Origin of the sequence: Pseudomonas sp. MF6767 (genome assembly GCF_016405475.1) — a bacterium.
GTDB lineage: Bacteria > Pseudomonadota > Gammaproteobacteria > Pseudomonadales > Pseudomonadaceae > Aquipseudomonas > Aquipseudomonas paracarnis.
In genome coordinates this window covers 57,672-173,014 of the sequence record NZ_JAEKCY010000006.1, presented here as the reverse complement: position 1 = coordinate 173,014, position 115,343 = coordinate 57,672, and the positions used below count along the sequence as shown (strand labels likewise).

Sequence of the window (115,343 nt, the reverse complement as noted above, 5' to 3'; positions counted from 1 at the left end):
CAAATAACGGGAGTTACCGGTGTCGAGCACCACGCCGGATGAATGCGGGTCGTCGGCACACCAATTGTGTACCGCTTCCAGCAACTGCTCACCATGGTGCTTGCCCTGGAACTGCGGGTGAATACCCAGCAACGGCAGCACATGCACAGACGTGTTGGGCAGGCACGCCATGACGGCATGATGGTATTCCAGGTAACGCCGCGTACCGCGCACGCCGGTGCTCAGCCACATGCGGATTTGCCAGGCCCAGCTTTCGGTGATGCCCAGGCGCCGCTGGGGCGGTGCAATCAGGGCAATGCCGATCAGCCGGTCGTTGACGAACAGGCCGATGGCCGGGAGTTTCTGGAAAAAATGCTGCTTGACCAGTTCGCGCACAGTGGCACGTACTCGCTGTTCATAGCCCGCCCGCTCGGCTTCGAAGATGTAGGCAAAGGTCGGCTCATGGCGATACGCCTGGTACAGCAGGGATCGCGCTTCACGGGAGTAGCCGCTATTGAGCAGGCGGATTTCGGCAGTGGCCGTCGAAGTGTCTGGCATAACAGTCAATCTCCCTGGGCGCCACTCAAACATGGCGTTCTTATGGGTACGAACCTGCACAGCTCCAGTCGTTCCCAGACATTAGCAGCGCATTCATCCTGCCGCCACGCTGGCCCCCATCCGACTTGTCGGCTAGCATCGCCCTTTTGCCAGACTGGACTGCCGACCATGAAAATCGTCTCCTTCAATATCAACGGGCTGCGTGCTCGCCCTCATCAGTTGGCGGCGCTGATTGAAAAGCATCAACCGGACGTGATCGGTTTGCAGGAAACCAAGGTCCACGATGATCAGTTCCCGTTGGCCGAAGTGCAGGCCCTGGGTTATCACGTGTACTACCACGGGCAGAAAGGCCACTACGGCGTGGCCCTGCTCTCGCGCAAAGAAGCGTTGAGCGTGCACAAAGGCTTTGCCAGCGATGAAGAAGACGCCCAGCGCCGGTTTATCTGGGGCACCTTCGCCGACGAAAACGGCCACCCAGTGACCATCATGAACGGCTACTTCCCCCAGGGCGAAAGCCGCGACCACCCAACCAAGTTCCCGGCCAAGCAGCGCTTCTATGAAGACTTGCAGCAATTGCTGGAAAGTCAGTTCAGCAATGACCAGGCGCTGGTGGTGATGGGCGACGTGAACATTTCCCCAGAGGACTGCGACATCGGCATCGGCGCCGACAACGCCAAGCGCTGGCTGAAAACCGGCAAGTGCAGCTTCCTGCCGGAAGAACGCGAGTGGATGGCACGCTTGAAGAACTGGGGCCTGGTGGACAGCTTCCGCCACCTCAACCCGGATGTGACCGACCGCTTCAGCTGGTTCGATTACCGCAGCCGTGGCTTTGAGGACGAGCCCAAGCGCGGGCTGCGCATCGACGTGATCTTGGCGTCCACCGGGTTGGTGCCTCGGGTCAAGGACGCGGGGGTGGACTATGATTTGCGTGGGCTGGAGAAACCGTCGGACCATGCGCCGATCTGGTTGGAACTGAGCTGATTGTAGGAGCGAGCTTGCTCGCGAAGAACTTGAGGGCGCCGCGTTTATTCAGGAAGCCCGCGTTATCGTTGACGTTTTTCGCGAGCAAGCTCGCTCCTACAGGAGATCAGGGGTGCCAGCCCCGTGTCGGTCATATGGCTGCAATCCGACTGACTTAATCTTCCGGCACTCCCTTTGGCCTAAGAAGGTGCCGGCATGATGCTGCGCGTTCTGTTCCTGTGTTTTGCAATCGCATTCCCCGCCGTGGCGGCCCCTCTGTCCATTCCCGACCAAGGCCCGGCCCTGCGCATCCAGGGCTCCAACACCATCGGCGCGGCACTCGGCCCGGCGCTGGTCAAAGGCTTGATGGAGTATCAGGGCTTGCAGGATGTGCGTGCTGAACCGGGTGCCGGGGGGAATGAGCAGCGCGTGGTCGGCAAGACACGCCAAGGCCAGACGGTCACCATCGAGGTGGCGGCCCACGGTTCCAGCACCGGCTTTGCGGCGCTGAAAAACAATCGCGCCGACCTCGCCGCCGCGTCCCGCCCGATCAATGACAGCGAGCTGGTGGACCTCGACCCCCTGGGGGATTTGAAAACCCCAGGCGCCGAGCATGTGATCGCCATTGATGGCCTGGCAATCATCGTCAACCCGCGCAACCCGCTCAATAGCCTCAACACCGAGCAATTGGCGCAAATCTTCAACGGCGAGGTCAGCACCTGGGAGGCACTGGGAGGTACAGGCGGGACCATTCATTTATATGCCCGGGATGATCAATCCGGCACCTTCGACACCTTCCGGGAACTGGTGCTGAGCCGCCGCGGCCAACCGCTCGCGCCGTCGGCCAAGCGCTTTGAATCCAGCGAACAGCTTTCCGATGCGGTGAGCCAGGACCCCCAGGGCATCGGTTTTATCGGCCTGCCCTCTGTGCGCCAGGCCAAGGCGGTGGCGATTGTCGACGGCGACTCGCAACCGATGTTGCCGCTGACCAGCCTGATCGCCACCGAGGATTACCCGCTGTCACGTCGGCTGTTCTTCTACTTGCCGCCCTCTTCCCGCAACCCATGGGCCAAGGCGTTGGTGGAGTTTTCCCAAGGCAGCAAGGGCCAGGCGATTGTGGCTGCCAATGGCTTCATCGCCCAGCAGGTGCAAGCGATCGGTGTGGCGCCGCGCCCGCCGATGCCCGACGATTACCAGGCCATCGCCCGAGACGCTCAGCGCCTGACGGTGAATTTTCGTTTCGACGAGGGCAGCGCCAGCCTCGACAATAAGGCGCGCCAGGATGTGCAGCGGGTGGTCGCCTATATCAGAAGCCACGGCAAGCTGAATAAGCAGGTGACGCTGGTGGGGTTTGGCGACACCAAGAATGATCCGCAAAGTGCGGCGCTGCTATCGAAGTTGCGGGCGATGGCAGTGCGCCGAGAGCTGGTCAAGAGCGGCGTGGTGCTCAAGGATATTCGCGGGTTTGGCGCGCAGATGCCGGTGGCGGCCAATACTGCGGATGAAGGCCGGATCAAGAATCGGCGAGTGGAGGTTTGGGTGTACTGAAGATCATTGAAGATCGTTCCCACGCTCCGCGTGGGAATGCCGCTCTGGACGCTCCGCGTCCGCTCTTGAGAGGGTGACGCAGAGCGTCACGGGAGGCGTTCCCACGCAGAGCGTGGGAACGATCCTAGAGCGTGGGAACGATCATCAGTGTTACTGCCCGCCGCGCATCAATTCCCGAGGCACATATTTGCCAATCTCGAACTTGCCAATCGCCGCACGGTGCACTTCGTCCGGGCCGTCGGCCAGGCGCAGGGTACGTTGCATGGCGTACATATAGGCCAGCGGGAAGTCATTGGACACCCCGGCACCGCCGTGCATCTGGATCGCGCGGTCGATGACCTTCAAGGCCACATTCGGTGCCACCACCTTGATCTGGGCGATTTCGCTTTTCGCCACTTTGTTACCCACGGTGTCCATCATGTACGCCGCTTTCAAGGTCAACAGGCGGGCCATGTCAATTTCCATGCGTGAGTCGGCGATCTTGTCGATATTGCCGCCCAACCGTGCCAAAGGCTTGCCGAAGGCAGTGCGGCTGACCGAGCGTTTGCACATCAACTCCAATGCGCGTTCGGCCATGCCGACCGAACGCATGCAGTGGTGGATACGGCCAGGGCCAAGGCGGCCCTGGGCGATCTCGAAGCCACGGCCTTCGCCCAGCAACACGTTTTCATAAGGCACACGCACATTGTGGAACAGCACTTCGGCATGGCCGTGGGGCGCATCGTCGTAACCGAATACCGGCAGCGGCCGCAGGATTTTCACGCCTGGGGTATCGACCGGCACCAGGATCATCGAGTGCTGCTGGTGACGCGGCGCATCGGGGTTGCTCAGGCCCATGAAGATCAGGATCTTGCAGCGCGGGTCGCAGGCGCCGGAGGTCCACCACTTCTTGCCGTTGATCACCCACTCGTCGCCCTGGCGTTCGGCGCGGGCGGCCATGTTGGTGGCGTCCGAGGACGCCACATCCGGTTCGGTCATGGCAAAGGCGGAACGAATCTCGCCGCGCAGCAAGGGTTCGAGCCAGCGCTGTTTCTGTTCTTCGTTGGCGTAGCGCACCAGCACTTCCATATTGCCGGTGTCGGGAGCGGAGCAGTTGAATGGCTCCGGGCCCAGCAACGAGCGGCCCATGATTTCCGCCAAGGGTGCGTATTCAAGGTTGGTCAGGCCAGCGCCCAGTTCGGATTCCGGCAGAAACAGGTTCCACAAGCCCTCGGCCTTCGCCTTGGCCTTGAGTTCTTCCATGATCGCCGTGGGCTGCCAGCGATCACCTTCGCTGACTTGGCGTTCGAACACCGGTTCGGCCGGGTAGACATAAGCGTCCATGAACGCAGTGACGCGTTCACGCAGTTCCTGAACCTTGGGCGAATAGGCGAAATCCATGAGCAGCTCCCTTCTTTGAGAGGTTGTTTAGGTCATGCATTCGATGCTAGAACAGCGCTGATAATTTACCTAGCCTATTCTCGCCGTGTATTAACATTCATCACCGATATATGATCGGTGTATGAGCACCTCACAATAAGAGCGCAACGAAATGAATCTGAGCAAGGTCGACCTCAACCTCTTTATTGTCTTCGACGCGATTTATACCGAAGCCAACCTGACCCGCGCCGGCCAGATCGTGGGTATCACCCAGCCGGCGGTGTCCAACGCCCTGGCGCGGTTGCGCGAGACCTTCAACGACCCGCTGTTCGTGCGTACCGCCCAAGGCATGGTGCCCACGCCCATGGCGCAAAACATCATCGGCCCGGTGCGCAATGCGTTGTCGTTGCTGCGCGTGTCCGTGCAGGAAAGCCGCATCTTCAACCCGCAGCAGGCGGCCAAGACCTACCGTATCAGCATGACCGACCTGACCGAGGCCGTGATCCTGCCGCTGCTGTTCCAGCGCCTGCGTCGCCTGGCGCCTACCGTGATGATCGAGAGTTTCCTGTCCAAACGTCGCGAAACCACCAAGGAACTGGCCGCCGGGCGCCTGGATTTTGCCGTGGATGCGCCGCTCAATACCGACCCGCAGGTGCGTCACGTCAAGCTGATGGAAGACCGCTACGTGTGCGCCATGCGCAAGGGCCACCCGATGGCGGGCAAGGATAAATTCACCCTGGATGATTACCTGTCGCTGACCCATATCCATATCTCCAGCCGCCGCAACGGTTTGGGCTATGTGGACCTGGCCTTGGGCAAGATGGGCATTCAACGCAAGATCGCCCTGCGTTCCCAGCACTACCTGATGGCCTATCAGGTGTTGCAACAGACCGACATGGTGATGACCGTGCCCGAGCGTTTCGCCCGTCGTCATGAACTGCACTGGTTCCAACTGCCAGTCAACAGCGTGCCGCCGCTGGAAACCCATTTGTACTGGCACGAAAGCACCGACCAGGACCCGGCGAACCGCTGGATGCGTGAACAGATGATCGAGTTGTGCCAGCAGGTGACGGCCCAGGAAAAGAAAGCCCAGCAGCCTTGACGTTTACGTCAACCTGCAATTAGCTTAGCGCCAAGACTTCCTTGAGCACCGCCATGAGCACCACCTACAGCATCTCCGACCTCGCCCGCGAGCTCGACATCACCACCCGCGCCATTCGTTTCTATGAAGAACAAGGCCTGCTGGCCCCCGAACGTCGGGGCCAGGAGCGCATTTACTCGGCGCGGGACAAGGTCAGCCTCAAGCTGATCCTGCGTGGCAAGCGCATCGGCTTCTCCCTGGCCGAATGCCGCGAACTGATCGAACTCTACGACCCCACCGGCGGCAACCAGATCCAACTCAACAGCATGCTGGCCAAGATCGCCGAACGCCGTGAACAGTTGGAACAGCAACTGCTGGATATCGAACAGATGAAGCTGGAACTGGACACCGCTGAAGAGCGTTGCACCCAGGCCCTGGCGCAGACCATCAGCCAAGCCGGCCATTGACCAGAAGGTAACCGCCATGTCCCTACCCTCCCACGTACGCCTGGTTGAAGTCGGCCCGCGCGACGGTTTGCAGAACGAAGCCCAGCCCATCAGCGTGGCGGATAAAGTCCGATTGGTAGACGCCTTGAGCGCCGCTGGCTTGAGCTATATCGAAGTCGGTAGTTTTGTCTCGCCCAAATGGGTGCCGCAAATGGCAGGTTCAGCCGAAGTGTTTGCGCAGATCCAGCGCAAGCCCGGCGTGACCTATGGCGCACTGGCACCGAACCTGCGCGGGTTCGAGGATGCGCTGGCGGCCGGGGTCAAGGAAGTCGCGGTGTTCGCGGCGGCGTCCGAGGCGTTCTCCCAGCGCAATATCAATTGTTCCATCAGCGAGAGCCTGGAGCGCTTCGCACCGATCATGGCCGCCGCCAAGCAGCACGGCGTCAGCGTGCGCGGCTATGTGTCCTGTGTACTGGGTTGCCCCTATGAAGGCGATATCGCCCCGGAGCAAGTGGCGGCCGTCGCCCGCGAGCTGTATGCCATGGGCTGCTATGAAGTGTCCTTGGGCGACACGATCGGTACCGGCACGGCGGGCGCTACCCGGCGCCTGTTCGAAGTGGTCGGCGCGCAAGTGCCACGGGACAAGCTGGCCGGGCACTTCCACGACACCTACGGGCAGGCCATCGCCAACATCTATGCCAGCCTGCTGGAGGGCATCACGGTGTTCGACAGCTCTATCGCAGGCCTGGGCGGCTGCCCCTACGCCAAGGGCGCCAGCGGTAACGTCGCTACCGAGGACGTGCTGTACCTGCTCAACGGCCTGGGTATCGACACGGGTATCGACCTGGAACGCTTGATTGGCGCCGGCCAGCAGATCAGCCAGGTGCTGGGACGGCCTACGGGTTCCCGCGTGGCGAAGGTGCGTAACGCAGGTGAGTAGCACAGCTGTGACAATGTGTTACCGCACACCGGCATAACGGGTAACGCGGGAACAAAATCCGCCGCACCGACTGAAAGAAAATATTGACCAAAAATACAACTCATTGATTTTAAAGACTTTTAAAAAGTTGGCACGCCTTCTGCTATCTCTATGGCATAACAAGAATAAAAAGCGCCAAACCTAATAAAAATAAGACGAAACGACTCTGACATAACAAAAACAACACGGCAGAGACGCAGCTAACAGATTTTTTTGGAGAAGATGTGCTTCCCAGGGTACGGCATGCCGCAACCCGCAACCGGATAGAGAAAAATAAAACTACCTTAGGTAGCTACCCACTGGTTGGATCGTTTACGAAGAAGCAGGTCAGCGTTCAAAAAAATACGTTTGCTCTTGACCCCGGATGGGGGTCGCCAAAAAAGCGGTACGGGCCACGGCTACCAAAAACAACAACAGGCCGCCCCTCAATAATAAGAAAAGAGCACGCAACGACAAATTAAAGGGGACCTTCGGGTCCCCTTTGTGCTTTCTGGGTTTCACTATTTTGGTGGCACAGCAGGTTCGCGGGGTATCAGGTAGATGTGGGCCGGCAGCCAGGCCGCCATCGCAGGCAAGCCAGCTCCCACAGGGGTTTGACGTTGTCAGCGCGCTTGCATCTCCTGGATGGAAATCTCGCGCATGCGAAACTTCTGGATCTTGCCCGTCACTGTCATCGGAAACTCATCCACGAATTTGAAATGCCTGGGCGTCTTGAAATGGGCGATGCGGTCCTTGCACCAGCTCAACAACTCCAGCTCGTTGGCCACTTGACCGGGATGAAACTTGATCCAGGCAACAATCTCTTCGCCATAACGTTCATCCGGGATGCCAACGATCTGCACGTCCGCCACGGCCGGATGAGTAAAGAAAAACTCTTCCAGCTCCCGCGGGTAAACGTTCTCGCCACCGCGAATGATCATGTCCTTGTTACGCCCGGCGATGCACACGTAACCCTGCTCATCCATGGTCGCCAGGTCGCCGGTGTGCATCCAGCCGGCCTCATCGATGGACTCGCGAGTGCCGTCGGGGTTGTTCCAGTAACCGAGCATCACGCTGTAGCCGCGTGTACACAGTTCACCGATCACGCCCCGGGCCACGGTGTTACCGGCCTCGTCGACAATCTTGGTTTCCAGTTGCGGTTGGGTGCGGCCCACCGTGGTAACACGCCGCTCGATATCGTCATCCGCGCCGGTCTGCAGCGACACCGGGCTGGTTTCAGTCATGCCATAGGCAATCTGCACCTCCCCCATGTGCAGCTCATGGATGACCCGACGCATCACCTCGATCGGGCATGTCGCCCCGGCCATGATCCCGGTGCGCAGGCTGGACAAGTCGAACTCGGCTCGGCGTGGGTGATCGAGCAGCGCGATAAACATGGTCGGCACGCCATATAAGCCGGTGGCTTGTTCTTCGGCGACGGCGCTCAGCGTCAGCAACGGGTCGAAGCCGTCATTGGGGTAGATCATGGTGGTGCCGTGGGTGATACAACCGAGGTTCCCCATGACCATGCCGAAGCAGTGATACAGCGGCACCGGGATCACCAGGCGGTCCCCTGCCGTCAAGCCCAGGCTTTCACCGACCATGTAACCGTTATTGAGGATGTTGTGGTGACTGAGGGTGGCGCCCTTGGGGAAGCCGGTGGTGCCGGAGGTGTACTGGATATTCACGGGTTGATCGAAATGCAGGCTGGCCTGGCGGCTGTGCAGGTGCTCGGGCGGCACGCCTGCGCCAAGCGCCGCCAACTGCGACCAGGGCATGAATTCCGGCGGCGGGCTGGGGTCTAGGCTGATGAGGCCGCGCAGCTCGGGTTTCAACGCCTGGAGCATGGCGTGATAATTGGAGCTTTTGAACGAACCGGCGCATACCAGCCATTGGCAGCCGGATTGTTTGAGCACGTAGTCCAATTCACTGCTGCGATAGGCCGGGTTGATATTGACCAGGATCACCCCGAGCTTGGCACTCGCCACCTGGCAGATCAGCCACTCGGCACAGTTAGGCGCCCAGATCCCCAGGCGGTCGCCGGTTTGCATGCCTAGGGCGATGAATGCGCGGGCGTGCAGCTCAACTGTCTCGGCCAGCTGCCGCCAGGTGTAGCGCTGCTGCTGGTGACGCACCACCAAGGCTTCGCCATCTGGATGCTGAGCGACGGTGCGATCGAATGCCTGGCCAATGGTCATGGCCAGCAAGGCCTTGTCCTGGGAGCCACGGCTGTAACTCTGGTTCGGTTGATCCATAACGACCCCTGTTATCTTTTTTGTAGGTTGACGTATACGTAAACTACGATTGACAGCGCCGCAACGCAAGCTTACGTTAACGTAAAGGTGAGCGCCCTCCTCCCGCGCCCTGCCCACACAACAACAAAGCTCACATTAAGGTGCCTGTCCATGAGTTACCCGTCCCTGAACTTCGCCCTCGGCGAGACCATCGACATGCTGCGCGACCAGGTGCAGTCCTTCGTGGCCAAGGAGATCGCACCGCGCGCGGCCCAGATCGACATCGACAACCTGTTCCCCGCCGACCTGTGGCGCAAGTTCGGCGACATGGGCCTGCTGGGCATCACCGTGCCCGAGGAATACGGCGGTGCCGGCCTCGGTTACCTGGCCCATGTGGTGAGCATGGAAGAAATCAGCCGTGGCTCGGCCTCGGTGGCGTTGTCCTACGGGGCGCACTCCAACCTGTGCGTCAACCAGATCAACCGCAACGGCAACCACGCACAAAAACTCAAGTACCTGCCCAAGCTGATCAGCGGCGAGCACATCGGCGCCCTGGCCATGAGCGAGCCAAATGCCGGCTCCGACGTAGTGTCGATGAAACTGCGCGCCGACAAGCGCGACGACCATTACGTACTCAATGGCAGCAAGACCTGGATCACCAACGGCCCGGACGCCAACACCTATGTGATCTACGCCAAGACCGACCTGGAAAAAGGCCCTCACGGCATCACCGCCTTCATCGTCGAGCGCGACTGGAAAGGCTTCAGCCGCAGCAATAAATTCGACAAGCTGGGCATGCGCGGCTCCAACACCTGCGAGCTGTTTTTCGACGACGTCGAGGTACCCGAAGAAAACATCCTCGGCGTGCTCAATGGCGGCGTGAAAGTGTTGATGAGCGGCCTGGACTACGAGCGCGTGGTGCTCTCCGGTGGCCCTACCGGGATCATGCAGGCATGCATGGACTTGATCGTGCCCTACATCCACGACCGCAAGCAGTTCGGCCAGAGCATCGGCGAATTCCAATTGATCCAAGGCAAGGTTGCCGATATGTACACCCAGCTCAACGCCAGCCGCGCCTACCTCTACGCGGTGGCCCAGGCGTGTGAACGCGGCGAGACCACGCGCAAGGACGCTGCGGGCGTGATCCTCTACAGCGCCGAGCGCGCCACGCAAATGGCCCTGGATGCGATCCAGATTCTGGGCGGCAATGGCTATATCAACGAATTCCCCGCCGGGCGCCTGTTGCGTGACGCCAAGCTCTACGAAATTGGTGCGGGCACCAGTGAGATTCGGCGGATGTTGATCGGTCGCGAACTGTTCAACGAAACCCGCTGAAGGAGCACGCCCATGGCCACCCTGCACACCCAGCTCAACCCGCGCTCGGCGGAATTTTCCGCCAACCGCGCGGCGATGCTTGAACAGGTCGACGCCCTGCACAGCCTGCTCGCCCACGTCCATCAAGGTGGCGGCGCCAAGGCCCAGGAACGCCACACCTCACGCGGCAAACTGTTACCCCGCGAGCGTATCAACCGTCTGCTCGACCCGGGCTCACCGTTTCTCGAGCTGAGCCAACTGGCAGCTCATCAGGTGTATGGCGAAGACGTCCCGGCTGCCGGGGTGATTGCCGGCATCGGCCGGGTGGAAGGCGTCGAATGCATGATCGTGGCCAACGATGCCACGGTCAAAGGCGGCTCCTATTACCCGCTGACCGTCAAAAAGCACCTGCGCGCCCAGACCATCGCCGAGCAGAACCGCCTGCCGTGTATCTACCTGGTGGACTCCGGCGGCGCCAACCTGCCGCGCCAGGACGAGGTGTTCCCCGACCGCGAGCACTTCGGGCGGATCTTCTTCAACCAGGCCAATATGAGCGCCCAGGGCATTCCCCAGATTGCCGTGGTGATGGGCTCGTGCACCGCCGGCGGCGCCTACGTGCCGGCCATGGCCGACGAAGCGATCATGGTGCGCCAGCAAGCCACCATCTTCCTCGCCGGCCCGCCGCTGGTGAAGGCCGCCACCGGTGAAGTGGTGAGCGCCGAAGAGCTGGGTGGCGCCGATGTGCACTGCAAGGTCTCGGGCGTGGCCGACCACTATGCCGACAGCGATGAACACGCCCTGGCGCTGGCCCGGCGCAGCGTGGCCAACCTCAATTGGCGCAAGCAGGGTGAGCTGCTGCAACGCCCGCCGGTGGCGCCGCTGTACAGCAGCGAAGAGTTGTACGGCGTGATCCCTGCGGATGCCAAGCAACCCTTTGATGTGCGCGAAGTCATCGCACGGCTGGTGGACGGCTCGGTGTTCGATGAGTTCAAGGCCCTGTTCGGCACGACCCTGGTGTGCGGCTTTGCGCACTTGCATGGCTACCCGATAGCGATCCTGGCCAACAACGGCATCCTCTTCGCCGAAGCCGCGCAGAAAGGCGCGCACTTTATCGAACTGGCCTGCCAGCGCGGGATTCCACTGCTGTTCCTGCAAAACATCACCGGCTTCATGGTCGGCCAGAAGTACGAAGCCGGCGGCATTGCCAAGCACGGCGCCAAGCTGGTCACCGCCGTGGCGTGCGCCAAGGTGCCGAAATTCACCGTGATCATCGGTGGCAGCTTTGGTGCGGGTAACTATGGGATGTGTGGCCGCGCCTACGACCCGCGCTTTTTGTGGATGTGGCCCAACGCACGCATTGGCGTGATGGGTGCCGAACAAGCCGCCGGGGTGTTGGTGCAGGTCAAGCGCGAACAGGCTGAGCGCGCCGGCAACGGTTTCAGTGCCGAGGAGGAAGCCGCGATCAAGCAGCCGATCCTCGACCAGTATGAAACCCAGGGCCATCCCTACTACTCCAGCGCGCGCTTGTGGGATGACGGCGTGATCGACCCGCTGCAGACCCGTGACGTGCTGGCCCTGGCCTTGTCCGCCGCACTGAACGCCCCCATCGAGCCGAGCCGCTTCGGCGTGTTCCGCATGTAACCTGTAGGAGCGCGCCTGTTGTGGCGAGGGAGCTTGCTCCCGCTGACTGCGCAGCAGTCCCGGCTTTTTTGGGGGCGCTGCGCACCCCAGCGCAAGCAAACTTGCTCGCCACAACAAGCTCGCTCCTACAGGAGGCCTCTCATTATCATGGAGCTCCTTGCATGAGCGACTTCAACACCCTCGAACTGATCACCGACCGCCGTGGCTTTGCCACGCTGTGGCTCAGCCGCGAAGCCAAGAACAACGCGTTCAACGCCGAGATGATCCGCGAATTGATCCTGGCTCTTGACCGCGTACAAGGCGACCCGTCCCTGCGCTTCCTGGTACTGCGCGGGCGTGGCAAGCACTTCAGCGCCGGTGCCGACCTGGCCTGGATGCAGCAATCGGCCGAGCTGGACTACCACACCAACCTGGACGACGCCCGGGAACTGGCAGAGCTGATGTACAACCTGTCCAAACTGAAAATCCCCACGCTGGCGGTGGTGCAAGGTGCGGCCTACGGGGGCGCGCTGGGCCTGATCAGTTGCTGTGACATGGCCATCGGTGCCGACGACGCGCAGTTCTGCCTGTCGGAAGTGCGTATCGGCCTGGCGCCGGCGGTGATCAGCCCGTTCGTGGTGCAGGCCATCGGCGAACGCGCTGCCCGTCGTTATGCACTCACAGCCGAGCGGTTCGGCGGCCAACGCGCACGGGAGATCGGCTTGCTGGCGGAAAGTTATCCTGCCGAGAGCCTGGATCAACAGGTGGACCAGTGGGTCACCAACCTGCTGCAAAACAGCCCGGCGGCCATGCGTGCCAGTAAGGATTTGCTGCGCGAAGTGGGCAACGGTGCCCTCACCCCCGCGCTGCGCCGCTATTGCGAAAACGCCATTGCGCGCATCCGGGTGAGCGCCGAGGGCCAGGAAGGTTTGCGTGCATTTCTGCAAAAACGTGCGCCAAGTTGGCAAACCCAGGAGCCGCGTTCATGAGCACACTCAACACCGTTCTGGTGGCCAACCGTGGCGAAATCGCCTGCCGGGTCATGCGTACCGCCAAGGCCATGGGGTTGACCACCGTGGCTGTGCACAGCGCCATCGACCGCGATGCCCGCCATAGCCGTGAAGCCGATATCCGCGTCGACCTGGGCGGCAGCAAGGCCACCGATAGTTACCTGCAAATCGACAAGCTGATTGCCGCCGCCCACGCCAGCGGCGCCCAGGCGATTCACCCCGGCTACGGCTTCCTCTCGGAAAACGCCGGCTTCGCCCGGGCCATCGAGGCGGCAGGCTTGATCTTCCTCGGCCCGCCCGCCTCGGCAATCGACGCCATGGGCAGCAAATCCGCGGCCAAGGCCTTGATGGAAACGGCTGGCGTACCCCTTGTGCCGGGTTATCACGGCGAGGCCCAGGACCTGGAGACCTTCCGCGCCGCCTGTGAGCGTATCGGCTACCCGGTGCTGCTCAAGGCCACGGCGGGTGGCGGTGGCAAGGGCATGAAAGTGGTCGAGGACGTCAGCCAACTGGCCGAAGCCCTGGCTTCCGCCCAGCGTGAGGCGCTGTCGTCGTTCGGCAACGGGCAGATGCTGGTGGAGAAATACCTGCTCAAGCCGCGGCATGTCGAGATCCAAGTGTTTGCCGACCAGCAGGGTCATTGCTTGTACCTCAATGAACGCGACTGCTCGATCCAGCGTCGTCATCAAAAGGTCGTGGAAGAAGCCCCGGCACCCGGCTTGAGTGTCGAGCAGCGCCGGGCCATGGGCGAAGCGGCCGTGCGCGCTGCCCAGGCCATCGGGTATGTCGGCGCAGGTACGGTGGAGTTTTTGCTGGATGCCCGTGGCGAGTTTTTCTTCATGGAGATGAACACGCGGCTGCAGGTGGAGCATCCGGTGACCGAAGCGATTACCGGCCTCGACCTGGTGGCCTGGCAGATCCGGGTTGCCCAGGGCGAGGCGCTGCCGATCACGCAAGAGCAGGTCGCGTTGAACGGTCATGCAATTGAAGTGCGGCTGTATGCCGAAGACCCGGCCAATGACTTTCTGCCGGCCACCGGGCACCTGGCGCTGTACCGCGAGTCCAGGCCGGGCCCTGGACGCCGGGTGGATAGCGGCGTCGAGCAAGGCGACAGCGTGTCGCCCTTCTACGACCCGATGCTCGGCAAGTTGATTGCCTGGGGTGAAGACCGCGAACAGGCGCGCCTGCGCTTATTAAGCATGCTGGATGAGTTTGCGGTCGGCGGGCTCAAGACCAACCTGGGCTTTTTGCGGCGCATCATCGGGCACCCTGCGTTTGCCGCGGCCGAGTTGGATACCGGGTTTATCCCGCGCTATCAGGGTGAGCTGTTGCCGACGCCGGGGGCATTGAGCGATGAGTTCTGGCAGGCGGCGGGCTCGGCGTTTATGCAGAGCTTGCCGGCGGGTGACGGGCCTTGGGCAAGTCACCAGGGCTTTCGCGCGGGCCTGCCTGCCGAGGTGTCGCTGCACCTGAGCTGCAATGGGCAGGATCGGTTGGTGACACTGACCGGGCAACCGTCTCAGTTATGCGGCGAACAGTTGCTGACTGAACATCAGGGCGTGCGCCGTGCTCATCTGGCGGTGCGCAGTGAAGGCAGCCTGTACCTGCGTTGGGACGGCGAGATGCATGCCGTCAGCCTGTTCGACCCGATTGCGGCGGTCGAGGCCAATCAATCCCATCAGGGCGGCCTCACCGCCCCCATGAACGGCAGCATCGTGCGGGTGCTCGTGGAGGTGGGCCAAACCGTTGAGGCTGGTACTCAACTGGTGGTGCTCGAAGCCATGAAGATGGAACACAGCATCCGTGCGCCCCACGCCGGGGTAGTCAAGGCGCTGTTCTGCCAGGAAGGTGAAATGGTAGCCGAAGGCAGCGCGCTGGTGGAGCTGGAAACAGCCGACTAGAACTTCGCCGTGGCTTGCACCACCACACCCAGGAGGCGGCAGCCGTCGCTGAGCAGCACCTTGGGGTAAGTGGGGTTGAGCGGCACCAGGTAGTGCTGGCCGCTTTCTTCCTGCAATTGGCGAAAGGTGGCCTGGGGGTTACCGGCCCATTGGGCCACCACCAGCCTGCCGGGCTCGGGTGCGATGGCCGGGTCAACCAGGATCATCATGCCAGCCGCAATACTCATACCCGTGGGGGCGGTCATGGCGTCTCCCGTCACCGGCAACCAGAATGCCTCGCCTCGGGCGTGGTAATCGGTCAATTCGTAGCGCTCGGTTCTATAAGGCGCACGCTCCTCACGCAGCTCGCAGGCCTGCTTCCAGTCGCTGACCGGGTAGCGGAAATACGGATTGTAGTGGGGGTCCAGTTCCGGCACTTGCGCGGCCCGTTCACGAATCTCCAGCGCCACCTCCAAATACCCCAACCCCAGTTCGGCGAGCACACGGTTCATGTCCGCCAGGCTCGGCACACGGCGTTTATTGAGCCAATGGCCGACGCCGCCCTGGGACATGCCCAGGCGCCGCGCCAGTTCATCCTGCGTGACCTTGCGGTCTTTCATGTTGGCCTTGACCAACGCTATCCAGTTATCCATGGCGCATCACAATACGGCGCCCGTTTTTGCGGGCAATAAACAGTTTGTAGTAATCCATAAAACGACAGGAATACGATACGTACTATCATCAAGCCCAAGGATTTCGACACCCACCGGAGTATTGCCGCTTATGACGACCCGCACGTACCCAACGCCCGAACTGACTGAAGTAAACGACATGTGCAACAGTGGCGCGGCCCAGCGCGCACTGGACTACTACTTGAAAGAAAATCGGTCGACGCCGGATTCGGACGGGGCCATGTTCGCGATCAAACCCGAAGTCAGCCAGGAGGAGGCCCTGATACACGCCTCGGACCTGTTGCGCAGTGCAGCGGCAACCGCCTACGAGTCGGCGTGCAGCCATCAGGGCAACCAGCGCGACCTGGCGTTTTCGGTGGTGTATTTGATCGATATGGCGAAGGCGATGGTGGAGCGGTCGTTGCAAGCGCCAAAAGCGGCGGCAAACGCTTAGCAGGTATGAAAGAAAAATATTTCTATCCCACGGATAAAAACATTTGACTTGCAAATGATAATGATTATTATTGGGCTCAGCTGGTCGCGAGATCAGTCGATAGACCAAGAGACCTTAGGTCGGACTCTTGGAATATCTCCTCATCAGGCTAATCACGGTTTTTGACCCGGCTCTTTGGCCGGGTCTTTTTTTTGCCAGTTTTCCTGGCATGGCTTCAGGCTAATGAAGACTGTGTGTTGCTTGATGGCGCGCATGGTAGCAAAAGACTATCGCCCAAAGAAAGTCGTCCGAGTGCTCTAGCGCGTATCTCTGCGAATTAGCGCTTGAGAATCAATCTCATAGACTCTAAGCTGCGGCGGCGTCACGGATGACGCCCCCTCCCCCTGCAACAATTTTTGCATCCAGGTTTTACCGAACGCCTGTGTAAGATGGCCGCCACATCACTCATATTCAGGCAACCAGACTATGACCGTGGCCTTGACTTCCATCAAGATCAGCACCGACTTCGACAGCGGCAACATCCAGGTCCTGGATGCCAGCGACGCTTATCAGTTGTTGCTGGCAATCAAACCCGATACCCGCAGCGATCACTACCAATGGTTCCACTTCAAGGCCGAAGGCATGCACGTGGGACACACCCATACCTTTCGCTTGAGCAACGCAGGGCGCTCGTCCTACAAGCATGCCTGGAGCGGCTACAACGCCGTGGCGTCCTACGACCATATCAACTGGTTCCGGGTACCGACGCGCTTTGATGGCGAGATCCTGCACATCAACCTCCAGACCCGGGAAAAGCACGCCTGGTTTGCCTACTTCGAGCCCTACAGCCGTGAGCGCCATGACTGGCTGATCGAGCAAGCCCTGAAGTACGCCGGGGTCACCCTGCTGGCCACCGGCAAGAGCGCTGAAGGCCGCGATATTCAACTGCTGCGCCGAGGCAAAGGAATCGAGGGCCGGCGTAAGGTGTGGATCATCGCCCAGCAGCACCCCGGGGAACACATGGCCGAATGGTTTATGGAGGGCGTGATTGAGCGCCTGCAAAAGGACGGCGACGACGAACTGAAAAAACTACTGGCCGTCGCCGATCTGTACCTGGTACCGAACATGAACCCGGATGGCGCCTTCCACGGCCACCTGCGCACCAACGCCATGGGCCAGGACCTGAACCGCGCCTGGCAAAGCGCCAGCCAGGAACTCAGCCCCGAGGTCCTGTTCGTCCAGCAACAGATGGAAAAGTACGGCGTGGATATGTTCCTCGACATCCACGGCGATGAAGAAATCCCCTACGTGTTCACCGCCGGCTGCGAAGGCAACCCTGGCTACACCCCGCGTATCGAAGCCCTGGAAAAACACTTCCGCAGCCATTTGAGCCACCTGACACGAGACTTCCAGACCACCCACGGCTACACCCGCGACCTGCCCGGCCAAGCCAACATGACCCTGGCCTGCAACGCGGTAGGAGAAAAATACGACTGCCTGTCCCTGACCCTGGAAATGCCCTTCAAGGACAACGACGACGCACCCAACCTGCGAACTGGCTGGTCAGGCGATCGTTCAAAACAGTTGGGCAAGGACGTGTTGAGCAGCGTCGCAGATATCGTTGGGCGTTTGCGCTAACCCCTGAGGCGAGCTCTTTGTGGCGAGCGAGCTTGCTCGCGCTGGGCCGCATAGCGGCCCCATGAAAATCACTGCCGGATCACCTGACACACCGAGCAGGCTGTTTTGGGGCTGCTTCGCCGCCCAGCGCGAGCAAGCTCGCTCGCCACAAGAGCGGTCAATCCTTGCTGCCGGTCATGCTTTGCAAGACACCATCGCGGCGGATCAAACCGTGGAACAACGCGGCCGCCAGATGCACCAGCACGGTGAGAAACAGCAGATAGGCCAGGTAGCCGTGGGCCTTGCGCAACAGCGCGAACAACGGCGCATTCGCCCCCACCAGTGCGGGCAGTTGCAGGTTACTGCTGAGCATCACCGGGTCGCCAGCCGCTGAAATCATCGCCCAACCCAGCAGCGGCAACACCAGCATCAACGCGTACAACAGCACATGGGAAGCCTTGGCTGCGAGCCTTTGCCACACCGGTAAATCCGCTGGTAACGGCGGTTGGCGCGTCGAGAAACGCACCGCCAGGCGCACGATCACCAGCGCCAGAATCGCAATGCCCAGCGGCTTGTGCAGGTGGATCAGCCACTCATGGCGCTCCGACACCGACGCCGCCAGACCCGCGCCGATAAACAGCATGGCGATGATCATCAACGCCATCAGCCAGTGCAGCACGCGCGCCAGGGGCGCAAAGAACCGTGGTTGAGCATTCATGGCTTCGACTCCTGAGGGGCGCTGTGCAACGGGCTGACTTCCCCGGCGCGGCGCAGGTACGAACTGGCATACGCGGCCGAACGGGCGGCCAGCAAGGGGTCGTTGGAGGCTTGGATACCACTGGGCAGAATCAGCGGGTCAAAGTTGATATCGCGGCAATCACCGTCTGCCTGGGGCTGGCTGCTTTGCAGCACCAACGTGCCGGCGTTGAGGACCTTGTGCGCGCCGGTCCAGGTCTTGCTTGCGTCGTCCAGCGGGTCGCCGGGGTTGGCCAGGGTCATGTTCAACTGCCAACGCAATGGCCCGGCGGCCAGGCGTCGCACCAAGTCCTGCTCGAGGAAGTCACTGCCAGCAGGTGCGGTATCACCCGCCGCGTCCTGGCTCTGGGGCACCACCTCCCAACGCACGGCCTGGCGCGTACCATCGGCAGCCACCAGGTAAAACGCGTTGATGCCGTTATAGGTTTCAGTCGCATAACTGGCCGATGGCTTGGCGGTCTTGACCCAGGCCAGGAATGGCGCTGTCTCGGGGTGTGCGGCAAAAAACGCCGGCATGCTTGACGGGTTCGGCTTGCCGGTGGCCGGATCTGGCGCGCCGGCCTTGAGCAACTGGTAAAACGCCTCGGGCGTGCCCACTGGGAACACCGGCACGCTGTTCATCCCCGTCCGCCATTGCTGGCCGTTGGCCTGGCTGAACTGCACGGCGAAACTGCGAATCGGCACACTGCTGTCCGGCGCGTAGGGGTTGCCGCTGGGCAAGGCAAAGCGGCCGATGATCGGAGTCTTGGCCTCGCTGAACACCTGGGCGTTGGAATAGGCACGGGCCTCGGTACTGCTCTCGAAATAACCCGCCACGCATACGCCCTTGGCATGGTTACGGCGAAAGCCCGGATGCACGCCGTTATTGGTTTCCAGGGCATTGACCAAGGTTTTTGGCCGCAGGCGTTGTGGGTCGAGCGTGCCATTGACGTAGGCAAATGCCCCGGCAACAACCGCAACCACGGCACCGATGCCGGCAAGTCGTGCGATCAGGCTCGCAGTGCTCAATGGAGGACGGGGGGGTGATGAGTGATCTACCATGCAGGAACTCCAGGGCCAGAGGCCTCAGGCTGAAACATAAGGTCGGAGCATTAAGACGAACGCCGATTGGCTCTATTCCCAGGCCCTGGATTTATTTTGCGGGACGGGGAATAACCTTCAACGCCGGACGTCTCTCTAGTCCCAGCGTAGTGACCAGCCAGACGCCCATGCATGAACTCGACGAACAGTTACGTGAACTCATTCCCAGGTTGCGGCGTTTTGCCCTGTCCCTGACGCGCAACAGCAGCAGCGCCGATGACCTGGTGCAATCGACCCTGGAGCGCGCCATCGTCGCCTGGGCCGATAAACGTATCGAGGGCGATTTGCGCGCCTGGCTGTTTTCGATCCTCTACCGCCAGTTCCTCGACGCCCACCGCCGCAACCGCCGCTATGCACGCATGCTCGAATTCTTCACCGGCCGCGATGACGTGCAACCTTCGGTGGAACGCACGGTGCTGGCCCAATCCACCCTGCAAGCCTTCGACCAACTGAACACCGAACAGCGCGCCCTGTTGCTGTGGGTGTCCGTCGAGGGCTTGAGCTACAAGGAAGTGGCCGAGATCCTCAAGGTGCCCATCGGCACCGTGATGTCACGCCTGTCCCGCGCACGCCAAGCGCTGCGTCAACTCAGCGATGGCGAAATGACCGGCCCTGCCCTGCGGAGACTCAAATGATCAGCCTGCCCCCCAGCGAACGCGATTTACATGCCTACGTCGATCACCAATTGCTCGACACTGATCGCCGTGTGCTTGAAACCTGGCTGGCCAGCCACCCCGAAGTGGCGGCCCAGGTACAGGCCTGGCAACAGGATGCGCAGCTGCTGCGTGCGTCATTGAGCGGCGCCCTGCAACAGCCGCACAACCCGGCACTGGACCCGGCGCTGATTCGCCAGCGCATCAAGAAACAGTCCCGTCGGCACTTGGCCACGGCGGCGTTGTTGCTGATCGCCGTGAGCCTCGGCGGGGTTGGCGGTTGGCACGCACGTGAAGCCACCCAGCCGCCGCTGTTGCCGATGACCGACGCCATGCAGGCCTATCGCCTGTTTGCCCAGGACGGCATCATGCCCGCCGACTACAACGCCCAGGACCGCGGCACCATGCAGGCCTGGCTCGACCGTTATTTCAACCAGGCCCATCGCCTGCCCGACCTGAGCCAAGCCGGTTTCAAACCGGTCAGCGGGCGCCTGCTCACCACCGACCAAGGCGCGGCAGCCATGGTGCTGTACCAGGATGCGCAAGGCCGGCGCATCAGCTTCTATATCCGCCCGCCGGGCCCGAACAACGGTTTCCTGCCTCGCGGCAGCCGCAGTGCCGATGGCTTGCAGGCCGACTACTGGTCGGGCGGCGGCTACAACTACGCGATGGTCAGCCCGGTGGATCAGGCCGTCGCGTTGCAGACGCCATTCTAGAAACCGACGTCCAGCACCACGTTATCCAGATAGGTGCCAGCCGGTGGCGTGGGCTGGTCGGTGTAGACCTTGGCATTGTAGTTGTACACCTGGCTGCCATTACCCAAGCCGTTGCCGGGATTGACCTCGGCCGTGGAGCTGGCCCGCCGCGCCGCGCCGACACTGCCCCAACGCGTGGTGCCGGCACTTTTGAAAATGTCATAGGCCAGGTAATTGCCGCCGGAAACCATACGCCGCCGGCCGCCGACACTCACCGGGTTCTGGCCATCGCTCAAGCCCACGGTATAGGCGCTGCCCTTGGTGCAGGCGATGTTGATGGTCTGCCCGCTCACCGCAGTAAACCCACTGACCACCGGCGCGCTGCCGAAGCTGATATTCGGGGCAGTGATCTGGCAGTCGTTGGTCACGGTCATGCTGACGGTCAGGGACGCCGTGCCACTGCCAGTGTCACGTCCCAGGCAAATGCCGCCAAGGCCGATCCCCGAGCAATAGTTCCACACCCAGGCGATGCTCAGTGTCTCGGTGTACACCCCGGCGGCGACGTTGCTGCCGGTGATGCTGCTCAGGTACAGCGGTACGGTTTTCGCGCCGGGCCCTGCGATCAGGCCAATGCTCTGGGCGATGCCGCCAGCGCCGCCGAAATCGAATTGGCTGCCACGGGTGATGGGATAGCTGGTGCTGTTGTTGCCATAAATCGTATAGCTGATCACATCACCGGTCGGCCCGACCATACCGGTCTGGGGCGAGGTGATCGTGGCGTAAAAGTGGTCGGTGGACACCAGCAGCGATATCAACGCCGAGGTGCAACTCAACCCCGAATTAGTCGTAGAGCTGGTTTGCGCGGCGGTGCGCACCGTCATCGAGCTGATTGAGCCGAAACTGGCCGGCACGGTGGACACCACCGAACACGCCGCCATCGCCTGCCCGCAAAACAACAAACCTACGCCATATAACCCTACGCTGCCCCTCACCTGAACACTCCCTGTTCGATGCCTCATTGGCACACTAATGGCCCGATCAAGGGCACGTCCTGTTGCTGTTCATCAATATCGAATGTCGTCTGGCAGGTGCGGCCCTCACCGAGGGTGACCTGCAAGGTGTTGTGCGCGCTGAGGTTTTCCAGATACACCAGGCCATCCCAGCCGACCACCGCCTGGGTGTTGCTTTGCTCGTGCACTACCAGGCTGCCCAGCGGCAACTCCTGATGCTGGCGGTCCACCAGAGTGATGCTTGCAGCGAGCACCCGGCGCAGGGGGAATTCCAGCAAGTAACCGCTGCCACGGCGTACCGATACGCGCTGCTCAACATTGGGGCTTTGCACATTCGCCGGCAGGTTCAGGGGGTCGATCTCGTATTTGCCGCGGTAATAGGCACTGCTCCACGGCACCAGCAAATGGCCGTTGCGGTCGGTCTGGCCCACCAGCTGGTTTTCGTAGCGCACCGGAATCCCGGCAAAGCCCTGGGTGCTCACTACCACAAAGGCGTCATTGATGCGGTTGGCGGCAAAGGTTTCGCCGCCCATCCACACCAGCGAGCCGCTGGCATCGGCCCAGCGCGTCATGGCCTCACTGCTGCCGTACACGCCGGCCTGCAACTGCACCGACTGCAAGCGCCAGGTCAGGTCGGCCTGTCGATAGCTGGGGGCATCGCCCTGGGCATAGCCGAGGTTGTAGCCCACCCCGCCTTCGCTGGGCACCGCGCGGCTGTAGTTGATGCGCTGGCGACTGGCGCCATCCTTGCTGCGCTCGGTGCTCAAGGCCAGGCTGCCGTTGAGGTCGAACGGGATGACCAGTTGCGCCTGCATGGCCCAGTTGCTGTCACCGATTTCGCGGTTGGCTGACAGATAAAAGCTGGTGTTGCGCCACAACGGTTTGCTCCAGCTCAGGTTGAGCAGGCGCGTGCGCGAGTCGTCCGCCGCCTGCACGTCGAAATAGCCCAGGCCCAGGCTACCGAAACGTTGGAGGTTGAGGCTCAGGGTCACCTGCTCGCTGCGCTTGCTGAGGCTGGCGTATGGGGTATCGACCAGGGTCAGGTCGGCGTAGTCGTCGCGACGTTCCACCCGTTGGTACATAAAGCTGTAGCGCGTGCTGTTGTACTGGTAACCAAGGCTCAGTTGCTGGCCCGTGCGGCTGTCGAACTGGCTCTGGCTGAGGGCGGTATTGAGCACGCCGAAGTTGCCCAGGCGCAGGTTGCCACCGAGCCCGCCGAGGGTCAGGTCGCTGGAGGCTTCAGCGTGGCTCTCCAGAGTCAGGTTATCGGAATAGCCATAGCGGAACGTGCCACTGGCCACGCCCGGTCCGTAGCCGAAGTCCCGTAGGGTGTAGTCACGGCGCAAGGTACCGGCGGCCAGCGAAAAGTCCGTCAAGCCTTGTTGCAGCAAGGTGCTGGTGACGTAGAACGGTACCGTGGTCGACACTTGGCGGCCCAGGGCATCGGTGGTGACCACCACGGCCTCGCCGGCACCGTTGATGAATGGGATGTTGGTCAGGGTGTAGGGGCCGGGTTGCAGTCGCGCGCTGTCGGATTTGTAGCCGTTGATAAACAGGTCCACCGACGAGGGCACCGCCGCCTCACCGGCAAACTGCGGCAAGGGGTACGTGACCAGGTCGGGGCGCACGGCAAAATCCCGGGACAGTTGCACCCCGCCCAGGCGCACCGAGCTACTCCAGGGCAGCGCGCCACTGATCACGTCGCCGGCCTCGTAGGTCAGCAGGCGCTCATCGTCGGAAAAACGCCAGGTGGTGTCGTAACGTCGGTAACCATTGTCGAGGGTGCCGCCGCTGATTCCATCGGACAGGGTCTGGCGCAGTTGCCCGGTGTTGGACAGAGTGCCCCAGGTATCGAACAGCCGTACTTCGTTCCAGGCCGCGAGGTAACTGCCGCCATCGTCGGTGTCATTGAAATACACGTCATAGTTGAGCAAGGCGCCGAAGCTGCTCATGGCCTGGGTACGCGGATAGGTATTGCGGTTGCCGATGAACTGTTCCTGCAGCCAGGAGGGCGGCACATCCAGCAGAAGGCGCTGGCCGTTGCTGTCGTAGTCGCTGTGCAGGCCCGGCACTTGTTCCAGGGCCACACTGCCGACGGGCTCACCGGGCAGTTTCATGCCCACTTCCTGCAACGCGCTGGCCGGCACAAACAGCTGGCCGGCGCGCTGCTCGACCGCGATGACGCGGCCGGTGTCCATCTGGTTGACCACCAGTTCCAGAAACAGCTGTGCATCGGCAACTGCCTCCATGCTGCCGGGCGGCGGCGGCAGGTCGCCCGCCATCGCTGCGCCCCACAGCCCGCTTGCCACTGCCACCGACGGCCATAAAACCCGAGCCCAACCACGACTCACCATGGCGTTGTGTCCCTCAATGGACATCTCCATCCTGTTAAAACCCGGGCGTGTGCCCGTTGCGCTACATCACGGCTATCGCGTGGGCGCCAGGCTCTCCAGTTGCGGCGCGCCGTTGACGCGTACCTGCAACGGCTGGTCGGCCGATACGGCATCCGGCACCGGCCAGCGCATGCTCGCGCCCGGCAGCACATAGCCGAGCAAGCCGTCCACCAACGGCCGGGTCTGCCCGCCCTGTTTGAATGACGCATCGGTAAGCCGCGCATGCACGGCGCCCTGGTTGCGCACCTCGATGTAGTTGCGCCCTGCCACGTTGACCTTTTGCCAGCTCAACTGCGGCTTGCCCGCGCCCTTGGGGTCACGTTGGCGGGTGGCGTCGTCCTTGCTCCACAGGCCAGCGCCGTAGGCAAACAATGGCACCGAATAGCGCATCTGAAAACGAATCGCCGCTGCCGTGTTCTTGCCCTCCGGCGGTGCTGGCACCTGCAGCGCCGAGGGGATTTCGTCAATGATGATGCGATAGGCCAACTCCTGCCCCGGCGGTACCTCCCGGGTGCGGGTCAGGCGCACCAGTTGCTTCTGGCCCGGCTCAATCTTGGCCACCGGCGGGCTGCCGATCACATCGCGCTGGTTCTGGTACTGCTCGTCGAAACCGTTCTGGCTCCAGGCAAACACGCGGATCTGCAGGTTGGCGGTCTCGGTGCCACGGTTCTCCAGCCACAGCGCGCTGGCCTGTTGGTCAGCCTCCAGCACCGGGTCGATGGGCCAGATCAGCACCGAACTGGCCGCCTGTACAAACCCCGCCGAGCACAACGCCCCCAAGGCGAAACCCGCGGTCCATAACCGTCGCAAAGCACAACCCATGACACCCCTCCTTAAAACCGTTAGCCCTACCACGTCAGCTGCACCTGCAGCGTGTCGCTGTACGTCCCCCCAGGCTGATTGCCCGGTAAAACCACCCGCCCGTAAATCGGCAGGCTGATGTTGCTCGCATCGCTGTAGGTCACGCTGACGCTCTGGTTGATCCCCAGGCTCTGGCTGAACGCCGCATCGCGAAACAATTGGTAAGCCACCCGCGCGCTACCACTGTTGAGCTGCAAGTTACGCCCGGTGCTGCTGTACAGGCCGCCATCCACGCTCATGCTCAGGGCCACGCCCGGCGTGCATTGCAGGGTTACGCCGCCAGTGAGAGCCGCTGTGACCGTGCTGGTGGCCAGGGCCGAATAACTGCCGTAGGCCAAGGTGCCGTAGTTGGCGCCGCCGCCCACGATCAGACAGCCCGGCGTGATGGTCGCACTCACCTGAAAGCTCTGGTTGACCACCGCCGACAGCGGCAACGGCATCGCCAGGCCGATGGCGAGCAACACCCTGGGCCACATCGTTAGAACGTCAGTTCCACGGCCACGGTGTCGGTGTAGGTGCCCGCCGGCAGACCCGCCTTGCCCACCGCCCGGCCGTAAAGGTTGACGGTCTGCGCCACGCCGGTACTGGTGGCGAGTGTCACCACGCCGTCAATCGCCAACAGCGCTGAACGCCCGCTATCAGTGTAGAAATCGTAGGGCACGAAGTTACCCACGCCATCGGCCAGCGCACGGGTGCCACCGGGGGAAGCACCGTCGTGGGCGCCGGCACGCACCTTGATCGTTGGCGCGGTGCCAGCCGAACACAGGATCGACAACGCGCCGCCGGTACCGGTGCCGCCGAGCAACTGGGCGTCGGCATTGGTAAACAGGCTGTTGGTGGTGCCGAAGTTCAAGCTACCGAAATTCAACCCGGTGGCCGCCCCGGAGCCGTTGACCTGGCAACTGGCGATCAAGGTCAGGCTGGAACTGATCTGCCCGGTCACCGTGGTCGCCGCGTTCAGGCTGGACGCCAGCCCCAGGCCCAGGGCACAGAGGCCGATTCGCGATACAAGTACATGCATGATATCCATCCTCATGGTTTACCAATCCAGAGTCACCGTCAGGGTGTCTGTGTAGATGCCGGCCGGTAGGGCCCTGGTATTCGCCACCACGGAACCGAATACCGGGATCGGTACCTGGGTGCCCTGGGTCACGACGAAATTGCGTTGCTGGCCGATCCTGTAGGCACTGCGCCCCTGGGGATCCGCCGACAGTCGATATGGAATGGTCTGGCGGCCATTGCTCAGGCGCCGCGTGGTGCCGTCGCCATTAGCGCCGCCGTCGATGGTCACCGTGAAACTACTGACCACCGAGGGGTTGCAGGACACCGACAGCGGCGCCTTGTCGGCATCGGAAATCGACGCGCCCAGCGTGTTGCTCCAGGTCGGCCCCTGGCTGCCGAAATCCATCAGCGCCGTGCCGCCCTCAGGCGTGACCGGCGCGGTTTCCACGTCTTTGCTCACTTCGCAACTGGCGGTGATCACCAAACGCGCGTGGACCTGGCCGTTGACCACCGCCGCCTGCGCGTCATCCGCCAGCAACAGCAGGCCGCCCAGGGCCGTCACGGCCAGGTAGCGGCTTACCATGTGACCGTGACCTTGAGCAGGTCGGAATAACGACCGACGGCAGGAATGCCTTTGAGCGGTTCGATGCGGCCATACAGCGGCAGGTCGACAGAGCCGGTGTCCGGCACGCGGCCACTGATGGGCACGTCCACTGGCAAGGGGATCAGCCGCGCGGCGTCGGCATAGATTCGATAGGGGATGGGCCGACTGGAGGGCGCCGGATTGGCGAGATAACGTACTTCGCCGACGCCGCCATGCAGGCCGCCATCAACGCGCACTTGGTAAGGCGTGTCGGGGTTACATTCCAGGCGCGGCTGGCGTTGGCTGATCAGGGCCGCACTCAGGGGGCCGGCCGGGTCATCCAGACGCGGGCCGCTGCCGAAATCCAATACGCCAAGTTGCTCGATGCCTGCACTACGGGTGGTACCCACCAACTGGCAACCCCGCTGCACGTCGATGCGCACCTCCACCTGGAGCTGCGCAGCAAACACCGTGTTGCAGAGCATCGTGCCCATGACAGCCAATACCGCCGGTCCCTTCACAGCCCCAATTCCTTATACAGGGGTGACAACTGTGTATGAGGTTAGCCAGTTAACGCGAAAGTGCCAGTTTGCATGGCTTGGGGCCCTTTCCTATTGGTCAAATGGCATCGAGCGTCCTACAGTGAACGACCACCGCAATACAGAGTGATTATTCTTGGCCGTGCTTGCCCTGCTCCAGCGCCTGCTGGGTAAAAAAACCGACGCCTCGGACGCCTCGCCTATCCCGGCGTATTTTCAAAAAAAAGCCGTACAACAGGGCTATACCCTCAGTGATGGGCAAATCCGGGCGATTACCGCCCTGAATCGCGAGGCCCAGCACCTGCTCAACGGCCAGGCCACGCGCAGCCTGTACCTGCACGGCCCGGTGGGGCGCGGCAAAAGCTGGCTGCTGGACGGATTTTTCCAGGCACTGCCCGTCGCCGAGAAGCAGCGCGTGCATTTCCACACCTTCTTCGCCCGGCTGCACCAGGGCATGTTCCTGCACCGCGAGCATGACGATGCCTTGCGCGTCACTCTGGACGAGCTGCTGGCCGGCTGCCGGGTGCTGTGTTTCGACGAATTCCATGTGCACGATATCGGCGATGCGATGCTCATCAGCCGCCTGTTCAAGGCCCTGTTCCAGCGCGGCGTGCTGGTGCTGCTGACCTCCAACTACCCACCCGAAGGATTGCTGCCCAACCCGCTGTACCACGAGCGTTTCAAGCCGGTGATCGAGCTGATCGCCGCGCGCATGGAGGTGCTGGAAGTCAGTGCGCCTCAGGACTTTCGCAGCCTGGCTCAGGCCCACGCCCAACAACGCTTCACGGGCGGCCAGTATGTATGGCCAGGTACAACAGGCCAGCGTGAAAGCCTGGGCCTGCCTGCCACAGATTGCCCGGTGCAAACCCTGAAGGTCGGCGCTCGGCAGTTACAGTGCCGAGGCCATCAGGCACGAACCATCGCATTTACCTTCAACGACCTGTGCGAACAGCTCACGGCGGTCATGGATTACCTGTTGTTGTGCCGGGACTTCGACCACTGGATCATCGACGGCCTGCCGCATCTGGCCGAATGCCCCATCGCCGTGCAACAGCGCTTTATCAACCTGGTAGACGTGCTCTACGACCAGGACAAGCAACTGACACTTATCGGTCACCAGCCCCTGGATAAATGCCTGGAAGGCCAGGCCATCGACCTCGCCCGCACCGCCAGCCGCCTGCGCCAATTGCACACGCTGTGCCCGCAACCCGCGCCCGAGCCGCTATCATGAGCGCCTTTTACGCCTCCTTCCGAGCACTGCGCCCTGCATGAATACCCTCGCCCAACTCAAGGCTGGCCAATTGGCTGGCGTTACGCGCCTGGACCTGGCCTGCGGGCTGACCGAGTTCCCCCGGGAAATCTTCGAACTGGCCGACTCGCTGGAAATCCTCAACCTCACCGGCAACGCCCTGAGCAGCCTGCCCGACGACCTGCACCGCCTGACGAACCTGCGTGTGCTGTTCTGTTCGGACAACGCCTTTACCGAACTGCCGCAATGCCTGGGCCAGTGCGCAAAACTGAGCATGATCGGCTTCAAGGCCAACCAGATCAGCCAGGTAGCCGCTGCCGCCCTGCCGCCACAGTTGCGCTGGCTAATCCTCACCGACAACTGCATCAGCCAATTGCCCGATGAACTGGGTCAGCGCCCGTTACTGCAAAAGTTGATGTTGGCCGGTAACCAGTTGACCGACCTGCCGCCAAGCCTGGCCCAGTGCCAAAACCTGGAGTTGATCCGTATCGCCTCCAACCGCCTCACCCAGCTACCGCAGTGGCTGCTGACCCTGCCGAGCCTGACCTGGCTGGCCTACGCCGGCAACCCGGTGGAAATGGCCGTGCAGGTGAGCAGTGATGAGGCGACGCCGAACATCGCCTGGCAGGAACTGGACATGGGCGAAGTCCTTGGCGAAGGCGCTTCGGGGATTATTCGCAAGGCGCTGTGGAAACCCCGGGCGTTGCCAGTCGCGGTCAAGCTGTACAAGGGCACCATCACCAGCGACGGTTCACCGCTGCATGAAATGCAAGCCTGCATCGCTGCCGGCCTGCATCCCAGCCTGATCAAGGTTGAAGGACGCGTCGTCGGCCATCCCGATAACCAGGCCGCCCTGGTGATGGAGCTGATCGACCCGAGTTACCGCAACCTCGCAGCCCTGCCGAGCCTGGCGTCGTGCACGCGGGATGTCTACGCACCCACCACCCGTTTCAGCCTGGACGTGGCACTGCGCATGGCGCGGGGCATTGCTTCGGTGGCGGCGCACCTGCATCGGCACGGCATTACCCATGGTGACCTGTATGGTCACAATATTTTGTGGAACGCAGAAGGTGATTGCTTGCTGGGAGACTTTGGCGCGGCCTCCTTCCATGCCACGGCGGACACGTTGGAAACCCGTGCGCTGCAGCGTATTGAAGTGCGCGCGTTCGGAGTGTTGCTGGGGGAATTGTTGGAGCGGGTTGAGGCCAGTGACGAAGGCTTGCAGGCACTGCAACAACGCTGCTGCCAGCCGGATGTGCTGGCGCGGCCGGGCTTTGAAGAAATTGAGGTCTTGCTCGAATCTATGCAACACCACTAAACCAATGTGGGAGCGGGCTTGCTCGCGAATGCGGTGGAACAGCCAATACATCTGCTGACTGTCACACCGCATTCGCGAGCAAGCCCGCTCCCACAGGTTGACCGCGTGTACTCAGATAAACATCAGCCCGCCAGGCCGACAAACATATCCTGCACATCATCATGGTTGTCCAGGCCTTCCAGGAACGCCTCGACTTCAGCCATCTGCTCATCGGTCAAACCGCTGACCGGGTTCTTGGAGATATAGCCCAGCTTGGCCGACAGCACGGTAAAGCCCTGCTCCGGCAAGGCTTTCTGCACGGCATCCAGGTCGGTGGTTTCGGTAATGAACAAGGTGGCGCCTTCTTCACCCTCTTCAAAGTCCTGGGCGCCGGCTTCGATGGCGGCCATTTCTGGATCGGCGTCTGGCGTGTCCGGCGATGCTTCGATCAGGCCCACATGGTTGAAATCCCAGGCCACCGAACCGGAAGCGCCCAGTTGGCCCTTGCGGAAGGCCACGCGGATTTCCGCCACGGTGCGGTTGATGTTGTCGGTCACGCACTCGACGATCAAAGGCACCTGGTGCGGCGCGAAACCTTCGTAGGTCACGCGGTGGTATTGCACGGTCTCACCGAGCAGACCGGCGCCCTTTTTGATTGCGCGGTCCAGGGTTTCCTTGGGCATCGAGGCTTTTTTGGCCTGTTCCACCACCAGGCGCAGGTGCGCGTTGGTCGCGGTATCGGCGCCGTTGCGGGCGGCGATGGTGATTTCTTTCACCAGCTTGCCGAAAATCTTGCCCTTGGCATTGGCTGCCGCTTCTTTATGTTTGACTTTCCACTGTGCGCCCATGACTCACTCTCTTATTTCCATCGCGCCGAAACGTCTACTGGCCGGCGCTTTGGGGGCAGAGTTTATAGCGCGAGAACGCTTCGTTCCACCAAAAAACCGGCCAGGGTACTCAGGTGCGCAAGGGTTTGATCACCGCATTGCGGTCCGGCACAAAATCCCCGGCCTGGGCCAGTACGGCGGGCCTGGCATTCCAGTAGGGCATCAGCACCAGCGACGAAAACAGTGCCGCACCGGCAAACACAATAAATACCGTAACGGTATCGAAATAGCCTGGCAGCAAACCACCCAGGATCGCTCCCACCGAACCGCAGCCGTTGACAAAGCCCGCAGCGGTAGCGCCGGCCTTGGCGGTGCCGAAGTCGATGGCCGCCGTGCTGCTGATCATCGAGTCCGGCCCATACAGCGTCAGCCCCATGACAAACAGCAACGTCATCACCAGCACCACACTGCCGGTGTGCAGCGCGCCCATAAACAACGCCAGGGCAACCGTCAGCGCCAACAGGCTGAGCACGCAGGCGGGCATGCGCCGAGCACCGAACAGTTTGTCGGAGGCCAGGCCGATCAACACCGGCCCCAATAAACCGGCCAGCTCAAACGCGGTGGGCACGATGGCGGCACCGACCTTGCCCACCGACGGCATCTGCTCGTAGACGATCACCGGCCCCCACAACAGAATCGCGTAGCGCGCCGGCTTGAGCAGGAAGTAAGCCAGCCCCAGGGTCAACACCGTACGGTTGCGCAGGATCGCGCGCAGGGGTTCGAGTACGCTCACGCGCTGTTCGGCGGCCAACTGCTCGGCGCTCAGCACCGGCTCGGGCTCGACTGCCGGCAAGCCCACATCCTGCGGGGTATTGCGCTGGAACATAAAGAAGAGCACGGCCACCACCGCGACCACTGCGGCGCTGGAAATAAACGCCGCATGCCAGCTGCCGATCAGCGTATAAGCCCACCAACCGGCAAACGGTGACGCGACCAACCCGCCAAATGCATAACACGAACTCCACAGCCCCAGCACCCGCCCCCGCTGCTGGGCCGGGAAGAAACTACCGAGGTTCTTGCACAACCCCGACCAGCCAGTGGACTGGGCCAAGCCCTGTACCAACATGCAGGTGACAAAAATCGGCAAAGTGGCAAAGGTGCCCATCACCAGCGCCGCGCCTGCAGAAATCAACAAGCCACCGAGCACCACTACCCGTGGCCCGAAGCGGTCTGCAAGCATGCCCCAGGTGAACTGGCCCACCGCATACGCTGCGAGATAGAGGCCATCCAGGTTAGCCATCGTCATTTTGTCGAGGGGGAAACTCGGGTCGTCGCCAATCCCCAGCTTTGCCACCGAAAAGGCTTTGCGGGTGAAATAGAACGCGGCGTACGCCAGCCAGGTAATGGCGAAAATCTGCACGCGCCAACGCTTGATACTACCCATAGGGATATTCATGGTGGTTCTGACCTCAGGTGTGAGTGTGCCGGCAGAATCGAAAGAAAACGCCTGTTGTTCTTATGGTTGAGCACTGCAATGCCGGGCCTTGGATAGCGCGGTATTGGTCAGATGGGTGCGATGTGCCTGCGCCCATGGCCGCCGTGGTTGTAGGACTCAACCTACGGCGGCTGAGGTGCATCAAAACAATGGCTGACTCATAGGTAAAATCGATTTATCGTATTTCAAATATAAGCTCAGGTTTTAAGAGGACGTACCATGTCGGTTTCCCATGCCCAGCTCAAAGCCTTCCATGCGGTGGCCATTCACGGCAGTTTTACCGGGGCTGCAGAACGGCTGTTCCTGACCCAGCCTGCGATTTCCGACCAGGTGCGCAAACTTGAAGAGCGCTTCGGCGTATTGCTGTTTCACCGCAACAAGCGTTCGGTGCGCCTGACCGATCTGGGTGAACGCCTGCTGGGTATCACCCAGCGCCTGTTTGTGATCGAGGCCGAAGCCGAAGAGTTGCTGCAGGATTCGCGCGCTCTGCTCACCGGTACTCTCACCTTGGCAGTGGATGCGCCCGTGCACGTCCTGCCGCAGATTGCGCGCTTCTGCCAGCGCTACCCTGGGATCAGCGTAAAAATCGAAACCGGCAATACCGATGAGTCGCTGTCGCGCCTCTACAACTACCAGGCCGACCTGGCGCTGTTGGGGCGCGATGTCGATGATGTGCGCCTGTTGTCAGTGCCGCTGCCCGACGACCAACTGCTGGCTTTTGTCGCACGGGACCATGCCTGGGCCGGGCGCGAGTCGATCTGCCTGGCCGACCTCGATGACACCCCGCTGGTACTGCGGGAAACCGGCTCGGTCACCCGTCAGACCCTGGAGCAGGAAATGCGCCAGGCCGGCCTGCGCATTCGTCCGGCGATCCAGGTGGAAGGCCGCGAGGCCGCCCGTGAAGCCGTGGTGGTAGGGATTGGCGTGGGCGTGGTGTCGGCGGCAGAGTTCGGTGCCGATGCACGGGTGTACGCCATGCCGATCCGCGATTGCACCCAACGCATGAAAGAAACCCTGGTGTGCCTGAAAGAGCAGAGTTCACGCCGTGTGGTCGCGACCTTTCTGGAGATCGTGCGTGAAAGCCTTCACGCCAACTCGAAAAACGCCTGAATCAATCGCAGCGAGCGACGGCGCTCCATGCAGCCGAGCATATGCCGATTCAGCAGGCCATCGCCGAGGATCGGCACCGCCTGCACACGCGGGTCCGGGCTGACCTCCATCGACGACACCACGCCCACGCCCAACTCTGCCGCCACCGCCTCGGCCACAGCTTCCCGACTGTCCAGTTCCAGCAGCACTTTGGGCTGCACATTCGCCGCCAAGCAGGCGTCGTCAAAGGTGCGGCGGGTGATGGAACTGGGCTCGCGCAGCACCATGATCACCTCATGCAACTGCGCCAGTTCAATACCGTCGGGCTGCTTGGCCCACGGGTGGGCGGCCGGCACCAAGGCGCAAATCCGTGACTGGTCCAAGGGTTGCAAGTGCAGGCCATTGCGCGGTTCCACCTCGGTGAGCACCGCCACGTCCGCATGTTCGGACAGCAACGCCGCCAGGGTTTCCTGGGCATTGCCCAAACGCAGGTTCACGGTAATGCCGGGGTAGCGCGCACGCAGGCTGGCGATCATCGGCATCACCAGGTGGGGGCCATCCGCCGCCACTTCCAGGCGCCCGGTGAGCAACTGGCGGTTGGCCTCCAGCAGGGTTTGCGCCTCGTCGACCAACCCGAAGATAGCCCGCGTGATGGCCGCCAGGCGTGCGCCCTCCTCGGTCAATTCCACCCGACGTGCGGTGCGGCGCAACAGCGGGATCTGGTAGTGCTCCTCAAGCGCCTTGATATGCCCGGTCACCGCCGGCTGGCTGATAAACAGCCGAGCCGCCGCGCGGGTAAAACTGCCCTCACGGGCCACGGCATCGAATGCACGCAGTTGGAACAGATTCATAGCTATCGGCCTCACTGATAGCTCGCATAACAACAAACAATTTGATTGATGACAAGCCAAACTGCAATTTAGGCGCCGTAGCTTGAACCCCAACACCTTGCGAGGATTTGACATGCCCACTGCCGCGCCGATCCTGTTGACCCCCGGCCCCCTGACCACCTCGAACCGCACCCGCCAGGCGATGATGACGGACTGGGGCTCGTGGGACGACCGCTTCAACCAGCTCACAGCCAGTGTGTGCAGGCAGCTGCTGGCGATCCTCAACGGCGCCGACAGCCACCACTGCGTGCCGTTGCAAGGCAGCGGCACCTTCGCCGTCGAAGCCGCGATCGGCACCCTGGTCCCCCGCAATGGCAAGGTGCTGGTGCTCATCAACGGCGCCTACGGCAAACGCCTGGCGAAAATCTGCGAGGTGCTTGGCCGCGCATTCAGCACCTTTGAAACCGCCGAAGACGAGCCCACCACTGCCGCCGATGTGGATCGTCTGTTGCACGCCGACAGCGCCATCACCCATGTCGCACTGATCCATTGCGAAACCAGTACCGGCATTCTCAACCCGTTGCCGCAGATCGCCGAGGTGGTCAAACGCCACGGCAAGCGCCTGATCATCGACGCCATGAGTTCCTTCGGCGCGCTACCGATTGATGCCCGCGAAATCCCCTTCGACGCGCTGATCGCCGCCTCGGGCAAATGCCTGGAAGGCGTACCGGGCATGGGCTTTGTCTTTGCGGAAAAACACGCACTGGCCGCGGCACAGGGCAACTGCCATTCCCTGGCGATGGACCTGTTCGACCAGCACAGCTACATGACCAAAACCGGCCAGTGGCGCTTCACCCCGCCGACCCACGTGGTCGCCGCCCTGCATGAAGCGCTGTTGCAGTACGCCGAGGAAGGCGGCCTGCCCGCCCGTCACCAGCGCTATGCAAATAACTGTCAGGCCTTGCTGGACGGCATGGCCGAACTGGGCGTGCGCAGTTTTCTACCGGCGGCTATCCAGGCGCCGATCATTGCCACCTTCCACGCCCCCGACGATCCTCGCTATCAGTTCAAAGCGTTCTACGAACGGGTCAAGGCCAAGGGTTTCATTCTGTACCCGGGCAAATTGACCCAGGTGGAAACCTTTCGCGTGGGCTGCATCGGTCATGTCAACGCGGCCGACATGCGCGCAGCCGTCAAGGCCATCGCCGAGGTGCTGCAAGAAATGTGCAGGAGCGAGCTTGCTCGCGAAGAGCGTTAACGAAAACGCGGGCATCCTGAGTTAACGCGGCGCCTGGATGTTTTTCGCGAGCAAGCTCCTACATAGATGAATGTTATTACCCCACAGGATCTGAACCATGAACTATCAAAACCCCAACACCCTCCAGGCCGTTATCCTCGACTGGGCCGGCACCGTGGTCGATTTCGGCTCCTTCGCCCCCACGCAGATTTTTGTCGAGGCCTTCGCCGAGTTCGACGTGCAGGTGTCGATCGAGGAAGCCCGTGGCCCGATGGGCATGGGCAAGTGGGACCATATCCGTACGCTCTGCGACCAGCCGCAGGTTGCCGAACGCTACCGCAAGGCGTTCGGCCGCACGCCCACCGACGACGACGTGACCGCCATCTACCAGCGCTTCATGCCGCTGCAGATCGAGAAAATTGCCGAGCACTCGGCCCTGATCCCCGGCGCCCTCGACACCATCGCCGCCCTGCGCGGCCAAGGCATCAAGATCGGCTCCTGCTCCGGCTACCCCAAGCAGGTGATGGACAAGGTCGTGGCCCTGGCCGCCACCAATGGCTACGTCGCCGACCATGTCGTGGCCACTGACGAAGTGCCCAACGGCCGACCATGGCCGGCCCAGGCGCTGGCCAACGTGATTGCCCTAGGCATTGATGATGTGGCGGCCTGCGTGAAGGTCGACGACACCGTGCCGGGCATTCTCGAAGGTCGCCGTGCCGGGATGTGGACCGTGGCGCTGACCTGCTCGGGCAACGCGCTGGGCCTGACCTACGAGCAATTCTGCGCCCTGGACAGCGACACACTGGCCAGCGAGCGCCAGCGTATCGAAGCGATGTTCGAAGCTTCACGTCCACACTACCTGATTGACACCATCACCGATCTGCCACGGGTCATCAATGAAATCAACCAGCGCCTGGCCCGCGGGGAAATGCCGCAGGCCTACTGACCGAGGTCAAGACAACGGCATTGGCAACAAGCGCAGCGCTCGAAACAGGCATAGAGTTAATGCACTCCATCGCGAAAGAATGGAGGTATGCCCTGATGAGTGAGGAACACAGCGATGCCGTGGAAAAATTCCGATACACGCTACAGCACTATGTCGATTGCGTTGCACTGGTTGATGGTGGTGCTGCTGGCGGTGGTCTACGCCTGCATTGAACTGCGCGGCCAATTCCCCAAAGGCAGCGGTGCGCGCACCTTGATTGTTGAAATGCACTTCATGCTCGGCCTTACCGTGTTTGTACTGGTATGGCTACGCCTGTTTGCACGCAGCCTGGGGGTGGCACCGAAGATCCTGCCGGCGCCGCCGCAATGGCAAAGCCTGCTGGCGACACTGATGCACGCTGCGTTGTACGCGTTGATGATCGGCATGCCGATTGCCGGCTGGTTGATCGTCAGCGCCGAAGGGCACTCGGTGATGTTCTATGGGATGGAGTTGCCGCCGTTGATTGGGGAAAACAAGGCACTGGCCAAGGAGATTGAAGGCTGGCATGTGCTGTTTGGCCAGATCGGGTACTGGCTGATCGGGCTGCACGCGTTGGCGGGGATCTTTCATCATTACGTGATGCGCGATAACACGGCGCTGCGCATGATGCCGGGTGGGAGGAGGCTTTAACCCAGCCAATTAGCTCCCCTGTGGGAGCGGGCTTGCCCGCGAAGGCGGTGTGTCAGTCACAGTGCCTCTTACTGCAAGACCGCTTTCGCAGGCAAGCCAGCTCCCACAAGAGGTTTGCGCCAGTCGCTGAAGCCTCGGCGGCCTTGCAGGCCGCCGGTATGGATGAAGATCAGGCGCATGCCGGGGGCAAAGCGTCCGGCCTCGATCTGCTGTTTCAACGCCAGCAGCGCCTTGCCGGTGTAAAGCGGTTCCAGCGGTAGACCGCACGCTTGTTCGGTGCGCTGAATGAAGTCGAGCAACAGTGGATCGGCTTTGGCAAAGCCGCCGCGACTGGCGTCCAGCAATGTATAACCGTCCTGCACGATGGCACTCACGTTCTGCGCCACACCGTGGTCATCCGGCACCGCCAGGGCGCCATATACCGGATGCGCGCCCGCCTCCGCCAGTGCCAGCCCGGCCAGTGTCGTGCCGGTACCCGCCGCCAACCACCAAGCGTCGTAATCGCTCCAACCGAGGCTGTCCAGTTGCGCCCGCGCCTGCTCGACCAACACGCCACAGCCCTGCGCACCGGCCAGCCCGCCGCCGCCTTCGGGTATCGGATGAAAGCCAGGATACTGCTCGCGCCAAGGCAACCAGAAACCCGCTTCATGCCGCGCCCGATAACCGCCATAACCGAGCCAATGCAATTGCATGCCAAACGCTTTGAGGTCGAGAACCGTGGGGGTGTCTTGAGGATGGCCCCGCAGCAGGCCGACCGTGGGAAAACCAAAGCGCTTGCCCGCCGCCGCCAGCGCATGCAAATGGTTGGAGTACGCACCGCCGAGACTCATCACCCCGGTGGCCCCAGCGTATCGGGCCTGGGCCAGGTGCTCGGTGAGCTTGAACCACTTGTTGCCACTGATCAGCGGGTCGATACAGTCCAGGCGCAGCACGGCCAACTCGACTCCGCTCAGCCAGTCCAGTTGCAAAGGTTCAAGGGGCGCATTGGGAAGCCAGTCGAAAGGGCCCATCGGCAGGTATCTGAATGAAAAGAGGGCGGTAGTCTAACACCGCCCCTCTTGGCGCCTTACAGCTCTGCAGCCAGGCGCGAGCCCTGGTTGATGGCGCGCTTGGCGTCCAGTTCGGCCGCCACATCGGCGCCGCCGATCAGGTGCACGTTCTGGCCGGCGGCGACCAGGCCGTCGTGCAATTCGCGCAGCGGGTCCTGACCGGCACAGATGACGATATTGTCCACCGCCAGGACTTGCGGCTCGCCCTCGGCGCCGATGCGGATATGCAAGCCTTCATCGTCGATCTTCAAGTACTCGACGCTGTTGAGCATCTGCACCTGCTTGTTCTTCAAACCGGTGCGGTGGATCCAGCCGGTGGTCTTGCCCAGGCCATCGCCCACTTTGGAAGCCTTGCGTTGCAGCAGGAACACTTCACGGGCCGGCGCGTGGCGCTCGGGTTTGATCCCGGCCACGCCACCACGGGCTTGCAGTTGAGTGTCGATGCCCCATTCTTTCCAGAACGCCTCACGATCCAGGCTGGTGGATACGCCTTGGTGGACGAGAAATTCAGACACGTCAAAACCGATGCCGCCGGCGCCGATCACCGCCACGCGCTTGCCCACCGGCTTGCGCTCGAGGATCACGTCCAGGTAACTCAGGACCTTGGCGTTGTCGACACCGGGAATCGCCGGGGTACGCGGTGCGATGCCGGTGGCCAGGATCACTTCGTCATAACCGCCCGCTACCAGTTGCGCAACGTCGACACGGGTGTTGAGGCACAGCTCGACGTGGGTGGTCTGCAATTTGCGTTTGAAATAACGCAGGGTCTCGAAGAACTCTTCCTTGCCCGGCACGCGCTTGGCGATATTGAACTGGCCGCCGATCTCGCTGGCGGAGTCGAACAAGGTCACCTGATGCCCGCGCTCTGCAGCCACGGTAGCCGCGGCCAAACCCGCAGGGCCTGCGCCGACGACCGCGACCTTTTTGATCTGCTTGACCGGCAAGTAATTGAGCTCGGTTTCGTAGCACGCCCGCGGGTTGACCAGGCAGGTGGTGAGCTTGCCGCCAAAGGTATGGTCCAGGCATGCCTGGTTGCAGCCGATGCAGGTATTGATCTCATCGGCGCGCCCGGCGGCGGCCTTGTTGACGAACTCGGGGTCGGCGAGAAACGGCCGCGCCATCGAGACCATATCGGCGTCGCCTTCGGCCAGGATCTGCTCAGCAATTTCCGGGGTGTTGATGCGGTTGGTGGTGATCAGCGGAATCTGTACCGAACCGCGCAATTTGGCCGTGACTTTACTGAACGCACCACGGGGTACCTTGGTGGCGATGGTCGGGATACGTGCTTCGTGCCAGCCGATACCGGTGTTGATGATCGTCGCGCCGGCCTGTTCGATGGCCTTGGCCAACTGCACGATCTCTTCCCAGACACTGCCGCCTTCCACCAGGTCGAGCATCGACAGGCGGAAAATGATAATGAAGTTCGGGCCTACGGCTTCGCGTACACGGCGCACGATTTCCACCGCCAGGCGCATGCGATTTTCAAAGCTGCCGCCCCAACGGTCGGTGCGATGGTTGGTATGGGCAGCGAGGAACTGGTTAATGAAGTAGCCTTCGGAACCCATGATTTCGACGCCGTCATACTCGGCGACCTGGGCCAGCAGCGAGCAGGTGACAAAATCCTGGATCTGCTTTTCGATGCCCTCTTCATCCAGTTCCTTGGGCTTGAACGGGTTGATCGGCGCCTGGATAGCGCTCGGAGCCACCTGCTTGGGGCTGTAGGCGTAACGCCCGGCGTGGAGGATCTGCATGCAGATCTTGCCACCCGCGTCGTGCACGGCTTGGGTAACGATCTTGTGCTTGCTCGCCTCTTCTTCGGTGGTCAGCTTGGCTGCACCGGCGTACACGCCGCCTTCATCATTGGGGCCAATGCCGCCAGTGACCATCAGGCCTACGCCGCCACGGGCGCGCTCGGCAAAATAGGCCGCCATACGCTCGAAACCGCCGGGCTTTTCTTCCAGGCCGGTGTGCATCGAACCCATCAGGGTACGGTTGCGCAAGGTGGTGAAACCCAGGTCCAACGGGGCCAGCAGGTGCGGGTAGGCAGCAGCGGTCATGGTACAGCTCCACAACGGATCATCACGGGACGTGGCGCACTCGAACGGCGTGCCATCGGTTTATGTCCCACAGACTAAGAGGCGGTGGACCACGGCTCAATGACTGAAACTGACAAGTTATTGATCCAAATGCACAGCGCCCCTTGGCAAGCCACGCCATGGGCCCTACCCTAGTCGCGAACCCTGCACCTGGTCTGTTGTCTGTTGCCCCATGCGTAAACTTCTAGCGTTCACCGTCATCATGGCCCTGGTTGCCTCACTCGCCGCGTATCTGGTCTGGACCCAGGAGCGCCCCGTGGCGCATTACCTGTCCGACCTGCGCATCACCCTCGCCGTCAACGAGGGCGAACCAGCCGACCGGGGCAACCTGCTGGGTATCCAGCCGGAACTGTTCCCTGCCGATTACCAGAGCCTGGAACGCCTGCATCTGAAGCTGTCCGCCTACCTGCAAAATGCCCGGGACCTTGGGCTGATCAATGCCAAGACCGTTGTGGTGCTGCCGGAACATATCGGCACTTGGCTGATGCTCGGCGGAGAAAAGAATGAGCTGTACCAGGCCGCTCACCTCAAGGACGCCATGAACTGGCTGTCGATCAGCAACCCGCTGCAATTTGCCAAAGCCTGGATCAGCGCCACTGGCGACAACCGCATGGACGATGCGTACCTGCGCATGAAAGCCCCGGCAATGGCCCGCGACTATCAAGTGTTGTTTGGCGGCCTCGCCAAAGAATTTGGCGTGACCCTGGTGGCCGGTTCCATCGCCCTGCCCAACCCGAGCGTGATCCAGGGGCAACTGGAGATCGGCCACGGCGCGCTGTACAACGCCAGCGTGGTGTTCGCCGCCGACGGCTTGCCGCTGGGCCAGCCGCAGCGCCAGCTTTACCCGATCTACGATGAACGTGGCTTTATAGAACCTGGCGATGAGCATGTCGTCAACGTTGTCGATACCCCCGCCGGGCGCCTGGGCATTCTGGTCGGCAGCGACAGCTGGTACCCGGACAACTACCGCAAGCTCAACGAGCAAGGCGCGCAATTGATCGCGGTACCCGCTTTTGTCACCGGCCGCGATACCTGGGAGCGTCCGTGGCGCGGTTTCAAGAGCGTATCTACGCCCTCAGAAGTGAGCCTCAAGCCCGAAGAAACCAGTGAGGGCGCGGCCTGGCGTCGTCTTACCCTGATCAGCCAGCCACCTGTCAGCGAAGCCACCGCGGGAATGAGCGTCTTTCTGCGCGGACAATTCTGGGACCTGGGCAGCGCCGGCCAAAGTTTTCTCAGTCGCAATGGGCAAGTCTTCGCCGATGGCGACGCCCATGGTGCGCGCCTGCTGAATATCTGGCTGTAGCGCCGTGAAGCCGGTGCGCCTGGGGGATCTGTCGGTGGGCTTCGTGCACACCCTGGCCGACGCCATCCACAGCCACGGCCTGGACCCACAGCCCCTGCTGCTGCAATACGGCCTCGATCCAGCTCGCCTGGCTGAGGCCGGCGCACGCTTGTCGATCCCGCGCTACATGCGCCTGGGCCACGCGGCCATCCAACTGACCGGCAACCCCGGCCTGGGTCTGCGTATGGGCCAGCTCAGCCGCTTGAGCCAGGCTGGTCTTGCCGGCGTTACTGCCGCCCAAGCGCCCACCGTGCGCGAAGCGGCACGCACGCTCACACGCTTTGAAGCACTGTACGGCTCCAACTATCGCGGGCAATCAAGCTTTCATGAAGACGCCGAAGGCGCGTGGCTGAGGTTTTATTCCATCAGCCCCTACAACACCTATAACCGCTTTGTGGTGGATTCGATCATCGCCGGCTGGCTGCAGCAATTGTCTGGCCTGGCCCAACAGCCGGTGCAGGCCCAGCGCATTGAAATCGAATTCGACGCGCCGGACTACCACGACCACTACAGGGTGCTGGGAGAGGGCGTGGTCCACTTCGGCGCCGAGGTCAATCAACTGCGCCTCAGCCAACCCACCCTGGCGCTGCGCAACCCGCAGCATTGCCCAAGCACCTGGCACCTGTTGCTACAGCTGTGTGAAAGGGAATTTGAGCAGTTGACCCGCACCCGCAGCCTGCGCGAGCGCATTACCCGGTTGCTCGGGCCGATGCTCAATGGCGGCCGGGAACCCGACCTGGAGGAAGTGGCGGCACGCTTGAAGCTGCCAACCTGGACATTGCGGCGCAAACTGGCCGAGGAAGGCACGCAGTTTCGCGCGATCCTCAATGACACCCGTCGCGACCTGGCCATGACCTACATTCGCGATACGGAACTGGCGTTCGGCGAGATCGCCTACTTGCTCGGTTTTGCTTCGGCCCAAGCCTTCCAAAGGGCCTTCAGACGCTGGAACAACCAGACCCCAGGGGAATTTCGCCGCAGTCAGCGCCACTCCGCCTGAAGTCGGTGTTACAGCTCGGTGGCATCGTCGGCAGGATCCAGTGGGTCTAGCTCGAATGCCTGATACTCCAGCAGCTCTTCCTGGTAATCGTCCATGGTGGACTCCTTTTCGTGTTGAAAGCGGTTGCAGATTAATGACCTGCGAACCCAGCCTAAAGTGCCGTCATGACGAAAAAATGTCGACGTCGTGACATTCCTGCTCTTCAGGATTAAACGTAGCGGCGATCACTGGATTTAACTCAACCGCAACCTCGATCAAAATGTGGGAGCGGGTTTGCTCGCGAAAGCGGTGGGTCATTGAACACACTTGGCGACTGTTACACCGTATTCGCGAGCAAGCCCGCTCCCACATCAGAACAGCATTGCGTTACTGCGCAGGCATCGGAAGCGGTGGAATCGCTTCCGTCGGCGCCGGCAAGGACGGATCAGTCGGCGCCGGTGCAACCGGAGCAGGCTCTGTCACCGGTGCAATCGGTGCAGCCTCAGGTGGCGGCGCAAGCGGCTCTGCAGCGGCAGGCGCTACCGGCACATCCTTCGGCGCTTCGACCTTCTCGGCTGCCGGAGCGGTCTTGGGCTCGGGCACGCCGAGGTCGGCCTTGGGCTGCTCGGGGATATGCTCGGCCTGCTTTACTTCCTGCGGCAGGAACACGTCCACCAACGCGAAGTAACGCTCGTAGAACTTCGGTGCAGAGACGGTCTCGCTCGCCACCTTCACCATCGAGTCGTCGGTGGAGCCAATCGGCATCGACACCGAGCCCAGCACGCCCACACCGAGGCTCGCGGAGTTGTTGACCTTCTTCAGCGCATAGCGGTCCTGCAAGGCGTTGGCAAACATCGTCGAGTGATTGCTGCCCTTGCCATCAGCAGCGCACACCACATTGAAACTGATCTGCAGGTGGGTCTCGCCGGTCTGCTGGAAGCTCTTGTTGCCGGCCACCAACTTCGGATCGCTGCTGGTGATGATGTAGCCCTGGCTCAGCAGGGCACGGCGCGCAGCTTCACAGGCCGCCACATCGCTGACTGGGTAATCGCGGGAAAACGTACCGGAATCGTCGAAATTCTCATGTTCATAGATAGCGGTCTTGGGTGACGAGCAGCCCGCGGCGCCCGCCAGCACCAGCGCCAACCCGAGATTGCGCAAGTGAAATGATGTCGACATTGAAAATCCTGAAGAAAACGGTCCGGACGGTATTGTGCAACAGAACGCGACATTGAAGCGCGATTCCTGTCGGTAAAACATCTCAAGCTCAGACAGCGGCGTCAGTAGGAAAAAGCCCGGCGCACATATGATCGATAAAGGCCCGCAGCTTGGCCGAAGCATGGCGACTGGCCGGCCACAGCAACCAGAAACTGCCGCGATGTTCGAGGTGCTCATCCAGCACCCGTCGCAAACGCCCATGCTGTACGGCCTGGTTGACCATGTAGTCCGGCAGGCACGCAATGCCCAGTCCTTCTTGCACCACATGATTGAGGGACTCGATGGTAGTGCTGACCAGCGGTGCGCGCAGGTTCAGTTCTGCCGCCCCCGGGACATGACGCAGCGGCCAAGGCTCCAGCTTACCGGTGGCGCAGAATTTGTGCCGCAGGCAGGCGTGATGATTCAGGTCCTGGGGCCGACGGGGGGTGCCGTGCTGGTCGAAGTAGCCGGGCGTACCGACGAGGACCAACTGGTAATGCCCAAGATGGCGCACCATCAAGCGCGAATCTTCTGGCTTGCCGGTGCGAATCACCGCGTCGAAGCCCTCCTCTATCACGTCCACCATGCGATCGGAAAAATCCACATCCAACTCGATGTCCGGGTAGGCACGCATAAAATCGCTGATCACCGGCATCAACAAACCACGCACTTGGGGCACACTGATCCGCAGCTTGCCGCGAGGCTTGGCAGTGACCCCAGTCAATTCCTGTTCGGCCGCTTCCAACTCCGCCAGGATGCGCCGCGAACGTTCCAGGAAGAGCGCGCCCTCGCTGGTCAGAGTGATGCTGCGGGTGCTGCGATGAAACAACCTGACGCCCAGGCGCTCTTCCATTCGCGCAATGCTTTTACCCACCGCCGACGATGACACGCCCAGTGCACGGCCCGCAGCGGTGAAGCTAAGCGTTTGCGCGACCTGCACAAAAACCGAGAGGCTGCCCAGATTGTCCATGGTGATGCCTTTGCCGATTGCGGACATCAACGTCCGATAAGTTCGGAACCTTAGCCTGTTTTTCCGCGCCTCGCAGCCCCCTACCCTGGCGCCTTGACCCTTTCAAGGAGAGCCCCGATGAACGACAGCCCCCAATTGATCGATACAGCCCCCCACGCTGACCCCCTGCCACTGGCCGGTTTGCTGGCGTTGGCCTGCGCCGGCTTTATCACCATCCTCACCGAGGCAATGCCCGCCGGTTTGTTACCGCAAATCGGTGCTGGGCTCGGGGTCTCCCAGGCTCTGGTCGGGCAACTGGTAACGCTCTATGCGCTCGGCTCGTTGCTCGCCGCTATCCCGCTGACATTGCTGACCCGGGGTTGGCGCCGGCGGCCGTTGCTGTTGATCGCCATCGGCGGCTTTGCATTGGTTAACAGTGTCACCGCCTTTTCCAGCCACTATGGCTTGACCTTGGCTGCACGATTTTTCGCCGGTGTGTTCGCGGGCTTGCTGTGGGCCTTGCTGGCGGGTTACGCCAGTCGTATGGTCGCACCTCATCTGCAGGGCCGGGCGATTGCCGTGGCCATGCTGGGTGCGCCGCTGGCCTTGTCCCTCGGCGTGCCCGCCGGCACCCTGCTGGGTACGCTGGTCGGATGGCGCGCCAGTTTTGCCATCATGACTGGCCTGACCCTGTTACTGCTGGTATGGGCGCGTTGGCAACTGCCGGATTTTGCCGGTGAACCGCCAAGCAAACGCCTCGGCTTACGTCAGGTACTGGCGTTGCCAGGCATACGGCCGGTGCTCTGGGTGACCTTTACCTACGTGCTCGCGCATAACATTCTCTATACCTACATCGCCCCTTTGCTGGTGCCCGCCGGTATCGGCCGCGAGATTGATCGCGTGCTGCTGGTGTTCGGCCTGATGGCCCTGCTGAGTATCTGGCTGGTAGGCGTCTGGATTGACCGGCACCTGAGGCTACTGACCCTCATCAGTTGCGCGATGTTCGCCGTTGCGGCCCTGCTGCTCGGACTATGGTTCAACTGCGTAGTCGCCATTTACGTCAGCGTGGCGTTGTGGGGGCTCGCCTTCGGTGGCCTCCCAGCGCTATTGCAAACCGCGCTGGCCAAGTCGGCTGGCAACTCGGCCGATGCCGCCCAATCGATGTTGGTCACGGTATGGAACCTGGGCATCGCCGGAGGTGGATTAGTGGGCGGGCTCTTGCTCGAACGTTGGGGCGTCGTGACATTTCCATGGGCAGTTCTAGGATTGATCGTGTTGGCGCTGGGCGCAATCCGGGGTAAAGCGCTGCCCGCGCGATGACAAGTTTGTTTACAACTTATTCCTCACCTTCCTATCATCGCCCCTGGGTGCGTTGTTGCATAAAGCACGGCGCAGGTTAAAAGCCAAGCATTGGTCGGGCCGCCAATGGAGATTTGTCGTGCCTGATAAACACCCCGCCATCCCCCGCCCCCAGCGTTTGACTGAGGGCGCGCTGTCCGCCCTTGAGCGCTTTTCACACATCGAAGCCGTCAGCGGTATCGTGCTGCTGCTGGCCGCCATCGTCGCGCTGGTGTGGGCCAACAGCCCCGCCGCCGCGACCTACGAGCATTTCTGGAACACGCCCATCACCCTCGGGCTGGGCGATTACAGCGTGTCGCGCTCCCTGCATTTTCTGGTGAATGACGGGCTGATGACCATTTTCTTTCTGGTGGTCGGTACCGAGATCCGCCAGGAAATCAAAGACGGCGCCCTCGCCAACCTGAAGCTGGCCACGCTGCCCTTGGGCGCGGCGTTGGGCGGTGTGCTGATGCCCGCACTCATCTACACCCTGCTCAACCACGACACCGCCGCCGCGAGTGGCTGGGCAGTCCCCACCGCGACCGACATCGCCTTTGCCGTGGGTGTGCTTGCGCTGCTGGGCAAATCGATTCCGAGTGGCGTACGCATCCTGCTGCTGGCCTTGGCGATCATCGATGACATCGTGGCGATTCTGATCATCGCGATCTTTTTCACCGCCAGCCTCGACTACATGGGCTTGGTGATTGCTGCCGGCGGGCTGGCCCTGGTGTTGGTGTTCCAACGCATGGGCATCAGCAAGGCGGCGATCTACCTGCTGCCAGGCGCTATCGTGTGGTTTGGCCTGCTCAAGACCGGCGTGCACCCGACGCTCGCCGGGGTGATCCTTGGCTTGATGACCCCCGTCAATTCCAAGCCCACCCGGGAACGCCCGCTGGAAACCATCGAACGCACCTTCAACGAGCTGATGGACCGGTTCTCGCAGCCAGCCGAAGGGGCCCAACAAGTCGCCACGCCCCTCAAGCAATTGCGCGAAGCTCAACGGGAAATACTGCCGCCGGTGCAGCGTGTTCAATCGGCGCTGCACCCGTGGGTAGCGTTCGGCGTGATGCCGCTGTTTGCATTGGCCAACGCCGGTGTGAGCCTGGACGGTTTCAATCTGGATGACCCGCTGGCCCACGGTGTGTTCATGGGCGTCATCTTCGCCCTGGTGCTCGGCAAGCCTCTGGGCGTGATGCTGGCGAGCCTGGCGCTGGTCAAGCTCAACATCTGCAAGCTGCCGGACGGTGTGACCTGGACGGGCGTTGGCCTGGTCGGCCTGCTGGCGGGGATCGGTTTCACCATGTCGATCTTTATCTCGTCCCTGGCATTTTCCGACCCGGCCCTGCTGTCGGCTGCGAAGCTGAGCGTATTGGCGGCTTCAACCCTGGCGGCGGTGATCGGGTTGACGTGGGGCAAGCTCAAGTTTGCTGCCAAGCCTATCTGAGGCAGAGCACCAACCTGTGGCGAGGGAGCTTGCTCCCGCTGGGTCGCGAAGCGGCCCTAAAAAGCCGGGACTGCTGCGCAGTCAACGGGAGCAAGCTCCCTCGCCACAGTGACAGTCCCATTTAACTGAGTAGCCGCTTTATCAAGGGCAAAAAAAGACCCCGGCCTTTTCAGGTCGGGGTCTTTTTATTCAGGCCGGCATCAATACTTCTTGATGTCTGCCTGGGTTTCCAGCTGCTTGCGGTAGGCCGCGAAGTCCTGCTGGCCAATACGGGAAGCGAGGAAGCGGCGGTATTGCGCTTTTTCTTCGTCCGTAGGGGCCGCCGCTTCGTTCACACCGTTCAAGCGCACGATCACCAGGCTGCCATCGCGCAGGGTCACGGTGGTGAAGGTCGGCTTGTCCTTGGCCACAGGCTTGGGCATGCGGAACAAGGCTTGCAGCACGGCCGGGTCGATGGAGTCCTGACCACGGGTAGCTGCCTCAGTCACCTTCCAGGCCTGGCCGTCAACCGGCTGGTCCAGCGCGGTCTTGCCATCACGCAGGCTGGCGATCAACTCGTCGGCATGGGCTTTGGCGGCAGCGCTCGCGCGCTCCTTGGTCATCTGGGTGCGAATGGCCGCAGCGACGTTCTCCAGCGGCAACTGGGCCGGCTTGAGATGCTCTTTGGCACGCAGCACGATGATGGTTTCCGGGTCCAGCTCGATAGCGCTGCTGTTGGCACCTTCATCCAGCACTTCCGGGCTGAAGGCTGCAGTGACCACGGCACGGTTGGCCGCAACACCTTCGCCACCTTCACGGCCAAACGGCGCGGAAGTGTGGACGGTCAGCTTCAGGTCAGACGCCGGCTGGGCCAGGTCAGAGGCTTCGAATGCCGCATCTTCCAATTGCTTGGTCGCTTCGACAAAACGCTGTTCAACCTGCTGTGCCTTGAGCTCGCGGGTCAGCTTGTCTTTCAGGCTGGCGAACGATGGCACCTCAGGCGCTTCAACGCCCAGCAACTTGATCAGATGCCAACCGAAGGTAGTGCGCACTGGCGCCGACACCTGGTCTTGCTTCAAGCCGTACAGCGCGGTTTCGAAGTCCGGGTCATAAACGCCAGGGCCGGCAAAGCCGAGGTCACCGCCATTGTTGGCCGAACCTGGGTCCTGGGAGAACTCCTTGGCCAGGGCTTCGAACTTCTCACCCTTGGCCAGGCGCGCCTGGATGTCTTCGATCTTGGCCTTGGCTTGCGCCTCGGTGACCTTGTCGTTGACTTCAATCAGGATATGCGCGGCACGACGCTGTTCAGCGAGGTTGGCGGTTTCCTTCTCGTAGGCAGCCTGCAGCTCATCGTCCTTGACGCTGACCTGGTCGAAGAAGGAAGACTTCTTCAACTCCAGATAGTCGATGACCACCTGGTCCGGGGTCATGAACTCTTTGGCGTGCTGGTCGTAGTAGGCCTTGACCTCGTCGTCGGTGAGTTTCACCGCCGCAGGGTCAGCCTTGATGTTGACGGTAGCGAAGTCGCGGGTCTGTTTTTCCAGACGGGCAAATGCCAGCACCTCGGCGTCGGTCACAAAACCGCTGCCGGCGATGCCTGCGCGAACCTGGCCGATCAGCATTTCCTGGGTCAGCATTTGACGGAATTGCATGCGGCTATAGCCCAGCTGACGGATCACCTGGTCAAAGCGTTCGGCGTTGAACTTGCCGTCCACCTGGAATTCCGGCGTCTGCAGGATCACCTGGTCCAGCGCCGCTTCCGAGAAGCCGAACTTGGAATCGGCAGCACCTTGCAGCAGCAGCTTGCGGTCGATCAGGCCCTTGAGGGCAGCATCGCGCAGCAGTTTTTCGTCCAGCAGGGAAGCATCGAAATCCTTGCCCAACTGTTGCATCAGCTGGCGCCGTTGCATATCGACGGCCTGGCTCAGTTCGGTCTGGGTGATTTCTTCACCATTGACCTTGGCCACGTCCTGCTTGTTATTACCCGAAGCCTGGAAAATGGCTTCGATACCGGTGAACGCCATCAAAGCGACGATGATCCCGATAATGGTCTTGGCAATCCAGCCTTGTGAATTGTCCCTGATATTTTGCAGCATGCGTCCCCCAGAAACGGTTGAACTTCAAAAATTAGGCAACCGTGGAGCGTGGGTAGAGTCCGGATAGAAGAAAGGCGCATCCGAGGATGCGCCTTCTCGTAACTGGCGGAGCGGACGGGGGTTCGAATCTGCACCCCCGGCGTGGCGACCCGATACGTGGGTCAGCTACCGCTCCGCTGCCAGGCCAGACCTGCGTCCGACCCGGGTAAGCAAAGGCTTGAACGAAGCTTAGTTAACGGCTTCTTTCAGGGCTTTACCGGCTTTGAAACCTGGTTTCTTGGCAGCAGCGATTTGCAGTGCTTTGCCGGTCTGTGGGTTACGGCCAGTGCGAGCTGGGCGGTCAGTCACAGAGAAAGTACCGAAGCCTACCAGTACCACGGAGTCGCCGGCCTTCAGAGCGCCAGTGACGGATTCGATTACTGCGTCCAGCGCACGGCCAGCAGCAGCTTTCGGGATATCAGCGGATGCAGCGATAGCATCAATCAGTTCCGACTTGTTCACTCTAAGTCCCCTTATATATCTATTGAGTATGATTCTAAGTTTTTTGGTAAAAAGCAAAACCAGTGCTGAATGGCCTACAGACACTTAAGAGCCGCTTTATAACAAGGGCTCTAAAAAGCTGTCAAGGAAGCCCCCCAGGCTCCAACACATTAATGCGTGCTAATTCTTTCCTTGGAATCGGACTCGCGTTTTTCGTCCTTCGCGACTATCTCCGGGACCACATCCGGCAAGGGCTCCGGCGCGTATTGCAGCGCAATTTGCAGGACCTCGTCAATCCATTTAACCGGTTTAATCTGAAGATCCTGCTTGATATTGTCAGGAATTTCCTTCAAGTCGCGAACATTCTCTTCAGGAATGATCACGGTCTTGATTCCACCCCGGTGCGCAGCGAGTAATTTCTCTTTCAGGCCACCGATCGCCAATACCTGACCACGCAGGGTAATTTCCCCGGTCATCGCCACATCGGCGCGCACAGGAATGCCGGTCAACGCTGATACCAGCGCCGTGCACATGCCTACGCCAGCGCTAGGGCCGTCTTTAGGGGTCGCCCCTTCCGGCATGTGGATATGGGTGTCGTGCTTCTCGTGGAAGTCCAGCGGGATGCCCAGGCTGCGGGCGCGGCTGCGCACCACGGTCTGCGCGGCGGTAATGGATTCGACCATCACGTCCCCCAGGGAACCGGTCTTGATCAATTGGCCTTTGCCCGGAATCACCGCAGCTTCGATGGTGAGCAATTCGCCACCTACCTGGGTCCACGCCAAACCAGTCACCTGGCCGACCTGATCCTGTTGCTCGGCCAGGCCGTAGCGGAATTTCTTCACGCCCAGGAAGTGTTCCAGGGAATCGGCAACTACCTTCACAGAGAAGCGTTTTTCCAGCGCGTGCTCCTTCACCGCCTTGCGGCAGATCTTCGCGATCTGGCGCTCAAGGCCCCGTACACCGGCCTCGCGGGTGTAGTAGCGCACGATGTCACGGATCGCCTCGACCTCGAATTCGATCTCGCCCTTCTTCAGGCCGTTCGCCGAAATCTGCTTGGGCGCCAGGTACTTGACTGCGATGTTGATCTTCTCGTCTTCGGTGTAGCCCGGCAGACGAATCACCTCCATCCGATCCAGCAAGGCTGGCGGAATGTTCATGGAGTTGGAGGTGCACAAGAACATTACGTCAGACAAGTCGTAGTCGACTTCCAGGTAATGGTCGTTGAAATTATGGTTTTGCTCGGGATCAAGCACTTCGAGCAAGGCCGACGCCGGATCGCCACGCATATCGCTGCCCATTTTGTCGATTTCATCGAGCAGGAACAGCGGGTTGCGTACACCCACCTTTGTCATCTTTTGAATCAATCTTCCTGGCATCGAACCGATGTAGGTACGGCGATGACCACGGATTTCCGCTTCGTCACGCACGCCACCCAAGGCCATGCGCACGAACTTGCGGTTAGTCGCGCTGGCAATCGATTCCGCCAGGGATGTTTTACCCACACCTGGAGGCCCGACCAGGCACAGCACCGGCCCGCGGATTTTTTTCACACGCTTTTGCACGGCGAGGTACTCAAGGATGCGCTCCTTGACCTCTTCCAGGCCGTAATGGTCAGCGTCGAGGATCTCTTCAGCACGGGCCAGGTCCAGGCGCACCTTGGTCTGGGCCTTCCACGGCACTTGCACCAACCAGTCGATATACGAGCGCACCACGGTGGCTTCGGCCGACATCGGCGACATCTGCTTGAGCTTGTTCAGCTCGGCGGTGGCCTTGGTCAGGGCGTCTTTGGGCAGGCCAGCGGCATCGATACGCTTCTTCAGCTCTTCGATTTCGTTGTGGCCCTCCTCGCCGTCACCGAGTTCTTTCTGAATGGCCTTCATCTGCTCATTCAGATAGTACTCGCGCTGGCTACGCTCCATCTGCTTCTTCACACGGCCACGGATGCGTTTCTCAACCTGCAGCAGGTCGATTTCGCCATCCAGCAACGCCAGCACGTGTTCGACACGGGCCGACAGGTCGATGATTTCGAGGATGTCTTGCTTCTGCTCGATCTTCAGCGCCATGTGGGCGGCCATGGTGTCGACCAGGCGGCTTGGCTCATCAATGCTGTTGAGGGACGACAGGACTTCAGCCGGAACTTTCTTGCCCAGTTGGACATACTGCTCGAACTGCGAGAGCATGCTGCGCACGAACACCTCGGACTCACGCTCCGGGGCTTCGACTTCGTCGATCAGCGCCACTTCTGCACGCAGGTGGCCATCCACCTCCATGAAACGCTCTACGGCGCCGCGCTGCTCACCTTCGACTAACACCTTGACGGTGCCATCGGGCAGTTTGAGCAATTGCAGGACAGTGGCAATGGTGCCGACGCGATACAGGGCATCTTCACCTGGATCATCATCAGCAGGATTCTTCTGGGCCAACAGCAGGATTTGCTTGTCGCCCGTCATCGCGGCCTCGAGGGCTTCGATAGACTTCTCGCGCCCCACGAACAGCGGGATAACCATGTGCGGATAGACGACGACATCACGCAACGGCAGGAGAGGCAATTCGATGGTTGTCTTCATGATTTCGCCTCTATGACAGTTCAAAAATAAGCTTGAAACCAAGATGGGGGTTACATGCAAAAAAAACAAGCTCAATGCCAGTAGTTAAACGCATGAATACACGCGAATTTAACCACCGCTCCGAGAAAAGCCCCCAAAAAACAAGGGGCCCCTAGAGGCCCCTTGCTTGTACCGCAACTGCTGAACGCTTACGCGTCGGGTGCAGCCTTGGCAGCCGGCTCACTGTTTTCGTAGATATACAGTGGCTTGGATTTGCCTTCGATCACGCTTTCGTCGATCACCACTTTACTCACCTCGGACTGCGAGGGGATTTCGTACATGGTGTCGAGCAACACGCCTTCGAGAATAGAACGCAGGCCACGTGCACCGGTCTTGCGCTCCAGTGCCCGCTTGGCCACCGATTTCAGCGCATCGGTACGGAACTCGAGGTCTACACCTTCCATCTCGAACAATTTGCCGTATTGCTTGGTCAGGGCGTTTTTCGGCTCGGTGAGGATCTGGATCAAAGCCGCCTCATCCAACTCGTCCAACGTCGCCAGGACCGGCAGACGGCCAACGAATTCCGGGATCAGACCGAACTTGACCAGATCGTCAGGCTCGACTTCACGCAGGGACTCGCCCACCTTCTTGCCTTCTTCCTTGCTACGCACTTCCGCACTGAAACCAATGCCGCCACGGGTGGAACGCTGCTGAATCACCTTCTCCAGACCGGAGAACGCACCGCCACAAATGAACAGGATGTTGCGCGTATCAACCTGAAGGAATTCCTGCTGCGGGTGCTTGCGGCCGCCTTGTGGCGGAACGGAAGCAACCGTGCCTTCGATCAGTTTCAACAGGGCCTGCTGCACGCCTTCACCGGAAACGTCCCGGGTGATCGACGGGTTGTCCGACTTGCGCGAGATCTTGTCGATCTCGTCGATGTAGACAATACCCATCTGGGCCTTCTCTACGTCGTAGTCGCACTTCTGCAGCAGTTTCTGAATGATGTTCTCGACATCTTCACCCACGTAGCCAGCCTCGGTGAGGGTGGTGGCGTCGGCGATGGTGAACGGAACGTTCAACAGGCGAGCGAGGGTTTCTGCAAGCAGGGTTTTACCCGAGCCTGTAGGACCGATCAGCAAGATGTTGCTCTTGCCAAGTTCAACCTCGTCACCTTTCTTGTCACGCTGGTTCAAGCGCTTGTAGTGGTTGTACACCGCTACGGCCAGAACCTTCTTTGCACGCTCTTGACCAATGACGTACTGGTCAAGGATGCCGCTGATTTCTTTAGGCGAAGGTAATTTATGCGCACTGCTCTCGGCCTGGGCTTCCTGCACCTCCTCACGGATGATGTCATTGCACAGGTCGACGCATTCGTCGCAGATAAACACCGAGGGGCCGGCAATCAATTTGCGTACTTCATGCTGGCTTTTGCCACAGAAGGAGCAATAGAGCAGCTTGCCGTTGTCCTCGCCGTTGCGGGTGTCAGTCATTCGTTCGATCCAAATCCGATAGGCTTGCAACACAAGATGAAGGCTTATGCGGGCTTTTTCAAGCCCGCCAGTGGTCGGACATGCCGACCAGCCTATTTTGAGCGGCTTATATTAAGCGGGGCGCTTGTCGATCACTGCGTCGATCAACCCGTATTCCTTGGCGGCTTCAGCGCTCATGAAATTGTCACGGTTGGTATCGCGCTCGATTTCTTCCAGGGTGCGCCCGCTGTGCTTGGCCATCAGCGTGTTGAGACGCTCACGAATGAAGAGGATTTCCTTGGCGTGGATTTCGATGTCCGACGCCTGGCCCTGGAAACCGCCCAGTGGCTGGTGAATCATCACACGCGAGTTCGGCAGGCAGAAACGCTTGCCTTCGGCACCCGCGGTCAGCAGGAAGGCGCCCATGCTGCACGCCTGGCCAATACAGGTGGTCGACACGTTTGGCTTGATGAACTGCATGGTGTCGTAGATCGACATGCCCGCAGTCACCGAACCGCCCGGTGAGTTGATGTAGAGATGGATGTCCTTGTCCGGGTTTTCCGCTTCAAGGAACAGCAATTGCGCACAAATCAGGTTGGCCATGTAGTCCTCTACCGGGCCAACCAGAAAGATCACTCGCTCCTTGAGCAGGCGCGAGTAGATGTCGTAGGCGCGTTCGCCACGAGCGGACTGCTCGACAACCATCGGGACCAGGCCGCCTGCGGCCTGGATATCAGAGTTCTGCTGAATATAGGAATTACGGAACATGCTCTGCAGTTACTCCCAAATAGTCATGTCTTGAAAACGCATAAGCCAGCGCGAGGCTGGCTTATGGTTGAATTTCCAACGAGTTGGACAATCAGTCGGCTTGTGCTGCTTCCGCCGGTTTGACTGCTTCTTCGTAAGAGACCGCTTTATCGGTCACCTTAGCCTTCTGCAGAACAGTATCCACAACTTGTTCTTCCAGCACAACCGAACGTACTTCGTTCATCTGCTGCTCGTTCTTGTAGTACCAAGCCACGACCTGCTCAGGCTCCTGGTAGGCCGAAGCCATTTCCTGGATCATTTCGCGAACGCGGTCTTCGTCTGGCTTGAGGTCAAACTGCTTGACCACTTCGGCCACGATCAGGCCCAGCACAACGCGGCGCTTGGCTTGCTCTTCGAACAGCTCGGCCGGCAGTTGGTCAGGCTTGATGTTGCCACCAAACTGCTGAACCGCTTGAACGCGCAGGCGATCCACTTCGTTGGACAGCAGGGCCTTAGGCACTTCGATCGGGTTGGCGGCCAGCAGACCGTCCATGACCTGGTTCTTGACCTTGGACTTGATAGCCTGGCGCAGCTCACGCTCCATGTTCTTGCGAACTTCGGTGCGGAAGCCTTCGATGCCGGTTTCCTTGATGCCGAACTGAGCGAAGAACTCTTCGTTCAGCTCTGGCAGCTTAGGCTCGGAAACGCTGTTGACGGTAACGGTGAACTCGGCGGCTTTGCCAGCCAGGTCCAGGTTCTGGTAGTCAGCAGGGAAAGTCAGGTTCAGAACGCGCTCTTCGCCGGCTTTGGCGCCAACCAGGCCGTCCTCGAAACCAGGAATCATGCGGTTGGAACCCAGCACCAGCTGAGTGCCCTTGGAGGAGCCGCCAGCGAAGACTTCGCCGTCAACCTTGCCAACGAAATCGATGTTCAGTTGGTCTTCGTTCTGGGCGGCACGGTCGGCCACTTCAAAACGGGTGTTCTGCTTGCGCAGGATTTCCAGCATGTTGTCCAGGTCCGAATCAGCCACTTCGGCGCTCAGACGCTCGATTTCGATACCTTCGAAACCGGCCACTTCAAATTCCGGGAACACTTCGAATACGGCAACGTATTCCAGGTCCTTGCCCGCTTCCAGGGACTTGGGCTCGATCGAAGGCGAGCCAGCAGGGTTCAGCTTCTGCTCGACAACGGCTTCGTAGAAGGAAGCCTGGATCACGTCACCTACAGCTTCCTGGCGCGCATCGGCACCAAAACGACGCTTGATTTCGCTCATAGGCACTTTGCCTGGACGGAAACCAGCGATCTTGGCCTTTTGGGCAGTCTGCTGCAGACGCTTGTTGACCGCAGTCTCGATACGCTCTGCCGGCACGGTGATGCTCAGGCGGCGCTCGAGAGCAGTAGTATTTTCAACAGAAACTTGCATGGATATTCCTCGTTGCACAGACATTAGCCGGCCATTTCCGACCCCAATCAAGGGCATGCATTCTAGTGGGTCAAACTCAAGAAGTCACCCTACTGAAAACACCGCGAAAAACAGCCGGCAATTTATCGGTACGAAAGCACTGAAGTACCTCGCCCCGGTGACAAATACAGCCAAATTGCGCCAGGGCTCTGCGCCGCCCCTCTCTATATATAGAAGGAACAACCATTCATCTCCCTGACGGCCCGCCCTGCGAACAAGGCGAGCAAGCAACGCGGCATCATCGAGATACATAAATACGACGACACGCCCTGCCGGGGCAGCCCAGCACCTGCAACCACCCAATCTCAAACCGCCAAAACCAAAAAAGGCGCCAGACTGTTAAATCTGGCGCCTTTCGAATATGGGGTGGACGAAGGGGATCGAACCCTCGACAACGGGAGTCACAATCCCGTGCTCTACCAACTGAGCTACGCCCACCATATTGCGTTAACAAAGAAACCAAACCACTTCTTTGTTGAGCCCTGCCCCGCCTGACGACCGGGAAAAGCTTTAATTGGTGCGGATGAAGAGACTCGAACTCTTACGCCTCGCGGCGCTGGAACCTAAATCCAGTGTGTCTACCAATTCCACCACATCCGCGCTTGAAGCTCTTAAAGCAAAGGCGCCAGACTGTTAAATCTGGCGCCTTTCAGAATATGGGGTGGACGAAGGGGATCGAACCCTCGACAACGGGAGTCACAATCCCGTGCTCTACCAACTGAGCTACGCCCACCATATAGCGCTACTTGTGCCAAAGCTGCCTAATGGCGCACCCGGCAGGACTCGAACCTGCGACCATCCGCTTAGAAGGCGGATGCTCTATCCAGCTGAGCTACGGGCGCCTTATTAATCTGTACTCTTGGAGGATTACAAACTAAGTGCTTCCAGCCTTGCAGTACAACTATTCTGCTCGACCTTCTTAACCAGTGCTAGGCTGTGCCCGACAAGTGCGACGAATAGTATAGATGCCCTGGAAACCCGTCAAATCTTTTTTGAAAAAAACTGATTTTATTTAAGGGGTTAGGGCAATTTGCAGACCAAGCGCCTTTGCCCTCGCGCCTTGGCATGCGAGAATGCGCGCACTTTTCTTCCCCCTCTCGATGGTTAATCACGCGTAATGACTGCACAACTTATCGACGGCAAATCAATCGCCGCCAGCCTGCGCCAGCAGATCGCCAAACGAGTCACCGAGCGCAGCCAGCAAGGCCTGCGCACGCCTGGCCTCGCGGTGATCCTGGTCGGCAGCGATCCTGCCTCTCAGGTTTATGTCTCGCACAAGCGTAAAGACTGTGAAGAGGTCGGCTTTATTTCCAAGGCCTACGACTTGCCTTCGGACACCACTCAACAGGCCCTGACCGACCTGATTGACAGCCTCAACGATGACCCGGGCATGGACGGCATCCTGCTGCAGCTGCCGCTGCCTGAGCACCTGGACGCCTCCAAGCTGCTGGAGCGCATCCGCCCGGACAAGGACGTCGACGGTTTCCACCCTTATAACGTCGGCCGCCTGGCCCAACGCATTCCCCTGCTGCGCCCATGCACGCCTAAAGGCATCATGACGCTGCTGGAAAGCACCGGTGTCGACCTGTACGGCCTTGACGCTGTGGTGGTGGGCGCATCGAACATCGTCGGTCGCCCGATGGCCATGGAGCTGCTGCTGGCCGGCTGCACCGTGACCGTCACCCATCGCTTCACCAAGGACCTCGCCGGCCACGTCGGCCGTGCCGACCTGGTGGTAGTCGCCGCCGGCAAGCCGGGCCTGGTCAAGGGTGAGTGGATCAAGGAAGGCGCCATCGTTATTGACGTGGGTATCAACCGCCAGGAAGACGGCAAGTTGGTGGGCGACGTGGTGTATGAAACCGCCCTGCCCCGAGCAGGCTGGATCACGCCGGTCCCCGGCGGTGTCGGGCCGATGACCCGGGCCTGCTTGCTGGAAAACACCTTATATGCAGCGGAAACGCTGCACGGTTAATAACCAGAGGTGATGAAAAAGCCCTGCCTTAGCGCAGGGCTTTTTATTGCCCGTAAAAAAACCGTTTTTTCTTAGTTTTTAGGCACTTTCGTCTGGTTCTAGAAGAACATTCGACAGTTCTTCATCCATACTCCTAAAATGTAACGTCATTTGTCTTAAGTCCCGTTCTACAACGGCATTTCCTTACTTTTTAGCGAGTTCATCCGCGTGAAAATTCGTCTTTCTATCGTTAGCCTGTTTTTTGCGATAACAGGCACCTTCGCCCACGCTGCCGAATCCACCCTGGCCCCGCGTGACGCCTCCAAGCTGCAGATCGCCTCCGGCAGCGCCATGCTGGTCGACTTGCAGACCAATAAAGTCATTTATTCCAGCAACCCTGACGTGGTGGTACCTATCGCCTCGGTGAGCAAGCTGATGACTGGCCTGATCGTACTCGAAGCCAAGCAGAATATGGACGAGTACATCGACATCAACATCACCGACACGCCCGAGATGAAAGGCGTGTTCTCCCGGGTGAAGATCGGCAGCCAGATGCCACGCAAGGAAATGCTGCTGATCGCGCTGATGTCTTCGGAAAACCGCGCCGCCGCCAGCCTCGCCCACCACTATCCAGGCGGTTACGCGGCCTTCATTGCCGCGATGAACGCCAAGGCCAAGTCCCTGGGCATGACCAGCACCCACTACGTGGAGCCCACCGGCCTGTCGATCCATAACGTGTCGACCGCCCGCGACCTGAGCAAGCTGCTGGCCTATGCGCGCAAGTTTCCGATGCTGAGCCAGTTGAGCACCACCAAGGAAAAGACCGTGTCGTTCCGCAAGCCTAATTACACCTTGGGCTTCTCCAACACCGATCACCTGATCAACCGCGCCAACTGGGATATCAAGCTGACCAAGACCGGTTTCACCAACCAGGCCGGCCATTGCCTGGTGTTGGTGACGAGCATGGGCAATCGCCCGGTGTCGCTGGTGATTCTGGATGCCTTTGGCAAGTTCACCCATTTTGCCGATGCCAGCCGTATTCGTAGCTGGGTCGAGACCGGCAAAGGCGGCGCAGTGCCTGATGTAGCGCTGCGTTACAAGGCCGATAAAAACCTCAAGAACCGAGCGACCGCTACGGAAGTACGTCGATAAGCAACGGTTTTAGTGTGGGGGCGGGCTTGCCCGCTCCCACATTATTTGAGCTTCACTTCTTCTCTGCCAACACCTTGAGCGCTTGGGCCGCCGCTTGCTCCTGCCCCGCCTGCGCCGTGGCATTGGCCGCTTCGCGCCAGCGCTGCACGTCCACATTGGCCGGCAACTGGCTCGGGCGCTGGGTCAGAATGGCCCAATGGCCCGCGCTCGCCCACGCCGACTCGAAGTCGCTGAAGCGCATGATCAGCCGGCGCTCGTTGCCAGAGCGCAACAGCACCGTACTCTTCTGTTGGTTGAACCCCACCACCACGACATAGCGCGCCCCGGACCAATAACTGGCGTTGATCCGCGCCATCACTGGGTAACCCGCCGCCACCTGCGCCAGCACGGCGGTCAGCTTGGCCGCCAGTGGATACACCATCAGCCCGTATTCACGTGCCAACACTTGCATGTTGCGCTCAAGGTCCGCCTCGGCGCCGGGCAGGTGCAGCGGTTTATCAAGCAAACCCGGTGTCATGACAATGCCTTGTTGCGACAGCATGCTGGCAAGTGCCGTAGGACCGCTCTGATAAGCCTCGCTGCGAAAGGTCGGCACGCCAGTGAGTTCAACGCGCTCCGGCAAGCCTGGCAGTTTCGATGGTGTGCTGCTGGCACAGGCCGCCAGCCCAAGGGCAGCGGCGAGCAGCAAGGAGGTTTTAAGGTTCGACCGTAAGCGCAATTTTTTCACTCTCTTGATCAACTGCCGGTAAAGGCCTCCGATCATAGGGCGCCCCGCCCCGCCGGTATAGCCCACTGGCTCAGTAAAGCGGCGCTGATAGAGCAAAGAAGTTGGACCGACTCGACCATTGGTCAATAGCAGGCAACCGCCAGCTGACTAGACTGTCCATTGAGAAGACTGTGTGTGCCCCAAGTGGGCGAAAGGAGGCCCGAATGAGCCTTGCGACAACGATTTTCCTGTTGATCTGTGGTTGGCTGGCCGTCGCCGCCGCCATGCTGTGGGGAGTCATGCGCGTGACGCGCCGGCATCATCACCCCCACGTCAAACCTGCTGCACCTGCAGAACCGCACAAGGCGACGGCGCATCACGCCTAGCCAGGCATGCAATTGAAGTCCTGGGTCGCGGCAATTTCCTTGCCGTGGCCGTCCTCAAGAGACGCGCGCACCGTGGTGCCCAGGCTCGACTCCACCAGGGTGTAGTGCTCACCTGCCTTGAAATGCTTGTACTCGATGCGGCCCTGGCAGTCCTGCTGGTTGTCATCACCCGGCTCGTCTTCAAATAAAGTCACGTCCAGGCGATGGTCACCCGGGGTCACCTCAAAATAGCGCCCATCGTCCACCCGCTTGCCATCGACACGCTCGGCCATCAGGTCATTCGGCGCTTCTTCCTGCAAGCCGATCCAGGCTTCGCTGGGGTCCGCCTTGGGGATCGGGCCGGCGCAGGCCGACAGTAAACAGGCAAAGCCAAGGACGGGAACTAACAACAGTGGTTTGAGTGACATGACAGGGCTCCAAAGGGCATGAATGAAAAGCTCGTATCCGATGGCTGACAAGCTTGATGAGCCGCCCTTCCTGGAACAAATGAATCCCTATGAAAGTATCTTCAGCCCTTGACTAAAACTTCCTTCACCTGGCTGAAAGGTGCGTGTTAGGTGGGTCGGTCAAGACTGCCGGGGTTTGCAATCCTGCTCTTCTCGGAGACTCACGCATGCTCGGGCTGGTAAAGACCGCACTGCACAAGCCGTACACCTTCATCGTGCTGGCTATATTCATCTGCATCATCGGGCCGATGGCGGCCCTGCGTACGCCCACGGATGTTTTTCCCGATATCGGCATTCCCGTGGTCGCCGTGGTGTGGCAGTACAACGGCCTGTCTCCGGACGCCATGGCCGGCCGGGTGATCTACACCTACGAACGCTCCCTGAGCACCACCGTCAACGACATCGAACATATCGAGTCGCAATCGTTGCCCGGCATGGGCATCGTCAAGATCTTCTTCCAGCCTGGCGTCGATATCCGTACCGCCAATGCCCAGGTCACGGCGGTGTCACAAACCGTGCTTAAGCAAATGCCACCGGGCATCACCCCGCCGCTGATCCTCAACTACAGCGCTTCCACGGTGCCGATCCTGCAAATGGCGTTCTCCAGCCCCAGCCTTTCGGAAGCCAAAATTCGCGACCTGGTGCAGAACAATATCCGCCTGCCCTTGAGCGCCCTGCCCGGCCTGGCCATGCCCACCCCAATGGGTGGCAAGCAACGGCAGATCACCCTCGACCTCGACCCTCAAGCCCTGGCCGCCAAAGGCTTGTCGGCCCAAGACGTGGGCAACGCCCTGGCGCTGCAGAACCAGATCATCCCGGTGGGCACCGCCAAGCTCGGCCCCAACGAATACACGATCCTGCTCAACAACAGCCCCAAGGCGATTGATGAGCTCAACGACTTGCCGATCAAGACCGTCGACGGTGCGCTGATCACCATCGGCCAAGTGGCCCATGTGCGCGACGGTTCACCACCGCAAACCAATATCGTGCGGGTCGACGGCCATCGCGCCGTGCTGATGCCGGCGCTGAAAAACGGCAGCATCTCCACGCTTTCGATCATCGACGGTATCCGGCAGATGCTGCCGCGCATCAACGAAACCTTGCCACCGTCGCTGAAAACCTCGCTGCTGGGCGATGCCTCGGTGTTCGTCAAGCAGTCGGTGGGCAGCGTGGCCCAGGAAGGCATCATTGCCGCACTGCTCACCAGTGCGATGATCCTGCTGTTTCTCGGCAGTTGGCGCTCGACCTTGATCATCGCCGCGTCGATTCCCCTGGCAGTGCTGTCGGCCATCGCGCTGTTGGCCGTCAGTGGGCAAACCCTCAACGTGATGACATTGGGCGGGCTGGCGTTGGCGGTGGGCATCCTGGTGGACGACGCCACGGTGACCATCGAGAACATCAACTGGCACCTGGAGCAAGGCAAGGCGGTGAAGGCCGCGATTCTCGACGGCGCCGCGCAAATCGTCGGCCCGGCTTTCGTCTCGCTGTTGTGCATCTGCATCGTGTTCGTGCCGATGTTTTTGCTGCAAGGCATCGCCGGTTACCTGTTCCGGCCAATGGCGCTGGCGGTGATCTTTGCCATGGCCAGTTCGTTCATTCTCTCGCGTACCCTGGTGCCGACGCTGGCGATGTATTTGCTCAAACCACATAGGCCGGAGGCAGGCGCGGGGCATCATCCGGAAGATGCATTCATCAATCACCACGAGGGTGAACAGCACTTGAGGCCGCGCAATGCGTTGTTGCAATCGGTGCTGAATTTTCAACAGGGATTCGAGCGGCACTTTTCCAATATCCGCGACACCTACCATGGCCTGCTGACGCTGGCGCTGGGTGCACGCAAGCGCTTCATTGTCGGGTTCCTGGCCTGCGTACTCGCGTCGTTCCTGCTGTTGCCGAGCCTGGGCCAGGACTTTTTCCCGGCCACCGATGCGGGTGCCTTGGCCCTGCATGTGCGCTTGCCACTGGGCACGCGCATCGAAGAAAGTGCCGCGGCGTTCGATCGCATCGAAGCACGGATTCGCGAGGTTATCCCGGCCGAAGAACTGGACACCATCGTCGACAATATTGGCATTCCGCTCAGCGGCATCGACATGGCCTACAGCAGCAGCGGCACCATCGGCCCGCAGGACGGTGACATCCAGGTCAGCTTGAAAACGCACCACGCGCCCACCGCCGACTATGTGAAAAAACTGCGTGAAGCCCTGCCGCAAAGTTTCCCCGGCAGCCACTTTGCGTTCCTGCCCGCCGACATCAGCAGCCAGATCCTCAACTTCGGCGCTCCCGCCCCTCTGGACGTCAAAATCTCCGGGCGCAATGACGCGGAAAACCGCGCCTATGCCGTCGAGCTTGAACGGCGCTTGCAACATGTACCGGGGATTGCCGACCTGCGGATCCAGCAGTCCACCGGCTACCCCTCGCTGCAAGTAAACGTGGACCGTATGCGCGCCAATGGCCTGGGCATCACCGAGCGTGACGTCACCAACAGCATGGTCGCCTCCCTCGCCGGCAGCTCGCAAACCGCGCCGACCTTCTGGCTCAACCCGGCCAACGGCGTGTCTTACTCCATCGTCGCCGCCACCCCGCAATACCGCCTCGACAGCCTGCCGTCCCTGGAAGCGCTGCCAGTGACCGGTGCCGATGGGCAGGCGCAAATTCTCGGCGGCGTGGCAACCATCTCCCGGGTACAGAGCCCGGCCGTGGTGACCCACTACAACATCGAACCAACCCTGGACCTGTACGCCAACGTGCAAGGCCGCGACCTCGGCGGTGTGGCCCGCGATGTGCAAAAGGTGCTGGATGACACTGCGTCCCTGCGCCCCAAAGGCGCGACCATCAGCCTGCACGGGCAGATCGATGCGCTGCATGAGGCGTTCAGTGGTTTGAGCTTCGGACTGCTCGGCGCGGTGGTGCTGATCTACTTGCTGATCGTGGTCAACTTCCAATCATGGGCCGACCCTTTTGTGATCATCACGGCGTTGCCGGCAGCATTGGCGGGCATCGTGTGGATGCTGTTTCTCAGTGGCACCTCGTTGTCGGTGCCAGCACTCACCGGCGCCATCTTGTGCATGGGCGTGGCCACCGCCAACTCGATCCTGGTGGTGAGCTTCTGCCGTGAGCGCCTGGCCGAACATGGCGATGCGTTGGAAGCCGCGCTGGAAGCCGGCTATACGCGCTTTCGCCCGGTGTGCATGACTGCCCTGGCAATGATCATCGGCATGTTGCCCCTGGCCATTTCCGAGGAGCAGAACGCCCCGCTCGGCCGGGCGGTCATCGGTGGCCTGGTCTTCGCCACCATCGCCACTTTGTTGTTTGTTCCCGTGGTCTTCAGCCTGGTCCACGGTCGTCATCCTACTCGCGCAACTGCTGGAGAAACGCCCCATGTCGCCTGATCAAAAACCCTCGCGCAAGCGTCTGATGCTCCTGGGTGTCGGTGGCCTGACGTTGGCTGCCCTGTTAGTCGCCAGCGGCCTGCACGCGCGTACGCTGCACGAGCAGTCGGTCACCGCCTGGACCGAAGCCGCCGCCGTCCCCCAGGTAATGGTGTTCCAACCCAAGCCAAACGCCGGCGGTGACACCCTGCGCCTGCCCGCCCACCTGGACGCATGGAGCAAAGCGGCGATCCATGCGCGGGTCAGCGGCTACTTGAAGGACTGGAAAGTCGACATCGGTGCCCAGGTCAAGGCCGGGCAAATCCTCGCCGAAATCGACAGCCCAGACCTTGACCAACAACTGGCCCAGGCCCATGCCCGCCTGATCCAGCAACAAGCCAATGCACGCCTGGCAGCCACCACGGCGACCCGCTGGCAAAACCTGCTGGCCAGCCATTCGGTATCGCGCCAGGACGCCGATGAGAAAACCTCCAACGCCGCAGCCGCCAAGGCCAACACCGAAGCCGCGGCAGCCGACTACGCACGACTGTGCGCCCTGGAAAGCTACAAGACCCTTCGAGCGCCATTCGCTGGCACCATCACTGCCCGCAACACGGACATCGGCCAGTTGATCAAGGCCGATAACGCCAGCGATCCGGAACTGTTCAACATTGCCGACACCCACCAATTGCGCTTGTACGTGCCGGTGCCGCAGAACTATGCAGCGGTCATTCATACGGGCCTTGAGGCCGAACTGACCGTCCCCGAGCACCCCGGCGAGCACTTCAAGGCACGCCTGATCGGTGACTCCACTGCCATCGACCGCCGCTCTGGCACCCTGCTCGCCCAGTTCGTTGCCGACAACCCCAACGGCGAACTGCTGCCAGGCGATTACGCCGAAGTCACCCTGCCGATTCCGGCCGATACCCATGGCGTGAGCATCCCGGCCAGCGCCTTGATCTTCCGCGCCCAGGGCACCCAGGTTGCGGTACTGGACGGTCGCAACCATGTGCACCTGCAAGACATTCATATTGGCCTGGACCTCGGCGAGCGCCTGGTGATCGACCAAGGCCTGAAGCCTGCTGACCGCATCATCGACAACCCGCCCGACGCCCTGCGCGAAGGCGACCCGGTGCAACTGGCCGACGCCTCGGGAGGTGCGCATGCGCCCAAGGCTTAAGCCGCTGGCGGCACTGATGGTACTGGCGTTGCAGGGTTGCTCGATGGCGCCCACCTATACGGTGCCGTCGATTGACCTGCCCGCCCACTACCGCGAACAAACCAGCGATGGCCCCTGGCACAGCGCGCAACCGTCGGATCAACTGGCGCCCCAGTGGTGGCAGCTTTACAACGATTCGCGCCTGAACGCGCTGCAACAGCAACTGCTCAAGGCCAACCCGGACCTGGCCGCGGCGCTGGCGCATTTCGATGCGTCCCAGGCCTACGCCAGTCAACTGCACGCGGGCCTTTTCCCGCAAATCACCGCCAGCGCGCAACCGCTGCGCCAACGTCAATCGGATTCACGACCGCTACGCAGCACTACACAGCCGTCGGTGTACAACAGCAATACCGCTGGGTTCTCCCTGGGTTACGACCTCGACCTGTGGGGCAGAATCCGCAACCAGGTCGCTGCGGGCGATGCCCAGGCGCAAGCGTCCTTTGATGATCTGGTGGTGGTGCGCCTGAGCCTGCAACAGCAGTTGGCGAGCCTGTATGTGCAGCTCAATGGGCTGGATGCACAGGGCCGAATCCTCAACACGTCGTTGCAGGACTTCAGCCAAGCGTTGCAACTGACCCGCAGCCGTTATGAAGGCCAGATTGCGTCGGAACTGGACCTGACCCGCGCGCAAAACCAACTGGCCGAAGCCAAGGCGCAGCTGGACGAAGTGCGTGGCCAGCGCAACCTCGCCGAGCACGCCATCGGCGAATTGGTGGGCGTGACGGCCAGTGATTTTTCATTGCCGCCCAGCCCGCAGTTAATGGCGTTGCCAAGCATTCCAGCGCAGTTGCCCAGCCACTTGCTGCAGCGTCGTCCAGACATTGCCGCAGCTGAACGTCGTGTGTTTGCGGCCAACGCAACGATCGGCGTGGCCAAGGCGGCGTGGTTCCCGGATTTCAGTTTGACCGGTGTGCTGGGCGGGCAGACCCAAGGCGTTGGCAACCTGCTGTCCGCCGGCAACCGGTATTGGGCACTGGGGCCGCTGATGAACCTGCCGATCTTCGATGGCGGACGCTTGAGCGCCAACGAGCGCCAGGCCAAGGCCGAATTCGAGGAAGCCTCGGCACAGTACCGTAGCCACGTATTGAAAGCCGTGCGTGAGGTGGAAGATAACCTCGCGCAACTGCGGGATTTGCAGCAGCAAGCCGAGGACGAGCAAGCGGCGGCAGAGGCGGCGCAACATACCCAGGCCTTGGCGATGAACAGCTATCAGGCCGGGGCGGTGAGTTACCTGGACGTGGTCACCGCCCAAACCGCCGCGTTGCAGGCACAGAGAACGTTGCAGGCGGTGCAGACCCGGCAGTTGCAGGCGAGCGTGGGACTTTTGACCGCACTCGGCGGCGGCTGGCAGCCGGGTTAATACCCACTGATCGTTCCCACGCTCTGCGTGGGAATGCACCCTGTGACGCTCCGCGTCACGATTTCAAGGGCGGACGCAGAGCGTCCTGAGCGGCGTTCCCACGCGGAGCGTGGGAACGATCATTCAGGCGGCTAACTTGCCGCTGGCAATGGCCGCTGAAGCGGCCACCATCGCGCGCAACAACACCGCACACCCTGCCGCCAGGTCATCCGGCGCGGCATTTTCGATTTCGTTGTGGCTGATGCCGCCTTCACACGGTACAAAGATCATCCCCGCCGGGCCCAGCTCAGCCACGAAGATCGCGTCGTGCCCTGCCCCGCTGACGATGTTCATGTTCGACAAGCCCAAGCCATTGGCGGCATCGCGCACCGCCTCCACGCAGCCTTTGTCGAAGTACAGCGGCGGGAAGTCCGCCGTGGGCTGCATATCGAAACTCAAGCCGTGTTTGGCGCAGGTGTCATCGATCACCTGACGCACCTGGGCAATCATCGAGTCCAGCCGTGCCGGTTCCAGATGACGAAAATCCAGGGTCATGCGTACTTCACCGGGAATCACGTTGCGCGATCCCGGATACGCTTGCAGGCACCCCACCGTGCCGCATGCATGAGGCTGATGCGCCAACGCCGCCGCGTTCACGGCGGCCACCACCGCTGCCGCGCCTACCAGGGCATCCTTGCGCAAGTGCATGGGTGTAGGGCCGGCATGGGCTTCAACACCGCGCAGCTTCAGGTCAAACCACTTTTGCCCGAGGGCGCCGAGCACCACGCCGATGGTTTTGTGTTCATCCTCCAGAATCGGCCCTTGTTCGATATGGGCCTCGAAATACGCGCCGACCTTATGCCCGCTGACCGGCCGTATTCCGGCATAACCAATCGCGTTCAACGCATCCCCCACGCTGACGCCGTCCGTATCGACCTTGGCCAGGGTATCGGCGAGGCTGAACTTCTCGGCAAACACCCCTGAGCCCATCATGCACGGCGGGAAACGCGAGCCTTCTTCGTTGGTCCATACCACCACTTCCAGCGGCGCCTCGGTTTCCACATTCAGGTCGTTAAGGGTGCGCAGCACTTCCACACCGGCCAGCACGCCGAAGCAACCGTCGAACTTGCCGCCGGTGGGCTGGGTGTCGATATGGCTGCCGGTCATCACCGGTGGCAGGTCGGGATTGCGGCCGGGACGGCGCGCAAAGATATTGCCGATGCCGTCGATGGTCACGGTGCAACCCGCCGCTTCACACCACTGCACGAAGAGATCGCGAGCCTTGCGGTCGAGGTCGGTAAGGGCCAGGCGACACACTCCGCCTTTGGGGGTGGCGCCGAGTTTGGCCAGGTCCATCAGCGACTGCCACAGACGGTCGCGGTTGATGTGCTGATGGGTCGATTGCAGAACGTCGAGGGCAGCGTTCATGGGGGTCTCCTCAGGCTACAGGTTCTTATGAATTAACGCGGTCAACTGTGGGAGCTGGCTTGCCTGCGATAGCGGTGTGTCAAGCGACACGGCTTTAACTGATAGTCCGCTATCGCAGGCAAGCCAGCTCTCACCTGAACCGTGTTTACAACGGGGATTTGGCGGTGAGTGGACTGCTAGCGCGCTTGGCATTGAGCCCGTAATACAACACCCCGCCCAACGCCGAGCCGGTGAACCAGCCGTAGCTGTAGAACCAGCTGAACGCATCGCTGCCCAGCGACAGCAGCGTCAGCACCACCGGTACGCCAAAGGCGACAAAGCCGCTCCAGTTCCAGGCCGGGTACACGTCGTCGCGGTACAGGCCGGCCAGGTCCAACTGTTGTCTGCGGGTGATGAAATAGTCCACCACCATGATCCCGGCAATCGGCCCCAGCAGGCTTGAATAGCCCAGCAGCCAATTGGAATACACGGTTTCCAGGCTGACGTCCGAGACAATCAGCCCGAGTTTTTTCAGCAGTTCATGGGCCATCAACGCCAGCCCTACCAGGCCGGTGAGAATCACCGCCGTGGTTCGGTTGATCAGCTTGGGCGCGATGTTCTGGAAGTCGTTGGTGGGCGAGACGATGTTCGCCGCAGTGTTGGTGGACAAGGTGGCGACGATGATCAGCGCCATGGCGATGGCCACCCACACCGGGCTCTGGATATGACCAATCAGGCTCACCGGATCGGAGACGCTCACCCCCACCAGTTTCACCGAGGCGGCGGTCATGACCACGCCGAGGGCGGCGAACAGGAACATGGTCAGCGGCAAGCCGAAGATCTGCCCCAGAATCTGGTCTTTCTGGCTGTTGGCGTAGCGGCTGAAGTCGGGAATGTTCAGTGACAAGGTGGCCCAGAAGCCCACCATCGCCGTAAGCCCCGCCATGAAGTAACCGGTGAGGCTGGCGCCTTCGGGGCGCTTGGGTGGAATAGCCATCAGCTCGCTGAGGGACACGTTCGGCATCGCCCATACCAGCAGACCAACTCCTACGGCGACCAACAGCGGCGCCGACAAGGTTTCCAGGCGCTTGATCGACTCGGCGCCACGCAGCACTACCCACAGGTTCAAGCACCAGAACAGCATGAAACCGATCACCTCACCGGTACCGCCGAGGGCTTTCCAGCCGTCGAAAATCGAGCCCAGGAACAGGTGGATCGCCAGACCGCCAAACATCGTCTGGATACCAAACCAGCCGCAGGCCACCAGCGCGCGGATCAGGCACGGTACGTTGGAACCGAGGATGCCAAAGGACGAACGCAACAGCACCGGAAACGGAATGCCGTACTTGGTGCCGGGAAACGCGTTGAGGGTCAGCGGGATCAACACCACGATATTGGCCAGCAGGATCGCCATCAGCGCCTCCCCCACCGACAGCCCGAAATACGCCGTGAGCACCCCGCCCAGGGTGTAGGTGGGCACGCAGATCGACATGCCGACCCACAGCGCGGTGATGTGCCATTTGTTCCAGGTGCGCTCGTGCACTTTGGTAGGTGCCATATCGTGGTTGTAGCGAGGGCTGTCGAGGACGTCGGGGCCGGCGTCGAGTTCGTACAGGCCGTTGCGCTCGATGACTTGCGATCTGTTCTGTTGCATGGCCGCTCCACGGTTTTTTTAAAATTATTGTTGCTCACCTGCACGCTAGGTTCAGGTGGCCGGAGTACCGCATCAACAACATGACATCCAGGGTTCCGGCCAACTGCCCGTGCACTCAATAACCGTGCCGACAACCGCCTCTGAACCCGCACCGCTTGTATAACTTGCTGATGTTTATCAGCTTTCCAATTGAGCCTGCGCTACTTGCCGCACGCGTCAGGCTAAACAATACGCAAGTTGCCAGAACCTGCAGGTCTCAAACTGGTGCATCACAATTATTTTTATTTCTCGACGCCGTCAAGCGGCATATCTCAAGCGCCTGATTTGCAATAAGAAATATTGAACAGATCAAGAACCTGTCAAGTGCGTCAAAACAGGGTGGGCGTGCTTCATTTTGGTGAAAATAGTATTTTTACCTTATAAATCAATTATATAAAAACATTAAAGGCTTGATAAAAATCTTCTTGCTCATTCGAAAAACTCGGGCTAGTTTCTATTCCTGTCACCGATGACAGGAATTAACCGACCCTCGGTACGCAGTATTACAACACTTAGAACTGGCACAAGCCGGTCAAGCCTGTGAGGAACTCGACATGTCGCTGTTGATCCGTGGCGCCACCGTTATTACCCATGATGAAAGTTACCGCGCCGATGTGTTATGCGCAGAGGGTCTAATTCGCGCCATTGGCACGAATCTGGATATTCCCGCAGGCTGCGAAATACTCGATGGCAGCGGCCAATACTTGATGCCAGGCGGCATTGACCCCCATACCCATATGCAACTGCCCTTCATGGGCACCGTGGCCAGTGAAGACTTTTTCAGTGGCACGGCGGCAGGCTTGGCCGGTGGTACCACGTCGATCATCGACTTCGTGATTCCCAACCCACAGCAATCGCTGATGGAAGCTTTCCACCAGTGGCGCGGCTGGGCCGAAAAGTCTGCCGCCGACTACGGGTTTCATGTAGCGATCACTTGGTGGAGCGAGCAGGTACGCGAGGAAATGGCCGAGCTGGTCAGCCATCACGGCATCAACAGCTTCAAGCATTTCATGGCCTACAAGAACGCGATCATGGCTGCCGATGACACCTTGGTCGCCAGTTTCGAACGCTGCCTGGAACTCGGCGCGGTGCCCACGGTGCATGCCGAAAATGGCGAGCTGGTGTACCACCTGCAACGCAAGCTGATGGCCCAGGGTATCACCGGGCCGGAGGCCCATCCGCTGTCGCGCCCGTCCCAGGTGGAAGGCGAAGCGGCCAGCCGTGCCATCCGAATTGCTGAGACCATCGGCACGCCGCTGTACCTGGTGCATGTGTCGACGAAGGAAGCCCTGGATGAAATCACCTATGCCCGAGGCAAAGGCCAGGCGGTGTACGGTGAAGTACTCGCCGGCCACCTGTTGCTCGATGACAGCGTGTACCAGCACCCCGACTGGCAGACCGCCGCCGGCTATGTGATGAGCCCGCCATTCCGCCCACGCGGGCACCAAGAGGCGCTGTGGCATGGCCTGCAAGCGGGCAACCTGCACACCACCGCCACCGACCACTGCTGTTTCTGCGCCGAGCAAAAAGCCGCCGGGCGTGACGACTTCAGCAAGATCCCCAACGGTACCGCCGGCATTGAAGACCGCATGGCGCTGCTGTGGCACGAAGGCGTCAATACCGGGCGTCTGTCGATGCAGGAATTTGTCGCGCTGACCTCCACCAACACCGCGAAGATCTTCAACCTCTACCCACGCAAAGGCGCGATACGCGTAGGCGCCGATGCCGACCTGGTGCTATGGGACCCCGAGGGCACGCGGACCATTTCCGCCAAGACCCACCATCAGCAGGTGGACTTCAACATCTTCGAAGGCAAGACCGTGCGCGGCGTGCCCAGCCACACCATCAGCCAGGGCAAGCTGGTGTGGGCCGATGGTGACCTGCGCGCGGAGCGAGGGGCCGGGCGGTATGTGCAGCGGCCGGCGTATCCCTCGGTGTTCGAGCAGTTGAGCAAGCGGGCAGCGCTTTGCAAGCCAGTGGCCGTGAACCGCTGAGTCCAAAAAAAGCGGACGCGGAGCGTCCAGTGAGGCTTTCCCACGCAGAGCGTGGGAACGATCGCCCATCAGAGGCAGCACCTCAATAACCGTGAGGCCAACACCGTGATCCAGACCCTGACCCACCTCCCCCACCCCCGCGAAGACGGGGCCACCCTCGCCAGCCAGTTCACCGACCTGGCACCGCCCCTCAACGCCCGCCAGGCCCAACTGGAAGCCTCGCGCTGCCTGTACTGCTACGACGCGCCTTGTGTGAATGCGTGCCCCAGCGAGATCGATATCCCCTCGTTCATCCGCAATATCCACACCGAAAACGTGCAGGGGGCCGCGCAAAAAATCCTCTCAGCCAACATTCTCGGTGGCAGTTGCGCACGGGTGTGCCCGACGGAAATCCTTTGCCAGCAAGCGTGCGTACGCAATAACGCCGAAGAATGCGCCCCCGTGCTGATCGGCCTGCTGCAACGCTATGCCATCGACAACGCGCACTTCAGCGAACACCCGTTCCAACGCGCCGCGCCCACTGGCAAGCGCATCGCCGTGGTCGGTGCCGGGCCTGCCGGTTTGGCCTGCGCTCACCGCGCCGCCTTGCACGGTCATGACGTGGTGATTTTCGAAGCGCGGGAAAAAGCCGGCGGACTGAATGAATACGGAATCGCCAAATACAAACTGGTGGACGACTTCGCCCAGAAGGAACTGGATTTCCTCCTGCAGATTGGCGGCATCGAGGTTCGCCACGGCCAGCGCCTGGGCGACAACCTGACCTTGAGCGAACTGCACCAGCAATTCGATTCGGTGTTCCTCGGCCTGGGTCTCGCTGCCAGCAAACAGCTGGGCCTGCCCTTTGAGGATGCCCCCGGCCTGCTCGCCGCCACCGACTATATCCGCGAACTGCGCCAGGCCGATGACCTCAGCCAACTGCCCCTGGCCGACCGCTGCATCGTGCTCGGCGCCGGCAACACCGCCATCGACATGGCCGTGCAGATGGCCCGCCTCGGTGCCCGCGATGTCAACCTGGTATACCGCCGTGGCCTGGCCGACATGGGCGCAACCCACCACGAACAGGACATCGCCAAGGCCAATCAAGTACGGCTGTTGACCTGGGCCCAACCCGACGAGGTCCTGCTCGATGACCAAGGCCGCGTACGCGGCATGCGCTTTGCCCGCACCCGCCTGGAAAACGGTCGCCTGCTGCCTACCGGGGAAACCTTCGAACTGGCCGCCGACGCGATCTTCAAGGCGATCGGGCAAGGCTTCGACAACGACGCCCTGCACGATCCGCTGGCCCAGCAACTGCATCGCGTCGGCGAGCGCATCTTCGTGGATGAGCAACTGCGCACCAGCATCCCAGGGGTGTATGCCGGCGGTGATTGCGTCAGCCTCGGCCAGGACCTCACCGTTCAGGCGGTACAACATGGCAAGCGGGCCGCCGAAGCCATGCATGCCCAACTCATGCTGACTGTGGAGGCTGCGTAATGGCCGATCTCTCGATTGTATTCGCCGGTATCAAAGCGCCCAATCCGTTCTGGCTGGCCTCCGCGCCGCCCACCGACAAAGCCTACAACGTGGTGCGCGCCTTCGAGGCCGGCTGGGGTGGCGTCGTGTGGAAAACCCTGGGGGAAGACCCGGCGGCGGTGAACGTGTCGTCGCGTTACTCCGCGCACTATGGCGCCAACCGCGAAGTGCTGGGCATCAACAATATCGAACTGATCACCGACCGTTCCCTGGAGATCAACCTGCGGGAAATCACCCAGGTGAAAAAGGACTGGCCGGACCGCGCACTGATCGTCTCGCTCATGGTGCCTTGTGTCGAAGCGTCCTGGAAAAACATCCTGCCCTTGGTGGAGGCGACCGGCTGCGACGGCATCGAACTGAACTTCGGCTGCCCTCATGGCATGCCCGAACGGGGCATGGGCGCCGCCGTCGGCCAGGTGCCGGAGTACGTGGAGCAAGTGACGCGCTGGTGCAAGACGTATTGTTCGCTGCCGGTGATCGTCAAGCTCACGCCGAACATCACCGACATCCGCGTGGCGGCGCGGGCGGCCTATCGCGGCGGCGCCGATGCGGTGTCGCTGATCAACACCATCAACTCCATCACCAGCGTGGACCTGGAGCGCATGGTCGCCCTGCCAGTGGTCGGTACCCAGAGCACCCATGGCGGTTACTGCGGCTCGGCGGTCAAGCCGATTGCGTTGAACATGGTCGCCGAAATCGCCCGTGACCCACAGACCAACGGCCTGCCGATCTGCGGCATCGGCGGTATCGGCACCTGGCGCGACGCCGCGGAATTCGTCGCCCTGGGCTGCGGCGCGGTGCAGGTGTGCACGGCGGCGATGCTGCATGGGTTTCGCATCGTTGAAGAAATGAAGGATGGCTTGTCGCGCTGGATGGACAGCCAAGGCCATGCCAACCTGCAGGCGTTTTCCGGGCGGGCGGTGGGCAACACCACGGATTGGAAGTACCTGGACATCAACTATCAGGTCATCGCCAAGATAGACCAAGAGGCGTGCATTGGCTGTGGTCGTTGCCATATTGCCTGCGAGGACACCTCGCACCAGGCCATTGCCAGCTTGAAGCAGGCCGATGGCACGCATCTGTATGAGGTGATCGACGATGAGTGCGTGGGCTGTAACCTGTGCCAGATCACCTGCCCGGTGGCCGACTGCATCGAGATGGTGCCGATCGATACCGGCAAGTCGTTTTTGAACTGGACGCAGGACCCGCGCAATCCTTACCGGGAGGCGGTGTAACCCTAGTCCCTCGTTCCCACGCTCCGCGTGGGAACGCATCCTGTGACGCTCCGCGTCACGCTGGCAAGAGCGGACGCGGAGCGTCCAGGGTGGCATTCCCACGCGGAGCGTGGGAACGATCAGCTCAAGGCTCCAACCCAATCCCGCGCAAAATCACACCGGTCACGGTCTGAATGGCCTTCTCGAACTGCCTGTCCGACAACGGCTGGTGATCATTCAGAATCTTCACCTGATGATCGAAGTCGGCGTAGTGCTGGGTCGAGGCCCAGATCATGTACAGCAGGCTCGAGGGCTCCACCGGCAGGATGCGTTTGTCTTGCACCCATTGGCGAATCTTCGCTTCCTTCATCTTGGCCCAGTCGTACAGGCTTTCATCCAGGGCCTCGCCGAGTGTGGGCGCGCCGTGGATGATTTCATTGGCCCAGACCTTGGAGCCATACGGGCGCGTGCGCGAGCGCTGCATCTTGGCGCGGATGTAGCTGCTGAGCACTACCCGAGGGTCGTCGAAGGTTTCAAAGCTCAGGGCGTCCTGCTTCCACAATTCCAGCAGGTCGAACAGCACCGCGCTGTACAGCTCGCTCTTGGTGGTGAAGTAGTAATGCAGGTTGGAGCGCGGCAGTTGCGCTTCTTCGGCGATGTCGGCCATGGCGGTGCTGCCATAGCCTTTGTTGGCGAAGACCTTCTCCGCCGCCAGCAGGATTTTCTCGACGTTGACCCGACGAATTCCGATCTTGTGATTGCCCATAAGGGCTCCCTGACAACAACACGGCCTAAAGACTACCACCGGCTCTAGATCGGGGCGACAGGCCAAGCCGAAACTTCGTACACTGCCGGCTCCTATCCTCTGATCGGTATTGAACAATGTTGCTCAAGAACTCCCTGACCGCTGCTGTCCTGTTCACTGCCCTGCTGGGCGCCTCTACGGCGTTTGCCCACGCCCACCTCAAGAGCGCGGAGCCTGCGGCTGACAGCAAAGTCGCCGCACCCAAAGACCTGCGCCTGACCTTCAGCGAAGGCGTCGAAGCCACCTTCACCAAGGTCTCCCTGAGCAAGGACGGCACCGAAATTGCCATCAAGGGCCTGGAAACCCCGGACGCCGACAAGAAAACCCTGGTGGTCACGCCTGCCGCTCCGCTGGCAAGCGGCACGTATAAGGTCGAATGGCATGCGGTGTCCGTCGACACTCACAAAAGCGAAGGCACTTACAGCTTCAAGGTCGGCCAATAACCCATGGCAACCCTGCTGGTGCTGTGCCGCTTCCTGCACTTTTGCGTCGTGTTGCTGATGTTCGGGGCCTGGGTGTTCAGGCCCTGGCTGCTCGGCGCTCACGTCGTGCAGCCGACACTGGACCGGCAATTGCTGCGCATCACCCGTGGCCTGGCCGGCTTGGGGCTGTTCACCGGGGTTGTGTGGTTGCTGTTGATCACCGCCAGCATGGCCGGCAGTTGGGAGTCGGCGCTGCAACCGGCCACGGTGCAGTTGGTGCTGGGCAAGACCTTTTTTGGCCAGGTATGGGCCTGGCATCTGCTGCTGAACCTGCTGCTGGTGATCGTGCTGATCAAGCCCTGGCCGGCCTTGCGCTTGCCGCTGCTCGCCCTGCTGCTGGCGACCCTGGCCCCCGTAGGCCATGGCGCCATGCTCGATGGGCTGAGTGGGCGGTTGCTGATCCTTAACCAGGTAGTGCACCTGCTGTGCGTTGGGGCCTGGCTCGGTGGGTTGCTGGTGTTGGTGCTGATCCTCCGGCAGGCGCAAGACCACCACCTGGAGCCGATTCTGCGTCGCTTCAGTGGTGTGGGATATGGCCTGGTCGGCGGCCTGCTGGTAACCGGTCTGATCAACGTGCGCGTGCTCACCGGGCAACTGTGGCCCACGCCGCTGTTCGAGGGCTTCGCCTTGATCCTGCTGATCAAGGTGGGGCTGGTGCTGGGCATGCTGGGGTTGGCGCTGTTGAACCGGTTGCGTATCAAGCGCTGCGAACAACGCCTGGGCAGTTTGAGAGCCAGTGTGATGATGGAGTGGCTGTTGGGCGTTGCAGCAGTGGCTGCGGTTTCCCTGCTTGGCACCCTGCCGCCGATGGTCATGGCTGGCTGAAACCTGCGTTGCAATGCAATCCATGTAGGAGCGAGCTTGCTCGCGAAAAACTCACAGGCGCCGCGTTCATTCAGGAAGCACGCGTTATCGTTGACGTTTTTTCGCGAGCAAGCTCGCTCCTACAGGGGGCGACCGTGCCGCTGCGTTGAATCGTTTCACCCAAGTCATCATATAACTTCTGCTTGACACGCCCTCAAAACCTCGCAAATATCGCGCTCAATGTTGTACGACAACGTATGACAAATAATAAAAACAACAAAACAAAGGGAGCCTCACTGTGAGTCAATCCGCCCGTCATTCCTGCACGCGCCTGGGCCTTCTCGGCCTCGGCAGCCTGGTCGTCACCCTGCCGCTGGGTGCCAACGCCGAAGGCTTTATCGACGACGCCAAGGCCACGCTCAACCTGCGTAATGCCTACTTCAATCGCAACTTCACCAACCCGACCAACCCCCAGGGCAAGGCCGAAGAGTGGACGCAGAATTTTATCCTTGATGCCAAGTCCGGTTTTACCCAGGGCACGGTCGGTTTCGGGATTGACGTGCTGGGCCTGTATTCGCAAAAGCTTGATGGCGGCAAAGGCACCGCCGGCACCCAACTGTTGCCGGTGCATGACGATGGCCGCCCCGCCGACAATTTCGGGCGTCTGGGTGTCGCGCTGAAAACCAGGCTGTCGAAGACCGAGTTGAAGGTTGGCGAATGGATGCCGGTGCTGCCAATCCTGCGTTCCGACGATGGCCGCTCCCTGCCACAGACCTTTCGTGGCGGCCAGGTCACCTCCAATGAAATCGCCGGCCTGACGCTCTACGGTGGCCAGTTTCGCGGCAACAGCCCACGCAACGACGCGAGCATGGAAGACATGTTCATGAACGGCAAAGCCGCGTTCACTTCGGACCGTTTCAACTTCGGCGGCGGCGAATACACTTTCAACGACAAACGTACCCAGGTCGGCCTGTGGTACGCCGAACTGACTGATATCTACCAACAGCAGTACCTCAACCTCACCCACAGCCAGCCGCTGGGAGACTGGACCCTGGGCGCCAACCTCGGGTTCTTCAACGGCAAGGAAGACGGCAGCGCCCTGGCCGGCGACCTCGATAACAAGACCCTGTTCGCCCTGCTCTCGGCCAGATACAACGGCCATACCTTCTATGTTGGCCTGCAAAAACTCAGCGGCGACAGCGCCTGGATGCGCATCAACGGCACCAGCGGCGGCACTCTGGCCAACGACAGCTACAACGCCAGCTACGACAACGCCAAGGAAAAGTCCTGGCAGGTGCGCCACGACTTCAACTTTGTGGTGCTCGGCGTTCCGGGGCTGACCCTGATGAACCGCTATATCAGCGGCAGCAATGTACACACCGGGGCGATCACCGACGGCAAGGAGTGGGGGCGTGAGTCGGAGTTGGCCTACACGGTGCAGAGCGGTGCGCTGAAGAACCTCAATGTGAAGTGGCGCAACTCGACCATGCGTCGGGATTTCAGCAATAACGAGTTCGATGAGAACCGGATTTTTATCAGCTATCCGATTTCGTTGTTGTAGTTCCAAAGGCAAATCCGATCTCTAAGGTGCCACCTATCCATGTGGGAGCTGGCTTGCCTGCGATAGCGGTGGGTCAGTTACCACATCCTTTTCAGACTCACCGCTATCGCAGGCAAGCCAGCTCCCACCTTTGATCTCATGTGCCTGGAAGGACGTTGACAACACCAGGAATCCCTAACACTATTTCCCCATAGTCATACGACAACCTACAACAAAAATCTGGAAGGCCCATGACCACCACCACCCCCGCTCCCTTCAACCGTCTGTTGCTCACTGGTGCCGCCGGCGGCCTGGGCAAAGTCCTGCGTGAACGCATGCGTCCTTATGCCCAGGTGCTGCGCCTTTCGGATATCGCTGAAATGGCCCCCGCCACCGACGCTCGCGAAGAGGTACACACCTGCGACCTGGCCGACAAACACGCCGTGCATCAGTTGGTAGAGGGCGTCGACGCCATCCTGCACTTTGGCGGCGTTTCGGTGGAGCGCTCGTTCGAAGAGGTGCTGGGCGCGAACATCAGCGGCATTTTCCATATCTACGAAGCGGCCCGCCGCCACGGGGTCAAGCGGGTGATCTTCGCCAGCTCCAATCACGTGATCGGTTTCTACAAACAGGGCGAGCAACTCGACGCCCATTCCCCGCGCCGCCCGGACAGTTACTACGGCCTGTCCAAGTCCTACGGCGAAGACATGGCCAGTTTCTACTTCGACCGTTATGGCATCGAGACCGTGAGCATCCGTATCGGCTCCTCGTTCCCGCAACCGCAGAACCGCCGGATGATGCACACCTGGCTGAGTTTCGACGACCTGACCCAACTGCTCGAACGCGCGCTGTACACGCCCAACGTCGGCCATACCGTGGTGTACGGCATGTCGGCCAACCTCGACACCTGGTGGGACAACCGCTACGCCGCGCACCTGGGCTTTGCCCCCAAAGACAGCTCCGAAGTGTTCCGCGCCCAGGTCGAAGCCCAACCGCCCGTGGCCGCCGATGACCCGGCCAAGGTCTACCAGGGCGGTGCGTTCTGCGCGGCGGGGCCGTTCGGTGACTGAGTGCCCCGCAACCCAAGGGAATGACCATGACTGCTGAACTGATTGTCGATGCCCGCAATGCAGTGGGCGAATGCCCGGTGTGGGTGCCCGAAGAAAACGCCCTGTATTGGGTAGATATCCCCAACGGCGGCCTGCAACGCTGGAACGCCGCCACCGGCCATCTGGCGGCGTGGAAAGCCCCAGAGATGCTCGCCTGTATTGCGCGCACCCAGGCAGGCAATTGGGTCGCTGGCATGCAAACCGGCTTCTTCCAACTCACGCCCCACCACGACGGCAGCCTCGACACCGTGCCGCTGGCCAGCATCGAGCATTCACGCAAGGACATGCGTTTGAACGATGGCCGCTGCGATCGCCAGGGCCGTTTCTGGGCCGGCAGCATGGTGCTGGACATGGGCTTGAATGCCGCCGAAGGCGTCCTTTATCGCTATGGGTCCGGGGCTGCGCCCCACGCGCTACTGGAGGGGTTCATCACCCTCAACGGCCTGGCCTTCAGCCCCGATGGCCGCACGATGTACGCTTCCGATTCGCACCCGAAGGTACAAAAGGTCTGGGCGTTCGACTACGACATCGAGACCGGCACGCCGTCCAATCGCCGCCTGTTCATTGATATGAACGACTTCCCCGGGCGTCCCGACGGTGCAGCCGTGGACGCCGAGGGCGGCTACTGGATCTGCGCCAACGACGCCGGGTTGGTTCACCGTTTCACCCCGGACGGTCGCCTGGACCGCTCCCTGAGCGTGCCCGTGAAAAAACCCACCATGTGCGCCTTCGGTGGCAGCCGCCTAGACACTCTGTACGTCACCTCCATCCGCGACGACCCGAGTGAACAGTCGCTGTCTGGTGGCGTGTTCGCCCTCAACCCCGGCGTCCAAGGACTGCCCGAACCCCGCTTCATCGTTTAATCGCTGTGCCTTGAATACAACAATAACAAGACAGGAGTGACTTCCATGGACTTCAAACGCACCTTGCTCGCCGCTGCAATCTTCACCCTCAGCAGCGCAGCCCACGCGCTGGAAATCAAGTTCGCCGACATCCACCCCGCTGGCTACCCCACCGTTGCCGCAGAAGAAAACATGGGCAAGGCCCTGACCAAGGCGAGCAACGGCGAGCTGACCTTCAAGTATTTCCCCGGCGGTGTGCTGGGCTCCGAGAAGGAAGTGGTCGAACAGGCCCAGGTCGGCGCCGTGCAAATGACCCGCGTCAGCCTCGGCATCGTCGGCCCGGTGGTGCCGGACGTGAACGTGTTCAACCTGCCGTTCGTATTCCGCGACCAGGCGCATATGCGCAAGGTCATCGATGGCGAGATTGGCGACGAGATCCTCGCCAAGATCACCAACTCCGAGTTCGGCCTGGTGGCCCTGGCCTGGATGGATGGCGGCACGCGCAATCTCTATACCAAGAAACCGGTGCGCAAGATCGAAGACCTCAAGGGCATGAAGATCCGCGTGCAAGGCAACCCGATTTTCATCGAAGCCTTCAACGCCATGGGCGCCAACGGCATTGCCATGGACACCGGCGAGATCTTCAGCGCCCTGCAGACCGGGGTCATCGACGGCGCGGAAAACAACCCGCCGACCTTGCTGGAACACAACCACTTCCAGAACGCCAAGTACTACACGCTCACCGAACACCTGATCCTGCCTGAACCCATCGTGATGTCGAAAATCACCTGGAACAAGCTCGACCCCGCCCAGCAGGACATGGTCAAGGCCGCCGCCAAGGCCGCCCAGGCTGATGAGCGCGTGCTCTGGGACGCCAAGTCCGCCAGCAGTGAAGAGAAACTCAAGAAGGCCGGCGTGGAGTTCATCACTGTCGACAAAAAGCCCTTCTATGAGGCCACTGCGGCGGTGCGTGCCAAATACGGTGCGCCGTATGCGGACATGATCAAGCGCATCGACGCGGTTCAATAACCTCCCCTGCCCCTGCATAAGGCCCGGCGCGGTCGGCATCGACGCGCCCGGTCACGGTGAACGCCATGAAGACTTTACTGCTGCGCTTCAATGACCGCCTTTACATGACCTGCATCTGGGTAGCCGGTCTTTCCGTCCTGGGGGTCGCCTTGATCATTCCCTGGGGTATCTTCACCCGCTACGCCCTCGGCACCGGTTCCAGCTGGCCGGAGCCCACCGCCATCCTGCTGATGCTGGTGTTCACCTTTATCGGCGCCGCTGCCAGTTATCGTGCCGGTGCGCACATGTCGGTAGCGATGATCACTGACCGCTTGCCGCCTGTCCAACGCCGCCTCGTCGGCATCCTCTCGCAACTGCTGATGGGCACCATCTGCGTGTTCATGACGATTTGGGGCACCAAGCTGTGCCTGTCCACCTGGAACCAATTCATGAGCGCTATCCCTACCCTGCGCGTAGGCATCACCTATATGCCGATCCCGATTGGCGGCGTGCTGACCCTGGTGTTCGTGGTCGAAAAGCTGCTGCTCGGTGATCAGAGCAACCGCAAGGTGGTGCGTTTCGATCTGGTTGAAGAAAACGAAGGGGCCGCCTGATATGGACGCATTGATTCTGTTGGGCAGCTTTGTTGTATTGATTCTGATCGGCATGCCGGTGGCCTATGCATTGGGGCTGTCGGCGCTGATTGGCGCGTGGTGGATCGACATCCCGTTCCAGGCCCTGATGATTCAGATTGCCGGTGGGGTGAACAAGTTTTCGCTGATGGCGATTCCGTTCTTCGTGCTGGCCGGGGCGATCATGGCCGAGGGCGGTATGTCGCGGCGCCTGGTGGCCTTTGCCGGGGTGCTGGTGGGCTTTGTGCGTGGCGGGCTGTCCCTGGTCAACATCATGGCTTCGACGTTTTTTGGCGCGATTTCCGGCTCATCCGTGGCCGATACCGCCTCGGTCGGCTCGGTGCTGATTCCGGAAATGGAACGGCGGGGTTATCCGCGCGAATTCGCCACCGCCGTGACCGTCAGCGGTTCGGTGCAGGCGCTGCTGACGCCGCCCAGCCATAACTCGGTGCTGTACTCCCTGGCGGCAGGCGGCACCGTCTCCATCGCCTCGCTGTTCATGGCCGGTGTGGTGCCGGGCCTGTTAATGAGCGCGTGCCTGATGGTGCTCTGCCTGATCTTCGCGAAAAAGCGCGACTACCCCAAAGGCGAAGTCATCCCCTTGAAGCAGGCGCTGAAGATCGCCGCCGACGCGCTCTGGGGCCTGATGGCCATGGTGATCATCCTCGGCGGCATCCTCTCGGGCATCTTCACCGCCACCGAGTCGGCGGCGATTGCGGTGTTGTGGGCATTCTTCGTGACCATGTTCATCTACCGCGACTACAAATGGCGCGAGCTGCCCAAGCTGATGCATCGCACGGTGCGCACCATTTCCATCGTGATGATCCTGATCGCTTTCGCCGCCAGCTTCGGCTACATCATGACCCTGATGCAGATCCCGGCGAAGATCACCACGCTGTTCCTGACCCTGTCGGACAACCGCTACGTGATCCTGATGTGCATCAACGTCATGCTGTTGTTGCTCGGCACGGTGATGGACATGGCGCCGCTGATTCTTATCCTCACGCCTATCCTGATGCCGGTGATCCTGGGCATCGGCGTCGACCCGGTCCACTTCGGCATGATCATGCTGGTGAACCTGGGCATCGGCCTGATTACCCCGCCGGTGGGCGCGGTGCTGTTCGTCGGCGCGGCGGTGGGCAAGACCAGTATCGAGAAAACCGTAAAGGCCCTGCTGCCGTTTTATGCGGTGTTGTTCTTGGTGCTGATTGCGGTGACCTACGTTCCGGCGTTGTCGCTGTGGTTGCCCCATTTGGTGCTGTAAAGGCAAACCAATGTGGGAGCTGGCTTGCCTGCGATAGCGATCTGTCAGTGAACGCATTCGTGACTGATACACCGCTATCGCAGGCAAGCCAGCTCCCACAGTTGAATCCTCAGTGTTTGTTTTGACTTCACTAGGCAGGTCAATCGTGATTGAGCTTTCGGATCAATTCACCCATCTGGTGCTCGCCCCCGCCATCGGCGGCAGCCTCGTCAACTGGACGGTACGCGACACCGGGCAACCGCTGTTGCGGCACAGCGACAAGCACGCGATCAATACCGGGCTGCCGGGCAAGCTAGGCTGCTATCCATTAGCGCCCTGGTCCAACCGCATCGCCCACGGCGGCTTCGACAACCCCGATGGCTGGCTGGCACTGGCACCCAATAGCCTCACTGACCCTTTTCCGATTCACGGTTCGGCCTGGCAGCAGGCATGGCAGGTGACAAGCCAGTCAGAACATGAAGTGGTGTTGGAGCTGCGCTGCGAAACGCCCTTCGCCTATCACGCCCGCCAGCGGTTTCGCTTGAACAGCGGTGAGTTGAATATCCAATTGTGTGTAACTCACTTGGCCGAGCAACCCGCCTGGCATGGGCTGGGCTTGCATCCGTACTTGCCGCGCCGGCCGGGTACGCGGCTGCAGGCCAAGGCTAGGCAAGTGTGGATGAGTGATGCAGCCAAGCTGCCCACAAGGCTGGAACCTGTTACCGAAGCCTGGGATTTCCGGCAACTCAAAGGATTGCCAGAGGGGCTGGTGGACAACGGCTTTTGCGGCTGGGATGGGCACTGCGTGATCGAACAACCGGAGCTTGGCTACTGCCTCGAATGCCAGGCCAGCGGCGCCGATTACTTCCTGCTGTACTGCCCGCCGGGGTTGGAGTTTTTCTGCATCGAGCCGGTGAGCCATCCGGTGAATGCCCATCACCTGGCGGGCAAGCCTGGCCTTAAGCTGCTGGAGCAAGGCCAGTCAACCCACCTGGCATTCAACCTGAAATGCACTCCAAATGCCTGAACTGTAGGAGCGAGCTTGCTCGCGAAAAACTCACAGGCGCCGCGTTCATTCAGAAAACACGCGTTATCGTTGACGTTTTTCGCGAGCAAGCTCGCTCCTACAGTCAGAGGATGCGTCAACGTCAGGGTGGGCTGTTTTTCAGGCGCCCTGCCGTATCGATACTCACCACCACCGACAACCCCGGTCGCAAGCGCTCACTCTCGGCCTGGTCCGGGTCCACGATGATGCGCACCGGCACCCGCTGGGCGATCTTGACGAAGTTGCCGGTGGCGTTGTCCGCCTGCAACAGGCTGAACTCGGAACCAGTGGCCGGGGAAATATGCTGCACCGTGCCATGGAACTTGCGGTGGTTCAGCGCATCCACGGTGAACGTCACCGGCTGGCCGACCTGCACATTGTCCATCTGGGTTTCTTTCATATTGGCAATCACCCACAACTGCTTGGGCACCAGCGCCATCAGTTGCGCGCCGGAATTGACGTAGGCGCCCAGGCGCACGCCGATCTGCCCGAGCTGACCATCCCGTGGTGCCGTGATGCGTGTATTGGACAGGTCAATGCGCGCCAACTCCACCGCCGCCTCGGCACTCGCGACAGCTGCCTCCAGGGAGCCGCGGTTGACGATTACCGTCTGCAAATCCTGGCGGGCGATTTCCAGGCTGGCCTGGGCCTGGGCCACGGCAGCGATGGTCTGTGCGTTGGCCGCACGGGTCACGTCCAGTTCGCGTTTGGACACCGAGCCATCGCTGATCAGTTCTTCATTGCGGCGCAAATCCGCAGTGCTCTTGCGTGCCTGGGCCTGGCTGTCGACCAGCGCGGCCTGGCGCAGCTTGATGGTCGCTTCGGCGCTGTTGCGTTGCTGCACCACGTTGGCCAACGAGGCCTTCTGCACCGCCAGTTGCGCCAGGGCCTGGTCGAGGCGTTGCTTGTAGATACGGTCATCCAGGCGCACCAGCAGGTCGCCGGTCTTGACGTACTGGAAGTCCTGCACCGGCACTTCGAACACATAGCCGCTGAGCTGCGGGCCGATAATCGTCACCTGCCCACGCACCAAAGCGTTCTCGGTGGTTTCCACCGCACTGCTGAACGGCGGCAGTTGCCAGGCGTACAGCACGATCAGCACACCGATGATGGCGATGGCGGCAAAGCCCAGGGACGAGACGATACGCACGCGCAAGGGCCGCAATTGGGTAGGCACCGCGCCCGGGGGCGTGCTGCCTTCCGGCGTGGCGGCGATGGCGGTCGTGGTGGTGGTTGAAGGTTCAGTCATGAAGTTGCGCCGCTGGGTTGAACAGGAGGAATTGCCTTGGTGGTGCTCATCAACCACAGGCTACGGGTGAAGATCCACAGCATGGTCAGGATCGCGATAATCGCGATCAGCATGAAGACATCGTTGTAAGCCATGACGTTCGCCTCGCGGGTGGCCGCCGTGGCCAGGCTGCGGATGCCCATGAGGTTGCGCAGTTCCGGGTCAGCGACGATCTTGCCATAGGCCGCGCCACCACTCTGCACCCGCGCCGCCACAAGCGGGTCGATCAGGGTCAGGTGCTCGACGATCATGCTCGAATGATACTTCTCGCGCACGATCTGGAAAGTGCCCAGCAACGCCGCGCCGATCAGGCCGCCAAGGTTCTGGCAGATTCCGAACATCACCGAGAAGCTCACCAGGTTGCGCGGGTTGGTCAGTACGTTTTTGGTGCCCAGCACCATGGTCGGCCCCAGGAAGAACGTACCGCCGAAGCCTAGCAGGAACTGGCTGATATAGAGGTTCTGCGGACGGGTCAGGTTGCTGGAAAAACTGTCCATCACCGAACCTGTCGCCATCAGCGCCAGGGAAATGATCAGCGGCATCAGCAAATGCGCCGGGTTGATCGTCAGCGCGCTGACCACCAGCCCGGCAATCGCCCCGGCCAGCATCACCACGTACAGGGTGTGCATCTGCTGGTAGCTCATGTTCAACATCTGCATGAACCCCACCGCACCGGTGGATTGCTCGGACAGCACCATGCGAATCAGCACCACCGCCAACGCCAGGCGGATCATCACGCCGCTGCCCAGCCAGCGCGTCATCAGCATCGGGTTGCTGCGGTTATGCTCGATGGCGAGCCCCGCCATGATCAGCACCAGGGAACAGGCGGAGGCCACGCCGATCCACGGCGCTTCCAGCCACCAATCGATGCGCCCAAGGGACAGCACCGCACAGAGCAACGCCACGCCGCTGGCGAGGATGGCGAAGGTGAGGAAGTCGAGTTTTTCAAAGGTCTTGAAGCGATCGCCCGGCGGCAGCTTGAGCAGGAACACGCAGCCCAGGCAGATCAGCGCCAGGCCCAGTTCGAACAAATACAGCCCGCGCCATTCAGCGATTTGCAGCAAGTCTTCGGAAAACAGCCGCGCCAGGGGCAGCGCCAACTGCGCGGTACCCAGCCCCAACACCAAAGCTTTCAAACGCCACTTGGCCGGGAAGGCCTGGATCATGTAGTACAAGCCCAACGAACTCAGCGCCGCACCCACCATGCCATGGGCGGCCCGTACCGCAATCGCCGAACTGAGGTCATTGACGAACAAGTGGCCGAAGGTCACCAGCGCGTAGAGCACCAGGAACACCTCGGTAAACGCGCGCAGGCCGAACTGTTGGCGAAACTTTACCAGCAGCAGGTTCATGCACACGTTGGTCATTACATAGGCGGCGGGCAGCCAGGCCATTTCCGCGGTGGTCGCGCCCAGGGCGCCTTGCAGGTATTGCAGGTTGGCGATGACCAGGGCGTTACCCAAGCCGCCGGTGATTGCCACCAGCACGCCGACCAGCGCGAAAAGCCAGCGCTTACGCGTAGGATGCAGCGGCGTCGACGGCGAGCCAGGCAGGCTCGGCCGCTCGTGGGGTTGCCAGGTGTGGGGGGTGTATTTATCCATTCGGTGACCTTGGTAAGCCGGGGTGCAAGGCCGGTGAATCCGTTACACAGAGGAACAGTAACCTGAGAGGCGTTCATGTTGCCATCTTGAGGACGCAATTGATCGTCAATGGGGCACAGTCAAATGGCGCCCACTGCCCGGCATCATTTGTCTTGCCCCTTCGCCCAGCGCTTGAACTCAGCGATCAGGGTCCGGCTTGATCGCTATATCAGGCACCGGCTTATAGAACGGTCCATAGTCCAGCAGTAGCTCCTCGCCTCTCTTGATGTCCTTGAGCGCCACATAGAACGTCAGGTTTTTCCCGACCGCGATGGACACGACATTGTTGGACATCCACGCAGGCCCCTCGCCCAGTTGCGAGGTATTGATCAGGCTCAGGGTGTTGCCAGTGTGCAGGCCGCTCACCGTCCGGGTACCCGAGCGCGTACCGAACAGGTAAGTCATTACAGCCCGCGAACCTTGCTTGCGCTGCTCCTCGAACAGTGACGCTTCGTCTGCATGGTATTTGCCTGCATAAGGGCCAAGCACTTCAAATTGGGGGATATCGCGCCGCGCCCATACCGAAGCACCGCGAGCCGGCCCCCCATCGTCCAACGGCGTGACCACCTCCAGGGCATCGTCAAATCGGGTCTGATGCTGGCCTTCGGTGCGCAGCCAGTCTTTGATCGACGCCTTGATCTGTGCTGAAACCCTCGCCTTAGTCGGGCTATCAAGCCCATCGAGCACGCCATTCCAGTGGGAGATGCGGATGTCATCGATCGGGCCTTCGAGTGATTGGGTCAAGCTGATTCTGGGGTTCACCGGGTCCTGCAGAATCGGCAGCGTGTTGTCGATCTGATGACGAGGCAATGTCGGGAAATCGCTAGGTTCAACCTTGATCACCACGGGCGGGACTGTCGAAGCGGGGGCTGGGGCCTCCAGGCCTTGCGTTGTGCCGGCGCCGACCTTTGATGGTGGCGGGTCCAAGGGCTCTGATGCGGGGCGTTTTCGTGGACTATCCGTAACCGATTGCCCAGGAATGGGGCGCGGCCCAGTGCCTTGCTGTAACCGTCCCAGACGTTGCGAGGCGTTCGCTGTAAACGAGCCGTCCGCTCTCACGTACTTACTCCAGAGGTCTGGACTAAGCCTGTGCTGTTGCACAAACTGCGCCTGCGTGACGGAGTTGTCTGCGCTCTCGGCAAGCGCTTGCCACTGGCGCAAAAGGTCACCGGTAATCCTGCGATAGGCGCCATCGGTTACATTCTTCATCAGGGCTTCGCCGGCCGCCGACAGGCCACCATCAGGACGGACATACGCTCTGAACGAATGCACACTCAGGTTATGCTGAACGGCGAACCCCTCCATGGTCATGGTCTCACGCGCCTGCTGCGTCAGCTTTTGCCACCTATCGATATGCGTTTCGGTCACCCTGCCCGCCGCCATGTTGGCAGAGCGGTCGCGCACCGTCACACCGGCAGGGCTCAGTTTGCCGTCAGGCTGCACGTAATACTCAAAGGTTCTCGGGGATAGATGTTTCTGGCGAGCAAAGCCCCTGCGTGTAAGGCTTCGTTGCTGCGCGGGCGGCAACGCCTCCCACTCGCGCAAATGCCCAGCCGTGATCAACTCCATGCGCGCCCTGGGAACATGGGTGACCGGACCCAGTGCGGCGCGCTCAAGGCGTTCGCTGGCGGTCTTTTTCAAGGAACCATCAGCGTTGACCCAGTCTCTCCAAGTGGCTGGATGGAGCCCGTTCTCGCTTGTGAACTGCGCTTGCGTGATCGCATTATTCGGGTCCTCGAAATAGGCTTTCCACTGGCGAAGGTGGTCGTCGGTAATCTTGTTAGGGGCAATACCGACCACCCTGTCCATCAGTTCTCTACCGACCGGCCCCAATGTACCGTCTCGCCGCACATTGGTTTTGAACGAGCCTGGATTAACGTGATAAAGCTCGGCAAACCCCTCGAGCGTCATTTCGTCACGCTCCGTCTGTGGCATGTCTTGCCAATCACGGATATGGGTTTCAGTCACGGTATAAAATGGCGTATTGGGTGCACGGTCGCGCACCGCCACGCCGATAGCGGTCAACTGACCATCTGGTTTTACATAGCGATTGAACACTTTCGGGTGCAGATGTTGCTGCCGGGCGAAGCCTGCGGGGGTAAGGCTTTGCTGCTGCTCCAATGATAACGCCTGCCAAGCGCGCAAATGATCGGCCATGGGGGTCTGGGCCTGAACAGCGGACGCCCGTGCGGCGCTTTGCAGTGCGCGTTCCAGACGCTGCGCGCCCGCCCCCTTCAACGAGCCGTCCGCGTTGACGTACTGCGCCCAGCTACGTTGGCTGAGCCCGTGCTGGCTCACGAACTGCGCTGACGTCAATGAGTTGCCTGGTTGCCTGAAAAGCTCATCCCACTGGCGTAAATGATCATCGGTAATCTGGTTACTTTTGGTGGGAACAGAGGAGTTGATCAGCGTTTCCCCGCGGGTCATCAGGGTACCGTCCTTGCGCGCATACGTTTTGAACGTACCCGGCCGAAGGTTATGAAGAACAGCAAACCCCTCCTGGGTCATTTCGTCACGCTGCGCCTGGGTCATGTTTTTCCACTCACGCACATGCGTTTCGGTCACCTTTGCGGTGAATGCGTTGGCAGGGCGATCACGCACGAGCACGCCGCTATCGGTTAACTGACCGTCTGGCTTTACGAAAAACTCAAAGGTTTTCTGTGTGAGTTTATTCTGCTTGGCAAAGCCCTTTCGGGTCAGCCTTATCTGCTCCTGCGGCGACAAGGCCTCCCAGGCCTTCAAGTGCTCAGCAGTGATCTGCCCGCCGCCGGGTGCCCCCAGGCGTTGCCATTCGTCGCCCTGTACATGCTGGACCAACAACTCGGTTTGCCGGTTGTTGTGATAAACCCGGGCCTGCACGGTGCCGTCTTCCGTGCGCGACACCTGGCGCACCTCATACACCGCTGTGTCACCGTTGCTGTCGGTATGGCGTATGTGCGAGGAGTGCCCATCGGCTGCCACATATACGCCCTGGCTGTTGCGTGTGAGCCCTGCGATTTTGGATTCAGGCACTTTGAAGTGCCCGAACAGCTCATGGCTCAGCTCACTTGGCCCATCGAAGCTCGCAGTGTCCACCTCACCGTCGACAGCCTGGGTTGCGGCCTTGAACTCATCGAGCGGGCCGCCATAAGGCCGCATCGCGTCGGCATCGAATGCATACCACTTGCCACCCTTGAGCACCGCGGCCCCCTCCACCGTCTGGCCTGCCACCTTCACGGTGCCGGTTGCGGCGGCCTCGTACTGTTTGCTGATCGCCTTCAACACGTCATAACTGCCGGTGGCGCCCCTGAGCTTGTTGACGGCCTTGACGCCTTTGGACAATACATAGAGACCAGCGCTACCCACCAACCTGGGCAAATCGCCCACCCCGCCGACGGGGTTGAGTACGTCAATGGCCGCCACGCCGATGACCTTGACCGCCCGCAATGCCTTGGCCCCGGCAGACAACGCAGAACGGCCGACCTTGAGCAACTTTCCTGCGGTGGCGGTGCCGGCGGTAAGAAAACCGAATACATCCAGCAAGAGGTCAAAAGCACCCGCGCCATACTGCCCGTTCTGAAAATTGACAATGGCGGACCTGAACGGGATCAGGTTCAACAAAAACTCGCTCAGCTGTGCGTTCGCCTTGTCCAAGGCGGTTTGCCCACGGGCCTGCTGTTTGATAGCGGGATCGTCGAGGTCCAAGTGTTCGACAAACGCCGTGGCAATCCCATGGGATCGAGCGCTGGTAAAGCTATCCCAAGGCGCGTTATTCAGCGGTCGCTCACGTCCCAGATCATCGGCTTTATGGCTGGGCGTGAATACTTTGGTCGTCGAAACCTTGTTGCCATCCCTGTCTTCCTTAACCTTTGTACTGTAAAGGCTCGTTTTTTCAATCGTGCCTTTATTGAAGTCGATGACGTAGGCGTGCGACGTGCCTTGCAGCTCGGTCTTGACCAGCAGCCCTGGTTCATTTTGAGCATACGTATTATTGAAATGCCCATCCATGACGTATGAGCCTTCCTGGAAAAAACTGACCTTTCCAAACTCGAAATGCTTGCGATCCTGTAAGGGCAGTTGCGAGATCATGTGCCTGACCGTTGTATTGACGGCGGCCTTTTTTTCCTCCATTGCACGGCTGAACTGCCGTTCGAATTCTGCCGGCACGCCAAATTGCCGATTGGCGTTCAAACTCGTTAGTACCCTTTGCAGGTCGTTGCCCTTGAGTGAGCTGCTGGGTTCGTGCGCCTTGAAAGGCCGGGACTCCAGCCAGTCGTCCATGGCGACATCCAAGAGCGAAATACCTCCCCCTTCAATCTTCACGTAGTGCTGATCGACAGCAAATACTTTCTCCTCGAAAAACGCGCCAAGGTCGCCAAATCGCTCCTTGAGCTTGGTCAGGGCGATCTCTTTTCGCGTGGGCAATGCCTTATCCAGTGCATGGGAGGCAGTGAGCCGGGTGTCCAGCTGCGCGTTGAATGCAGCCCTTGCCGATTCAAGTTGCGCGGGTGGATAGTCGCCATTCTGTCTTTTTGTGAGAATGCCACTGGCCACGGCCCAGTCCAGCAATGCCACCGTCTCTGCTGCTTGGGTAACTCCTGGGTCAACCCGCCGTGCTTCTTGCGCCTCGCTCATGACCTGGGCAAACGTCATGCCGGGGACTTTGCCCGGCGTCTGCGCCTCAATCGTCATTGCAGCAATCGCCAGGCTGGCCCATGCCTGGCTGCCGACTTTCACCGTCGCAGGAATGTCTTTGATCAGAAACTGCGGCGCCGACTTGGCCAGCAACAGGTACGCGCCGACACTTGCCAGTGCAGCACTGGTTTTGCCAGTACGACTCAAATGTTCGGCCAAGCCAGCCACCACCGTGGCTGCGTGGTGTCCCCCATGCGTGTCACCGCCCAGATCAAACCCAGCGACGCTGTTGCAATCGGGTGCGGTGATCGACTCAGGGTCCATCTGCAGTGCGATAGCGGCCAGTAGGTAATCGCTCGCGCTGCTTTCGCTGTCAATGCCCTGCATTGTTTGCTGCAGCGCGTTGCCCATCCGTTGCCCTTGCGGGGAATTGACCAGCGCTTCGAGTATTTTGGCCGGGTCGCTCCCCACTTCTGCCGGCAGCGGCTGGCGATACCGCAGAAACTCCAGTACGCCACCCTTGGTTTGCATCACCAGCGGTTGGTCGCCCAAAGGGTGTGCGTAATTCATCGTCGCAAGGCGCAAGCGCCGCTGCTCGTCTGCACTCAAGGGATTTGGCCAGGATAATGCCCCGCCCAAATGGCCCAGTGAGAAGACAGGACTGTTGGGTAATGGCAAATTCTGGCTGGGACGCTGGGGCGTCAACGACGGTTCAAGGTCATCGGCCACAAGCGGTGGCCGTTTTTCAGCTGCTGCCAAGGGAAGCGAAAAATGCGTATGTGCTGCGGTAATTGTCATAAAGCGCCTGTGCATAGTCGAAGAATCATCCAGGCAAAAGCGCGTTTCGGCGCTTGCGGCCGTTCACTGAGTGTCAGCGCTCAATGAGGAGGTTCCTGACCAAGTACAAGATTTCGTGACAGTGCACAGGTACAGCGTCAGAACAACGCGCTGGCTAGCATCCCAATCGCCACCACTCCACACAGGCTGGCGAACCCCACTTGCAACACCCGCGCGGGGATCACCGAACACAACCGCCTTCCCGCCAACATGCCGACGACGCTCGCACCAATAAACACCCAGCCCACCGGCTCGATGCTCACGCCCGCATGAAACGCACCGGCCACGCCGATCAGCGACAGCAGGCTGACCACCATTAACGACGTGGCGACGATCCCGCGCATCTGCACGTCGGTCAGTTGCTTGAACGCCGGCACGATCAGGAAGCCGCCGCCCACGCCCAGCAAACCTGAAACGGCGCCGGTCACCGCTCCCAACGCCGCCAGGGTGGCGCTGCATTTGGCGGTCCAGGCCAGGCGACCGGTCTGCTGGTTGAGCATGCAGTTTTTCTGGCCCCACGACGCCGCACCATGGTCACTCGGCCCGGCCTCGCGCTTTTCCCGTTGCAGCATGCGCCAGGCCACCAGCACCATCAGCGCACTGAACAGCCCCATCAGCACCGGTTCCGACAGTTGGTGGGCGACAAACACGCCCAACGGCGAAAACAGCGCGCCAAGCAAGGCGATCAGTAACGCCGCACGGTAACGCACCAAGCCATGACGCAAGCCATCAATGGCACCAACCGCTGCCGCTGCGCCCACCGCCAGCAACGACACCGGCGCGGCCTGGGTCATGGTCAAGCCCAGCCCCAGCACCAGCGCCGGCACCCCAAGGATGCCGCCGCCCGCGCCAGTCAGGCCCATGACCAGGCCCATCAATACACCCAACACACTGGCCAGCAGCATTCAGTCCACCTTGCTCAGACGGGTCAGCCACTCGCGGCCCTTGAGCATGCCATTCCAGTAGAACCAAGGCAGCAGCGTGGCCTTGAGGAACCACATCGAACGGCGTGCCTGCGTGGGATCGAGGGGAAAGGTCGGCAGCAACGTGCCGCCGTAGCCAAACTCGGCAAGCACCACCTTGCCCTTCTCCACCGTCAGTGGGCAGGAACCATAGCCGTCATATTTGAGCGGCAAAGGTGCCTGCTTGCGCAGGGCCAGCAGGTTTTCGGCCACCACCACGATTTGCTTGCGCACCGCCGCAGCAGTCTTGGCGTTGGTGGTGCCGCACACATCGCCCAGGCCGAAGATATGCGGGTAGCGCAGGTGTTGCAGGCTGTGGGGGTTCACTTCGCACCAGCCGGCGGCGTCGGCCAGCGGGCTCTGGCGGATAAAGTCCGGGGACAACTGCGGCGGTACGACGTGGAGCATGTCGAAGGTTTTCTCTTCGACCGTCGCGTTGCCTTCGGCGTCTTTGACTTCAAACCAGGCTTTGCGCGCCGGGCCGTCGACTTTCACCAGGTTGGAGTTGAACGCCAGGCGAGCGTTGTATTTTTCGACGTACTTCATCAGCGGCGGCACAAAGGTTGGCACACCGAACAACGCCGCACCGGCCAGGTTGAACTCGACGTCGATGTGTTTGAGGTCGCCCTGCTTGAGCCAGTGGTCGCAAGACAGGTACAGGGCTTTTTGCGGCGCGCCGGCACATTTGATCGGCATCGCCGGCTGGGTGAACAACGCCTTGCCACCCTTGAGCTGCTGCACCAACTGCCAGGTGTACGCGGCATGCTCGTAGCTGTAGTTGGACGTGACACCGTGCTGGCCAAGGGTGTCTTGCAGGCCTTCGATTTTTTCCCAGGCCAGGCGCAGGCCAGGGCAGACGATAAGGTTCTTCCAGGTGACGCGCTGGCCGCTGTCGAGCACCAGGGTGTTTTCATCGGGCAACAGTTCGCTGACGGCGGCCTGCACCCAGCTGACGCCATTGGGCAGCACATCGGCCAGGGGCCGGCGGGTCTTGTGCAGGTCGTAAGCGCCGCCGCCGACCAGGGTCCAGGCCGGTTGGTAGCAGTGGTAGTCGTTAGGTTCGATGAGGGTGATGTTCAGCTGCGGGTCGCGCTTGAGCAGGCTGGCCAGCAGGCCGATGCCTGCCGAGCCGCCGCCGATGACTACGATATCGCCACTGATGGTGGGTCCCCAGTGTTGTTCGGTCATTGTCTACTGCCTTTTTGAGTCAATGCACACAAGGGTCGCTGCCGGATGGCGTCACGCCCAGCTTTTGATGACCGCGCCGCAATACAGCCCGGACAGGGTTTTCATCACTTGAATCACTTCGTGGCTGGCCAACCCGTAGAAAATGTATTTGCCTTCCCGACGGGTGGCGACCAGCCCTTCATCGCGCAGGATGCCCAACTGTTGTGACAGGGTGGGCTGGCGTACGCCGGTCAGGGCTTCCAGCTCGCCGACGTTGCGCTCGCCCTGGGTCAACTGGCACAGGATCAACAAGCGATCTTCGTTGGCCAGGGCCTTGAGCAAGGCACAGGCCTTGGACGCCGATGCACGCAACTGGGCGACCTCGCCCTCACTCAACGTAGATTCCATTTGCCTCGGGTCCTTTAAGTCACTTAAGCTCAAAACATTATGTGTAAACGTAAACTGATTGTAACCACTTTTTTCTTCAGCAGAGACAGCCGCCATGCCAGCGTTGATTCAAGCCTTTCTGGATGACGCATCGTCGACCTACACCTATATCGTCTATGAAGCCGATGGCGGCCCCTGCGCCATCGTCGACTCGGTGCTCAATTACGACCCGGCTTCGGGGCGCACCGATACGGCACAAGCCGACAAGGTGATTGCCTTTGTGCGCGAGCATGGCCTGCACGTGCAGTGGCTGCTGGAAACCCACGCCCATGCCGACCACCTGTCCGCCGCGCCCTACCTGCGCCGCACCTTGGGCGGCAAGATCGCGATAGGCGAGTCGATCAGCAAGGTGCAGGGCGTGTTCAAGAACCTGTTCAACCTCGAGCCGGAATTTCGCGTGGACGGCTCGCAGTTCGATCACCTGTTTGCGCCGGATGAAATCTTTCATATCGGCAACTTGAAGGCCCAGGCGTTGCATGTGCCCGGACACACCCCGGCGGACATGGCTTATTTGATCGACGGCCGCTTGATCCTGGTGGGCGACACCCTGTTCATGCCCGACGTCGGCACCGCCCGCTGCGACTTCCCCGGCGGCGATGCGCGGCAGTTGTACGCGTCGATGCGCAAGCTGTTGGCGTTCCCCTCCGATACCAGGCTGTATGTGTGTCATGACTATCCGCCTGAAGGCCGTGAGGCCAGGTACCAGACCACCGTGGCGGAACAACGGGCGGGCAATATTCATGTGCATGATGGGGTGGATGAAGCGGCGTTTGTACAGATGCGCACCCAGCGTGATGCTGGATTGGGCATGCCAACGTTGTTGCTTCCGGCGATCCAGGTAAATGTGCGGGCTGGAAATATGCCGCCGGCAGAAGAGAACGGCGTGACGTACCTGAAAATCCCCCTCAACCAACTTTAGAAGCACCGATCCGCTGTGGGAGCTGGCTTGCCTGCGATAGCGGTGGGTCAGTTGGCCCATTTGCCCGATATACCGCTCTATACCGACCAACGGTAACCACGATGCGAAGCGAGCCGCTGTTGATCTGCTTTTGATCTTAGGCGCCCCGTTAAACCACGCTGGCCGGAATTCGACAGGGATTTGGGGGGTAAACCGGCAGGGATGCCGGTTTAGCCGCCCCGCGCCATGGATGGCGCGTGGCGGCGGCCCCCCAAATCACTGGCGGATTACGGGCACACCGAGCCTAAGCGAGGTGCCGAGTGGTGGGGCAAGAGCGCTTTGCTTACTTTCGCGCTTTTCGAAAGTGAGCCGCCGTCAGGGCGGAACCCTAAGTGGCCGTTACCGCAGGAATGGATATGTACACAATCCAGCTGCATTGACTGTGAGGCCGTCTTCGCAGGCAAGCCAGCTCCCACAGTTGGATCGTTAGGGTGTCAGGTAGGTAGTCGTCGGCTGTCAGGCCGCCATCGCAGGCAAGCCAGCTCCCACAGTTGGATCGCGGGGTGCCGTCATCACAGGCAAGCCCCACATTGTTCCGTGTTGAATCAGGAACCGAGGCTGATGCCGTTGGCCGGCAACGGCAGCGCGGTTTTGTAGCGCACTTGCTTCAAGGCAAAGCTGGAGCGAATGTTCGCCACCCCCGGCACCTTGGTCAAAAAGTCCATCATAAAGCGCTCCAGGGACTGGATCGTGGGCACCAACACGCGGATCAAATAGTCCGGGTCGCCGGCCATCAGGTAGCACTCCATCACCTCAGGCCGATCCGAGATCGCCCCTTCGAATTGCTGCAGCGCCAGCTCGTTCTGTTTTTCCAGGCTCACATGGATGAACACATTGACGTGCAGCCCCAGCAAATCAGCATCCAGCAGCGTGACCTGCTCACGAATCAGCCCCAGTTCTTCCATCGCCTTGACCCGGTTGAAACACGGCGTAGGCGACAGGTTGACCGAGCGGGCCAGGTCGGCATTGGTGATCCGGGCATTCTCCTGCAGGGCGTTGAGAATGCCGATATCGGTACGGTCCAGTTTGCGCATGAGACAAAATCACCTGTTTATTATGTTTATGCAGTTTTTTTATCCGCAAATGGCCGGCGACGCAATGAAACAGAGATAAATATTCTTCTACGCCACGCCTATGATTGTTGTAGGACAAGATTTCTTCTATCCGAAGACTGACTGTCAGCTAGCGCGCCCACTACAAGAAATTCACAAGATAGAGCGTAGAAAGCCATGACCCAGCCGTATGCACCGCTGCGCCTGCACGTTCCCGAACCCTCGGGCCGCCCAGGCTGCAAGACCGACTTCACCTACTTGCGTTTGACCGACGCCGGCCTGGTACGCAAACCCGCCATCGACGTAGAGCCCGCCGACACCGCCGACCTGGCCAAGGGCCTGATCCGTGTGCTCGACGATCAGGGCCAGGCCCTGGGCCCGTGGGCCGAAGGTGTCTCCACCGAGATCATGCGCAAAGGCATGCGCGCCATGCTCAAGACGCGCATTTTCGACAACCGTATGGTGGTCGCCCAGCGTCAGAAAAAAATGTCGTTCTACATGCAAAGCCTTGGCGAAGAAGCCATCGGCAGCGCCCAGGCCCTGGCCTTGAATATCGACGACATGTGCTTCCCCACCTATCGCCAGCAAAGCATCCTGATGGCCCGCGAGGTGCCGCTGGTGGACCTGATCTGCCAACTGCTGTCCAACGAGCGCGACCCGCTCAAGGGCCGCCAATTGCCGATCATGTATTCGGTCAAGGAGGCGGGCTTCTTCACTATTTCCGGCAACCTTGCCACCCAATTCGTGCAGGGCGTGGGTTGGGGCATGGCCTCGGCGATCAAGGGCGATACCAAGATCGCCTCGGCCTGGATCGGCGACGGCGCCACTGCTGAATCGGACTTCCACACCGCCCTCACCTTCGCACACGTGTACCGCGCGCCGGTGATCCTCAACGTGGTCAACAACCAGTGGGCGATCTCCACCTTCCAGGCCATCGCTGGCGGTGAAGCCACCACCTTCGCCGGACGCGGCGTCGGGTGCGGCATCGCTTCCCTGCGCGTGGACGGCAATGACTTTATCGCCGTGTACGCCGCCTCGGCCTGGGCCGCCGAACGTGCGCGCCGTAACCTGGGGCCCACCCTGATCGAGTGGGTCACCTACCGCGCCGGCCCGCATTCCACCTCCGATGACCCATCCAAATATCGACCCGCCGACGACTGGAGCCACTTCCCGTTGGGCGATCCGATTGCCCGCCTCAAGCAGCACCTGATCAAGATTGGCCAGTGGTCCGAAGAGGAACACGCGGCGGTCAGTGCAGAACTTGAAGCCGAAGTGGTCAAGGCGCAGAAAGAAGCCGAACAGTACGGCACCCTGGCCGGTGGCCAGATTCCAAGCGCCGCGACCATGTTCGAGGATGTCTATAAAGAGATGCCGGAGCACTTGAAGCGCCAGCGTCAAGAGCTGGGGGTGTGACATGAACGACCACAACAACAGTATCGAACTGGAAACCGCCATGACCACCACCACCATGACCATGATCCAGGCCCTGCGCTCGGCCATGGATGTGATGCTTGAGCGTGACGACAACGTGGTGGTGTTCGGCCAGGACGTCGGTTACTTCGGCGGCGTGTTCCGTTGCACCGAAGGCTTGCAGACCAAGTACGGTAGCTCGCGGGTGTTTGACGCGCCGATCTCGGAAAGCGGCATCGTCGGCGTGGCCGTGGGCATGGGCGCTTACGGCCTGCGCCCGGTAGCGGAAATCCAGTTCGCCGACTACGTCTACCCCGCCACCGACCAGATCATTTCCGAAGCGGCACGCCTGCGTTATCGCTCGGCCGGCCAGTTCACTGCGCCCTTGACCATGCGCATGCCCTGCGGCGGCGGCATCTATGGCGGCCAGACCCACAGCCAGAGTATCGAAGCGGTGTTCACCCAGGTCTGCGGCCTGCGCACGGTGATGCCGTCCAACCCCTATGACGCCAAGGGCCTGCTGATCGCCTCCATCGAAAACGATGACCCGGTGATCTTCCTCGAACCCAAGCGCCTGTATAACGGCCCTTTCGATGGCCACCACGACCGCCCGGTAACGCCGTGGTCCAAACACCCCCAAGCCCAGGTGCCGGACGGTTACTACACCGTGCCCCTGGACGTAGCCGCCATCGTGCGCCCAGGCTCGGCCGTGACCGTGCTGACCTATGGCACCACCGTGTATGTGTCGCAAGTCGCCGCTGAAGAAACCGGCATCGACGCCGAGGTCATTGACCTGCGCAGCCTGTGGCCGCTGGACCTGGAGACCATCGTCAAGTCGGTGAAAAAGACCGGCCGTTGCGTGGTGGTGCATGAGGCCACGCGCACCTGCGGCTTTGGTGCCGAGTTGGTCTCGCTGGTGCAAGAGCATTGCTTCCACCACCTGGAAGCGCCGATCGAACGCGTCACTGGTTGGGACACTCCCTACCCGCACGCGCAGGAGTGGGCGTATTTCCCAGGGCCGTCCCGAGTGGGCGCGGCGTTGAAACGGGTCATGGAGGTCTGAATGGGCACGCACGTTATCAAGATGCCGGACATTGGCGAAGGCATCGCGGAAGTTGAATTATCGGTATGGCATGTAAAGGTCGGCGACTTGGTGGTTGAAGACCAGGTGCTGGCGGATGTGATGACCGACAAGGCGATGGTGGATATTCCCTCGCCGGTCCACGGCAAGGTGATTTCCCTCGGCGGCGAGCCGGGTGAGGTCATGGCAGTGGGCAGCATTTTGATCAGCATTGAAGTGGAAGGCGCAGGCAATACCAAGGATATGCCGGAGGTTGCCGAGCCGGCGAAGGCCGCGCCACCTGTGGCCGAAGCCAAACCGGTACAGGCGCCGGTAGAAAGCAAGCCCGCTGCAGTAGTGAAAGCGCCGCAAGCGCCCGTGGCCCGTGAAGCCAGCGAACGCCCGTTGGCCTCGCCTGCCGTGCGCAAACACGCGCTGGATGCCGGGATTCAACTGCGCCTGGTCCAGGGCACAGGGCCTGCGGGCCGGATTCTGCATGAAGACCTGGAGGCTTACTTGCGCCAGGGCCCGACAACGGGCGCCAGCGCCGCCAACCCGTATGCCGAGCGCACTGACGAACACCAGATCCCGGTGATCGGCATGCGCCGCAAGATCGCCCAGCGCATGCAGGACGCCACCCGCCGCGCCGCGCATTTCAGCTACGTGGAAGAGATCGACGTCACCGCCCTCGACGAGTTGCGCGTGCACCTCAACGAGAAGCACGGTGCGACACGCGGCAAGCTGACCCTGCTGCCGTTTATCGTGCGGGCCATGGTGGTAGCCTTGCGCGACTTCCCGCAGATCAATGCGCGTTACGACGACGAAGCCCAGGTCATCACTCGCCTTGGTGCCGTGCACGTGGGCGTCGCCACCCAGAGCGACGTGGGCCTGATGGTGCCGGTGGTGCGCCACGCCGAAGCCCGCAGCCTGTGGGGCACTGCCGAAGAAATCGCGCGTTTGGCCAATGCCGCACGCACAGGCAAGGCCAGCCGTGAAGAGCTGTCCGGTTCGACCATTACCCTGACCAGCCTTGGCGCCCTGGGCGGCATCGTCAGTACGCCAGTGCTGAACCTGCCGGAAGTGGCCATCGTCGGCGTCAACCGCATCGTTGAGCGGCCGATGGTGATCAAGGGCCAGATTGTGGTGCGCAAGATGATGAACCTCTCCAGCTCTTTCGATCACCGCGTGGTCGATGGCATGGACGCGGCGCAATTCATCCAGGCCATTCGCGGCCTGCTCGAACAACCCGCCAGCCTGTTCCTGGAGTAAGGGCATGACTCAGACATTGCACACCACGCTGCTGATTATCGGCGGCGGCCCCGGCGGTTATGTCGCGGCGATTCGCGCAGGCCAACTGGGCATCCCCACCATTCTGGTGGAAGGCCAAGCACTGGGCGGCACCTGCCTGAACATTGGCTGCATTCCCTCTAAGGCGCTGATCCATGTGGCCGAGCAGTTCCAGCAAACCGTGCACCATAGCCAGGGCTCGCAGTTGGGCATTGAGGTGGATGTACCGACTTTGGACATCCGCAAGAGCGTGGAATGGAAAGACGGCATCGTTGACCGCCTGACCACCGGCGTCGCCGCACTGCTGAAAAAACACAAGGTGCAGGTGATCCATGGCTGGGCCAAAGTCATCGACGGCAAGACCGTCGAGGTGGGCGAGCAACGCATCCAGTGCGAACACCTGCTGTTGGCCACCGGCTCGACAAGCGTCAACCTGCCGATGCTGCCGATTGGCGGGCCGATTATCTCGTCCACCGAAGCCCTAGCACCGACCCATGTACCCAAACGTTTGATCGTGGTGGGCGGTGGTTATATCGGCCTGGAACTGGGGATTGCCTACCGCAAGCTTGGTGCCGACGTCAGTGTGGTCGAGGCCCAGGCGCACATCCTGCCGGCCTACGACGCCGAGCTAACCCTGCCGGTGGCTGAATCCCTGAAGAAACTCGGCGTGAAGCTGTACCTGGAACACAGCGTCACCGGCTTTGCCGACAACAAGCTGCAAGTACGTGCACCCAATGGCGACACCCTGGCGCTGGACACCGACCAGGTGCTGGTCGCCGTGGGGCGCAAACCCAACACCCAAGGCTGGAACCTCGAAGCGCTGAACCTGGACATGAACGGCGCGGCGATCAAGATCGACAGCCGCTGCCAGACCAGCATGCGCAACGTGTACGCCATTGGCGACCTCAGTGGCGAGCCGATGCTGGCGCACCGGGCCATGGTCCAGGGCGAAATGGTTGCCGAACTGATCAGCGGCAAGGCCCGCGAATTCAACCCAGCGGCAATTCCGGCGGTGTGCTTTACCGACCCGGAACTGGTGGTGGTCGGCAAGACCCCGGACGAGGCCAAGGCTGCTGGCCTGGATTGCATTGTGTCGAGCTTCCCGTTCGCCGCCAATGGCCGGGCCATGACGCTGGAGTCCAAAGCCGGCTTCGTGCGGGTGGTGGCGCGGCGTGACAATCATTTGATTGTTGGCTGGCAAGCGGTGGGGGCTGGGGTGTCGGAACTGTCCACTGCGTTTGGCCTGAGCCTGGAAATGGGCGCGCGCCTGGAGGATGTGGCCGGGACCATCCATGCCCATCCGACCCTGGGTGAAGCGGTGCAGGAAGCCGCGCTGCGGGCATTGGGGCACGCGTTGCACCTGTAAAGCCGTGGCGAGGCCATCGCGGGCAAGCCCGGCTCCCACATTGGAATACGTTCCAAGTGTGGGAGCTGGCTTGCCTGCGATAGCGGTGGATCAGCCAATGCAGAGTTGAATGGTCCACCGCCCTGCTCCCACACCGGCCAAGAATGCAGTATTGTTGCGCCATCCAGAAAAAAATCCGACTTGACCAGAGATAGAGGGTGTCATGGGTAACGAGAGCATCAATTGGGACAAGCTGGGTTTTGACTACATCAAGACCGACAAGCGGTTTCTCCAGGTCTGGAAGAACGGCGAATGGCAAGCTGGCACCCTGACCGACGACAATGTGCTGCACATCAGCGAGGGCTCCACTGCCCTGCATTATGGCCAGCAATGCTTCGAGGGTCTGAAGGCCTACCGTTGCAAGGACGGTTCGATCAACCTGTTCCGCCCGGACCAGAACGCCGCCCGCATGCAGCGCAGCTGTGGCCGCCTGCTGATGCCACAAGTGCCGACCGACGCGTTCATCGACGCCTGCAAACAAGTGGTCAAGGCCAACGAGCGCTTCATCCCGCCGTACGGCAGTGGCGGCGCGCTGTACCTACGCCCGTTCGTGATCGGCACCGGTGACAACATCGGCGTGCGTACCGCGCCGGAATTCATCTTCTCGGTGTTCTGCATCCCGGTCGGTGCCTACTTCAAGGGCGGCCTGGTGCCGCACAACTTCCAGATCTCCGGCTACGACCGCGCCGCGCCGCAAGGCACCGGTGCCGCCAAGGTCGGTGGCAACTACGCCGCCAGCCTGATGCCCGGCTCGGAAGCGAAGAAATCCGGTTTCGCCGACGCGATCTATCTGGACCCGATGACCCACTCGAAAATCGAAGAAGTCGGCTCGGCCAACTTCTTCGGGATCACCCACGACAACCAGTTCATCACGCCGAAGTCGCCTTCGGTATTGCCAGGCATCACCCGCCTGTCGCTGATCGAACTGGCCCAGACCCGCCTGGGCCTGGAAGTGGTAGAAGGCGAAGTGTTCATCGACAAGCTGGACCAATTCAAGGAAGCCGGCGCCTGCGGTACCGCTGCGGTGATCTCGCCTATCGGCGGCATCCAGTACAACGGCAAGCTGCACGTGTTCCACAGCGAAACCGAAGTCGGCCCGATTACCCAGAAGCTTTACAAAGAGCTGACCGGTGTGCAGACCGGTGACGTGGAAGCGCCAGCGGGTTGGATCGTCAAGGTCTGACAGCCACAAAAGCCAGCGACACCACAAAACCCTGTGGGAGCTGGCTGGTTGATCGTTCCCACGCTCCGCTTGATCGTTCCCACGCTCCGCGTGGGAATGCAATGCATCCCCTGACGCTCCGCGTCACCTGTTGTCCGGCGGGACGCGGAGCATCCCAGGCGGCATTCCCACGCAGAGCGTGGGAACGATCAAAGGCCTATCGCTATCGCAGGCAAGCCAGCTCCCACACTGGTTTCTGCACCTTCATGAGCGTGGCGTAATATTCTCGGCAATCTTCTTGCCCATACTGATCCTCGGCTCCACCCCATACCCCAACGCCTCATAAAACCCCACCACCACGTCATTGCCGCCGGTGATCTGCAGGTTGATTTTCATGCAACCCAGCGCTGTCAACGCCTGTTCGGCATAGCGCACCAGCGACGACCCCAGGCCATGGCGCCGATAGTCGGTATGCACCGCCACCGAATACAACCAGCCACGATGCCCGTCATAGCCGGCGAGGATGGTACCGATCACGGCTTTGTTGTCGGTGGCAACGAAGAACAACCCGTCATTGACCGCCAGTTTCTTATCAATCGCCAGGCTCGGCAGGTTATGCGCGGTGTCATAGCCAAACGCCTGCTGCCATAACTCAATCACCTGGGCACGGTGTTGACGGTCGCGATACGGCCCGATGGGGTGGCGGGACAACAGCGCCTTTTCCATCACCAACGTGCGCTCGTTGCCGTGGTACACGTCACGCACGTTGTGAAAACCCAGCTTGGCGTAGAAGGCTTGCGCCGTCAGCGAGGACGGCACGCTCAGCACCGTCACGCCGGCTTCACGGGCGCGCAGCTCGATCTCGATCATCAACAATCGGCCAATGCCCTGCCCTTGCAGCGCCGGGTTGACGAACACCGAGCGCACCACGTTGCCGTCCAGTGCGGCCGTAGCAACGATCAGTTGATCCTGAGTCGCCACCAACACCACACGCCGCTGGAGTAACGCCATTACCGCGTCGGGGGTGAAGTTGCTGGCAACCCGCGCAATCACATCTGCTGGGTAATCACGTGCGTTGCTGCTGTGCAGCGCAGCCAGGATGACCTGGCTGATGCCCTCGGCATCTGAAGGTTGGGCAAGGCGAACAGCGGTAGACATGGTTCCTCCTGGCTGACACAACGATAACAATCACCACAATACCAATGTGGGAGCTGGCTTGCCTGCTCCCACAGGTTGATCGTATTTCAATCTGGCAGCCGATTCGGCTGCGCCACCCCCGTTTTCAGCTTTCTTGGCTGAGCCACCCCGCTGTTTCAGCCGGGATCCTTTCCCCGCAACGCACACAATAGCGGCACAAGATCCCCAACGGACCCGTGCCCCCATGCAAACCACCAACACCGTCCTGATGATCCGCCCGGCGCGCTTTGCCTTCAACCCGGATACCGCGATCAACAACCGTTTCCAACGCCCGCCGCTGGACCCGCTCAGTGCACAGCACAAAGCGCTGGAGGAGTTCGACGGTTATGTCGACACCCTGCGCCAGCATGGCGTGGAGGTGCTGGTGGTGCAGGACACGCCGGCGCCTCATACGCCCGACTCGATCTTCCCCAACAACTGGTGGAGCAGCCATGCCGACGGCAGCCTGGTGCTCTACCCCATGGAAGGCCAGAACCGCCGACTGGAGCGCAACAAGGGCGTGCTGCAAGTACTGGAGCAACGCTTTGCGATCAACACCACCATCGACCTCTGCCACCTGGAACAACAGAACATCTTCCTGGAAGGCACCGGCAGCATGGTGCTCGACCGCCAGCACCGCATCAGCTACGCGTGCCATTCGGGGCGCACCCACCACGCGGCCCTGCGCCAGTTTGCCGAACGCCTCGACTACCAACTCTGTGTGTTCCACGCCCTGGACCGTCACCAGGCCCCCATCTACCACAGCAACGTGATGATGAGCGTTGGCCGCGACCTCGCGGTGGTGTGCCTGCAGGCCCTGCCCGACGACAGCGAGCGCCTGGCCCTGGAACGCTCCCTGCGTGACACCGGCAAGGACATCCTCAGCCTGGACTTCGACCAGTTGGAAGCCTTCGCCGGCAACATGCTGGAGGTCCACGACCGGGACGGCCAGCCGTTGCTGGTGATGTCCGCCAGTGCCTGGGGCGCCCTGCATCCGGCGCAGCGTCAGCATGTGGAACGCCATACACGGCCGGTGGTGGTGAATATCGACAACATCGAACGCATCGGCGGCGGCAGTGCCCGCTGCATGCTGGCCGAAGTGCATCTGCCGGCCCGCCACTCATTTCAATAAGGAGTCTTGCCATGACCCGTTATATCGACGTCAACGACCTCAGCTACCTGGTTTCGCAAAAAGGCCTGCAAACCTGCATCACCGAGATGGCCGACTACATTCGCGCCGACTACCTGCGTTGGCAGGATTTCGAAAAATGCGCGCGCCTGGCCAACCATTCACCGGATGGCGTGATCGAGCTGATGCCGGTGTCCGACGCCTCGCTGTACGCCTTCAAGTACGTCAACGGCCACCCGAAAAACACCCTGGCCGGCATGCTCACCGTGATGGCGTTCGGTGCCCTGGGCGACGTCGACACCGGCAAACCGGTGCTGCTGGCGGAAATGACCCTGACCACTGCGATCCGCACCGCTGCCACCTCGGCCCTGGTCGCCCGCTACCTGGCCCGCGCCAACAGCCGCAGCATGGCGCTGATCGGCAACGGCTGCCAAAGCGAATTCCAGGCTCTGGCCTTCCACGCCATGCTGGGCATTACTGAAATCCGCCTGTTCGACATCGACCCCCAGGCCACCGCCAAGCTCGCCGCCAACCTCAAGGCGTTCCCAGCGATCAAGGTGATCCTGGCCGCCAGCGTCGCCGAGGCAGTCAAAGGCGCGGACATTGTCACCACCGTGACTGCAGACAAGGCCTACGCCACCATCCTGACTGACGAGATGATCGAGCCAGGCATGCACCTCAATGCCGTGGGCGGTGACTGCCCGGGCAAGACCGAGCTGGACCGCCGTATCGTCGAGCGCGCCAGGGTGATCGTCGAGTACGAACCGCAAAGCCGCATCGAAGGCGAAATCCAGCACATGCCGGAAGATTCGCCGGTCACCGAGCTGTGGCAAGTGATCAACGGCCAACAGCCGGGCCGCGAGAATGAACGCCAGATCACCCTGTTCGACTCGGTGGGTTTTGCTATCGAAGACTACTCGGCCCTGCGCTATGTACTGGACGTGGCCAAGGCCCTGGATGTGGGGAGCGAGCTGGAGCTGGTGCCAGACCTGGCCGACCCGAAAGACCTGTTTGCACGCCTGGCCCAGCAACCTGTGGTACAGCATAAAAAGCGCGCCTGAAACCGCTCTGGCTTGCCGCTTTGCGCCCAGGGCAGGCCAGATTCGGGTGGGTTGAAAGCCGATTTTGCCGGTGTCACAGCCGATTCCGCTGCATTGCCTGTTTTAACAGCGCAATTTGCGCTTTGCGCAGGGGGTAAACGACACAAAAAACGCACCATCATGAAGCATTCTCTGCTCCCAGTTATTCACTGCCCCTGACATCAATTACAAAATATAGGGACCGACACATGACTCCTCTGCGATCACTCTTCGCTGCGTTGCTGTTGCCACTGTGCGCCACTGCTGCCCACGCCCAGGACTGGAAAGAAATCCGGTTTGGCGTGTTCCCCGAATACCCGCCCTTCGAATCCGTCGCCGCCGACGGCAGCCTGCAAGGTTTCGATATCGAACTGGGCAACGCCATCTGCGCCAAGCTCGAAGTGAAATGCACCTGGGTGCACAACGAATTCGACGGCATGATCCCGGCCCTGCGTGCGCGCAAGTTCGACGCGATCATGTCCTCCATGGCCGTGACCCCGGCCCGCGAGAAAGTCATCGACTTCACCGACCGCCTGTTCCTCAGCCCCACCTCGGTGATCACCCGCAAAAACGCCACCTTCGGTGACACCCCCGAGTCGCTGAACGGCAAGCAGGTTGGCGTGCTGCAAGGCTCGTTGCAGGAAGCCTATGCCCGCGCGCACCTGTCCAAGCTCGGTGCACAGATCAAGGCGTACCAGTCTCAGGAACAGAACTACGCCGACCTGCAAAACGGCCGCCTCGACGCCACCCTGACGGACAAGCTCGAAGCCCAGCTCAACTTCCTGTCCAAGCCCGAAGGCGCCGACTTCAAGACCGGCCCGGCCTTCAAGGACCCGACCCTGCCTCTGGACATCGCCATGGGCCTGCGCAAGAACGACCAGGCGTTGCGTGAGCTGATCAACAAGGGCATCGCCGCCGTCCAGGCCGATGGCACCTACGCCCAGATCCAGAAGAAATACTTCGGCGATCAGGACATCTACAACGAGTAACCGGCAACCGTGCCCCTGTGGGAGCGGGCGTGTTGTGGCGAGGGAGCTTGCTCCCGCTGGGGTGCGAAGCGCCCCCAAAAAGCCGGCTCCAGCTGCGCTGTCGAACGGGAGCAAGCTCCCTCGCCACAACAAGCAGTTCCCACAGTAAATCCGTGCACTCCTTCGAGATCTTCCCCATGAACGACCTCCTCAACCTGCAAGGCTACGGCCCCATGCTGGCCCAGGGTGCCTGGATGACGCTCAAGCTGGCGTTCCTCGCCCTGGCCCTGAGCCTTACCCTGGGCCTGGTCGCCGCGGGCGCCAAACTCTCCAGCGTCAAATGGCTGCGCGTGCCGGCCACGCTCTACACCACGTTGATCCGCAGCGTGCCGGACTTGGTGCTGATCCTGCTGATCTTCTACAGCCTGCAACTGTGGCTCAACGACCTGACCGAAGCGTTCGGCTGGGACTACGTTGAAATCGACCCGTTTACCGCCGGGGTGATCACCCTGGGGTTTATCTACGGCGCGTATTTCACCGAGAACTTCCGGGGTGCGATCCTCAGCGTGCCGGCCGGCCAACTGGAAGCCGCCACCGCCTACGGCCTGAGCCGCTGGCAGCGCTTTCACCTGGTGCTGTTCCCGCAACTGATGCGCTTTGCCCTGCCGGGCCTGGGCAATAACTGGCTGGTGCTGCTCAAGTCCACGGCGCTGGTGTCGATCATCGGCCTGTCAGACCTGGTCAAGGCCGCGCAGAACGCGGGCAAGTCCACCAGCGAGCCGCTGTACTTCCTGATCCTCGCGGGCCTGGTGTACCTGGTGATTACCACCCTCTCCAACCGCATCTTCAAGCGCCTGGAACGGCGCTATAACCTGGGCATCAAGGGGATGGCGCGATGATCGAACTGTTCCAGCAATACGGCCTGGCCTACCTGTTCAGCGATGGCAGCGGCCTGTCCGGTGTAGCCATGACCTTGTGGCTGTTCATTATCTCGGTGGTACTGGGCTTCGCCCTGTCGATCCCCCTGGCGCTGGCACGCGTGTCAGAGCATTTCTGGCTGCGCTGGCCGGTGGAGGTCTACACCTACCTGTTCCGCGGCACGCCGCTGTATATCCAACTGTTGATTTGCTACACCGGGCTGTACAGCCTGGAGGTGGTGCAGGACAACGCCCTGCTCAACCAGTTTTTCCGCAATGCGCTGAACTGCACGCTGTTGGCGTTTGTGCTCAACACCTGCGCCTACACCGTGGAAATCTTCGCCGGGGCAATCCGCAACATTCCCCATGGCGAGATCGAAGCGGCACGCGCCTATGGCCTGCACGGCTGGCGGCTGAACCTGTTTGTGATCGTGCCCGCCGCATTGCGTCGCGCCCTGCCGGCCTACAGCAATGAAATGATCCTGATGCTGCACGCCACGTCGCTGGCGTTCACCGCCACCGTCGCCGACATCCTCAAGGTCGCCCGCGATGCGAATGCCGAGACGTTCCTGACCTTCCAGGCCTTCGGCATCGCCGCCCTGCTCTACATGCTGCTGTCCTTTGCACTGGTGGGCCTGTTCAGGCTGGCCGAACGTCGCTGGATGCGCTTTCTTGTTCCTACCCGAGGCTAACCCATGAATCAGTCCGCGCAGGCCCTGGCCGCTTATCCAATGGATGTACCGGTTGGCAAAACCGCCACGGCGGCCATCAAGCTGCAAGTCGAAGGTATCCATAAACGCTACGGCGAGCACGAAGTGCTCAAGGGCGTGTCCCTCAATGCACGCCAGGGCGACGTGATCAGCCTGATCGGCGCCAGCGGCTCGGGCAAAAGCACGATGCTGCGGTGCATCAACTTTCTGGAACAGCCTGACGCCGGGGTGATCACCCTGGACGGCATCAGCATCGAAATGCAACCAGGCCGCGCCGGCACCCGTGCGCCGCACCAGGCGCAACTGCAAAACCTGCGCACGCGCCTGGCCATGGTGTTCCAGCACTTCAACCTGTGGAGCCACATGACCGTGCTAGAAAACATCACCATGGCCCCGCGCCGGGTGCTGAACGTGAGCGCCGCCGAAGCCGAGAAACGTGCGCGGCTGTACCTGGACAAGGTCGGCCTGCCGAGCCGCGTGGCGGACCAATATCCGGCGTTCCTGTCCGGCGGCCAGCAGCAGCGCGTGGCGATTGCGCGGGCGCTGGCGATGGAGCCGGAGATCATCCTGTTTGATGAACCTACCTCGGCCCTGGACCCGGAGCTTGTAGGAGAAGTGCTTAAAGTCATACAGACGTTGGCCGAGGAAGGTCGTACCATGCTGATGGTCACCCACGAAATGGGCTTTGCCCGCCAGGTGTCCAGCCAAGTACTGTTCCTGCATCAGGGCCGAGTCGAAGAACACGGCGGCGCCGAGATCCTCGACCATCCCACCAGCGAACGCTTGCAGCAATTTCTTTCCAACCGTTTGAAGTGAACTCATGGATACCAAGGCCAACGGACCCCATTCTTCCCCTACGCTGGATCGCATCGACGAAGCGATCATCGACGTACTCAGGCATCAGGGGCGTATCACCTACGAAAAGCTCTCGTCATTGGTGCACCTCACCCCCAGGCCCTGCCTGGAACGGGTGCGCAAGCTGGAGCGACGCGGGGTGATCCGTGGGTATGGGGCGATCATCGATGTGCAGATGGTCTCACCGGGGCTGTCGCTGCTGGTGCTGGTGGCCCTGTCCAACCAAAGCGGGCGCTCGGCGCAAAAGGCCTTCGAAGCCTGCGTGAAAGCCTGCCCGCAGGTATTCGAATGCCAGTTGATCAGCGGGCCGTTCGACTACAGCCTGCGCATGCGCTGCCGGGATATGGAGCATTACCGGGTGCTGACCGAGACCTGGTTGAACAATGATGAGTTGCACATTGATAAGCTGGTGGCGCATCCGGAGTTGGCGGTGGTCAAGAACACCGCGACCGAACTGGCCTGAACCAGCTAGCTCGTTCCCACGCTCTGCGTGGGAATGCATCCAATGACGCTCCGCGTCACAACTTCAAGAGCAGACGCGGAGCGTCCAGGGTGGCATTCCCACGCAGAGCGTGGGAACGATCAATCAGTCACCCCACATCTGACGGGTCGACCGCTATCGTAGGCAAGCCAGCTCCCACATTGACCGGGTTTGCAATTCTTTTGCCTGGCTTGGCACCCACCAGCTTCGCCTGCCCATCCTTCTGCTTGCCCGTACGCGCCTCGCTGATCAGCCCCGGGATCAACTTGCCCTCCGGCAAATTCTTCCAGAAGCGGCTGGGTAAATGCCCTTCCATCACCTTGGGGTTCAGCCGCGCCGGGTTGAAGATGTGGCTGTAGTAGGTCAACCACATCGCACTGTGGGGATCTTCAACATTCTGTGCCAGTTGCTGCCAGGCCTCGGGGCACTGGCGCTGATGAATCAATTGCTCGCCGTCGTAATACACCCCGTCCAGGGGCGTGGCGATCATCCAGCGATGGCGACCCATGCGCCCGATAAAATGCTCGCTGGCGCTCTTGAGAATGTCATGGGCCGGCTCATGCCAGGCCACGTACTCCGGCAGTTCCGGCCCGGCCCCGTCCGGCAGCGCGATGAAGCGCACAAACGCATGCAAGTGGTGGGCTTCCCGGCTGACTTGCTTGATGCGCCGCTGCAATTCGCTGCCAAGCTTGTCACCCGCGAGCATGGCCGTGCGATCACCATGGCTGACCCGCCACAGCACTTCATACAACAGGCTCCAGCGCTGATCACCGTGATAACAGGCAGCGGACTCCAACAATTGCAACAACGCCTTGGGTATGCGCGCCTGAAACGGCCCCATCCCTGGTGGGATCAGTTCATCGGTAGCGAACAGGTCCGCCGCCTGCACCTCGCCCCAACTGACCTGGCTGGGGTCGACCTGATGGCTGAGCAACCAGCGGGCCTGTTCGCGCCAGGTACTGAACAGGTTGTCGCACTCCAGGCTGATCATCCCCACAGCCCCATCTGTTGCGGCTGCGGACGGTCACGCAATTGTTCGCGCAACAACACACTGGTGCTGTCGGCCTGCTGCGGGTGGTAGTCGCTGGTGATGAAAAACGGCTTGGCCTTGGCCAGCACGCAGCGCATGCGCGCCAGGTCTTCGAAGCGGATCTTGCGTTCACGGCGCAGGTCGACCAGGCGCTGGGTGGTGCGCAGGCCGATGCCGGGAATACGTGCGATCAGGGTCGGCTCGGCGCGGTTCAGGTCCAGGGGGAACACCTCACGATGCTCCAGGGCCCAGGCCAGCTTGGGGTCGATATCCAGTGCCAGGTCACCGGGGCCGGCGAACAGCTCATTGGCGCTGAAACCGTAGCTGCGCAGCAGGAAATCAGCCTGGTACAAGCGGTGCTCGCGCATCAAGGGCGGCGCGGCCAGGGGTACGCTTTTCGGGCTGTTGGGGATGGGGCTGAACGCCGAGTAATACACGCGGCGCAGCTTGAAATTACCGTACAACGCCTCGGCACCGTGCAGGATGGTGCTGTCGTCGGTGTCGTCGGCGCCGACGATCATCTGCGTGCTCTGCCCGGCCGGAGCGAAACGTGGCGCGCGGGGTTCGTTGAGCACCGTCTGTTCGCCGGTGTAGATGGTCTGCATGGCCTGCTTGATCGAGCCGATCTGCTTCTCGGGCGCCAGGGTTTGCAGGCTGGCGTCGGTGGGCAGTTCGATATTCACGCTGAGGCGATCGGCATAACGGCCAGCCTCGGCGATCAGGGCCGGGTCGGCATCGGGGATGGTCTTGAGGTGGATATAACCGCGAAAGTCATGCTCTTCGCGCAGCAGTTTGGCGACCCGCACCAGTTGCTCCATGGTGTAGTCCGACGAACGGATGATGCCGGAACTGAGGAACAGCCCACTGACGCAATTGCGCTTGTAGAAATCCAGGGTCAGGGTGACCACCTCCTCCGGGCTGAAGCGCGCACGGGGCACGTCGCTGGAGCGGCGGTTGACGCAGTATTGGCAGTCGTAGAGGCAGAAGTTGGTGAGCAACACCTTGAGCAACGACACGCAACGGCCATCGGGCGTGTAGCTGTGGCAGATGCCCATGCCATTGGTGGAACCCAGCCCCGCCTTGCCCTCGGAACTGCGCTTGGGCGCGCCACTGCTGGCGCAGGACGCGTCGTACTTGGCGGCGTCGGCGAGGATGCTGAGTTTTTCGATCAACTGCATGGAGGGCTACCGATACTGGTTTTTTGTACAGTACCAATAGCCACACTTTGTCACAAGTGCCGTCTGTAGGAGCGAGCTCTTGTGGCGAGGGAGCTTGCTCCCGCTGGGCTGCGAAGCGGCCCCAAAAGCTTGCGGGCGCTGCGCACCCGAACGGGAGCAAGCTCCCTCGCCACAATAAGGGGATCGGTCAGCTGGCGGTTGCCAGCAGCAAGTCCTGCACCGAACGCGCCTTGCCACGGTGATGGTCCAGCGCATACAACGACGCCGCAATCTCATCCGCCCGAATCGGCAGCACCGACAGCAAGGTATCGCTCAAGCCATGGCTGGCCTGGCTGAAGCCCTGGATGTAGATGCCAGCCTTGCAGCGCTCGTCGGTGACGATGCGGTAGTCGCGGGCCACTTCGAAGTCGCCCATGTAGGCTTGCAGCGGCGCCAGCAGTTCACGGTGCATCTGGCGCTCGTAGCCGGTGGCCAGGATTACCGCGTCGTAATGGTTGAGGCTGGTTTCGCCGGTGGCGCTATTGCGCAGGGCCAGTTCGATACCCAGCGGGCCTGGGGTGGCCTTCTCCACTACGGTCAGGGTGCGGAACGCCTGGCGGGCGATGCCGGAGACTTTCTGGCGGTAGAAAATCCCGTAGATTCGCTCGATCAGGTCCAGGTCCACTACCGAGTAGTTGGTGTTCTGGTATTCGGCGACCAAACGCTCACGCTCGGCACCGACTTGCTGGAACACCAGGTCAGTAAAGGCCGGCGAGAACACTTCGTTGACGAACGGGCTGTCGTCGGCCGGTTTGAGCGCCGAACCGCGCAGGATCATGTCGACCTGCACCGACGGGAAGCTGTCATTGAGGTCGATAAAAGCTTCTGCCGCGCTCTGGCCGCCGCCGATCACGGCGATGCGCATCGGCTTGCCGTCTACGCACGGCTGGCTGGCCATGCGCTCCAGGTACTGGGAATGGTGAAACACCCGGCTATCGCCCTTGAGCGCCTTGAATGCCTCGGGGATGCGCGGTGTGCCGCCGGCGCTGACCACCACCGAACGGGTGGTGCGCACATGCTGCTCGCCTTGGGCATCACGGGAGATCACGCGCAACGCCTCGACCTGTTGCTGATGCAGGATCGGCTCGATGGCCAGCACTTCCTCGCCGTAGTTGGCCTGGGCCTGGAACTGCCCCGCCACCCAGCGCAGGTAGTCGTTGTACTCCATGCGGCAAGGGTAAAAGGTGCCCAGGTTGATGAAGTCCACCAGGCGGTCGTGGGCCTTGAGGTAGTTGACGAAGGAGTACGGGCTGGTGGGGTTGCGCAGGGTCACCAAATCCTTGAGGAAGGAAATCTGCAGTTCACTCTGGGTCACCAGGGTATTGCCGTGCCAGCGGTAGTCGGCTTGTTTGTCGAGAAACAGCACGTCCAGCTTGCCCTGGGCCTTTTCACGCTCCTGCAGGGCGATGGCCAGCGCCAGGTTCGAAGGGCCGAAACCGATCCCGATCAGGTCATGAACCGCGGGCGAAGCAATTGCCTGTGTCATTCCAGTGTCCTCTGGATAAGCCCCATGGCGGTGGGGCGGGAATACCTTCATGGCCTGAACAACAGGCCGTGTGTTGATAGGAAACGAGGACAGTGAAATAAAATTTAACTAACAGCCGATCAGTGCGCTTCCCACTCGCGCATGCGCACCCGGCAGTGCTTCATCGCGTTGACGATGTGTTTTTCCACCAGGCTGCGGGAAATGTTCAGGCGTTCAGCGATTTGCAGATGGGACAGGCCTTCGAGTTTGCGCAACAGGAAACTGTCGCGACAGGCCGCCGGCAGCTCGGCCAAGGCGCGCTCGAGCATCTCCAGGCGCTGGCCCTGGTGGTGGCTGGCGTGGGGGGAACAGGCGGCGAAGCGCTCTTCGTTGTCCAGCACCTCAAGAGGCTCGGACTGACGCAAGGCATTACGCCGATGGCCGTCGATCACCAGGTTCAAGGCGGTGCGGTACAGAAAAGCGCGGGGCTGTTCGATCGGGGTGTCGCTTGCGCGCTCGAGCACCCGCACATAAGCGTCATGCACCACATCTTCGGCCACCTGACGGTTGCCCAGCTTGGCGTTGAGGAAACACACCAGCTCGCGATAGTAGTTTTCCAACATGACTCCTGACCCACGGCCTTGGTACAAACGACACCCAGCCCCCTGTAGGAGCGAGCTTGCTCGCGAAAAACCCAAGAGCGCATCCCCTTACCTGGATGCGCCCGCAATCATTGGCGGTTTTGCCATCACCGATGATGGCAGTTTGAGTGTGTGCAATTTATAGTAATTCTCATCTACTTTTAAAGAACTCTCTCATCAGCGGTCGGTTTTTTTCGCAATTCGCGCTGTAACTACTTATGTAACAGCCTAAATTCCGGGGCATTTTCCTCGTTTACCTGTCAGCTCTGCGCGACTGCGCCCCGAACTTTCCTGGCTGGAAGCTACCCATGAAACGCCCTCGACCTGCCCGACGCGCCCTGCTTGTGGTGGCGTGCCTGATTCCCATCGTTGCGTTTGCCACCTGGCAGGGCCTGACGCCGGGCCGCGACGCCCTGGCCACCGTCACCGTGACC

At 61.1% G+C, this 115,343-nt stretch carries 98 protein-coding genes and 4 tRNA genes (2 of these 102 cut by a window edge); 55 read left to right on the top strand and 47 right to left on the bottom strand.

Going from position 1 to position 115,343, the window contains the following annotated elements:
- On the bottom strand, positions 1-537 hold the 5' portion of the coding sequence (locus JFT58_RS12545; protein WP_034127911.1) for a GNAT family N-acetyltransferase. 114 nt of this gene lie to the left of the window's left edge; only the first 537 of its 651 coding nucleotides appear in the window; it begins with the start codon at positions 535-537; its stop codon lies beyond the left edge, outside the window.
- 168 nt (positions 538-705) lie between these two features.
- Here JFT58_RS12545 and xthA point away from each other — a divergent pair, with 168 nt between their 5' ends.
- Positions 706-1,518 (top strand): exodeoxyribonuclease III, encoded by an 813-nt coding sequence (gene xthA, locus JFT58_RS12540; protein ID WP_034127912.1) that lies wholly within the window; start codon positions 706-708, stop codon positions 1,516-1,518.
- 195 nt (positions 1,519-1,713) lie between these two features.
- On the top strand, positions 1,714-3,045 hold the full coding sequence (locus tag JFT58_RS12535; RefSeq protein ID WP_198834391.1) for a substrate-binding domain-containing protein: 1,332 nt from the start codon (positions 1,714-1,716) through the stop codon (positions 3,043-3,045).
- A gap of 150 nt (positions 3,046-3,195) precedes the next feature.
- Here JFT58_RS12535 and JFT58_RS12530 read toward each other — a convergent pair whose 3' ends face one another.
- On the bottom strand, positions 3,196-4,425 hold the full coding sequence (locus JFT58_RS12530) for an acyl-CoA dehydrogenase (protein WP_198834390.1): 1,230 nt from the start codon (positions 4,423-4,425) through the stop codon (positions 3,196-3,198).
- A gap of 151 nt (positions 4,426-4,576) precedes the next feature.
- Here JFT58_RS12530 and JFT58_RS12525 point away from each other — a divergent pair, with 151 nt between their 5' ends.
- From JFT58_RS12525 to JFT58_RS12515, 3 genes are read left to right on the top strand one after another with little or no spacing between them, the layout of a single operon-like run.
- A complete protein-coding gene (locus JFT58_RS12525) occupies positions 4,577-5,506 on the top strand; it encodes a LysR family transcriptional regulator (protein ID WP_034127915.1) in 930 nt (309 codons plus the stop codon).
- Positions 5,507-5,559: 53 nt separating this feature from the next.
- On the top strand, positions 5,560-5,952 hold the full coding sequence (locus JFT58_RS12520) for a MerR family transcriptional regulator (protein ID WP_003192195.1): 393 nt from the start codon (positions 5,560-5,562) through the stop codon (positions 5,950-5,952).
- A gap of 16 nt (positions 5,953-5,968) precedes the next feature.
- A complete protein-coding gene (locus JFT58_RS12515) occupies positions 5,969-6,871 on the top strand; it encodes a hydroxymethylglutaryl-CoA lyase (protein WP_034127916.1) in 903 nt (300 codons plus the stop codon).
- A gap of 641 nt (positions 6,872-7,512) precedes the next feature.
- Here the strand turns inward: JFT58_RS12515 and JFT58_RS12510 are convergent.
- The gene (locus JFT58_RS12510) at positions 7,513-9,144 is read right to left on the bottom strand and encodes an AMP-binding protein (RefSeq protein WP_054897280.1); all 1,632 of its coding nucleotides are present in this window, start codon (positions 9,142-9,144) and stop codon (positions 7,513-7,515) included.
- A 150-nt stretch (positions 9,145-9,294) separates the two neighbouring features.
- On the opposite strand from JFT58_RS12510, the gene JFT58_RS12505 reads away from it, so the two are divergent.
- The 4 genes from JFT58_RS12505 to JFT58_RS12490 all read left to right on the top strand — a co-directional run bounded on the left by JFT58_RS12505 (position 9,295) and on the right by JFT58_RS12490 (position 14,968).
- Positions 9,295-10,458 carry an isovaleryl-CoA dehydrogenase gene (locus JFT58_RS12505; protein WP_054897279.1) on the top strand — a complete coding sequence of 388 codons (1,164 nt, stop codon included), beginning with the start codon at positions 9,295-9,297 and terminating at the stop codon, positions 10,456-10,458.
- A 12-nt stretch (positions 10,459-10,470) separates the two neighbouring features.
- Complete coding sequence (locus JFT58_RS12500) at positions 10,471-12,078, top strand: carboxyl transferase domain-containing protein (RefSeq protein WP_054897278.1); 1,608 nt, start codon at positions 10,471-10,473, stop codon at positions 12,076-12,078.
- Between the two features lie 161 nt (positions 12,079-12,239).
- Complete coding sequence (locus JFT58_RS12495) at positions 12,240-13,046, top strand: gamma-carboxygeranoyl-CoA hydratase (protein WP_034127920.1); 807 nt, start codon at positions 12,240-12,242, stop codon at positions 13,044-13,046.
- Positions 13,043-14,968, top strand: coding sequence for an acetyl/propionyl/methylcrotonyl-CoA carboxylase subunit alpha (locus JFT58_RS12490; RefSeq protein ID WP_054897277.1), 1,926 nt, complete (start codon positions 13,043-13,045; stop codon positions 14,966-14,968). Before JFT58_RS12495 ends, JFT58_RS12490 begins: the two co-directional genes overlap by 4 nt.
- On the opposite strand, the gene JFT58_RS12485 is transcribed toward JFT58_RS12490, so the two are convergent.
- Positions 14,965-15,600 (bottom strand): LexA family protein, encoded by a 636-nt coding sequence (locus tag JFT58_RS12485; RefSeq protein WP_054897276.1) that lies wholly within the window; start codon positions 15,598-15,600, stop codon positions 14,965-14,967. The genes JFT58_RS12490 and JFT58_RS12485 overlap by 4 nt on opposite strands.
- A 130-nt stretch (positions 15,601-15,730) precedes the next feature.
- Between JFT58_RS12485 and JFT58_RS12480 the strand changes: the two genes are divergently transcribed.
- A complete protein-coding gene (locus JFT58_RS12480; RefSeq protein ID WP_229999855.1) occupies positions 15,731-16,072 on the top strand; it encodes a DUF6124 family protein in 342 nt (113 codons plus the stop codon).
- 465 nt (positions 16,073-16,537) lie between these two features.
- A complete protein-coding gene (locus tag JFT58_RS12475; RefSeq protein WP_054897275.1) occupies positions 16,538-17,689 on the top strand; it encodes a M14 family metallopeptidase in 1,152 nt (383 codons plus the stop codon).
- Between the two features lie 157 nt (positions 17,690-17,846).
- On the opposite strand, the gene JFT58_RS12470 is transcribed toward JFT58_RS12475, so the two are convergent.
- Both JFT58_RS12470 and JFT58_RS12465 read right to left on the bottom strand, forming a co-directional pair.
- Positions 17,847-18,386, bottom strand: coding sequence for a cytochrome b (locus tag JFT58_RS12470; RefSeq protein WP_032896571.1), 540 nt, complete (start codon positions 18,384-18,386; stop codon positions 17,847-17,849).
- A complete protein-coding gene (locus tag JFT58_RS12465; RefSeq protein ID WP_054897274.1) occupies positions 18,383-19,465 on the bottom strand; it encodes a catalase family peroxidase in 1,083 nt (360 codons plus the stop codon). Before JFT58_RS12465 ends, JFT58_RS12470 begins: the two co-directional genes overlap by 4 nt.
- A gap of 167 nt (positions 19,466-19,632) precedes the next feature.
- Between JFT58_RS12465 and JFT58_RS12460 the strand changes: the two genes are divergently transcribed.
- Positions 19,633-20,139, top strand: coding sequence for a sigma-70 family RNA polymerase sigma factor (locus JFT58_RS12460; protein WP_054897273.1), 507 nt, complete (start codon positions 19,633-19,635; stop codon positions 20,137-20,139).
- A complete protein-coding gene (locus JFT58_RS12455; RefSeq protein ID WP_054897272.1) occupies positions 20,136-20,873 on the top strand; it encodes an anti-sigma factor family protein in 738 nt (245 codons plus the stop codon). Before JFT58_RS12460 ends, JFT58_RS12455 begins: the two co-directional genes overlap by 4 nt.
- Here the strand turns inward: JFT58_RS12455 and JFT58_RS12450 are convergent.
- The 7 genes from JFT58_RS12450 to JFT58_RS12420 form a co-directional block, all read right to left on the bottom strand.
- Entirely contained in the window at positions 20,870-21,871 is a 1,002-nt protein-coding gene (locus JFT58_RS12450; protein WP_169918729.1) for a Csu type fimbrial protein, read from the bottom strand. The two genes, JFT58_RS12455 and JFT58_RS12450, sit on opposite strands and share 4 nt — an antisense overlap.
- Complete coding sequence (locus JFT58_RS12445) at positions 21,868-24,216, bottom strand: fimbria/pilus outer membrane usher protein (RefSeq protein WP_054897289.1); 2,349 nt, start codon at positions 24,214-24,216, stop codon at positions 21,868-21,870. Before JFT58_RS12445 ends, JFT58_RS12450 begins: the two co-directional genes overlap by 4 nt.
- Before the next feature lie 72 nt (positions 24,217-24,288).
- On the bottom strand, positions 24,289-25,077 hold the full coding sequence (locus tag JFT58_RS12440; protein ID WP_054897270.1) for a fimbrial biogenesis chaperone: 789 nt from the start codon (positions 25,075-25,077) through the stop codon (positions 24,289-24,291).
- A gap of 26 nt (positions 25,078-25,103) precedes the next feature.
- Positions 25,104-25,592 carry a Csu type fimbrial protein gene (locus JFT58_RS12435; protein WP_054897269.1) on the bottom strand — a complete coding sequence of 163 codons (489 nt, stop codon included), beginning with the start codon at positions 25,590-25,592 and terminating at the stop codon, positions 25,104-25,106.
- A gap of 2 nt (positions 25,593-25,594) precedes the next feature.
- The gene (locus JFT58_RS12430; protein ID WP_003192220.1) at positions 25,595-26,137 is read right to left on the bottom strand and encodes a Csu type fimbrial protein; all 543 of its coding nucleotides are present in this window, start codon (positions 26,135-26,137) and stop codon (positions 25,595-25,597) included.
- 18 nt (positions 26,138-26,155) lie between these two features.
- Complete coding sequence (locus JFT58_RS12425) at positions 26,156-26,701, bottom strand: spore coat protein U domain-containing protein (RefSeq protein WP_034127930.1); 546 nt, start codon at positions 26,699-26,701, stop codon at positions 26,156-26,158.
- The gene (locus JFT58_RS12420) at positions 26,695-27,195 is read right to left on the bottom strand and encodes a Csu type fimbrial protein (protein ID WP_435406421.1); all 501 of its coding nucleotides are present in this window, start codon (positions 27,193-27,195) and stop codon (positions 26,695-26,697) included. Before JFT58_RS12420 ends, JFT58_RS12425 begins: the two co-directional genes overlap by 7 nt.
- A 181-nt stretch (positions 27,196-27,376) precedes the next feature.
- Between JFT58_RS12420 and zapE the strand changes: the two genes are divergently transcribed.
- Together zapE and JFT58_RS12410 are read left to right on the top strand one after the other, a co-directional pair.
- Positions 27,377-28,471, top strand: coding sequence for a cell division protein ZapE (gene zapE / locus JFT58_RS12415; RefSeq protein ID WP_054897268.1), 1,095 nt, complete (start codon positions 27,377-27,379; stop codon positions 28,469-28,471).
- 37 nt (positions 28,472-28,508) lie between these two features.
- The gene (locus tag JFT58_RS12410; RefSeq protein WP_054897267.1) at positions 28,509-29,807 is read left to right on the top strand and encodes a protein kinase; all 1,299 of its coding nucleotides are present in this window, start codon (positions 28,509-28,511) and stop codon (positions 29,805-29,807) included.
- Between the two features lie 122 nt (positions 29,808-29,929).
- Here the strand turns inward: JFT58_RS12410 and JFT58_RS12405 are convergent, their stop codons facing one another.
- Together JFT58_RS12405 and JFT58_RS12400 are read right to left on the bottom strand one after the other, a co-directional pair.
- Positions 29,930-30,634 (bottom strand): YebC/PmpR family DNA-binding transcriptional regulator, encoded by a 705-nt coding sequence (locus JFT58_RS12405; protein WP_003192227.1) that lies wholly within the window; start codon positions 30,632-30,634, stop codon positions 29,930-29,932.
- 109 nt (positions 30,635-30,743) lie between these two features.
- The gene (locus JFT58_RS12400) at positions 30,744-32,069 is read right to left on the bottom strand and encodes an MFS transporter (RefSeq protein ID WP_054897266.1); all 1,326 of its coding nucleotides are present in this window, start codon (positions 32,067-32,069) and stop codon (positions 30,744-30,746) included.
- Between the two features lie 258 nt (positions 32,070-32,327).
- On the opposite strand from JFT58_RS12400, the gene JFT58_RS12395 reads away from it, so the two are divergent.
- Positions 32,328-33,218 carry a LysR substrate-binding domain-containing protein gene (locus JFT58_RS12395; RefSeq protein WP_034127935.1) on the top strand — a complete coding sequence of 297 codons (891 nt, stop codon included), beginning with the start codon at positions 32,328-32,330 and terminating at the stop codon, positions 33,216-33,218.
- Here JFT58_RS12395 and JFT58_RS12390 read toward each other — a convergent pair.
- Entirely contained in the window at positions 33,194-34,048 is an 855-nt protein-coding gene (locus JFT58_RS12390) for a LysR substrate-binding domain-containing protein (protein WP_054897265.1), read from the bottom strand. The two genes, JFT58_RS12395 and JFT58_RS12390, sit on opposite strands and share 25 nt — an antisense overlap.
- Positions 34,049-34,160: 112 nt before the next feature.
- On the opposite strand from JFT58_RS12390, the gene JFT58_RS12385 reads away from it, so the two are divergent.
- The 3 genes from JFT58_RS12385 to JFT58_RS12375 all read left to right on the top strand — a co-directional run bounded on the left by JFT58_RS12385 (position 34,161) and on the right by JFT58_RS12375 (position 36,879).
- A complete protein-coding gene (locus JFT58_RS12385; protein ID WP_054897264.1) occupies positions 34,161-35,285 on the top strand; it encodes a 2-aminoethylphosphonate--pyruvate transaminase in 1,125 nt (374 codons plus the stop codon).
- Positions 35,286-35,382: 97 nt separating this feature from the next.
- A complete protein-coding gene (phnX, locus tag JFT58_RS12380) occupies positions 35,383-36,210 on the top strand; it encodes a phosphonoacetaldehyde hydrolase (RefSeq protein ID WP_054897263.1) in 828 nt (275 codons plus the stop codon).
- Positions 36,211-36,324: 114 nt separating this feature from the next.
- The gene (locus JFT58_RS12375; RefSeq protein ID WP_034127939.1) at positions 36,325-36,879 is read left to right on the top strand and encodes a cytochrome b; all 555 of its coding nucleotides are present in this window, start codon (positions 36,325-36,327) and stop codon (positions 36,877-36,879) included.
- 68 nt (positions 36,880-36,947) lie between these two features.
- Here the strand turns inward: JFT58_RS12375 and JFT58_RS12370 are convergent, their stop codons facing one another.
- Both JFT58_RS12370 and JFT58_RS12365 read right to left on the bottom strand, forming a co-directional pair.
- Complete coding sequence (locus tag JFT58_RS12370) at positions 36,948-37,889, bottom strand: 1-aminocyclopropane-1-carboxylate deaminase/D-cysteine desulfhydrase (protein WP_054897262.1); 942 nt, start codon at positions 37,887-37,889, stop codon at positions 36,948-36,950.
- 56 nt (positions 37,890-37,945) lie between these two features.
- The gene (locus JFT58_RS12365) at positions 37,946-39,985 is read right to left on the bottom strand and encodes an NADPH-dependent 2,4-dienoyl-CoA reductase (RefSeq protein ID WP_034127940.1); all 2,040 of its coding nucleotides are present in this window, start codon (positions 39,983-39,985) and stop codon (positions 37,946-37,948) included.
- A gap of 211 nt (positions 39,986-40,196) precedes the next feature.
- Between JFT58_RS12365 and JFT58_RS12360 the strand changes: the two genes are divergently transcribed.
- Together JFT58_RS12360 and JFT58_RS12355 are read left to right on the top strand one after the other, a co-directional pair.
- Positions 40,197-41,327, top strand: a complete 1,131-nt coding sequence (locus tag JFT58_RS12360) for a carbon-nitrogen hydrolase family protein (protein ID WP_054897261.1) — start codon at positions 40,197-40,199, stop codon at positions 41,325-41,327.
- 4 nt (positions 41,328-41,331) lie between these two features.
- A complete protein-coding gene (locus JFT58_RS12355) occupies positions 41,332-42,366 on the top strand; it encodes an AraC family transcriptional regulator (RefSeq protein WP_054897260.1) in 1,035 nt (344 codons plus the stop codon).
- A 366-nt stretch (positions 42,367-42,732) separates the two neighbouring features.
- Here JFT58_RS12355 and JFT58_RS12350 read toward each other — a convergent pair whose 3' ends face one another.
- Positions 42,733-43,524 carry a DUF2242 domain-containing protein gene (locus JFT58_RS12350; protein ID WP_034127943.1) on the bottom strand — a complete coding sequence of 264 codons (792 nt, stop codon included), beginning with the start codon at positions 43,522-43,524 and terminating at the stop codon, positions 42,733-42,735.
- A gap of 88 nt (positions 43,525-43,612) precedes the next feature.
- The gene (locus tag JFT58_RS12345; RefSeq protein ID WP_198834393.1) at positions 43,613-44,512 is read right to left on the bottom strand and encodes a LysR family transcriptional regulator; all 900 of its coding nucleotides are present in this window, start codon (positions 44,510-44,512) and stop codon (positions 43,613-43,615) included.
- A 117-nt stretch (positions 44,513-44,629) separates the two neighbouring features.
- Between JFT58_RS12345 and JFT58_RS12340 the strand changes: the two genes are divergently transcribed.
- Together JFT58_RS12340 and nhaA are read left to right on the top strand one after the other, a co-directional pair.
- Complete coding sequence (locus JFT58_RS12340; protein WP_054897259.1) at positions 44,630-45,811, top strand: MFS transporter; 1,182 nt, start codon at positions 44,630-44,632, stop codon at positions 45,809-45,811.
- A gap of 118 nt (positions 45,812-45,929) precedes the next feature.
- A complete protein-coding gene (nhaA, locus tag JFT58_RS12335; RefSeq protein WP_054897258.1) occupies positions 45,930-47,273 on the top strand; it encodes a Na+/H+ antiporter NhaA in 1,344 nt (447 codons plus the stop codon).
- Between the two features lie 200 nt (positions 47,274-47,473).
- Here nhaA and JFT58_RS12330 read toward each other — a convergent pair whose 3' ends face one another.
- The 10 genes from JFT58_RS12330 to JFT58_RS12285 all read right to left on the bottom strand — a co-directional run bounded on the left by JFT58_RS12330 (position 47,474) and on the right by JFT58_RS12285 (position 56,897).
- On the bottom strand, positions 47,474-49,348 hold the full coding sequence (locus JFT58_RS12330) for a SurA N-terminal domain-containing protein (RefSeq protein ID WP_103299422.1): 1,875 nt from the start codon (positions 49,346-49,348) through the stop codon (positions 47,474-47,476).
- A 228-nt stretch (positions 49,349-49,576) separates the two neighbouring features.
- Positions 49,577-49,849: an HU family DNA-binding protein gene (locus JFT58_RS12325; RefSeq protein WP_003174819.1), complete on the bottom strand. Its 273-nt coding sequence runs from the start codon at positions 49,847-49,849 to the stop codon at positions 49,577-49,579.
- 149 nt (positions 49,850-49,998) lie between these two features.
- Complete coding sequence (lon, locus tag JFT58_RS12320) at positions 49,999-52,395, bottom strand: endopeptidase La (protein WP_198834389.1); 2,397 nt, start codon at positions 52,393-52,395, stop codon at positions 49,999-50,001.
- 188 nt (positions 52,396-52,583) lie between these two features.
- Positions 52,584-53,867 (bottom strand): ATP-dependent Clp protease ATP-binding subunit ClpX, encoded by a 1,284-nt coding sequence (gene clpX / locus JFT58_RS12315; RefSeq protein WP_003192254.1) that lies wholly within the window; start codon positions 53,865-53,867, stop codon positions 52,584-52,586.
- Positions 53,868-53,978: 111 nt separating this feature from the next.
- Positions 53,979-54,614, bottom strand: a complete 636-nt coding sequence (gene clpP, locus JFT58_RS12310; RefSeq protein ID WP_003192255.1) for an ATP-dependent Clp endopeptidase proteolytic subunit ClpP — start codon at positions 54,612-54,614, stop codon at positions 53,979-53,981.
- A gap of 91 nt (positions 54,615-54,705) precedes the next feature.
- The gene (gene tig, locus JFT58_RS12305) at positions 54,706-56,016 is read right to left on the bottom strand and encodes a trigger factor (protein ID WP_034127949.1); all 1,311 of its coding nucleotides are present in this window, start codon (positions 56,014-56,016) and stop codon (positions 54,706-54,708) included.
- Positions 56,017-56,417: 401 nt separating this feature from the next.
- Positions 56,418-56,493: transfer RNA gene (locus JFT58_RS12300), tRNA-His, on the bottom strand.
- 77 nt (positions 56,494-56,570) lie between these two features.
- A tRNA-Leu gene (locus tag JFT58_RS12295) sits at positions 56,571-56,655 on the bottom strand.
- A gap of 57 nt (positions 56,656-56,712) precedes the next feature.
- Positions 56,713-56,788: transfer RNA gene (locus JFT58_RS12290), tRNA-His, on the bottom strand.
- Positions 56,789-56,820: 32 nt separating this feature from the next.
- Positions 56,821-56,897, bottom strand: a tRNA-Arg gene (locus tag JFT58_RS12285).
- A gap of 275 nt (positions 56,898-57,172) precedes the next feature.
- Between JFT58_RS12285 and folD the strand changes: the two genes are divergently transcribed.
- Together folD and pbpG are read left to right on the top strand one after the other, a co-directional pair.
- Positions 57,173-58,027 carry a bifunctional methylenetetrahydrofolate dehydrogenase/methenyltetrahydrofolate cyclohydrolase FolD gene (gene folD, locus JFT58_RS12280; protein WP_003192259.1) on the top strand — a complete coding sequence of 285 codons (855 nt, stop codon included), beginning with the start codon at positions 57,173-57,175 and terminating at the stop codon, positions 58,025-58,027.
- 207 nt (positions 58,028-58,234) lie between these two features.
- On the top strand, positions 58,235-59,158 hold the full coding sequence (pbpG, locus tag JFT58_RS12275; protein ID WP_054898262.1) for a D-alanyl-D-alanine endopeptidase: 924 nt from the start codon (positions 58,235-58,237) through the stop codon (positions 59,156-59,158).
- Positions 59,159-59,210: 52 nt separating this feature from the next.
- Here pbpG and JFT58_RS12270 read toward each other — a convergent pair whose 3' ends face one another.
- On the bottom strand, positions 59,211-59,876 hold the full coding sequence (locus JFT58_RS12270) for a peptidase C39 family protein (protein ID WP_054898265.1): 666 nt from the start codon (positions 59,874-59,876) through the stop codon (positions 59,211-59,213).
- Between the two features lie 212 nt (positions 59,877-60,088).
- On the opposite strand from JFT58_RS12270, the gene JFT58_RS12265 reads away from it, so the two are divergent.
- Positions 60,089-60,250, top strand: coding sequence for a hypothetical protein (locus JFT58_RS12265; protein WP_164919344.1), 162 nt, complete (start codon positions 60,089-60,091; stop codon positions 60,248-60,250).
- Here the strand turns inward: JFT58_RS12265 and JFT58_RS12260 are convergent.
- A complete protein-coding gene (locus tag JFT58_RS12260; protein WP_054898261.1) occupies positions 60,247-60,657 on the bottom strand; it encodes a PA0061/PA0062 family lipoprotein in 411 nt (136 codons plus the stop codon). The two genes, JFT58_RS12265 and JFT58_RS12260, sit on opposite strands and share 4 nt — an antisense overlap.
- Positions 60,658-60,863: 206 nt before the next feature.
- On the opposite strand from JFT58_RS12260, the gene JFT58_RS12255 reads away from it, so the two are divergent.
- Genes JFT58_RS12255 through JFT58_RS12245 form a run of 3 tightly spaced genes read left to right on the top strand, consistent with a single transcriptional unit; the run spans position 60,864 to position 66,643 of the window.
- The gene (locus JFT58_RS12255) at positions 60,864-64,085 is read left to right on the top strand and encodes an efflux RND transporter permease subunit (protein WP_054898260.1); all 3,222 of its coding nucleotides are present in this window, start codon (positions 60,864-60,866) and stop codon (positions 64,083-64,085) included.
- Positions 64,075-65,244, top strand: a complete 1,170-nt coding sequence (locus JFT58_RS12250; protein WP_034127953.1) for an efflux RND transporter periplasmic adaptor subunit — start codon at positions 64,075-64,077, stop codon at positions 65,242-65,244. Before JFT58_RS12255 ends, JFT58_RS12250 begins: the two co-directional genes overlap by 11 nt.
- Positions 65,228-66,643, top strand: a complete 1,416-nt coding sequence (locus JFT58_RS12245) for an efflux transporter outer membrane subunit (protein WP_054898259.1) — start codon at positions 65,228-65,230, stop codon at positions 66,641-66,643. The genes JFT58_RS12250 and JFT58_RS12245 overlap by 17 nt, the downstream gene beginning before the upstream one ends.
- Before the next feature lie 123 nt (positions 66,644-66,766).
- On the opposite strand, the gene JFT58_RS12240 is transcribed toward JFT58_RS12245, so the two are convergent.
- Together JFT58_RS12240 and JFT58_RS12235 are read right to left on the bottom strand one after the other, a co-directional pair.
- A complete protein-coding gene (locus JFT58_RS12240) occupies positions 66,767-68,050 on the bottom strand; it encodes a Zn-dependent hydrolase (protein ID WP_054898258.1) in 1,284 nt (427 codons plus the stop codon).
- 145 nt (positions 68,051-68,195) lie between these two features.
- Positions 68,196-69,683 carry an NCS1 family nucleobase:cation symporter-1 gene (locus JFT58_RS12235; protein WP_054898257.1) on the bottom strand — a complete coding sequence of 496 codons (1,488 nt, stop codon included), beginning with the start codon at positions 69,681-69,683 and terminating at the stop codon, positions 68,196-68,198.
- A gap of 593 nt (positions 69,684-70,276) precedes the next feature.
- Between JFT58_RS12235 and hydA the strand changes: the two genes are divergently transcribed.
- From hydA to preA, 3 genes are all read left to right on the top strand, one after another.
- Entirely contained in the window at positions 70,277-71,716 is a 1,440-nt protein-coding gene (hydA, locus tag JFT58_RS12230) for a dihydropyrimidinase (protein ID WP_034127957.1), read from the top strand.
- Positions 71,717-71,821: 105 nt separating this feature from the next.
- Complete coding sequence (locus JFT58_RS12225; protein WP_054898264.1) at positions 71,822-73,189, top strand: NAD(P)-dependent oxidoreductase; 1,368 nt, start codon at positions 71,822-71,824, stop codon at positions 73,187-73,189.
- Positions 73,189-74,463 carry an NAD-dependent dihydropyrimidine dehydrogenase subunit PreA gene (preA, locus tag JFT58_RS12220; RefSeq protein WP_103299421.1) on the top strand — a complete coding sequence of 425 codons (1,275 nt, stop codon included), beginning with the start codon at positions 73,189-73,191 and terminating at the stop codon, positions 74,461-74,463. The genes JFT58_RS12225 and preA overlap by 1 nt, the downstream gene beginning before the upstream one ends.
- 124 nt (positions 74,464-74,587) lie before the next feature.
- On the opposite strand, the gene JFT58_RS12215 is transcribed toward preA, so the two are convergent.
- Positions 74,588-75,208 carry a TetR/AcrR family transcriptional regulator gene (locus JFT58_RS12215; protein ID WP_014719000.1) on the bottom strand — a complete coding sequence of 207 codons (621 nt, stop codon included), beginning with the start codon at positions 75,206-75,208 and terminating at the stop codon, positions 74,588-74,590.
- Positions 75,209-75,324: 116 nt separating this feature from the next.
- Between JFT58_RS12215 and copC the strand changes: the two genes are divergently transcribed.
- From copC to JFT58_RS12170, 9 genes are all read left to right on the top strand, one after another.
- Positions 75,325-75,690, top strand: a complete 366-nt coding sequence (gene copC / locus JFT58_RS12210; protein ID WP_054898255.1) for a copper homeostasis periplasmic binding protein CopC — start codon at positions 75,325-75,327, stop codon at positions 75,688-75,690.
- A gap of 3 nt (positions 75,691-75,693) precedes the next feature.
- Positions 75,694-76,554, top strand: a complete 861-nt coding sequence (gene copD / locus JFT58_RS12205) for a copper homeostasis membrane protein CopD (RefSeq protein WP_054898254.1) — start codon at positions 75,694-75,696, stop codon at positions 76,552-76,554.
- 277 nt (positions 76,555-76,831) lie between these two features.
- Positions 76,832-78,094, top strand: a complete 1,263-nt coding sequence (locus tag JFT58_RS12200; RefSeq protein WP_054898253.1) for an OprD family porin — start codon at positions 76,832-76,834, stop codon at positions 78,092-78,094.
- Positions 78,095-78,324: 230 nt separating this feature from the next.
- Positions 78,325-79,143 (top strand): NAD-dependent epimerase/dehydratase family protein, encoded by an 819-nt coding sequence (locus tag JFT58_RS12195; protein WP_054898252.1) that lies wholly within the window; start codon positions 78,325-78,327, stop codon positions 79,141-79,143.
- Between the two features lie 26 nt (positions 79,144-79,169).
- Complete coding sequence (locus tag JFT58_RS12190) at positions 79,170-80,045, top strand: SMP-30/gluconolactonase/LRE family protein (RefSeq protein WP_054898251.1); 876 nt, start codon at positions 79,170-79,172, stop codon at positions 80,043-80,045.
- Between the two features lie 45 nt (positions 80,046-80,090).
- Entirely contained in the window at positions 80,091-81,053 is a 963-nt protein-coding gene (locus JFT58_RS12185) for a TRAP transporter substrate-binding protein (protein WP_103299420.1), read from the top strand.
- 65 nt (positions 81,054-81,118) lie between these two features.
- Positions 81,119-81,646 (top strand): TRAP transporter small permease, encoded by a 528-nt coding sequence (locus JFT58_RS12180; protein WP_054898249.1) that lies wholly within the window; start codon positions 81,119-81,121, stop codon positions 81,644-81,646.
- Between the two features lies 1 nt (position 81,647).
- Positions 81,648-82,928: a TRAP transporter large permease gene (locus tag JFT58_RS12175; protein WP_032903436.1), complete on the top strand. Its 1,281-nt coding sequence runs from the start codon at positions 81,648-81,650 to the stop codon at positions 82,926-82,928.
- Between the two features lie 145 nt (positions 82,929-83,073).
- Entirely contained in the window at positions 83,074-83,934 is an 861-nt protein-coding gene (locus JFT58_RS12170) for an aldose 1-epimerase (RefSeq protein WP_054898248.1), read from the top strand.
- Positions 83,935-84,055: 121 nt separating this feature from the next.
- On the opposite strand, the gene JFT58_RS12165 is transcribed toward JFT58_RS12170, so the two are convergent.
- The 6 genes from JFT58_RS12165 to JFT58_RS12140 all read right to left on the bottom strand — a co-directional run bounded on the left by JFT58_RS12165 (position 84,056) and on the right by JFT58_RS12140 (position 94,868).
- Positions 84,056-85,201, bottom strand: coding sequence for an HlyD family secretion protein (locus JFT58_RS12165; protein ID WP_034127965.1), 1,146 nt, complete (start codon positions 85,199-85,201; stop codon positions 84,056-84,058).
- Positions 85,198-86,841 (bottom strand): MFS transporter, encoded by a 1,644-nt coding sequence (locus JFT58_RS12160; protein ID WP_034127966.1) that lies wholly within the window; start codon positions 86,839-86,841, stop codon positions 85,198-85,200. Before JFT58_RS12160 ends, JFT58_RS12165 begins: the two co-directional genes overlap by 4 nt.
- A 177-nt stretch (positions 86,842-87,018) precedes the next feature.
- On the bottom strand, positions 87,019-92,292 hold the full coding sequence (locus JFT58_RS12155) for an SET domain-containing protein-lysine N-methyltransferase (protein ID WP_054898247.1): 5,274 nt from the start codon (positions 92,290-92,292) through the stop codon (positions 87,019-87,021).
- 137 nt (positions 92,293-92,429) lie between these two features.
- Entirely contained in the window at positions 92,430-93,236 is an 807-nt protein-coding gene (locus JFT58_RS12150) for a sulfite exporter TauE/SafE family protein (RefSeq protein ID WP_054898246.1), read from the bottom strand.
- Positions 93,237-94,481: an NAD(P)/FAD-dependent oxidoreductase gene (locus JFT58_RS12145; protein WP_054898245.1), complete on the bottom strand. Its 1,245-nt coding sequence runs from the start codon at positions 94,479-94,481 to the stop codon at positions 93,237-93,239.
- Between the two features lie 51 nt (positions 94,482-94,532).
- Positions 94,533-94,868 (bottom strand): ArsR/SmtB family transcription factor, encoded by a 336-nt coding sequence (locus JFT58_RS12140; RefSeq protein WP_003174875.1) that lies wholly within the window; start codon positions 94,866-94,868, stop codon positions 94,533-94,535.
- 94 nt (positions 94,869-94,962) lie between these two features.
- Between JFT58_RS12140 and JFT58_RS12135 the strand changes: the two genes are divergently transcribed.
- Positions 94,963-95,826, top strand: coding sequence for an MBL fold metallo-hydrolase (locus JFT58_RS12135; protein WP_054898244.1), 864 nt, complete (start codon positions 94,963-94,965; stop codon positions 95,824-95,826).
- A gap of 584 nt (positions 95,827-96,410) precedes the next feature.
- Here JFT58_RS12135 and bkdR read toward each other — a convergent pair.
- A complete protein-coding gene (gene bkdR / locus JFT58_RS12130; RefSeq protein ID WP_003174877.1) occupies positions 96,411-96,899 on the bottom strand; it encodes a Bkd operon transcriptional regulator BkdR in 489 nt (162 codons plus the stop codon).
- 195 nt (positions 96,900-97,094) lie between these two features.
- Between bkdR and JFT58_RS12125 the strand changes: the two genes are divergently transcribed.
- The 5 genes from JFT58_RS12125 (at position 97,095) to JFT58_RS12105 (ending at position 103,262) form a co-directional block, all read left to right on the top strand.
- Positions 97,095-98,330, top strand: a complete 1,236-nt coding sequence (locus JFT58_RS12125) for a 3-methyl-2-oxobutanoate dehydrogenase (2-methylpropanoyl-transferring) subunit alpha (protein ID WP_054898243.1) — start codon at positions 97,095-97,097, stop codon at positions 98,328-98,330.
- Position 98,331: 1 nt separating this feature from the next.
- Positions 98,332-99,390 carry an alpha-ketoacid dehydrogenase subunit beta gene (locus tag JFT58_RS12120; protein WP_005789444.1) on the top strand — a complete coding sequence of 353 codons (1,059 nt, stop codon included), beginning with the start codon at positions 98,332-98,334 and terminating at the stop codon, positions 99,388-99,390.
- Positions 99,391-100,656 carry a dihydrolipoamide acetyltransferase family protein gene (locus JFT58_RS12115; RefSeq protein ID WP_054898242.1) on the top strand — a complete coding sequence of 422 codons (1,266 nt, stop codon included), beginning with the start codon at positions 99,391-99,393 and terminating at the stop codon, positions 100,654-100,656. It begins immediately after the preceding gene.
- A gap of 4 nt (positions 100,657-100,660) precedes the next feature.
- Positions 100,661-102,040, top strand: a complete 1,380-nt coding sequence (gene lpdA, locus JFT58_RS12110) for a dihydrolipoyl dehydrogenase (RefSeq protein WP_054898241.1) — start codon at positions 100,661-100,663, stop codon at positions 102,038-102,040.
- 202 nt (positions 102,041-102,242) lie between these two features.
- Entirely contained in the window at positions 102,243-103,262 is a 1,020-nt protein-coding gene (locus JFT58_RS12105; RefSeq protein ID WP_003192309.1) for a branched-chain amino acid aminotransferase, read from the top strand.
- A 243-nt stretch (positions 103,263-103,505) separates the two neighbouring features.
- Here JFT58_RS12105 and JFT58_RS12100 read toward each other — a convergent pair whose 3' ends face one another.
- Positions 103,506-104,399 carry a GNAT family acetyltransferase gene (locus JFT58_RS12100; protein WP_072446150.1) on the bottom strand — a complete coding sequence of 298 codons (894 nt, stop codon included), beginning with the start codon at positions 104,397-104,399 and terminating at the stop codon, positions 103,506-103,508.
- Between the two features lie 223 nt (positions 104,400-104,622).
- On the opposite strand from JFT58_RS12100, the gene ctlX reads away from it, so the two are divergent.
- The 7 genes from ctlX (at position 104,623) to JFT58_RS12065 (ending at position 110,538) form a co-directional block, all read left to right on the top strand.
- A complete protein-coding gene (gene ctlX, locus JFT58_RS12095) occupies positions 104,623-105,549 on the top strand; it encodes a citrulline utilization hydrolase CtlX (protein ID WP_054898240.1) in 927 nt (308 codons plus the stop codon).
- Positions 105,550-105,560: 11 nt separating this feature from the next.
- Positions 105,561-106,607, top strand: a complete 1,047-nt coding sequence (locus tag JFT58_RS12090; protein WP_034127975.1) for an ornithine cyclodeaminase — start codon at positions 105,561-105,563, stop codon at positions 106,605-106,607.
- A 227-nt stretch (positions 106,608-106,834) separates the two neighbouring features.
- Complete coding sequence (locus JFT58_RS12085) at positions 106,835-107,614, top strand: ABC transporter substrate-binding protein (protein ID WP_054898239.1); 780 nt, start codon at positions 106,835-106,837, stop codon at positions 107,612-107,614.
- A 176-nt stretch (positions 107,615-107,790) separates the two neighbouring features.
- Entirely contained in the window at positions 107,791-108,492 is a 702-nt protein-coding gene (locus JFT58_RS12080; RefSeq protein WP_054897442.1) for an ABC transporter permease, read from the top strand.
- The gene (locus JFT58_RS12075) at positions 108,489-109,202 is read left to right on the top strand and encodes an ABC transporter permease (RefSeq protein ID WP_054897441.1); all 714 of its coding nucleotides are present in this window, start codon (positions 108,489-108,491) and stop codon (positions 109,200-109,202) included. The genes JFT58_RS12080 and JFT58_RS12075 overlap by 4 nt, the downstream gene beginning before the upstream one ends.
- 3 nt (positions 109,203-109,205) lie before the next feature.
- The gene (locus JFT58_RS12070; protein ID WP_014719025.1) at positions 109,206-110,036 is read left to right on the top strand and encodes an ABC transporter ATP-binding protein; all 831 of its coding nucleotides are present in this window, start codon (positions 109,206-109,208) and stop codon (positions 110,034-110,036) included.
- A gap of 4 nt (positions 110,037-110,040) precedes the next feature.
- The gene (locus JFT58_RS12065; RefSeq protein WP_003192319.1) at positions 110,041-110,538 is read left to right on the top strand and encodes an Lrp/AsnC family transcriptional regulator; all 498 of its coding nucleotides are present in this window, start codon (positions 110,041-110,043) and stop codon (positions 110,536-110,538) included.
- Positions 110,539-110,665: 127 nt separating this feature from the next.
- On the opposite strand, the gene JFT58_RS12060 is transcribed toward JFT58_RS12065, so the two are convergent.
- From JFT58_RS12060 to JFT58_RS12045, 4 genes are all read right to left on the bottom strand, one after another.
- The gene (locus JFT58_RS12060) at positions 110,666-111,547 is read right to left on the bottom strand and encodes a TIGR03915 family putative DNA repair protein (protein WP_054897440.1); all 882 of its coding nucleotides are present in this window, start codon (positions 111,545-111,547) and stop codon (positions 110,666-110,668) included.
- Positions 111,544-112,764 (bottom strand): putative DNA modification/repair radical SAM protein, encoded by a 1,221-nt coding sequence (locus JFT58_RS12055; RefSeq protein ID WP_014719028.1) that lies wholly within the window; start codon positions 112,762-112,764, stop codon positions 111,544-111,546. The genes JFT58_RS12060 and JFT58_RS12055 overlap by 4 nt, the downstream gene beginning before the upstream one ends.
- Positions 112,765-112,951: 187 nt before the next feature.
- Entirely contained in the window at positions 112,952-114,289 is a 1,338-nt protein-coding gene (locus JFT58_RS12050; RefSeq protein ID WP_054897439.1) for a lysine N(6)-hydroxylase/L-ornithine N(5)-oxygenase family protein, read from the bottom strand.
- 119 nt (positions 114,290-114,408) lie between these two features.
- Positions 114,409-114,891, bottom strand: a complete 483-nt coding sequence (locus JFT58_RS12045; RefSeq protein ID WP_054897438.1) for a sigma-70 family RNA polymerase sigma factor — start codon at positions 114,889-114,891, stop codon at positions 114,409-114,411.
- Between the two features lie 326 nt (positions 114,892-115,217).
- On the opposite strand from JFT58_RS12045, the gene JFT58_RS12040 reads away from it, so the two are divergent.
- A protein-coding gene (locus JFT58_RS12040) for an efflux RND transporter periplasmic adaptor subunit (RefSeq protein ID WP_054897437.1) crosses the window boundary here: on the top strand, positions 115,218-115,343 show its 5' end (the start). It continues 1,044 nt past the right edge of the window; only the first 126 of its 1,170 coding nucleotides appear in the window; its start codon is at positions 115,218-115,220; its stop codon lies off the right edge, out of view.

What these genes read in the sequence shown, in the direction of transcription:
- JFT58_RS12085 (WP_054898239.1), top strand. Translation starts at nt 106,835, where the DNA reads ATGACTCCTCTGCGATCACTCTTCGCTGCGTTGCTGTTGCCACTGTGC.
- lpdA (WP_054898241.1), top strand. Translation starts at nt 100,661, where the DNA reads ATGACTCAGACATTGCACACCACGCTGCTGATTATCGGCGGCGGCCCC.
- JFT58_RS12535 (WP_198834391.1), top strand. Translation starts at nt 1,714, where the DNA reads ATGATGCTGCGCGTTCTGTTCCTGTGTTTTGCAATCGCATTCCCCGCC.
- JFT58_RS12475 (WP_054897275.1), top strand. Translation starts at nt 16,538, where the DNA reads ATGACCGTGGCCTTGACTTCCATCAAGATCAGCACCGACTTCGACAGC.
- JFT58_RS12445 (WP_054897289.1), bottom strand. Translation starts at nt 24,216, where the DNA reads ATGGTGAGTCGTGGTTGGGCTCGGGTTTTATGGCCGTCGGTGGCAGTG.
- JFT58_RS12330 (WP_103299422.1), bottom strand. Translation starts at nt 49,348, where the DNA reads ATGCTGCAAAATATCAGGGACAATTCACAAGGCTGGATTGCCAAGACC.
- JFT58_RS12090 (WP_034127975.1), top strand. Translation starts at nt 105,561, where the DNA reads ATGACCCGTTATATCGACGTCAACGACCTCAGCTACCTGGTTTCGCAA.
- JFT58_RS12165 (WP_034127965.1), bottom strand. Translation starts at nt 85,201, where the DNA reads ATGACTGAACCTTCAACCACCACCACGACCGCCATCGCCGCCACGCCG.
- JFT58_RS12045 (WP_054897438.1), bottom strand. Translation starts at nt 114,891, where the DNA reads ATGTTGGAAAACTACTATCGCGAGCTGGTGTGTTTCCTCAACGCCAAG.
- JFT58_RS12525 (WP_034127915.1), top strand. Translation starts at nt 4,577, where the DNA reads ATGAATCTGAGCAAGGTCGACCTCAACCTCTTTATTGTCTTCGACGCG.
- copD (WP_054898254.1), top strand. Translation starts at nt 75,694, where the DNA reads ATGGCAACCCTGCTGGTGCTGTGCCGCTTCCTGCACTTTTGCGTCGTG.
- JFT58_RS12510 (WP_054897280.1), bottom strand. Translation starts at nt 9,144, where the DNA reads ATGGATCAACCGAACCAGAGTTACAGCCGTGGCTCCCAGGACAAGGCC.
- JFT58_RS12070 (WP_014719025.1), top strand. Translation starts at nt 109,206, where the DNA reads ATGAATCAGTCCGCGCAGGCCCTGGCCGCTTATCCAATGGATGTACCG.
- JFT58_RS12175 (WP_032903436.1), top strand. Translation starts at nt 81,648, where the DNA reads ATGGACGCATTGATTCTGTTGGGCAGCTTTGTTGTATTGATTCTGATC.
- tig (WP_034127949.1), bottom strand. Translation starts at nt 56,016, where the DNA reads ATGCAAGTTTCTGTTGAAAATACTACTGCTCTCGAGCGCCGCCTGAGC.
- JFT58_RS12060 (WP_054897440.1), bottom strand. Translation starts at nt 111,547, where the DNA reads ATGATCAGCCTGGAGTGCGACAACCTGTTCAGTACCTGGCGCGAACAG.
- preA (WP_103299421.1), top strand. Translation starts at nt 73,189, where the DNA reads ATGGCCGATCTCTCGATTGTATTCGCCGGTATCAAAGCGCCCAATCCG.
- JFT58_RS12400 (WP_054897266.1), bottom strand. Translation starts at nt 32,069, where the DNA reads ATGAATATCCCTATGGGTAGTATCAAGCGTTGGCGCGTGCAGATTTTC.
- JFT58_RS12450 (WP_169918729.1), bottom strand. Translation starts at nt 21,871, where the DNA reads ATGAGGCATCGAACAGGGAGTGTTCAGGTGAGGGGCAGCGTAGGGTTA.
- JFT58_RS12455 (WP_054897272.1), top strand. Translation starts at nt 20,136, where the DNA reads ATGATCAGCCTGCCCCCCAGCGAACGCGATTTACATGCCTACGTCGAT.
- copC (WP_054898255.1), top strand. Translation starts at nt 75,325, where the DNA reads ATGTTGCTCAAGAACTCCCTGACCGCTGCTGTCCTGTTCACTGCCCTG.
- JFT58_RS12245 (WP_054898259.1), top strand. Translation starts at nt 65,228, where the DNA reads ATGCGCCCAAGGCTTAAGCCGCTGGCGGCACTGATGGTACTGGCGTTG.
- JFT58_RS12440 (WP_054897270.1), bottom strand. Translation starts at nt 25,077, where the DNA reads ATGGGTTGTGCTTTGCGACGGTTATGGACCGCGGGTTTCGCCTTGGGG.
- JFT58_RS12065 (WP_003192319.1), top strand. Translation starts at nt 110,041, where the DNA reads ATGGATACCAAGGCCAACGGACCCCATTCTTCCCCTACGCTGGATCGC.
- JFT58_RS12080 (WP_054897442.1), top strand. Translation starts at nt 107,791, where the DNA reads ATGAACGACCTCCTCAACCTGCAAGGCTACGGCCCCATGCTGGCCCAG.
- JFT58_RS12125 (WP_054898243.1), top strand. Translation starts at nt 97,095, where the DNA reads ATGACCCAGCCGTATGCACCGCTGCGCCTGCACGTTCCCGAACCCTCG.
- JFT58_RS12515 (WP_034127916.1), top strand. Translation starts at nt 5,969, where the DNA reads ATGTCCCTACCCTCCCACGTACGCCTGGTTGAAGTCGGCCCGCGCGAC.
- phnX (WP_054897263.1), top strand. Translation starts at nt 35,383, where the DNA reads ATGAACTATCAAAACCCCAACACCCTCCAGGCCGTTATCCTCGACTGG.
- JFT58_RS12480 (WP_229999855.1), top strand. Translation starts at nt 15,731, where the DNA reads ATGACGACCCGCACGTACCCAACGCCCGAACTGACTGAAGTAAACGAC.
- JFT58_RS12100 (WP_072446150.1), bottom strand. Translation starts at nt 104,399, where the DNA reads ATGTCTACCGCTGTTCGCCTTGCCCAACCTTCAGATGCCGAGGGCATC.
- folD (WP_003192259.1), top strand. Translation starts at nt 57,173, where the DNA reads ATGACTGCACAACTTATCGACGGCAAATCAATCGCCGCCAGCCTGCGC.
- ctlX (WP_054898240.1), top strand. Translation starts at nt 104,623, where the DNA reads ATGCAAACCACCAACACCGTCCTGATGATCCGCCCGGCGCGCTTTGCC.
- JFT58_RS12120 (WP_005789444.1), top strand. Translation starts at nt 98,332, where the DNA reads ATGAACGACCACAACAACAGTATCGAACTGGAAACCGCCATGACCACC.
- clpX (WP_003192254.1), bottom strand. Translation starts at nt 53,867, where the DNA reads ATGACTGACACCCGCAACGGCGAGGACAACGGCAAGCTGCTCTATTGC.
- JFT58_RS12395 (WP_034127935.1), top strand. Translation starts at nt 32,328, where the DNA reads ATGTCGGTTTCCCATGCCCAGCTCAAAGCCTTCCATGCGGTGGCCATT.
- JFT58_RS12520 (WP_003192195.1), top strand. Translation starts at nt 5,560, where the DNA reads ATGAGCACCACCTACAGCATCTCCGACCTCGCCCGCGAGCTCGACATC.
- lon (WP_198834389.1), bottom strand. Translation starts at nt 52,395, where the DNA reads ATGAAGACAACCATCGAATTGCCTCTCCTGCCGTTGCGTGATGTCGTC.
- JFT58_RS12075 (WP_054897441.1), top strand. Translation starts at nt 108,489, where the DNA reads ATGATCGAACTGTTCCAGCAATACGGCCTGGCCTACCTGTTCAGCGAT.
- JFT58_RS12500 (WP_054897278.1), top strand. Translation starts at nt 10,471, where the DNA reads ATGGCCACCCTGCACACCCAGCTCAACCCGCGCTCGGCGGAATTTTCC.
- JFT58_RS12505 (WP_054897279.1), top strand. Translation starts at nt 9,295, where the DNA reads ATGAGTTACCCGTCCCTGAACTTCGCCCTCGGCGAGACCATCGACATG.
- JFT58_RS12420 (WP_435406421.1), bottom strand. Translation starts at nt 27,195, where the DNA reads ATGGGCACGATGCTCTGCAACACGGTGTTTGCTGCGCAGCTCCAGGTG.
- JFT58_RS12340 (WP_054897259.1), top strand. Translation starts at nt 44,630, where the DNA reads ATGAACGACAGCCCCCAATTGATCGATACAGCCCCCCACGCTGACCCC.
- JFT58_RS12495 (WP_034127920.1), top strand. Translation starts at nt 12,240, where the DNA reads ATGAGCGACTTCAACACCCTCGAACTGATCACCGACCGCCGTGGCTTT.
- JFT58_RS12360 (WP_054897261.1), top strand. Translation starts at nt 40,197, where the DNA reads ATGCGTAAACTTCTAGCGTTCACCGTCATCATGGCCCTGGTTGCCTCA.
- JFT58_RS12140 (WP_003174875.1), bottom strand. Translation starts at nt 94,868, where the DNA reads ATGGAATCTACGTTGAGTGAGGGCGAGGTCGCCCAGTTGCGTGCATCG.
- hydA (WP_034127957.1), top strand. Translation starts at nt 70,277, where the DNA reads ATGTCGCTGTTGATCCGTGGCGCCACCGTTATTACCCATGATGAAAGT.
- JFT58_RS12375 (WP_034127939.1), top strand. Translation starts at nt 36,325, where the DNA reads ATGCCGTGGAAAAATTCCGATACACGCTACAGCACTATGTCGATTGCG.
- JFT58_RS12405 (WP_003192227.1), bottom strand. Translation starts at nt 30,634, where the DNA reads ATGGGCGCACAGTGGAAAGTCAAACATAAAGAAGCGGCAGCCAATGCC.
- JFT58_RS12055 (WP_014719028.1), bottom strand. Translation starts at nt 112,764, where the DNA reads ATGCAGTTGATCGAAAAACTCAGCATCCTCGCCGACGCCGCCAAGTAC.
- JFT58_RS12470 (WP_032896571.1), bottom strand. Translation starts at nt 18,386, where the DNA reads ATGAATGCTCAACCACGGTTCTTTGCGCCCCTGGCGCGCGTGCTGCAC.
- JFT58_RS12435 (WP_054897269.1), bottom strand. Translation starts at nt 25,592, where the DNA reads ATGTGGCCCAGGGTGTTGCTCGCCATCGGCCTGGCGATGCCGTTGCCG.
- JFT58_RS12490 (WP_054897277.1), top strand. Translation starts at nt 13,043, where the DNA reads ATGAGCACACTCAACACCGTTCTGGTGGCCAACCGTGGCGAAATCGCC.
- JFT58_RS12345 (WP_198834393.1), bottom strand. Translation starts at nt 44,512, where the DNA reads ATGGACAATCTGGGCAGCCTCTCGGTTTTTGTGCAGGTCGCGCAAACG.
- JFT58_RS12250 (WP_034127953.1), top strand. Translation starts at nt 64,075, where the DNA reads ATGTCGCCTGATCAAAAACCCTCGCGCAAGCGTCTGATGCTCCTGGGT.
- JFT58_RS12430 (WP_003192220.1), bottom strand. Translation starts at nt 26,137, where the DNA reads ATGCATGTACTTGTATCGCGAATCGGCCTCTGTGCCCTGGGCCTGGGG.
- JFT58_RS12150 (WP_054898246.1), bottom strand. Translation starts at nt 93,236, where the DNA reads ATGCTGCTGGCCAGTGTGTTGGGTGTATTGATGGGCCTGGTCATGGGC.
- JFT58_RS12365 (WP_034127940.1), bottom strand. Translation starts at nt 39,985, where the DNA reads ATGACCGCTGCTGCCTACCCGCACCTGCTGGCCCCGTTGGACCTGGGT.
- bkdR (WP_003174877.1), bottom strand. Translation starts at nt 96,899, where the DNA reads ATGCGCAAACTGGACCGTACCGATATCGGCATTCTCAACGCCCTGCAG.
- JFT58_RS12410 (WP_054897267.1), top strand. Translation starts at nt 28,509, where the DNA reads ATGAATACCCTCGCCCAACTCAAGGCTGGCCAATTGGCTGGCGTTACG.
- JFT58_RS12265 (WP_164919344.1), top strand. Translation starts at nt 60,089, where the DNA reads ATGAGCCTTGCGACAACGATTTTCCTGTTGATCTGTGGTTGGCTGGCC.
- JFT58_RS12190 (WP_054898251.1), top strand. Translation starts at nt 79,170, where the DNA reads ATGACTGCTGAACTGATTGTCGATGCCCGCAATGCAGTGGGCGAATGC.
- JFT58_RS12135 (WP_054898244.1), top strand. Translation starts at nt 94,963, where the DNA reads ATGCCAGCGTTGATTCAAGCCTTTCTGGATGACGCATCGTCGACCTAC.
- JFT58_RS12460 (WP_054897273.1), top strand. Translation starts at nt 19,633, where the DNA reads ATGCATGAACTCGACGAACAGTTACGTGAACTCATTCCCAGGTTGCGG.
- JFT58_RS12180 (WP_054898249.1), top strand. Translation starts at nt 81,119, where the DNA reads ATGAAGACTTTACTGCTGCGCTTCAATGACCGCCTTTACATGACCTGC.
- JFT58_RS12050 (WP_054897439.1), bottom strand. Translation starts at nt 114,289, where the DNA reads ATGACACAGGCAATTGCTTCGCCCGCGGTTCATGACCTGATCGGGATC.
- JFT58_RS12350 (WP_034127943.1), bottom strand. Translation starts at nt 43,524, where the DNA reads ATGTCGACATCATTTCACTTGCGCAATCTCGGGTTGGCGCTGGTGCTG.
- JFT58_RS12215 (WP_014719000.1), bottom strand. Translation starts at nt 75,208, where the DNA reads ATGGGCAATCACAAGATCGGAATTCGTCGGGTCAACGTCGAGAAAATC.
- JFT58_RS12155 (WP_054898247.1), bottom strand. Translation starts at nt 92,292, where the DNA reads ATGACAATTACCGCAGCACATACGCATTTTTCGCTTCCCTTGGCAGCA.
- xthA (WP_034127912.1), top strand. Translation starts at nt 706, where the DNA reads ATGAAAATCGTCTCCTTCAATATCAACGGGCTGCGTGCTCGCCCTCAT.
- JFT58_RS12105 (WP_003192309.1), top strand. Translation starts at nt 102,243, where the DNA reads ATGGGTAACGAGAGCATCAATTGGGACAAGCTGGGTTTTGACTACATC.
- JFT58_RS12385 (WP_054897264.1), top strand. Translation starts at nt 34,161, where the DNA reads ATGCCCACTGCCGCGCCGATCCTGTTGACCCCCGGCCCCCTGACCACC.
- clpP (WP_003192255.1), bottom strand. Translation starts at nt 54,614, where the DNA reads ATGTTCCGTAATTCCTATATTCAGCAGAACTCTGATATCCAGGCCGCA.
- JFT58_RS12195 (WP_054898252.1), top strand. Translation starts at nt 78,325, where the DNA reads ATGACCACCACCACCCCCGCTCCCTTCAACCGTCTGTTGCTCACTGGT.
- JFT58_RS12240 (WP_054898258.1), bottom strand. Translation starts at nt 68,050, where the DNA reads ATGAACGCTGCCCTCGACGTTCTGCAATCGACCCATCAGCACATCAAC.
- JFT58_RS12390 (WP_054897265.1), bottom strand. Translation starts at nt 34,048, where the DNA reads ATGAATCTGTTCCAACTGCGTGCATTCGATGCCGTGGCCCGTGAGGGC.
- JFT58_RS12465 (WP_054897274.1), bottom strand. Translation starts at nt 19,465, where the DNA reads ATGGTAGATCACTCATCACCCCCCCGTCCTCCATTGAGCACTGCGAGC.
- JFT58_RS12485 (WP_054897276.1), bottom strand. Translation starts at nt 15,600, where the DNA reads ATGGATAACTGGATAGCGTTGGTCAAGGCCAACATGAAAGACCGCAAG.
- JFT58_RS12255 (WP_054898260.1), top strand. Translation starts at nt 60,864, where the DNA reads ATGCTCGGGCTGGTAAAGACCGCACTGCACAAGCCGTACACCTTCATC.
- JFT58_RS12530 (WP_198834390.1), bottom strand. Translation starts at nt 4,425, where the DNA reads ATGGATTTCGCCTATTCGCCCAAGGTTCAGGAACTGCGTGAACGCGTC.
- JFT58_RS12185 (WP_103299420.1), top strand. Translation starts at nt 80,091, where the DNA reads ATGGACTTCAAACGCACCTTGCTCGCCGCTGCAATCTTCACCCTCAGC.
- JFT58_RS12370 (WP_054897262.1), bottom strand. Translation starts at nt 37,889, where the DNA reads ATGGGCCCTTTCGACTGGCTTCCCAATGCGCCCCTTGAACCTTTGCAA.
- JFT58_RS12235 (WP_054898257.1), bottom strand. Translation starts at nt 69,683, where the DNA reads ATGCAACAGAACAGATCGCAAGTCATCGAGCGCAACGGCCTGTACGAA.
- JFT58_RS12115 (WP_054898242.1), top strand. Translation starts at nt 99,391, where the DNA reads ATGGGCACGCACGTTATCAAGATGCCGGACATTGGCGAAGGCATCGCG.
- JFT58_RS12145 (WP_054898245.1), bottom strand. Translation starts at nt 94,481, where the DNA reads ATGACCGAACAACACTGGGGACCCACCATCAGTGGCGATATCGTAGTC.
- JFT58_RS12260 (WP_054898261.1), bottom strand. Translation starts at nt 60,657, where the DNA reads ATGTCACTCAAACCACTGTTGTTAGTTCCCGTCCTTGGCTTTGCCTGT.
- JFT58_RS12160 (WP_034127966.1), bottom strand. Translation starts at nt 86,841, where the DNA reads ATGGATAAATACACCCCCCACACCTGGCAACCCCACGAGCGGCCGAGC.
- JFT58_RS12425 (WP_034127930.1), bottom strand. Translation starts at nt 26,701, where the DNA reads ATGGTAAGCCGCTACCTGGCCGTGACGGCCCTGGGCGGCCTGCTGTTG.